This window comes from Pseudomonas sp. NY15437, from assembly GCF_048068435.1.
Classification (GTDB): domain Bacteria; phylum Pseudomonadota; class Gammaproteobacteria; order Pseudomonadales; family Pseudomonadaceae; genus Pseudomonas; species Pseudomonas nitroreducens_B.
Genome location: NZ_JBLUQC010000006.1, coordinates 111,381 through 225,900, shown reverse-complemented (window position 1 = coordinate 225,900; position 114,520 = coordinate 111,381). Strand labels below are relative to the sequence as shown.

The following is a 114,520-nucleotide window of genomic DNA, read 5'->3' as shown; positions in this document are numbered from 1 at the left end:
CCTTCCGACCGGCGGCTGGCCGGAAGCCGCGCTCAGCGAAATCCTCCTGGCCGCCGAAGGCACCGGCGAACTGCAACTGGTCTGGCCAACCCTGGCGCGACTCAGCGCGGCGGGCGAGCGCATCGTGCTGGTCGCACCGCCTCACATTCCCTACCCGGCCGCCTGGCAGGCCGCTGGCGTCGCGCTGGAGCAGCTCGCCATCGTGCGTGCCCAAGGGCGCGATGCGCTCTGGGCCGCCGAGCAGTGCCTGCGCTCGGGTAGCTGCGGCGCCGTGCTGTGCTGGCCGCAGCAGGCCGACGACCGCGCCCTGCGCCGCCTGCAGGTGGCCGCCGAAACCGGGCAGACGCTGGCCATCGCCTACCGCTCGCAGCGTGAAGCGCTCAACCCGTCACCCGCCGCGCTGCGCCTGGCGCTGGACGCCAACCCGGCGCAGCTGCGCGTGCTCAAGTGCCGCGGCGGCCTGGCGCCGGCGCGGCCCATCCCGCTGCCCTGGCACTGAGGTCGGCATGCTCTGGGCCTGCATTCTCCTGCCGCAGCTGGCGATGGACGGCGTGCTGCGCGGCCGCGCCGATCCGGACGCCGCCCTGGCGCTGCTCGCCGGGCCGCCCCAGCGCCGCGTGCTGCAGGCGGTGAGCCCGGCCGCGCGGGCGCTGGGGCTCAAGCCCGGCCAGTCGCTCACCGCCGCCCAGGCACTGAGCCGCGATTTCGCCACCGCCGAGTACGACCTGCGCGAGGTGCAGCGCTGGCAGAACCTGCTGGCCGCCTGGGCCTATGGCTTCAGCTCGCAGGTCAGCCAGCACTACCCGCGTGCGCTGCTGCTGGAGGTGCAGTCCAGCCTGCAATTGTTCGGTCCCTGGCCGCGTTTCGAGGCGCGCCTGCGTGAGGAATTGAACGGGCTGGGCTTCCGTCACCGCATCACCGCCGCGCCCAATCCGGCCGCCGCGCGCATCCTCGCCAACGGTCATGACGGCCTGGCGATCCACGACAACCAGCAGTTGCGCCAGTACCTGGGCAGGATGCCACTGGAGCGTCTGGGCCTGGAGCGCGACGCTGCCACCTCGCTGGGCCGCATGGGCCTGCGCAGCCTGCAGCAACTGCTCGCCCTCCCGCGCGAGAGCCTGGCCCGACGCTTCCCGCCGCAGGTATTGCGGCAGGTCGACACCCTGCTCGGCCAGCGCCCGCTGGCCCTGGAGTTCTACCGGCCGCCGGATCGCTTCGAGTCGCGCATCGAGCTGAACTTCGACGTGGAATCCACCCAGGCGCTGCTGTTCCCCCTGCGCCGCCTGACCGCCGACCTCGCCGCCTTTCTCGCCGGGCGCGACAGCGGCGTGCAGCGGTTCGTCCTCTATCTGGAGCACCACGAAGGCAGCGACACGCCGATGCCGGTCGGCCTGCTCAGCGCCGAACGCGAGGCGGGGATGCTTTTCGAGCTGACCCGTGGCCGCCTGGAGCAACTGCAATTGCGCGCGCCGGTGCACAGCGTGCGGCTGCTGGCCGATGACCTGCCGCCCTTCGTGCCGCAGCACCGCGAGCTGTTCGACGACCGCCCGCAGCAGTCGCAGCCCTGGGAACAACTACGCGAACGCCTGCGCGCGCGGCTGGGCGACGACGCCGTGCACAGCCTCGGTGGCCGCGCCGACCATCGCCCGGAGCGCGCCTGGCAAGGCAGTTCCGCCCCGCTGCTGCCCGTCACCGAAGCCCCGCGCCCCGGCTGGCTGCTGGCCGAACCCCAACCGCTGCGCGAATTCGCCCCGACCCTGCTGGCCGGCCCCGAGCGCATCGAGTCCGGCTGGTGGGACGGCGAGGACATCCGCCGCGACTACTACCAGGTGCGCACCCGCAGCGGCCAGCGCGCCTGGGTGTTCCGCCCGGTGGGCGAGGACGGCCCCCTGCTGCTGCACGGCTGGTTCGCATGAGCGCGCCGGCCGAAGGCATCAGCTACGCCGAGCTGCACTGCCTGTCCAACTTCAGCTTCCAGCGTGGCGCCTCCAGTGCCGCCGAGCTGTTCGAGCGGGCGAAGAAGCTCGGCTACCGCGCGCTGGCGATCACCGACGAATGCAGCCTGGCCGGTATCGTCCGCGCCTGGCAGGCCTCGAAGGAGACGGAAATCCCGCTGATCACCGGCAGCGAGCTGAGCATCGAGCACGGCCCGAAGCTGGTGCTGCTGGCGGAGAACCTGGCCGGCTACGAGAATCTCTGCCGCCTGCTCACCCACGCCCGGCGCCGCGCCGAGAAAGGCAGCTACCGCCTGGTGCGCGAGGACTTCGACGGCAACCTCGAGCACCTGCTGGCAATCTGGCTGCCTCGGGGCGACCAGGACGACGACGGCCTCTGGCTGCGCGGGCTGTTCCCCAAGCGCCTGTGGCTGGGCATCGAACTGCACAAGGGCCCGGACGACGCCTGCAAGCTGCATCGCTTGCAGGAACAGGCCGCGCGCCTGGGCATCCCCGCCGTGGCCTGCGGCGACGTGCACATGCATGTGCGGGGCCGCCGCGCCCTGCAGGACTGCATGACCGCCATCCGCCAGCACCTGCCGGTGCACGAGGCCGGGCAATACCTCTACCCCAACGGCGAGCGCCACCTGCGCCCGTGGGAGGCGCTGGCGTCGATCTACCCCGCCGAGCTGCTGGCGGAAACGCTGGAGATCGCCAGGCGCTGCACCTTCGACCTGAGCGATCTGAAGTACCAGTACCCACGCGAGCTGGTGCCCGAAGGGCATACGCCGGCCAGTTGGCTTTGCGCCCTGACGCAAAAAGGTATTCACGAGCGTTGGCCTGCTGGGGCGAGAAAAAAGGTCATCAAACGCATCCGCAAGGAACTACGGCTGATCATCGAACTGGAATACGAAAGCTATTTCCTCACGGTCCATGACATCGTCCGGTTTGCCCGCTCGCAACATATCCTCTGTCAAGGACGTGGCTCAGCCGCCAACTCCGCAGTGTGCTTCACGCTGGGGATTACCGAACTCGACCCGACACACATCAATCTGCTGTTCGGTCGCTTCATTTCCCGCGAACGCAAAGAACCGCCGGATATCGACGTCGATTTCGAGCATGATCGCCGTGAGGAAGTCATCCAGTATGTGTTCCAGCGCTACGGCCGCACGCGTGCTGCGCTTACGGCAGTCGTCAGTACCTATCGGGGCGCCGGAGCTGTGCGCGACGTGGCAAAGGCATTGGGTCTGCCGCCTGACCAGGTCGGCGCGCTGGCCGACTGTTGCGGACATTGGAGCCGCAAAGGTCCGCCACGCGACCGTCTGATCGAGTCCGGCTTCGATCCGGACAGTCCAGTGCTTCGTCGTGTCCTCGCGTTGACGGAACAATTGGTTGGCTTTCCCCGCCACCTGTCACAACACCCAGGAGGCTTCGTGATTTCCCAGCAGCCATTGGAAACCCTGGTGCCGGTGGAAAATGCGGCGATGCCCGAACGCACCTTGATCCAATGGGACAAGGATGATCTTGACGCAGTCCGCCTTCTCAAAGTCGACGTGCTCGCTTTGGGGATGCTCAGCGCCCTACGTCGCTGTTTCGACCTGATCGAACGTTATCGTGGTCAGCGTTGGACACTCGCTACCCTGCCGCAGGAGTGCCCGAAAACCTACGAAATGATCAGCCGTGCCGACACCGTCGGCGTGTTCCAGATCGAGTCCCGCGCACAAATGGCCATGCTGCCCCGTCTTAAACCCGAAACGTTTTATGACCTGGTCATCGAAGTCGCAATCGTCCGCCCGGGCCCGATTCAGGGCGATATGGTGCACCCTTACCTGCGTCGACGTAACAAGGAAGAGCCCGTTACCTATCCGTCCAAAGCCTTGGAAAAGGTCTTCAGACGTACCTTGGGTGTTCCACTGTTTCAGGAGCAGGTAATGGAAGTGGCCGTCATTGCCGCCGACTATACCCAGGGCGAAGCGGACCACTTGCGTCGGTGCATGGCCGCGTGGAAGCGTCATGGCGGTCTGGAGCCGCACCGGCAGCGTCTTTTCCAAGGCATGTTGAAGAACGGCTACACCCAAGATTTCGCCGAGCGCATCTTCAAACAGATAGAAGGCTTCGGCAGCTACGGCTTCCCCGAATCCCATGCCGCCAGTTTCGCCCTGCTCACCTACGCCAGCTGCTGGCTGAAGTGCCACGAGCCAGCCGCCTTCACCTGCGCGCTGATCAACAGCTGGCCCATGGGTTTCTACAGCCCCGACCAGTTGCTGCAGGACGCCCGCCGCCATGGCCTGGAAATCCGCCCGGTGGACGTGCGCCACAGCCACTGGGACTGCACCCTGGAGCCCATGGCCGAGCGCCAGCCGGCGATCCGCCTGGGCCTGCGCATGGTGCGCGGGCTGCGCGAAGAGGCCGCCCATGCCGTGGCCCAGGCGCGTGAGCAACGCGCCTTCGCCGACGTCGCCGACCTCTGCCTGCGCGCCCGCCTCGATGCACGCGCCCGCGAACAGCTGGCCGACGCCGGCGCCCTGCGCGGCCTCGCCGGCCACCGGCACAAGGCGCGCTGGGCGATTGCCGGGGTCGAGCCGCAGCTGCCGCTGTTCGCCAGGCAAGTCACCGAGGAAGCGCCGGTCAGCCTGCCGCTGCCCAGCCGCGGCGAAGACCTGTTCACCGACTACGCGACCCTCGGCACCACCCTCGGCCCGCACCCCCTGACCCTGCTGCGCGGCGCCCTGAAGGCCCGCCGCTGCCGCAGCTCGCGCGACCTGCTGAAGCTGGAAGCCGACCGCCCGGTGCGCGTCGCCGGCCTGGTGGTCGGCCGCCAGCGCCCCGGCACGGCCAGCGGCGTGACCTTCGTCACCCTGGAAGACGAGTTCGGCATGATCAACGTGATCGTCTGGCGCGACCTCGCCGAACACCAGCGCCGCCCCTTCCTCAGCGCCCGCCTGATGCAGGTGGACGGCCCCCTGGAAGCCAAGGACGGCGTGCGCCACGTCATCGCCGGCCGGCTGACGGACCTGAGCGAATTGCTGGAAGGGCTGGATGTGCGGAGCCGGGATTTCCGCTGATGTGCCCTTTGCCCCCCAGCGGTTCGCGAGCAAGCTCGCTCCTACGAAAAGCGTACGGGCAGAACCTGAACCTGTAGGAGCGAGCTTGCTCGCGAACCCGCCAGGCAGGGCGCACAACCCGGAACGGGTTATGTGGCGGTGCCGGCGGATAACGTCTTGGGCGTTATTCGCCTTTCATGCCACCCTCGTGATGCTCGAACCTAGGGCAGTCGCAGGCATGGCCAGTTCCTACAGGCCGACCGGAAACTGCACGTGTAGGAGCGGGCCATGCTCGCGAACAGCGGACAAAGTCCGCACCGACAGACCGCGCCAGACCTCGATACGCACACAATCCGTCCAGCAACGTGCGGTCAGCCCCACTGGTGCCCTCCCCCCAACAACGCCACAATGACCCGCACTCCAGCATCGGACCGAGCATGATCACCCTCCGCCACATCGAAGTCTTCCGCGCGGTCATGACCACCGGCAGCGTCACCCGTGCCGCGGCGTTCCTGCACACCAGCCAGCCCACCGTCAGCCGCGAGCTGGCCAGGCTGGAGCAGCTGGTGGGCTTCGAGTTGTTCCTGCGCGAGCGCGGGCGGCTGGCGCCCACGGCGCGGGCGCTGATGCTGTTCGAGGAGGTGGAGCGCTCCTTCACCGGGCTGGACCGCATCGTCGCCTTTGCCGGCAGCCTGGGGCAGTTCGCCGAGGGCAAGTTTTCCATCGGCTGCCTGCCGGCGCTGTCCCAGGCGCTGCTGCCGGAGGCCTGCAAGCGCTTCAGCCGGGAAAACCCGGCCATCAGCCTGGAAGTGGCGGCGCTGGAGTCGCCACATTTGGAAGAGGCGCTCAGCGCCCAGCACCACGACATCGGCCTGATCGAGAACGACGACGCCCCGCGCGGCACCGAGTTGCAGCCGCTGCTGGCGGTGGACGAGGTATGCATTCTCCCGGACGGCCACCCGCTGCTGGCCCGTGAACGTCTGGCGGCGGCGGACTTCGCCGGCCTGCCCTTCGTCAGCCTGGCCACCAGCGACCGCTACCGGCACCTGATCGACGCCGTGTTCCTCGACGCCGGCGTGCAGCGGCAGATGCAGGTGGAAACCCACAGCGCCGTCTCGGTGTGCAGCATGGTCCGCGCCGGCCTGGGCCTGGCCGTGGTCAACCCGATCACCGCGCTGATGTTCCAGGGCCAGGGCATCCAGCTGCGCCCGCTGGCCTTCTCACTGCCGTTCCAGGTCAGCGTGGCGAAGCCGCTGTACCGCCCGGCCACGCCGCTGCGCGAGCGCTTCGTCGCGGCGCTCCAGGCAGAGGCCAGCGTGCTGGTGCAGCGTCTGCGCGAGGCCGGCGTGGGCTGCACCCTATATCAAAATTGAATCGACTCGATAACAAGCGGCATTATTCAGCTCCGCAAATGGCCGGTAGACTAGCGCCATCTACCTTCGGAGCCCATTCATGTCCTTCCTCGCCCTGCCCCGCGCCGAACAGCTCGCCCTGCAATTCGGCACCCCGCTGTGGATCTACGACGCGGCCACCATCCGCGGCCAGATCGAGCGCCTGAAGAGCTTCGACATCATCCGCTTCGCCCAGAAGGCCTGCTCCAACCTGCACATCCTGCGCCTGATGCGCGAGCAGGGGGTGAAGGTCGATGCGGTGTCCCAGGGCGAACTGCTGCGCGCCCTGGCCGCCGGCTACTCGTGCCGCGAGGATGAATCCGAGATCGTCTTCACCGCCGACCTGCTGGACCGCGCCACGCTGGAAACCGTGGTCGAGCACGGCATCCCGGTGAACGCCGGCTCCATCGACATGCTCCGCCAGCTGGGCGAAGTCGCCCCCGGCCACCCGGTGTGGCTGCGCATCAACCCCGGTTTCGGCCACGGGCACAGCAACAAGACCAACACCGGCGGCGAGCACTCCAAGCACGGCATCTGGCACAGCGACCTGCGCGCCGCGCTGGAAGTGATCCGAGAGCGCGGCCTGCGCCTGGTCGGCCTGCACATGCACATCGGCTCGGGCGTGGACTACGGCCACCTGGCCCAGGTCGGCGAAGCCATGCTCGGCCTGGTGCAACAGGTGAAGGACGCCGGCCACGACCTGTCCGGCATCTCCGCCGGCGGCGGCCTGTCCATCCCCTACCGCGCCGGCGATCCGGAAGTCGACACCGCGCATTACTTCCAGCTGTGGGACAAGGCGCGCAAGGCCGCCGAAGCGGTAGTCGGTCACTCGCTGCACCTGGAAATCGAGCCGGGCCGCTACCTGGTCGCCCAGTCCGGCTGCCTGCTCAGCGAAGTACGTGCCACCAAGGACGCCGGCCGCAACCACTTCGTGCTGGTGGACGCCGGCTTCAACGAGTTGATGCGCCCGTCCATGTACGGCAGCTACCACGGCATCAGTGTGCTGGCCGGCGACGTGGCCAGCCGCGAGGTGATCGACACCGTGGTGGCCGGCCCGCTGTGCGAGTCCGGCGATGTGTTCACCCAGGGCGATGGCGGCGTGGTCATCCCTCGCGCCCTGCCGCGCGCCCAGGTCGGCGACCTGCTGCTGATCCACGACACCGGGGCGTATGGGGCATCCATGTCGTCGAACTACAACAGCCGCCCGCTGATTGCCGAAGTGCTGCTCGACGGCGCTGACGCGAAGCTGATCCGCCGCCGCCAGCGCGTGCAGGAGCTGCTGGCGCTGGAAGAGGACCTGGGCTGATTCCGCCGGTCGCCTGCTCCTGCGGGCGGCATCGGCGCTGGGCGGTTCGCGAGCAAGCTCGCTCCTACAGATTCACCCCGGCCTCGGAGTGCTCTTCGTAGGAGCGAGCTTGCTCGCGAACCCCGCAAACGCCGGCCCTGCCGGCGAATCGCGGGCGTGGCCCTCTCCTACACTGAGTCAGTGCCCTGCACGTGACAGGCGGGCAAAGCCCGCCCTCGACAGGGAACTCCCGCTCCTCACCGATCGATGCGCGTCGACAGAATGATCGACGACATCGTCCGCTCCACCCCGTCCAGCGCGCCGATGCGGTCCAGCACCGCGTCCAGGTCGCGGATCGACAGCGCCTCGACGATCACGATCATGTCGAAGTTGCCGCTCACCGAATGCAACGTCTTCACCTCGGCGATCTTCTCCAGCGCCTGGACCACCTGGTGCGACAGCTTGGGCAGCGCCGTCACCAGCACGTGGGCGCGCACCAGCGACTGCGCGTAGCTGTCCGACACCTTGATCGAATAACCGCTGATGACGCCCTGCTGCTCCAGCCGCTCGATGCGGCTCTGCACCGTGGAGCGCGATACACCGAGCTTGCGCGCCAGCTCGGAGATCGACTCGCGGGCGTTGGCGCGCAGCAGGTTCAACAGCGCCGCGTCGGCGTTTTTCGTCATATTGCTCATCGTATTGGTCAATCTGCCTGAAAGCTCTCGCCAATCTTGCAGATTGTCAGGTTCATTTCAATGACGAGCTTTGCAATAGTGGGCGCCACGGCGAGCCTTCACAGCTCGCCATTTCTTTGCCCGCGCGCCACCCATCGACTGGCGGCTGCGGGCCGCGAAAGCCTTGCCAAGCTGGTGATACAAGCCGGCACTCCGAACAAGAAGGACGCCTCCGATGCACAAGAACCGCCACCCCCATACCCCCGGCAAGAAACCGGTCACCATCTTCGGCCCGGATTTCCCCTTCGCCTTCGACGACTGGATCGAGCACCCCGCCGGCCTGGGCAGCATTCCTGCCGAGCAGCACGGCCAGGAAGTGGCCATCGTCGGCGCCGGCATCTCCGGCCTGGTGGCGGCCTACGAGCTGATGAAGCTGGGCCTCAAGCCCGTGGTCTACGAGGCGTCGAAGATGGGCGGCCGCCTGCGTTCGGAGACCTTCGAAGGCGCCGACGGGATCATCGCCGAGCTGGGCGGCATGCGCTTCCCGGTGTCCAGCACCGCCTTCTACCACTACGTCGACAAGCTCGGCCTGCAGACCAAGCCCTTCCCCAACCCGCTGACCCCGGCCTCGGGCAGCACCGTGGTGGACCTGGAAGGCACCAGCCACTACGCCGAGAAGATCGACGACCTGCCGGAAATCTTCCGCGAAGTCGCCCAGGCCTGGGCCGACGCGCTGGAGGACGGTGCGCGCTTCTCCGAGATCCAGGACGCCATCCGCGAGCGCGACACGGCCAAGCTCAAGGCCCTGTGGGACGAACTCGTGCCCAAGTGGGACGACCGCACCTTCTACGACTTCGTCGCCAGCTCCAAGGCCTTCTCGCGCCTGTCCTACCGCCACCGCGAAATCTTCGGCCAGGTCGGCTTCGGCACCGGCGGCTGGGACTCGGACTTCCCCAACTCCATGCTGGAAATCTTCCGCGTGGTGATGACCAACTGCGACGACCACCAGCACCTGGTCGTGGGCGGCGTCGAGCAGGTGCCGCGCGGCATCTGGAGCCACGTGCCGGAGAAATGCGCGCACTGGCCGGCCGGCACCTCGCTGGCCTCGCTGCACAACGGCGCGCCGCGCCCGGGCGTGAAGAAGATCGCCCGCGCCGCCGACGGCACCTTCGCCGTCACCGACTACTGGGGCGATACCCGCCACTACGCCGCCGTCCTGGCAACCTGCCAGACCTGGCTGCTGACCACGCAGATCGAGTGCGAGGAAGCGCTGTTCTCGCAAAAGATGTGGATGGCCCTGGACCGCACCCGCTACATGCAGTCCTCGAAGACCTTCGTGATGGTCGACCGGCCGTTCTGGAAGGACAAGGACCCGCAGACCGGCCGCGACGTGATGAGCATGACCCTCACCGACCGCCTGACCCGCGGCACCTACCTGTTCGACAACGGCGACGACAAGCCGGGCGTGATCTGCCTGTCCTACTCCTGGATGAGCGACGCCATGAAGATGCTCCCGCACCCGGTGGAGAAGCGCGTGCAGCTGGCCCTGGACGCACTGAAGAAGGTCTACCCGAACGTCGATATCGCCAGCCACATCATCGGCAACCCGATCACCGTGTCCTGGGAGGCCGACCCGCACTTCCTCGGCGCCTTCAAGGGCGCGCTGCCGGGCCACTACCGCTACAACCAGCGCATGTACGCGCATTTCATGCAGGACGACATGCCCGCCGAGCAGCGCGGTATCTTCATCGCCGGCGACGATGTGTCCTGGACCCCGGCCTGGGTGGAGGGCGCGGTGCAGACCTCGCTCAACGCCGTGTGGGGCATCATGAAGCACTTCGGCGGCGCCACCCATCCGGAAAACCCCGGCCCCGGCGACCGTTTCGCCGAGCTGGGCCCGATGGTCCTGCCGGACTGATGCAGTCCACTGGTTGAACAGCCGCTCGCACGGGGTCGGGATCGGGTGCACACTGCCGGGTCCCGGCCCCGCGCGTTTCGAAGGAGAACCCCCATGTACCTCGCCCTCTACCAGTGCCCACCCGGCCCCGACGACGTCGCCGGCAACCTGCGCCGCCTGGAGCAGGCCGCGCAGCAGGCGGTGCACAACGGTGCGGACCTGCTGGTGCTGCCGGAGATGTACCTGACCGGCTACAACATCGGCGCCCGGCGCGTCGCCGAACTGGCGGAAGACTGCGACGGGCCGTCCGCCCTGCGCATCGCCGAGATTGCCCGCGAGCACAAGCTCGGCATCCTCTACGGCTACCCGGAGCGTGACGGCGACGCCATCTTCAACAGCGTGCAACTGATCGACCGGCAGGGCGAACGCCGCGCCAACTACCGCAAGACCCACCTCTACGGCGACCTCGACCGCAGCCAGTTCAGCGCCTCCGACCAGGCGCCGGCGATCTTCGAGCTGGACGGCTGGAAGATCGGCCTGCTGATCTGCTTCGACGTGGAGTTCCCCGAGAACGTGCGCAGCCTGGCGCTGGCCGGCGCCGACCTGGTGCTGGTGCCCACCGCCAATATGCGCCCCTACGAATTCGTGGCCCAGGTGCTGGTGCCGACCCGCGCGTTCGAGAACCAGGTGTTCCTCGCCTACGCCAACTACGTCGGCAGCGAGGGGGAAATCGAGTACTGCGGCCTGAGCAGCATCGTCGCCCCGGATGGCCAGGTGATGACCCAGGCCCGGCATGGCGAGGAACTGCTGGTGGCCGAGCTGGACCCACAGCGCATCGCCCTGGCGCGCGAGGGGTACAGCTATGTGCACCTGCGCCGGCCGGTGCTGTATCGCAGCTGAAAAAAAGGCCCGGCACTACGCCGGGCTTTTTAGTGGTATTCGGCAAGAGGCAGCCTTGCTCTCGTGGGAGCGGACCTTGTCCGCGAAATCCCACAACCGGCACGATGCCGCAGGATCGCCACCCCTCCCCGCTGCACCCCACAGGCCAGTGACGCCCTGCTCGCTGAACGATTCGCGGACAAGGTCCGCTCCTACGGGGGAGTCCCGCCGATCACCTCTCTCGCCGCGGGGCAGCCCCGTTGTAGGAGCGAGCTTGCTCGCGAACGAGCCCCCGGCCGCAACGGCGTCAAGCGGGTTCGCGAGCAAGCTCGCTCCTACAGGTTCTGCGCCGCCGTCATGCTGCGGTTACCACCCCGTAGGGCGTTATCCGCCAGTGCGGCGGATGTGCCACCCAGGATGCGCGCCGCTTAAAGGTCCAGCACCAACCGCGCCGATTTCGCCCGCGACACGCAGGCGCAGATCTGCTTGTTGGCGGCCTTTTCCTTGTTCGACAAGCAGTTGTCGCGGTGCTCCGGTTCGCCCTCCAGCACCTCGACGATGCAGGTGCCGCAGATGCCTTCGCGGCACTCGGTGTCGATGTCGCAGCCGTGGGCCTGCAGCACGTCCACCAGGCTCGACTCCGCCGGCACGTGGAGCACCACGCCGGAGCTGGCCAGCTCCACCTCGAAGGAGCCGGCCGGCGCCGCGCTGGCGGCCGGGTCGGCCTGGAAGTGTTCGAGGTGAATGGCGTCTTCCGGGCGGCTGCGCGCGGCGATTTCCACCACCTTGTTCATGAACGGCGCCGGGCCGCAGGTGTAGACGTGGGCGTGCTGCGGCGCGCGTGCCAGGCACTCGCCCAGCACACGGTCGAGGTCGGCGGGTTCGACGCCGTAATGCAGCTCCACCTTGCCGGCGAACGCCTCGCTGCCCAGCAGTTCGACGAAGGCCGCGTGCGCGGCGGAACGGGCGAAGTAATGCAGGCGATACGGCTCGCCCCTGGCATTCAGGCGGTAGGCCATGCTCAGCAGCGGCGTGACACCGATGCCGGCGGCGAACAGCACGTGCTCGCGGGCTTCGGGCGCCAGGCGGAACAGGTTGCGCGGCGCGCCGATGTCCAGCTCCATGCCTTCGCGCACTTCGTGCAGCGCGACGGAGCCACCGCGGGAGGCGCCTTCCTTCTTGATCGCCACCAGGTAGGCCGCGCGGTCGTCCGGCGGGCTGCACAGCGAATACTGGCGCGTTACCCCGGTCGGGCCGGTGACGTCGACATGGGCGCCCGGCTCGTAGGCGTCGAACGGCTGGCCATCACAACGCACGAGGCGCAGGGAACGGATGTCCTGCGCTTCCTCGACGATTCTTTCGATTCTGACCTTCATCATGGCATTACCTGCAAGGCGTTGAGTGCGGGCTCTGTGGCCCCTTTCCGGCCTCTTTTTCATGAGCGGACGGGTTTACGGTTCGATATCGGAGCGAGGGCATTGCCTCTCCCCAGCTCTCTCCCCGAAGGGAGAGGAAGCAGTCAACTTCGGAGCGGGGGCTTTGCCCTATCCCCAGCCCTCTCCCTGAAGGGAGAGGGAGGTGTTCGTGCTGGCTGATGCTGAGGTGTCATCCTGGCCGTACGGTTCCCCTCCCTTCTGGGAGGGGAAGTAGTTCGGCGTCTCCGGGTGGCACGGTGTTTCCGGCCCGGCCGATCAGTCCCCTCTCCCGCTTGCGGGAGAGGGTTAGGGAGAGGGGCTCTTGAAAATGCCCTCTCCCGAGCCAGACCTCAGCGCATGAACAACCCACCATTGATATCCCAGCAGGCGCCCGTCACCGATCCGGCGTTCTCCGCGCAGAGCAGCAGCACGCTGTCGGCGATGAAGGTCGGGTCGCCCAGGCGGCCGGCGGGGATGGTCTTGAGGATCTGTTCCAGGCGCTCGGGCGCCACGCTCTCGTAGACCACCGGCAGGTCCAGCGGCCCCGGCGAGATGGCGTTGACGGTCACGCCCTGCGCCGACAGCTCGCGGGCGAACACCTTGGTCAGGGTCGCCACGCCGCCCTTGGCGGCCGCGTAGTGGCCGCCGGTGGCGGTGCCGCCGTTCTGCCCGGCCAGCGAGGCGATGTTGACGATGCGGCCGAAACCGCGCGCCGCGAAATGCGCACCGAACACCTGGCAGGCGACGAAGGTGCCGCGCAGGTTCACCGCCATGGAGGCGTCGAAGTCCTCGGGGCTGATGTCCATCAGCGCGGCCACCTTCGACATCCCGGCGTTGTTCACCAGGATGTCGGCGCCGCCCCACCGCTCGGCGAGGCGGTCACGGGCGCGCTCGAAGTCGGCCTTCTCCCGCGCATCCAGCTTCAACCCGACTGCCGTGCGGCCCTCGGGGTCCAGCTCGTCGGCCAGACGCTGCACCGCTTCTTCGTTCAGGTCGGCTAGCGCCACGCGCAGGCCGGCAGCGTGCAGGCGGCGCGCGATGACTTCGCCCAGCCCGCGTGCGGCGCCGGTTACCAGGGCTACTCGTTGCATGGCGCGGCCCTCACAGCAGGAAGCCGAGCGCGTTGAGCGCGTCTTCGGCGTTGATCAGGCGGATCACCTTGCGCTCCAGTCGCGGCTGGCCATCGACGAAGCGGATGCGGTGGTTCAGGTCGGCAATGAACGGCGTCGCCACGCCGCGCTTGTAGGCGTAGAGCACCTGCGCCGAGTTCACCTCGACGAGGTCGCCCGCCGCTTCCACCAGGGTAAAGCGCGAGACGGTGCGCACGGTCTTGGCCGCGTCCACCGCCGACGGCGAATGGCCGCCGGTGAGGCGTTCGATACGCAGGGCACGCATGCGCGCGTCGTCGAACACGTAGTTCAGGCGCGCGGCGAAGTCATCGTCCTCGCCGTCGATCGGCACCACGTAGACGCCGTCCTCGCTCCACAGCTGCGACCACTGCGCGTAGTCCTTGCGGTCCAGCAGTTCGGCTTCGCGCCAGACGAATTCGATGGCCTTGGCCAGCGGGCCGGAGAAGCCGTTCAGGGTGTCGTTGCTCATTGGCTCATCATCCTTTTCCACATCCGGTACGCCTCGCGCATGCCGCCTTCGTCGGTGGCGTGGGAGACCTTGTCGCCGTTCTGCGCGACCACTTCGCGGTTCAGGCCGCGGTTGACCAGGATCGGCGCGTCGACGCCGGCGTAGGAGCCACGCTGCACGCGGTCCCAGGCCTCGGCGTCATCCGGGCTGCCGAAGCCGAACGGGCCCTGGAAGTGCTCGTGAATGCGCATGCGCTCGCGGTTGGCGATGTCCGGGCCGCCGTCCATGCCCAGGGCGACGTGGCGAATCTCGGTCTCGGTGACGGAGATCGGCCGCAGCACGCGGAAGAACGACATGGACATCGCCACGTTGGGGAACAGGTTGAGGTTGAAGCCGGCGCCGTGCAGCGAGCGGACGATGCGGCGCACCTGGGCAGGCTCCATGGTTTTCGACAGTTCCGCGGTGACGTGGGCGAAGCGCTCCTGGAGCTGCTCGGTGCCGTCGTCGTGGTCCAGGTCGACATGCTCGGGGACCATCACCATCACGCTGTGGCCGTTGCCCAGGGCGTGGGTGACCGCCTGCTCGTCGCTCATGAACGAGAGCATTTCCTCGGTCTCTTCATCCACTGAGGACATGAACGACTTGTGCACGATGGGGAAGTGGTAGCCGTCGGTGGTGTTCTCCAGCTGGATCTTCCAGTTGCCCTTGAAGGTGAACTTGTGTTCGCCCTGGGTCTTGATCGGGTAGCCGGCGCCCTGCTTCATGAACAGGTCCATCCAGTGCCTGGCGCCGCCGAGGAAGTCTTCCAGCGGTTCGATCTCGTCGTTGTAGGTGGCGAACACCATGCCGGCGTAACTCTCTACCCGCAGGCTGGTCAGCGGCAGCTCGGACTTGTCGAGGATGTCCTCGTAGCCGTCCGGGTACGGCAGCGCGCGCAGCTTGCCGTCCAGCGCGTAGGACCAGCTGTGGTACGGGCAGGTGAAGCCGGTGGCGTTGCCCTTGTGCTTCTCGCACACGGTGGCGCCACGGTGGCGGCAGCGGTTTTCCAGGACGTTGATGTTGCCCTTCTTGTCGCGCACCACGATCACCGGGCGGCGACCGACGCTGGTGGTCTTGAAGTCGCCGGCGTTGCGCACCTCGCTTTCGTGGGCGACCCACACCCAGGTGCGGTAGAAGATCTTGTCCATCTCCGCGTCGAACAGTTGCGGGTCGTTGTACAGCGAAACATCGACGCGGTCGTCGCCGACCAGCTCTTCGACGCTGCGCGACCGGGCGATCAGCCGGTATTCGTGAGCGCTCATGCCCTTCTCCTCATGCCGATTTCTTGTGTTTTGGCGCAGGCCGCGTAGCGGCCAGGCTGTGTTCGAGTTGCGCGCCGAAGGCGCACACGCGTTCGTCGTCGCCCTGGCGGCCGACGATCTGCAGGCCGACTTTCAGCCCGCCGCAATCCAGGTCCACCGGCACGGTCAGCGCCGGGTGTCCGCTCAGGTTGAAAGGCCGTACCAGGGGCGTCATGCCGGCCACCGACCTGCCGTTGCGCGCGTCGCTGAGCAACGGCGGCAGGTCGGGCATGGTCGGCAGCAGCAGGACCTCGAAGTCCTCCAGCGCGGCGTCGATGGCGCGGCTGAAGCTGACGCGCACCCTCTCCGCCTCGGCGCGCTCGGCGTCGGTGGTGCGGCTGGCCAGCAACAGGCGCTGTTCGACGTCGGCGCCGATCAGGCCCTTGCCGGTCAGCGCCGCATAGGCGGCCCAGTTCTCGTGGTTGATCACCACCAGTCCGGCGTGGAAAGCCGCCTCGAACTCACCGATGAACAGGTGGCTGCGGCGCCAACCGGCGCGGTCGGCGGCGGCGCCCAGGCAGGCCTGGATGTGTGGCGCCGCCGGCACGTCGAGGAAGGCCACGCGGGCGCCCTCGCCCGGCAGCTGCACCTCGCCGAAGCCGGGGCAGATGACCTGCATGGCGGCAATCAGGTCGGCCATGCTGGATGCGAACGGGCCGACGCAATCCAGGCTGCTCTGCGCCGGGTGTACGCCGTCGCGGCTGACCCGGCCGAAGGTCGGCTTCAGCCCGGCGATGCCGCAGCAGGCCGCCGGCACGCGCACCGAACCGCCGGTGTCGGTGCCCAGGGCGATATCCGCCAGCCCGGCCGCCACGGCGGACGCGGAACCGCTGGACGAGCCGCCCGGCACGCGGTCCGGCGCCATCGGGTTGATCGGCGTGCCAGTCCAGTCGTTGATGCCGGTGACGCCAAAAGCCAGTTCGTGCAGGTTGGTCTTGCCGACGATCTGCCAGCCGGCGTCGAGTACGGCGTCGACCACGAAGGCGTTGCGCGCGGCCGGCGCGGCGTCGGCCAGCGCACGGGTGCCACAACGGGTCGGATGGCCGGCGATGTCGATGCTGTCCTTGACCGCGACGCGCTTGCCGTGGTCGCTGCGACCCAGGAGGAATTCGCTGACGAAGGTGCTCATGAACGACGCTCCTCTGCGCTGCCCAGCAGGCGCTGCGACAGGCGCTGGGTGCGGAAGTGGCTGATCTGCCAGCGCCCGTCGATCTCGCGGAAGTCGACGTCCAGGCGCGTGCCGAACAGCTCGGTGTGGCCCTCGGCGTAGGTCGAGAGCTGCTGCATGAGCCATTGCCCGCGCGCAGTGCGACCGTCGACGCGGATCGACTCGCTGGTGAGGAAGTGCAGGTTCAGCGCGAAGTGCGGCGATGGCGGCAGGTAGCCGTAGACGAACGCGGCAATCGCCTCGCGGCCCTGGTGATGGCCGAAGGTCTGCGCGGTGGACGCGCCGATGCCCTCCCACACCGCGTCCTCGCTGAACAGCTCGGCCAGCTCTGCGAGCGCCACGGGCGCATGCGGCACGTCGCAGAGGTCCATGTAGCGAGCCATCAGCCGGCGCACCTGGCTTTCCCCTTCGAGGGTCTCCAGGCGCCGGTTCAGCTCGGCCATGCTCAGGCTGCTCATGGCTCAGGTCCGCGCTGCTTCGGGGATGGTCAGCGGGCGGCCGATGCGCGCCTCGACCTTGGCGTACTTCCACAGGCTGTACTCGCCCACCGGGGTGGTGCGGAACAGGTTGCAGGCGTCGATCACGGTCTGGTGGCAGTCCACGTCGGCCATGATGTAGACGGTCCACGGCGAGGTGGTGGACGGGCCGACCATCAGGCGGTCGTCATCCAGCACGCCGAGCACGTTCATCCCCGGCAGCGCGCCGAGGTCGCTCATCATCTGGGAGAAACCCTTCCACACGGCGATGCCTTCACCGGTGGGCAGGTCGAAGAACGGCTGGGCGATGCCGATGCAGAACAGCACGCGCAAGGGTTCGGTGGTGGGGCGGGTCATGGCTCGGTCCTTAATTCTTGTGTCAGATGTATCCGGGGAACGGCGGCACATCGAGCAGCACCGCGCCGGCGCCGTCGTACATGCCGTCGCTCAGGAAGGCGTGCTGGGTGACCACCATGGCGTCGCGCAGGTAGCGCTGCAGCGGGTGGTGCAGGTAGATCGCCGTGGTGCCGGCCAGGGTGTAGGCGCGGCGCACCACGTCGGCGCCGGCGCGGGACACGTGCACGGCGGACAGGCGCAGCTGGCTGACCTGCTCCGGGCTGACCGCATCGCCGGCGAGAATGGCGTTCCAGACGGCCTCGGTGGCGTCATAGAAGAAGCCGCGCGCGGCCTGCAGCTCGGCTTCGGCCTTGCCGATCTCGATGCGCACGTAGGCCCGGTCACCCAGCTTGGGCGCGCCGGTCACGCCGCTGGAGGACGCCATGCGGGTGATCTCGTCCAGCGCCGCGCGGGCCAGGCCAAGGTTGACCACGGCGAGCACCTGGGCGGCGTAGGCGATGGTCGGGTAGCGGTACAGCGGCTCGTCGATGCTCGATTCGCCGCCGCGGATGAAGGTCCAGTCATCCGGAACGAAGGCATTGTCCAGTTTCAGGTCGTGGCTGCCGGTGCCCTTGAGCCCGACCACGTTCCAGTTCTCGACGATCTCCACGTCCCTGGCGCGCAGCAGCGCGGTGCGCGGCTTGCCGCCCGGCCCGCCGATGCCGATGCCCACGCCGAGCACGTCGGCACCCTTGCAGCCGCTGGCGAACTTCCAGGTGCCGCTGACGCGCCAGCCGCCTTCCACCTGGGTCGCCGGCTGGATCGGGAACAGGCCGCCGGCGAACACCAGGTCCGGGCCGTCGGCATAGAGCTCGGCGAGGGTGTGGCGCGGCAGCGCGGTGAGGTAGGTGCTGGCGCTGCCGAAGCTGGCGACCCAGCCGGCGGAGCCATCGGCTTCGGCGATGCGCTCCACCAGGTGCAGGAACTCGGCCGGCGGCAGCGCATCGCCACCGAAGCAGCGCGGGGTCGCGGCGCGGTAGATGCCCACGTCGCGGAAGCGTTCGATCATGTCGCGCGGCACATGGGAGCGGGTGTCGAACTCCTCGCGGCGCTGGCGGACTTCATCGAGCACGCGCTGGAATTCGAGGGCACGGCCGTCCGCATCGAGCGGTTCGGCGAGGGCGGCACGCAGCATGGCGTCATCTCCGGTTGTTCTTGTAGGGCCGGCCCGTTCGATGCGGGGCGGTCGTCGTTGGGGCCAGTGTATGAACCGCCCTGCCCGCCCAACCATTGGGGCGTGCAGCCCCGCGTCTAAAGGAATCCCCTAGTCGCCGCCGGGTTACTCCGCAGTCCCTTCGCGCTACGCTGCGCGGTATAAAGACAGCACCTGCCTGCCCGAGCGTGCCCGATGTTCCAGCCCCAGCCCGACGACTTCCTCGCCCTGCTCCAGGCCATGCCGCTGTGCGTGATCCTCCACGACGCGCAGACCAAGGAAATCCTCTGGGCGAACAACGCGGCGCTGGCCGTGCTCGGCTTCACCCTGGAGGAGCTGGTGCCGCTGAAGGCCCCAGACATGACCGCCAAGGCCCCGCAGTACCGCCGTTCGGTGGGCCTGCGCTGGCTGGAGGGCGCCGCGCGCACCGGCCAGCGCACCATCGAGTGGTGCTACCGCTCCAAGCAGGGCGTGGAGATCCTCTCCGAAGCGGTCGCCACCCGCGTGGCCCTGCACGAGCGCGACGTACTGATGGTGCAGTTCCGCGATATCTCGAAGGAGAAGCAGGTCGAGCGCGACCTGCAGCGTTTCGAAAGCCGCCTGAAGGCCTTCATGCAGGACCTCGCCGAGGGCGTGGCGGTGCTGGACGCCGACGGCAACCTGCGTTTCCTCAGCGAATCCGCCCTGCCGCTGCTCGGCGGCAGCCAGGACGACTGGATGGCGCACAACTTCCTCGGCCGCTGCGACAGCGCCACGCGCCCGCGCCTGGAACATCACCTGGCCATGCAGCCGCCCAGCCGCGAGCCCTACTCCGTCAGCTATCAATTGCAGCGCCTGGACGGCGAATGGCGCTGGCACCACGCGACCTGCCGCTACATCGAGATCGAGGACGACCTGGTCGGCCACCTGCTGCTGTTCCGCGACGTCACCGAGCAGGTCCGCGCGGCCCAGGCGCAACGCCAGAGCGACCAGAAGCTGGAGTACCTGGCGCGCTACAACGCCATGGGCGAAATGGCCCTGGCGATCGCCCACGAACTCAGCCAGCCGCTGGCCGCCACGCGCAATTTCATCGAGGGCGCGCTGATCCGCCTGGACCGCGAGCAGAAGGCCGAAGCCTCCGCCGCCTGGGGCCTGGACAGCGCCGTGCGGCAGATCGAGCATGCCTCGCTGATCATCAAGAGCGTGCGCGAATACGTGGTGAAGCTGGAGCAGGCCGAACAGCGCATCGACCTCAACGAACTGCTCGGCGAGACCCTCTACTTCATCAGCCTCAAGGCCCAGCCGAGCAACGTGCGGGTCGAGCTGGAGCGCTGTGACGAACCGTTGTGGGTGAGCTGCGAGAAGGTGCTGGTCGGCCAGGTGATCCTCAACCTCGCCTTCAACGCCGTCGAGGAAATGCTCAACCTTCCCGAGGAACGCCGCTTGCTGCGCATCCGCACCTCCCGCGAGGGCGACAGCGCACGCCTGGCGGTCCTCGACCAGGGCCGCGGTATCGAGGCCGGGGCCAAGGAACGGCTGTTCGACGGCTTCTTCACCTCCAAGGTGAGCGGCAACGGCATCGGTCTTGCGCTGTGCCAGAGCATCGTCTCGCGGCACCGCGGGGACATCTGGGCAGAAAACGTCGAGCCGTGCGGCGCGATGTTCTGCTTCGAGCTGCCGTTGGCGGAGTGACGTTTCGCCGGGGCCTGCACCTCCTGTAAGCGCGAACCTTGTCCGCGCGCACCCTCGCGGCGACATCCACCTCTAATGGGACATACCGACACAAAGCGCCCACCTGTAGGAGCGAGCTTGCTCGCGAACCTACCCGCGGCCGGCCTTGCCGGCTCTTCGCGGAGAGGCTCCGCTCCTACGAGAGCCGAAGCGCTGGAGACAACCTGCGGAGCGCACCCGGCGCGATCGCGGGCGTTGAGCCGTACACATCGGCGCCAAGCGGTTCGCGAGCAAGCTCGCTCCTACAGAATCAGCACCGCTCTGGTTCCTGAAGACATCTAGAGAAATAGCCGTGCACGCCCAACGGCCCCGTTCAGGAGGCCGAGTGGAAGCGGAGTTTCAGGGGGTGAGCGGCATGGATGCCGCGAGAGCCGCGATGGGCCAGGGATGGCCCACCGCAGCGTACCCCTGGGACTTCGCTGGAGCGAGGGCATTTTTCGCCTGAGCGAAAAACCGGATGTCCGGGGCAAGACCTTTGCCTATTTTGCGTCGTTTGGCAAAGTAGGTCGCCCTAGGGGGCGAAACCACAATACATCCGCACACGCCGAAGCGGCGCGGGAACGCCCAGGTCGACGCTGCCAAACAGGATCGACATTCGAGCACGAACACGGCGCCGGCGCTGCCGGCGGGTCGCGGGCATGGCCCGCTCCTACAGGGTGCATCGGCGACAGGCGGTTCGCGAGCAAGGTCGATGAAAAACGGCGCCCGCAGGCGCCGTCGTCAGCCCAGGATCACCTCACCCGTTGGCCTTCTTGATGATCGCCTCGGCAATGTTCGCCGGCGCCTCGGCGTACTTGGTGAACTCCATCGAGTAGCTCGCCCGCCCCTGGGACATCGAGCGCACGTCGGTGGCATAGCCGAACATCTCGCCCAGCGGCACCTCGGCGCGGATGACCTTGCCCGCGGGCGTGTCTTCCATGCCCTGGATCAGCCCGCGCCGGCGGTTCAGGTCGCCCATCACGTCGCCCATGTAGTCCTCGGGCGTCACCACCTCGACCTTCATCACCGGCTCCAGCAGCACCGCGCCGCCCTTTTGCGAGAGTTGCTTGGTGGCCATCGACGCGGCGATCTTGAACGCCATCTCGCTGGAATCGACGTCGTGGTAGGAGCCGTCGAACACCGAGGCCTTCAGGCCGATCAGCGGGTAGCCGGCGAGCACGCCGTTCTGCATCTGCTCCTCGATGCCCTTCTGGATCGCCGGGATGAACTCGCGCGGGATCACGCCGCCGACCACCTCGTTGACGAACTCCAGGCCGTCCTTGCCCTCGTCGCCCGGCTCGAAGCGGATCCAGCAATGGCCGAACTGACCGCGGCCGCCGGACTGACGGACGAACTTGCCTTCGATCTCGCACTTCTTGCGGATCGCCTCGCGGTAGGCCACCTGGGGCTTGCCAATGTTGGCCTCGACGTTGAACTCGCGGCGCATGCGGTCGACGATGATGTCCAGGTGCAGCTCGCCCATGCCGGAGATGATTGTCTGCCCGGTTTCCTCGTCGGTCTTCACGCGGAACGAGGGGTCTTCCTGGGCCAGCTTGGACAGGGCGATGCCCATCTTTTCCTGGTCGGCCTTGGTCTTGGGCTCCACGGCGACGGAGATCACCGGGTCGGGGAAGTCCATGCGTTCGAGGATGATCGGCTTGTCGATGGAGCACAGGGTGTCGCCGGTGGTGACGTCCTTCATGCCGATCAGCGCGGCGATGTCGCCGGCGCGCACTTCCTTGATTTCCTCGCGCTGGTTCGCGTGCATCTGCACCATCCGCCCCACGCGCTCCTTCTTGGTCTTCACCGAGTTGAGCACGGCGTCGCCGCTGGTCAGTACGCCGGAATAGACGCGGGCGAAGGTCAGGGTGCCGACGAAGGGGTCGGTGGCGATCTTGAACGCCAGCGCGGAGAACGGCTCGCTGTCGTCGGCATGGCGCTCCAGGTGCTTCTCTTCGTCGTCCGGATCGGTGCCGTTGATCGCGGGGATTTCCGTGGGCGCCGGCAGGTAGTCGATCACCGCGTCGAGCACCAGCGGCACGCCCTTGTTCTTGAACGAGGAGCCCAGCACCGCCGGGACGATCTCGTTGGCCAGGGTGCGCTGGCGCAGGCCAGCCTTGATTTCCTCGACGGTCAGCTCCTCCCCTTCGAGGTACTTGTTCATCAGTTCTTCGTTGGCTTCGGCGGCGGCCTCGACCATGTGCGAGCGCCACTCCTCCGCCAGCGCCTGCAGCTCGGCGGGGATCGGTTCCTCGGTGTAGCTAGTGCCCTGGTCGGCGTCGTTCCAGACGATGGCCTTCATCTTCACCAGGTCGATCTGCCCGGCGAAGGTTTCCTCCGAGCCGATGGCCAGCTGGATCGGCACCGGGGTATGGCCCAGGCGCTGCTTGATCTGCGCGACCACGCGGAGGAAGTCGGCGCCCTGGCGGTCCATCTTGTTGACGTAGGCCAGGCGCGGCACGTGGTACTTGTTGGCCTGGCGCCAGACCGTCTCGGACTGCGGTTCGACGCCATCGGCGCCGCTGAACACCACCACCGCGCCGTCGAGCACGCGCAGAGAGCGCTCCACCTCGATGGTGAAGTCGACGTGGCCGGGCGTGTCGATGATGTTGAAGCGGTACTTGTGGTCGTACTGCTTGGTCGAGCCCTGCCAGAACGCCGTGGTGGCCGCCGAGGTGATGGTGATGCCGCGTTCCTGTTCCTGCACCATCCAGTCCATGGTCGCCGCGCCGTCGTGCACCTCGCCCATCTTGTGGTTCACCCCGGTGTAAAACAGGATGCGCTCGGTGGTCGTGGTCTTGCCGGCGTCGACGTGGGCGACGATGCCGATGTTGCGGTAAAGCTCGATGGGCGTGGTGCGAGCCATGGTGTGCTCCGTATCTGCTGGGTGACTGCCGGGCCTGCTGCTGCGGGTCCGTTGCCTGCGCGGGACGGCGAGAGGGCGTGCGGCAGCAGAAATTTCTGCGCGCAACAGGCTCAAGGTAGCGCGTCTTCGTGGCAATTCCAGTCTCGGTGCGCCGAGGTTGCCGTCGTCCGACCGACTGCGTCGCCATTGCACTATGCCAAGGGGAAACCATAAAATGATAGGCATTCTCAAATGAAAATCTGACGCACTCATTGTGGCCCTCGTCGAAACCCCGTCCCCGCAGCACTTGCACACCCTCTACAACGAGCACAACAGCTGGCTCCAGCAGTGGCTGCGCGGCCGATTGGGCAACGCCTGGGATGCCGCCGACCTCGCCCATGACACCTTCCTGCGCCTGTTGCGGCGGCCGCTGGATGACGTCGGCGAACGCCCGCGCGCGCTTCTCACCCACATCGCCAAGGGCCTGCTGGTGGACCGCTGGCGGCGCCAGGAAATCGAGCGCGCCTACCTGGAAAGCGTCGCCGCGCTGCCGGAACAGTCGGTGCCCGGCCCGGAAACCCGCGAGCTGATCCTCGAAGCGCTGGAGCGCATCGATACCGCCCTGGGCGAGTTGCCGGCACTCACCCGCGAAGCCTTCCTGCTGTCGCAACTGGACGGCCTCACCTACCCGCTGATTGCCGAGCGCCTGGGGATTTCCCTCGCCAGCGTGAAGCGCTACATGCGCGCCGGCTTCATTGCCTGCCTGAGCGTGGCCTGATGCGCGAGCAACCGCTGGACCCCGGCATCCTCGGCGAAGCCGCCGACTGGCTGGTGCGCCTGAACGAACGCCCCGCCAGCAGCGCCGACCTGCAGGCCATCGAACAGTGGCGGGCACGCAGCGCGCAGCACGCCGAAGCCTGGCGCCGCGCCGAAGCGCTGCTGGGCCTGCGCCAGCTGCCGCCGGGCCTCGGCCGGCAGAGCCTGCAACGCAGCGGCCTGAGCCGCCGGCAGATGCTCAACCGCCTGGGCGTGCTGATGGCGGTGGCGCCGGCCGCCTGGCTGGCGGCGCGGCACCTGCCCTGGGCGGAATGGAACGCCGACCTGCGCACCGCCGTGGGCGAGCGCAAGCACCTGCGCCTGCCCGACGGCAGCCAGCTCACGCTCAATACCGCGAGTGCCGTGAACCTGGCCTTCAAAGCCCACGAGCGGCGCCTGCGCCTGCTCGAAGGCGAGATCCTCCTCGATGCGCAGGCCGAGCCACGCCCCTTCCTGGTGGACAGCCGCCATGGCCTGCTGCGCACAGCGGCGGCGCGTTTCAGCCTGCGCGACCTGGGCGATGCGTGCAGGGTGGCAGTGCTGGACAAGGCGGTGAGCGTCGAGCTGCCGGGGTCTGCGAGCCAGAGGGTCGGCGCCGGCCAGCAACTGGTCTTCGGCCCGCAGGGATTCCAGCCCTTGCAGGCAGCGGACGCCAACGCCAGCGCCTGGGAGAACGGCATGCTGCTGGCCCAGGGCATGCGCCTGGGCGACCTGCTGGACGAACTGGGCCGCTACCGCAGCGGCGTCCTGCGCTGCGACCCGCGTCTGGCGGATCTGCGCGTGACCGGGGCCATTCCGCTGGGCGACAGCGACGCCGGCCTCGCGCTGCTGGCGGACATGCTGCCGGTGAGGCTGCGGCGGATGACGCGGTACTGGGTGACGGTGGAGCCGGCGTGAATGGCCAGCACCCGCGTGGGGCGCAAAACCTGGAACAGGTCATGCGTCGTTGCCACGACGGCGGATAACGCTGGCGCGTTATGCGCCCTACCAACGGCTACCCCTGTGCCCGCGCTTCCCCCTCACCCCAGCCCTCTCTCTCAGGGAGAGGGGCCGTTCGGTGCAGGACAAGACCCGCTGCATCAGCCGGCACGATCTGCTCCCTCTCCCTCTGGGAGAGGGCTGGGGTGAGGGCACGCCCCACTCCGAAATATCCGGTCATCTGCAGGAGCGAGCTTGCTCGCGAACAGATTCTCCGGCCACACGGGCGTTGGGCGGTTCGCGAGCAAGCTCGCCCCTGCAACATAAGCCCAACACCTGAAATTTTTTCGCCCACCCTGACACCTTTTTCGATCTCGCCCGGTGAAGAGGCAGAACCCCTCCATTCACCGACAGGAACACGCCATGCTCCTCCGCTCCCGCCTTCGCCCGCACTCCCTTGCCCTGGCCGTCGGCCTGGCCCTGACCGGCGGCGTCGCGCTGCCGGCTCTGGCCGCCGAAGCCGCCAGCCAGCAGCGCCAGTACGCCATCGCTCCCGGCCCGCTGGGCGAGGTGCTGGCGCGCTTCGCCGCCCAGGCCGGGGTGCCGCTGGCGTTCGAGGCGCAGGCGCTGAACAGCCAGCAGAGTGCGGGCCTGAACGGCAGCTTCACCCCCGAGCAGGGCCTGGAGCGATTGCTCGAAGGCAGCGGCTATCGCTTGGTGCGCAAGCGCAGCGGCTACGGCGTGGAGGCCGCCCCCGATGACAGCGGCGCGCTGGAAATGGACGCCACCACCGTCAGCGGTGCGCTGCAGCAGCCCGGCGACCTGCCACCGGCCTACGCCGGCGGCCAGGTCGCCCGTGGCGCTCAGTTGGGCATGCTGGGCAACCAGGACATTCAGGACGTGCCCTTCAGCTTCGCCAGCTACACCGCCAGGACCATCCAGGACACCCAGGCACAGACCGTCGGCGACGTGCTGCTCAACGACGCCTCGGTACGCCAGGGCAACGGCTACGGCAACTTCTCGCAGATCTTCGTCATCCGCGGCCTGCCACTGAGCACCGACGACGTCTCGCTCAACGGCCTGTACGGCGTCACCCCGCGGCAGATCATCGGCACCGAGTCGCTGGAGCGCGTCGAGCTGTTCAAGGGCCCCAACGCCTTCATCAACGGCGTGACGCCCAGCGGCAGCGGCATCGGCGGCGCGGTCAACCTGCAGACCAAACGCGCCGAGGACACCCCCACCCGCAGCGTGACCCTGGGCTACGGCAGCGATAACCAGATCGGCGAACACCTGGACCTTGGCCAGCGCTTCGGCGAGGACAACCGCTTCGGCGCACGGGTCAACCTGGCCCAGCGCGAGGGCGAAACCGGCGTCGACGACGAGAACCAGCGCTACAAGCTCGCCACCGTCAACCTCGACTACCGGGGCGAGCGCCTGCGCCTGGTGACCGACTTCGGCTACCAGAAGCAGCGCATCAACCAGGGCCGCCCGGTGGTCTACGTCGGCAGCGGCGTCACCGGCATTCCCCACGCCCCGGACGCCGACCACAACTACGCCCAGTCCTGGAGCTATTCCCAGCTGGAAGACACCTTCGGCCTGTTCCGCGCCGAGTACGACCTCAACGACAGCTGGACGGCCTACCTCTCCGGTGGCGCCAAGCACACCCGCGAGAACGGCGCCTACTCGGCGCTCACCCTCACCGACGACAGCGGCGCCGCGGGCGGCGGCATGATGGACGCCACCCACGACGAGGACAACAAGAGCGCCATGGCCGGCCTCAACGGCCACTTCGCCACCGGGCCGGTCAGCCACCAGATGAACCTCAGCGTCGCCGGCATCTGGGCCGAGCAGCGCAGCGCCTACACCATGATCAGCAAGCGCTACCCGACCGACCTCTACCATCCGGTGCAGACGCCCAAGCCCGCGCCAACCCTGACCGGCGGCGACTACAGCGACCCGGGCATCGTCGGCAAGACGCTGAACAAGAGCGTGGCCGCGGCCGACATCCTGGGCTTCCTCGATGACCGCGTGCTGCTGACCGTCGGCGTGCGCCGCCAGAGCATCGGCACCGATGGTTGGAACTATGCCGGCAAGCGCACCGCCAGCTACGACGAATCCATCACCACGCCCGTCTACGGCCTGGTGGTGAAGCCCACCGAGTACCTGTCGCTCTACGCCAACCGCATCGAAGGCCTGGCTGCCGGCCCTACCGCGCCCAGCAGCGCGGCCAACTTCGGCGAAGTCTTCGCGCCGAACCGCTCCAAGCAGGTGGAAGTCGGCGCCAAGCTGGACTTCGGCCGCTACGGCGGCAACCTGGCGTTCTATCGCATCGAGCAGCCGTTCAGCACCACCGATCCGGACTCCAAGCTCTTCAGCGTCGACGGCGAGCAGGAGAACCGCGGCATCGAGCTGAACCTCTTCGGCGAACCGCTGGACGGCCTGCGCCTGCTGGCCGGCGGCACCTGGATCGACACCGAACTGAAGAACACCGCCGGCGGCAAGACCGACGGCAACCGCGCCGTGGGCGTGCCGACCTTCCAGTACAACCTGGGCGCCGACTGGGACGTGCCCGGCCTGCAGGGCGCCGCCCTCAACGGCCGCGTGCTGCGCACCGGCGGCCAGTACCTGGACGCCGCCAACGACCTGAGCATCCCCGCCTGGACGCGCTTCGACCTCGGCGCCCGCTACGCCTTCACGGTGGACGAACGCGCCGTGACCCTGCGCGCCAACCTGGAAAACGTCGCCAACAAGGCCTACTGGGCTTCCACCATCGGCGGCTACCTGACCCAGGGCGACCCGCGCACCCTGAAACTGTCGATGACCGTCGACTTCTGATTCCCCTGCGACAGGGACGTCGCACCCCATCGTGGCCGGCCCCGGCACGAAAATACCGCGCCCGGCCGTCTCGCCACTGGAAGGGAACGGCCATTCGGGTCCATGCTGGAAGCTCGCCCATTTGCCGGAGTTCGCCCCATGAGCGACGCCATCACCATCGATTTCGTCTCCGACGTGGTCTGCCCCTGGTGCGCCATCGGCCTCAACGGCCTGCTGGAAGCCATGCGCCGGGTAGACGGCGAACTGAGGGTGGAACTGCGCATCAAGCCCTTCGAGCTCAACGCCGACATGCCCGCCGAAGGCGAAGACCTGGTGGAGCACTTGCAGCGCAAGTACGGCAGCAGTGCCGAGGACATCGCCCGCAACCAGGAACACCTGCGCTCCATGGGCGAGGAAGTCGGCGTGCGCTTTGACTTGAAGAAGCGCACGCGCATCTACAACACCTTCGACGCGCACCGCCTGCTGCACTGGGCGGGTGAATCGCACCGCGACATCGCCCTGAAGCAGGCGCTGCTGCACGCCTACTTCGGCGAGGGGCGCGACCCGAGCGACCCGGAAGTGCTGCTGGAGGTGGCCGTCAGCGTCGGCCTGGACGCCGTGCGCGCGCGGGAAATCCTCGACAGCGACGCCTACGCCGACGAGGTGGTGGCCGAGGAGGACTTCTACACCAGCCACGGCATCCGCGCCGTGCCCGCGGTGATCCTCAACGGCCGCCAACTGATCTCCGGCGCACAGAGCACCGACTACTACGAACAGGCGCTGCGCCAGGTGGCGCGCCATGCGCCGTTGCCGGAGTGAGCCTTCCGCCGTGGCGCAGGGCCGTAGGGCCGTAGGGCCGTAGGGCCGTAGGGCCGTAGGGCGCATATCCTGGAACAGGTTATCTACAGGACCGGTGCGGCGGATAACGCTGGCGCGTTATGCGCCCTACACCGACGCAAACGCGGTGCTCCCCTGTAGGAGCGCGCCATGCGCGCGATCGCGGGCATGGCCCGCTCCTACATGAGAGGGTCAGCGTTCCACGGCATGATTGTAGGAGCGAGCTTGCTCGCGAACCCGCTTGACGCCAGGCGCTGCCGGGAAGGCTTTTCGCGGGCATGGCCCGCTCCTACACGTTCGGCCCGATGCTATTGGCGACAAAAGAAAAACGGCGCCCGAAGGCGCCGTTTTTCGTGCAGCATCAGCCGATCAGAGCGCCGACCAGCCGTCCATCTGCCCGCCCAGGTCGGCGGAGTGCTCGGACAGCAGCGCGGCGTAGCCGCTGATGTGCTCGTGGGACAGCTCCATCACCGGGTAGGCCAGGACCTGCCAGGGCAGCTTGTCGTTGCCGTCGTACTCGGAGTACGCCACCTTCTGCCCGTTCTGCAGCAGCATGATGGCGAAGTCCAGGGCGGACTGCTCGTCCGGGAAGATCACCGCGAACTCCACCTCATGCTCGAGGGAGAGGTCTTCGCCGTCTTCCTGCAGGGCCCACAGGGCGTCGCCGATTTCGTCGTCCGGGAAAAGCTGCTTGTCGCGGCTCATGTCACTGCTCCAATTCGATTTACAAAGTGCCCGGTGTGGGCACGCCCGCGCAGGATACCCGTCCTGCATGACAACTGCCGGAAAATCTCGCCGGCACCATCGCCTTCGGTGATGTTCACCATCACGGCGTTTCACTTCCGAGCTTGGCCGCTCAGCGCGACGATGCCTCCATCGGGCCTGCGCCCTCCCCCTCATCGAGCCTGCGACCATGCCCACTCCCACGCACAGCACCGAGGCCTACCGCATCACCTACATCACCCTGGACGAGGTGCAATTGCACTTCGAGACCGAGATTGCCGTGCCCGATGGGGACGGCGGCCTGGCCCTGCACAGCGCAGCCACCCTGCCCGACGAGCGGCGCGCGCTGCGTGAGCTGATCTGCCAGGAACCGCAGGCCCTGGTCGCCTGATCTTCTGAAAGCGTAGACCCTGGTAAGCAAATGCCCCGCTCGTGCGGGGCATTTGTGTCAGGGGGCGGGCATCACGCCTGCAGCTGGTTACCGATCGGCAGGGTGCGAATGCGCTTGCCGGTGGCCGCGAACAGCGCGTTGGCCAGCGCCGGCGCCAGGGGCGGCACACCGGGTTCACCGACACCGGTCGGCGGCTCGGCCGACGGCACGATGTGCACCTCCACCACCGGCATCTCGTTGATGCGCAATACCTGGAAGTCATGGAAGTTGGACTGGTCGACCTTGCCGTCGGTCAGGGTGATGGCGCTGTGCAGCGCCGCCGACAACGCGAAGCCGATGCCCCCCTCCATCTGCGCCCGGATCACGTCCGGGTTGATCGCCAGGCCGCAATCCACGGCGCAGACCACGCGGTCCACCTTGAAGCTCTTGTCGGCCTTGTAGGTCACTTCCACGACCTGGGCGACGTAGCTGCCGAACGATTCGTGCACGGCGATACCACGGCCGCGCTGCTCGCCATCCTTGCCCTTCTCCAACGGCGCCAGCCAGTTGGCCCGCTGCGCCACCAGTTCCAGCGCGCCGCGATGCCGCGGGTGTTTTTCCAGCAGCTTGCGGCGGAACTCGTACGGGTCCTGCTTGGCGGCGACGGCCGCTTCGTCGATCAGCGTCTCGGTGGAGAATGCCGTGTGGGTATGACCCACCGAACGCCACCATTGTGTCGGCACCGTGATGTTGTCCGCCAGCGCCTGCTCGACGCGCAGGTTGGGCACGGCGTAAGGCAGGTCGGCCGCACCTTCGACGGCGACCTTGTCGATGCCGTCCTTGACCATGAACTTCTCGAACGGCGTGCCAATGATGAAGGACTGCCCCACCAGCCGCTGCTCCCAGCCCACCAGTTGGCCCTGGGCGTCCACCGCCAGCCGAGCGCGGTGCAGGAAGGCCGGGCGGTAGTAGCCGGCGCGGGTGTCGTCTTCGCGCGTCCAGACCATCTTGATCGGCACTTTCACGCCCTGTTCACGGGCCGCCTTGGCGATGGCCACCGCTTCGAGCACGTAGTCCGAATGCGGGTTTGCGCGGCGGCCGAAGCTGCCGCCGGCGTACAGCTGGGTGATGCTCACCTGCTCGGGCGGGATGCCCAGCAGCTGCGCCACCGACATCTGGTCGCCGGTCTGCCACTGCTCGCCGTTCCAGATCTGGCAGCCGTCCTCCTTGAGGAAGACCACGCAGTTCAGCGGCTCCATGGCCGCGTGGGCCAGATAGGGGAACTGGTACTCCGCCTCGATCAGGTGCGCCGGCTTCTCCAGCGCCTTGCCGATATCGCCCTCGTTGCGCGCCACCAGGCCCGGCTTGCTGGCCATGTCGTGGTACTGGGCGAAGATTTCCTTGCTGCCCATCTTGAAGGCCTTGCTCTCGTCCCACTCGACCTGCAGGGCGTCACGTCCCTGGCGCGCGGCCCAGGTGTTCTTCGCCAGCACCGCCACGCCGGCGAAACGCCGCTCGCTGCCGGGGAACTGCACCACCTCGACCACGCCGGGCACGGCCTTGGCCTTGCTCGCGTCGACCTTCGCCGGCACGCCGCCGAAGCGCGGCGGGTGGGCGACCACGGCCACCAGCATGTCCGGCAGGTGCACGTCCTGGGTGAACTGCGCGGTGCCGTCGGTCTTGGACGGGCTGTCCTTGCGCGGCAGCTTGACCTGGCCGATCAGCTTGAAGTCCTTCGGGTCTTTCAGCTTCACGTCCGCCGGCACCGGCTGCTTCGCCGCTGCCTCGGCCAATTCGCCGAAGCCGGCCTTGCGCCCGGACGCGGGGTGGCTGACGACGCCGTCATGCACCTCGATCTGCGCCGCCGGCACCTTCCACTGCTCCGCCGCCGCGCCCACCAGCATGGCGCGGGCGCTGGCGCCGGCCTTGCGCATCTGCTCGAAGGAGTTGGCCATGGCGTTGCTGCCGCCGGTGCCCTGCAGGTTGCCGAAGGCCAGGTTGGCGTAGCGCTTGGCATCGGCCGGGGCGCCTTCCACCTGCACGTGGTTCCAGTCGGCGTCCAGTTCCTCGGCCACCAGGGTGGCGAGGCCGGTGTAACTGCCCTGGCCCATTTCCACGTGCTTGGCGATCACGGTGACGGTCCCGTCCGGGGCGATGCGCACGAAGGCGTTGGCGTCGAAATCGCCGGCTGCCTGGGCGTCGCCCAGCTTGCCCAGCAGCGGCGCGAAATAGATGCCCAGGGCCAGGCCGCCAGCGCCCCGCAGCAAGCTGCGGCGGCTGATGTTGAGGATGCTGCCGGGCTGTGCCGGCTGTTCGTCGATACGGGGTTCGAGCATGACGTCGGTCCTCAAGCCAGGGTCTGGGCGGCGTCGTGGATCGCCGCGCGAATCCGCGCATAGGTGGCGCAGCGGCAGATGTTGCCGCTCATGGCCGCGTCGATGTCGGCGTCGCTGGGCGCCTTGTTCGAGGCCAGCAGCGCGGTGGCCGACATGATCTGCCCGGACTGGCAGTAGCCGCACTGCACCACGTCGAGCTTGCGCCAGGCCTCCTGCACCGCCTTGCCGGCAGCCTGCTCGGCGACTGCCTCGATGGTGGTGATCTTCTTGCCGGCCACCGCCGCCAGCGGGGTGACGCAGGAACGCGTCGGCTGGCCGTCGATGTGCACGGTGCAGGCGCCGCACAGCGCCATGCCGCAACCGTACTTGGTGCCGGTCAGCCCGGCCACGTCACGGATGGCCCAGAGCAGCGGCATCTCGCCGGGGGCGTCGAGTTCGTGGTCCTTGCCGTTCAGGTTCACGGTAATCATCGGGAGGTTCACCTCATTCTCTTGGATATGAAAAGCCGGGTGACAAAAGCAGGGGCTAGACATGGAGCGAAGCGCAGCGGCTCCGGCACGCAATGGATTGAGCCTAGGCGCAAGCGCAGGCACGTGCCGCGACGATACGCGAGTCAGGCGCCGAGCGGTTTGCCTGGTTCTCTTGAGGCTTGCCTGATTCTGCGCACGGTGTGGTCTGTGCTGGCGGTGAGCTATCGCGGACGGAGTCCGCTCCTACGGTTAAGGCAAAACGCCTTTCTCCGCTTTTGTAGGAGCGAGCTTGCTCGCGAACCCGTCTGACGCAGGTGTGGCCGGAAACCCTGTTCGCGAGCAAGCTCGCTCCTACAGGGATACCAGGAATCCCGCGCGCATAAAAAAGCCACTCCGAAGAGTGGCTTTTCGACGACCGATGCCAGATCACTCCGGCATCTTCATCACCACACGGCCGCCGCTCGGGCAGGTTTCCATGTAGTAGTTGGCGTCGCGGTACTGGGCGAAATCGAACACCCGGTCGATGCTCGGCTTGAGCAGCTGGTCGGCGGTCATCTGGTTGATCGCGGTCAGCGCCCGTTGCACGGCTTCGTCGTTGCGGGTCAGGCCGATCTCCGGTTGCCCGGTGAAGTCCAGCACGCAGTGACGGTAGAACTGCAGGTGCTTCTTGAACGCCGCACAGGCCGGGAAGGCCGCATCGTTGCCGCCGTTGATGCCGTAGAGGATCAGCTTGCCGCGCTGGGCGGCCACGTCACCCAGCAGCTTCATCTGCGGGCCGGCGCACTGGTCGAGGACGATCTCCACGCCTTCACCCTTGGTGAAGCGCTCGACTTCCAGCACCAGGTCCTGCTCCTCGGTGTAGATGATCTTGTCCGCCCCCAGGCCCTTGAGGAACTCGCGGGTCTCCTCGTGGCTGGTGGTGGCGATCACCTGGGCACCGAGCGCCTTGGCCAGCTGTACCGCCTGGGGAGCCAGGCAATGGCCGGCCTCGGTGATCAGCACGCGCTGGCCGGGCTTGATCTGCGCCAACTCCACCAGGGCGAAGTAGGAATACAGCAGGCCGGTGTAGTGCACGGCGGCTTCGACCGGGCTCAGCACCTCGGGGTAACGGGTCAGCGAGGTGCGCGGCACGATGACGTGGTCGCCCCAGGCCGGGTACAGGTTCGGCGAGTTCGCCGGGAAACTGGCCACCGCCACGCCGGGCTGCAGGTCTTCCACGCCCTCGCCCACGGCTTCGACGATGCCGGAAAGTTCATAACCGATGCCCGCCGGCAGCTTGGCCTGATCCGGGGCGAGGTTCTGCCGCCAGAGCACGTCGCGCCAACTGACGCCCAGTGCCTGGGTACGGACCAGCACTTCACCCGGCCCCGGTTGCGGGGTCGGCATTTCCTCGATCTTCAGGACCGAGGCGTCACCGAACTGGTGGAAACGGATCATGCGGGACATCACATACCTCGCCTTAGTAGTGCTCATAGCCACGGACTCTATCCGGGCTTTAGGGGTGACGCCACCGTTCACCGTTGATAGTTGACATAAATGGCGATGATTCGGCCTGCCGCGCAAGCCTTGTCCGGCGCGGCTGCAAGGCTCTGCGACGGGGCTGCGGGCGGAACCGGGGCGGCGCTTTCCTTACAGCGTCCGACCACACTGCCGGGGCAAGATTCTCAATAAAAAAGTGGAAATTGATCAAGGACTTATCTGACAGACTTGACTCAGGACACGCTCGGCCTCACTTTTCCCCCATCGCCAGGGAGTCCCCATGAACCGCAACGACCTCCGCAAGGTTGACCTCAACCTGTTGATCGTTTTCGAGACGCTGATGCATGAGCGCAGCGTGACCCGCGCCGCCGAGAAGCTGTTCCTCGGCCAGCCGGCGATCAGTGCGGCCCTGGCGCGCCTGCGCGGTCTGTTCGACGACCCGCTGTTCGTGCGCACCGGGCGCAGCATGGAACCCACTGCGCGGGCGCAGGAGATCTTCGGCCACCTTTCGCCGGCGCTGGACTCCATCTCCACCGCCCTGAGCCGCGCCGCCGACTTCGACCCGGCCACCAGCAAGGCGGTGTTCCGCATCGGCCTGTCGGACGACGTGGAGTTCGGCCTGCTGCCGCCGCTGTTGCGCCGACTGCGCTCCGAGGCTCCGGGCATCACCCTGGTGGTGCGCCGCGCCAACTACCTGCTGATGCCGCAGCTGCTGTCGTCCGGAGAAATCTCCGTGGGCGTCAGCTACACCGACGAGCTGCCGGCCAACGCCAAGCGCAAGACCCTGCGCCGCAGCACCTGGAAGATTCTGCGCGCCGATTCGATTCCCGGCGCGCTGACCCTCGATGACTACTGCGCGCGTCCGCACGCACTGGTGTCCTATGCCGGCGACCTGGACGGCTTCGTCGACCAGACCCTCGCCGAGATGGACCGCAAGCGCCAGGTGGTGTTGGCCGTGCCGCAATTCGTCGGCCTGGCGCAGTTGCTGGCCGGCACCGACATCATTGCGACCGTGCCGGAGTATGTGGCCCTGGCGCTGACCGCCGCCGGCGGCCTGCGCGCCGAGGATCCGCCCTTCCCCACCCGCCTGGCCGAGCTGTCCATGGTCTGGCGCGGCGCCCAGGATCAGGACCCGGCCGAACGCTGGCTGCGGTCGCGCATCACCATGTTCGTGGGTGATCCGGACAGTCTCTGACACCGCCCTACGTAACCTGACCTTGTAGGAGCGAGCTTGCTCGCGAACCCGCACGGCACGGTGCATCGGGTGGAAATGCTTCGCGAGCAATAACGATGGCGTCCCCCTCGCTCCTACGAAGAGCCGCACAGGGAGGCTCCAGGCCGTAGGGCGCATAACCGGGAACAGGTTATCCGCCGGTAATGTCGCGGCGGATGACGCCCGAGGCGTTATTTCCCCTACGTCACATGTAGGAGCGCGCCATGCGCGCGGTCGCGGGCATGGCCCGCTCCTACCTGAAGTACTTCGCCGGGGCATACCCTCTCCCCCGCCCTCTCCCTGAAGGGAGAGGGAGCTGTCCGTGCCGGCTGACGCCGAGGTTTCATCCTGCACCATACGGTCCCCTCTCCCTTCAGGGAGAGGGTTAGGGAGAGGGGAATAGCCGGTACGGGGTTTCAGAGAAAGACAATTGCTCCTACAGGGAAACGCCGCGCTGGCGGGCAATCCCTGTGCCCGTTCCTTCTATCTATTCGTACGCATAGTGCAAAAGCATTTATCACTGCGCGTGATAATCAAAATCTGCTCGTTCGATTAGTTCCCAGGCGCCCCCTTGCGCAGACTCCGCTCCATCAGAAATCCCAAAATCAATTAGATCGCCGGAGTCCTTTCCATGGAGCGAAATCTGAACACCTTGCGTATTCCGTTGGCGTTGGCCGCCGTGCTGGTTCTCAGCGCGTGCGGCAAGGGCCAGGAGGCAGCCCAGAACATGGCCGCCCCCAAGGTCAGCGTGGCGGATGTCATCGAGCAACCGATCAACGAATGGGACGAGTTCACCGGCCGCCTGGAGGCTCCGGAATCCGTCGAACTGCGCCCACGCGTCTCCGGCTACATCGACCGCGTCGCCTTCCGCGAAGGCGCCCTGGTGAAGAAAGGCGACCTGCTGTTCCAGATCGACCCGCGGCCTTTCCAGGCCGAGGTGCATCGCCTGGAAGCCCAGCTGCAACAGGCCCGCGCCAACCAGACCCGCACCGCCAACGAAGCCTCCCGTGGCGAGCGCCTGCGCGCCACCAACGCCATTTCCGCGGAACTCGCCGACGCCCGCACCGCCGCCGCCACCGAGGCCAAGGCCGTGGTCGCCGCGACCCAGGCGGAACTGGACAACGCCCGCCTGAACCTGTCGTTCACCCAGATCACCGCGCCCATCGACGGTCGCGTCTCGCGCGCCGAAGTCACCGCCGGCAACCTGGTGAACAGCGGCGAAAGCGTGCTGACCACCCTGGTCTCCACCGACAAGGTCTACGCGTACTTCGACGCCGACGAGCGCGTCTACCTCAAGTACGTGGACCTCGCCCGCAAGGGTGGCCCGGACGCCCGCGGCACCAGCCCGGTGTACCTGGGCCTGACCGGCGAGGACGGCTTCCCGCACCAGGGGCGCCTGGACTTCCTCGACAACCAGGTCAACCCCAAGACCGGCACCATCCGTGGCCGCGCCGTGTTCGACAACGCCGCCAACCAGTTCACCCCCGGCCTGTACGCCCGCATCAAGCTGGTCGGCAGCGGCACCTACCCCGCCGCGCTGATCAAGGATGAAGCGGTCGGCACTGACCTGGGCAAGAAATTCGTGCTGGTGCTCGACAAGGACAGCAAGGTGCAGTACCGCGGCATCGAGCTGGGGCCGAAACTCGAGGGCCTGCGCATCGTCCGCAGCGGCCTGGCCAAGGGTGACCGCATCGTGGTCAACGGCCTGCAACGGGTTCGCCCGGGTGCCCAGGTCGATGCCCAGGGTGTCGAGATGGCCAGCCAGGCGACCCTCGCCAAGCTCGAAGACCAGCGTCGTGCGCTGGAGAGCTTCGAGGCGCCGAAGGTCGCCGAGAAATCGGCCAAGCCGGGCGCGCCGCGCGGCTGACCCAACCCGTACGAGTTCATCGAGGATCCTGCCGAACGCAGGCCAGGCAAGGCGGAAGACGGTAAGCAAGCGCAGTTCACTGGAGTGAATGAGCAGTGCGAATCGACGGCCAACGCAGCCTGGGCAAGCGCAGGCGGATCATCGACGAACTCACCATGAATGATGTGCCAGGCCCTTCTCCCACCAGGGCCTTGGGTGACCTTTGTCCCGGGTTTGGCGAACGATGCGTTCGCGACAGGAACCAGCCATGAACTTTTCGCAATTCTTCATCCAGCGGCCGATCTTCGCCGCCGTGCTCTCGCTGATCATCCTGATCGGCGGGGCCATCTCGCTGTTCCAGCTACCGATCAGCGAATACCCCGAAGTGGTGCCGCCCACCGTGGTGGTGCGCGCCAACTTCCCCGGCGCCAACCCCAAGGTGATCGGTGAAACCGTCGCCGCACCGCTGGAGCAGGCCATCACCGGCGTCGAGAACATGCTCTACATGTCCTCGCAGTCCACCGCCGACGGCAAGATGACCCTGACCATCACCTTCGCCCTGGGCACCGACCTGGACAACGCGCAGGTGCAGGTGCAGAACCGTGTGACCCGTACGCAGCCCAAGCTGCCCGAGGAAGTCACGCGGATCGGCATCACCGTCGACAAGGCCTCGCCCGACCTGACCATGGTCGTGCACCTCACCTCGCCGGATAACCGCTACGACATGCTCTACCTGTCCAACTACGCCATCCTCAACATCAAGGATGAGCTGGCGCGCCTGGACGGTGTGGGCGACGTTCAACTGTTCGGCATGGGCGACTACTCCCTGCGCGTCTGGCTGGACCCGAACAAGGTCGCCTCGCGCAACCTGACCGCCACCGATGTGGTCGCCGCGATCCGCGAGCAGAACCGCCAGGTCGCCGCCGGCGCCCTGGGCGCCCCGCCCTCGCCGAGCGACACCAGCTTCCAGTTGTCGATCAACACCCAGGGTCGCCTGGTCACCGAGGAAGAGTTCGAGAACATCATCATCCGCAGCGGCCCGGACGGCGAGATCACCCGTCTGAAGGACATCGCCCGCGTCGAGCTCGGCTCCAGCCAGTACGCCCTGCGCTCGCTGCTGGACAACCAGCCGGCGGTCGCCATCCCGATCTTCCAGCGTCCGGGCTCCAACGCCATCGCCATCTCCAACCTGGTGCGCGAGAAGATGGCCGAGCTGAAGAAGGACTTCCCGCAGGGCGTGGACTACTCCATCGTTTATGACCCAACCATCTTCGTTCGCGGCTCCATCGAGGCCGTGGTGCACACCCTGTTCGAAGCCCTGATCCTGGTGGTGCTGGTGGTCGTGCTGTTCCTGCAGACCTGGCGCGCCTCGATCATCCCGCTGGCCGCCGTGCCGGTATCGCTGATCGGTACCTTCGCGGTGATGCACGCCTTCGGCTTCTCGCTCAACGCGCTGTCGCTGTTCGGCCTGGTACTGGCCATCGGCATCGTGGTGGACGACGCCATCGTGGTGGTAGAGAACGTCGAGCGGAACATCGGGCTGGGCCTCACGCCTGTGGAGGCGACCAAGCGCGCCATGAAGGAAGTGACCGGGCCGATCATCGCCACCGCGCTGGTGCTGTGCGCCGTGTTCATCCCGACGGCGTTCATCTCCGGCCTCACCGGGCAGTTCTACCGGCAGTTCGCGCTGACCATCGCGATCTCCACGGTGATCTCCGCGTTCAACTCGCTGACCCTGTCGCCGGCGCTGTCCGCCGTGCTGCTCAAGGGGCACCACGAGCCCAAGGACCGCTTCTCGGTGCTACTGGACAAGCTGCTGGGCGGCTGGCTGTTCCGTCCGTTCAACCGCTTCTTCGACCGCGCCAGCCATGGCTATGTCGGCACCGTCACCCGCGTGCTGCGTGGCAGCTCCATCGCGCTGCTGCTGTATGCCGGGTTGATCGGCCTGACCTACCTGGGCTTCTCCAGCACCCCCACCGGCTTCGTGCCGCAGCAGGACAAGCAGTACCTGGTGGCCTTCGCGCAACTGCCCGACGCCGCCACCCTGGACCGCACCGAAGCGGTGATCAAGCGCATGTCGGAAATCGCCGGCAAGCACCCGGGCATCGAGCACACCGTGTCCTTCCCGGGCCTGTCGATCAACGGCTTCACCAACAGCCCCAACAGCGGCATCGTCTTCACCCCGCTCAAGGACTTCAGCGAGCGCAAGGGCCCGGGCATGTCGGCCAACGAGATCGCCGCCGAGCTGAACAAGCAGTTCGCGGACATCCAGGACGCCTACATCGCGATCTTCCCGCCGCCGCCGGTACAGGGGCTGGGGACCATCGGCGGCTTCCGCCTGCAGATCGAGGACCGCGGCAACGCCGGTTACGAGGAGCTCTACGCGCAGACCCAGAACATCCTCAACAAGGCCCGCGCGCTGCCGGAGCTCAACCCCATGTCGGTGTTCACCAGCTACCAGGTGAACGTGCCGCAGGTGGATGCCGCCATCGACCGCGAGAAGGCCAAGACCCACGGGGTTGCGATCAGCGACATCTTCGACACCCTGCAGGTCTACCTGGGCTCGCTGTACGCGAACGACTTCAACCGCTTCGGCCGCACCTACCAGGTGAACGTCCAGGGCGAGCAGCAGTTCCGTCTCGAACCCGAGCAGATCGGCCAGCTGAAGGTGCGCAACAACCTGGGTGAAATGGTCCCGCTGGCCACCTTCATCAAGATCAGCGACACCGCAGGTCCCGACCGCGTGATGCACTACAACGGCTTCATCACCGCCGAGATCAACGGCGCCGCCGCACCGGGCTACAGCTCCGGCCAGGCCGAGGCTGCCATCGAGCGCCTGCTCAAGCAGGAACTGCCCAATGGCATGACCTACGAATGGACCGAGCTGACCTACCAGCAGATCCTCGCCGGCAACTCCGCGGTGTACGTGTTCCCGCTCTGCGTGCTGCTCGCCTTCCTCGTGCTGGCCGCGCTGTACGAAAGCTGGGGCCTGCCGCTGGCGGTAATTCTGATCGTGCCGATGACCCTGCTGTCGGCCATCGCGGGCGTGATCCTGTCCGGTGGCGACAACAACATCTTCACCCAGATCGGCCTGATCGTACTGGTGGGCCTGGCGTGCAAGAACGCGATCCTCATCGTCGAGTTCGCCAAGGACAAGCAGGACGAAGGCATGGACCGCCTGAGCGCGGTGCTGGAAGCCTGCCGCCTGCGTCTGCGACCGATCCTGATGACCTCCATCGCCTTCATCATGGGCGTGGTGCCCCTGGTGCTGTCGTCCGGCGCCGGCGCCGAAATGCGCCACGCCATGGGGGTCGCGGTGTTCTCCGGGATGCTCGGCGTGACCTTCTTCGGCCTGCTGCTGACCCCGGTCTTCTATGTGCTGATCCGCCGCTTCATGGAAGCGCGTGAAGCGAAGAAACAGGCGCACCAAGCGCGCATCGCCCAGAACCACGAGGCCCACCAGGCATGAGCGTCATCACCATCAATGCTATGAGCAAGAGTGCCGTGAAACTGTTCGTCCCCACCCTGCTCGCGCTGGCCCTCAGCGCGTGCATGGTCGGCCCCGACTACCAGAAGCCGGACACCGCGCCGGCGCACCTGGACAGCAATGCCCAGGCCAATGACTACGACCGCAGCCGCTTCGAGGACGCCTGGTGGAAGCAGTTCGACGACCCGGTGCTGACCCAGCTCGTCGACCAGGCGCTGAAGGAAAACCGCGAGCTGCGCGTGGCCTATGCCCGCGTGCTGGCATCGCGGGCGATCCGCGACGACGTCGCCAATGACCGCTTCCCCACGGTCACCAGCCGCGCCGAAGGCCAGGTCGGCAAGGGCCAGGTGCCCGGCCAGACCGACGACCGGGTCAACCAGGAGCGCTACGACCTGGGCCTGGACATGATCTGGGAAGTCGACCTGTTCGGCCGCGTGCGTCGCCAGCTGGAATCCAGCGACGCGCAGAGCGAGGCCATCGTCGCCGACCTGCAGCAGTTGCAGGTCAGCCTGATCGCCGAGCTGGCCGATGCCTACGGTCAGCTGCGCGGCGCGCAACTGCGCGAGAGCATCGCCAGGAGCAACCTGGAGAACCAGCGCGAATCCCGCGACCTGACCATCCAGCTGCGCGACGCCGGCGTCGGCAGCGAGCTGGACGTGCAGCGCGCCGAAGCGCGCCTGGCCTCCACCGAAGCCAGCGTGCCGCAATTGCAGGCCGAGGAAGTGCGCCAGCGCAACCGCATCGCCACCCTCCTCGGCCAGCGCCCGGACGCGCTGAGCGTGGACCTGTCGCCGAAGAAACTGCCGGCCATCGCCAAGGCCCTGCCCATTGGCGACCCCGGCGAGCTGCTACGTCGCCGGCCGGACGTCGCCTCCGCCGAACGCCGCCTGGCTGCCGCCACCGCGGACGTGGGCGTGGCCACCGCCGACCTGTTCCCGAAAGTCAGCCTCGGCGGCTTCCTCGGCTACACCGCCGGACGTGGTTCGCAGATCGGCTCGTCCGCCGCCAGCGCCTGGGGCGTGGCCCCGAGCATCACCTGGGCGGCCTTCGACCTGGGCAGCGTGCGGGCCCGCCTGCGTGCCGCCAAGGCCGACGCCGATGGCGCCCTGGCGACCTACGAGCAGCAGGTCCTGCTGGCCCTGGAAGAGTCGTCGAACGCCTTCAGCGACTATGGCAAGCGGCAGCAGCGCCTGGTGTCGCTGGTGCGCCAGTCCGAAGCCAGCCGCAATGCCGCGCAACAAGCCGGCCTGCAATACCGCGAGGGCACCGTGGACTTCCTCAACCTGCTGGACGCCGAGCGCGAACAGCTGGCCGCCGAGGACGCCCAGGCCCTGGCGGAAGTGGACGTGTATCGCGGCATCGTGGCGATCTACAAGGCCCTGGGCGGCGGCTGGCAGCCGACACCCGCGGCCTGATCGATCCTCCCCGGTCGGGATTCTCTCGACCTTGGCCCTGCGGTCTGACGCTCCGGACCGTGGGGCTTTTTTATGGCGCGCGTTTCATGGCGATTGCGCTGCCAGCCTCGATCGACGTGGGAACTCCTAAACCTCAGGAAAAGGCTGAAGAATCTGTCAGAAACCTAGATATCTATCAGTATTTTCCGATAGCAAATGGTAATAAGCTGACTCTGGTTCAGATTCAGAATTCGCTGACATAAGAAATCAGGGAAGTCCGACCGGTGTTCATCGAGAAGGTCGAGGGAAGTCCATCCCCATCCAGTGACGCGGAACTCTGTCAGCTGCTCCACGCGGTACGCCGCGGCGACGTCATCCACCCCCGGCTCAAGCAGTTGCTGGTGCACCTGGGTTTCGTCGAACTGCGCGGCCTGCAGCTCATCCTCACCGGCAAGGGCAGGCACCTGATGAGGACCTGAACTTGGGCCTGGCGCCGTGCGCCGTTATCATCCGCAGCGAATTGCCAGGGATCAAAGGAGTTCGGTCCTGGCCTGGCCTAGACTTTCTATATCGGACCTTTCAGACAAGGAATTGCCATGGACCCCAGCGCCCATTTCATCCCCCTGGACCCCACCTCGGTCTTCGTTACCCTCGCCATCATCGTCTTCGGGATGTTCATGCTGGGCATCGGCTTCACCGTCCGTCATCGCCCGGTGGGCGTGTTCCTGATGTGGGTCGGCACGCTGAGCATGCTGTCGATCATCACCTACCGCATCTACCTCGCCACCTCGGTCTGACCGCACCACGCGCCTGAAACGATTGCGGACGGCGTCCGCTCCTACGTCAAGACCTGCGCAGGAGCGGACGCCGTCCGCGATGGGCATCCGCAAACGCCCCCCGCTACCGCTGCATCGCCCGCGCATACCCCTTGGGCGAAAAGCGCAACGTCACGCCCAGCATCAACACCACCGACACCGCCAGCAGGACCCACGACGCCTGGAAGCTGCCGGTGCTGTCGCGCAGCGCGCCGGTGATCCAGGGCACGATGCCGGTGACGATGAAGCCGATGCCCTGCACGAACGCCGCCAGGCGCCCGGCGGCGCCGGCATCGGCGAGGTGGTCGAGGGTCAGCGTCAGGCTCAGGGCGAAGCAGGCGCCCAGGCCGTAACCGATCATCGCTACCCAGAGGCCCGGCAGGTGCAGCGGCGCGGCGATCAGCCCGGCGAAGCCGGCGAGCTGGATCAGCAGGCACAGGCACAGCCAGCCCCGGCGGTCCAGCGAGCGGCGGATCAGCAGCGGAATGCTCAGCGCGGCGATCACCTGGAAAATGGTCATCAGGCCGATCAACTGGCCGCTGGCCTGGGCCGTCCAGCCCAGCTGGCGGTAATACACCGGCAGCCAGGCCACCATGCTGGTGTAGCCGCCGTTGATGAGGCCGAAGTACAAGGCCAGCAGCCAAGCGCGGCGGTTGCCGAAGTAGTGCTGCGCCTTCTGCTGGGGCGCCGCGGCGACCGGTACCTCCCGCGGGCGCGCCACGGTCCACAGCAGCAGGCCGACGACCGCCAGCAGCAGCCAGGCGCCCAGGCCGTCCTGCCAGCGCTGAAAGTGTGCCGACACCACCGGCGCCAGCACCGCGGCGCTCCCGCCGCCGGCCATCAGCGACGCCGAATACAGGCCCATGGCAGAGGGCACCTTGTGCGGGAACCAGCGCTTGATCACACCCGGCACGAACGCTTGGATCACCGCCACGCCGCAGCCGGCGAGCACCGCGCTGGCGATCAGGGCGACGCCGCTGTCCAGCAGCAGGCGCCAGAAGCACGCCGCGCCGATGGCCAGCAGGCCGACCACCATGCCCCGGCTCTCCCCCAGGCGCGGGCCGAGCCACGGCAGGCCCAGCGCGAACAGACCCATGCACAGCACCGGCAGCACGGTGAGCATCGACAAGCCCTGGAAGCCCAGGCCGGTGGCGTCGTGGATATCGGCCAGCAGCGGGCCGATGGAGGTGAGGATCGGTCGCAGGTTGATGCCCAGCGCAACGATCACCAGCAGGCCGACCCAGCCGGCGGAGTGGCTCCGCTCCGCCGCCTCGCCCTGCGCCGGTATGGCTGTACCGCGACTCACGAGCGCCGCTCCTGCCAGCGCTCGTACAACCCGTCCTCGCCGCTGGGGCGCAGGGCAAGCAGCGGCAGAGCCTGCCACTGCGGCGGCTGGGTCATCTGCTGGTAGACGGCGGCCGTCGACAGCCCGAACGGCTCGCCATCGTCGTTGGAATAGGCGAAGTACGCGCCCGCCACGCCGCACAGGTGCATGGCCGCCAGGCACATGGGGCACGGATGGCCGCTGGCGTAGATCACGCAGCCCTCCAGGCGCGGGGACGCCAGGTGCGCCGAGGCTCGGCGGATCGCCAGCAGCTCGGCGTGGGCGGTGGGGTCGGCATCGAGGTGGATCGAATTGGCGGCGCGGGCGATCACCCGGCCGTCCTTGACCACGAGGGCGCCGAACGGGCGGCCGCCGGCCTCGATGTTGTCGCGGGCCAGTTGCAGGGCCTCGCGCATGAAGACTTCGTGTGACATGGCAGTTTTCCAGTGGATCAATGCGCGCCGGCGGCTTCCAGCATCCTGGCGATGGTGGTCTGGTTGCGCTGGCGGGCGTGTTGCAGCGGCGTGACGCCGTCGTGGTCGGCCAGGTTCAGGTTCGCCCCGGCTTCGATGAGTTGTTTGACGATGGCCTGGTGACGCGGGCCGCCGTCGCTGAGCAGGATGGCTTCGAGCAGCCCGGTCCAGCCCAGCTTGTTGACGTGATCGGGATCGACGCCGGCTTTCAGCAGTGCCGCCACCACGTCCACATGGCCGCGCTCGCAGGCCGGGATCAGCGCCGTGCCGCCATAGCGGTTGGTGCTGCGCAGGTCGGCGCCGTGGGCCAGGGTCAGTTGGAGGATGCCCAGTCGCCCTTCGGCGCCGGCCAGCAGGTAGGCGCTGTCGTGGATGCGGTTCTGCCGATTGACGTCGGCGCCGGCGGCGACCAGCAGCCGCGCCACCGCCAGGCGATCCTGCGCGGTGGCCAGCAGCAGCGGCGTGTTGCCCTGGGCGTCGGTGACATCCACGGGAACGCCGCGCGCCAGCAGCGCCGCGACCTCGCTGTCGCGGCCGCTGGCCGCGGCCTTCAGCAGGGCGTCGGCGGCGGCGCGGCTGCGCACGTCTTCGGTCTGGATGGTCGGTTCGGCCTGTTCGGTCGGTATGTCCATGGGCGCTCCCCCGCGATGGCTGTGGTACCTCGACTCAGGTGCAGTCAATGGCCCGCAGTATGACGAAGGGATGTTCTATGCTGAAATTAAATAGAAACATGACTTCCAGTGGGAATCGAAATGCTTGACCCCAACCTGTTGCGCAGCTTCGTGATGGTGGTGGATGCCGGCAACTTCACCCGCGCCGCCGACCTGCTGCACCTCACCCAGTCCACCGTCAGCCAGCAGATCCTGCGGCTGGAACAGAGCCTGGGCTGCCGCCTGCTGGACCGCAGCCAGCGCCAGGTGCTGCCCACCGAACAGGGCGAGCGGTTGCTCGGCTATGCGCGGCGTATCCTCGAACTCGGCTCCCAGGCGCGCGAGGCGCTGAGCAGCGAGCACAGCGAAGGCGTGCTGCGCCTGGGGATGCCGGAAGACTTCGCCGGCGAACGGATGATGCCGCTGCTGGCGGCCTTCAGCGCCGAACGTCCGCGCTTGCGCCTGGAGGTTTCCAGCGGGCTCAGCCAGGAGTTGCTGCGCCAGTACCGCAGCGGCGAGTTGGACCTGGCGCTGGTCAAGCAATGGGGCGCGGACAGCGATTGCCTCGCCCACTGGCCCGAACCCCTGGCCTGGCAGGACAGTGCCGCCACGCCGGCTGCCGCACGCGACCCGCTGCCGCTGGTGGTATTCCCCCTGGGTGCGCTGTATCGCCAGGAAATGATCCACGCCCTGGAGGCCAGCGGCCGACGCTGGCGCATCAGCTACAGCAGCGCCAGCCTGGCGAGCCTGTCGGCGGCGGTGGCGGCGGGCATGGGCGTCAGCCTGCTGCCCTTGCGCGGGCGCCACGAAGGCCATCGGGTACTCACCGCACGCGACGGCTTCGCGCCCATCGAGGGGCTGGAGCTGGCGCTCTATGCACGCCCGGAGCTGGGCAGTGCCGGGCGCAGCCTGTGCGAGCAGTTGCGTGCGCTGTGCACGCAGCTGGCGGCCGTCACACCGGCGGACTAGGAGGCGCCCGCCGGCGCGCCGAGACGTTCGATCAGTTGCTCGGCCGGCACCGGCTTGCCGAGCAGGAAGCCCTGCAGCGAATCGCACCCCAGGCGCGTGAGGAAGTGCTGCTGGCCGGAGGTTTCCACCCCCTCGGCGACGATCCGCAGGTCCAGCGCCTGGCCCAGGGCAACGATGGCCGAGACGATGGCGGCATCGTCGCTGTCCTGCTCCAGGTCGCGGACGAAGCCGCGGTCGATCTTCAGCTCGTTGGCCGGCAGGCGCTTCAAGTACAGCAGGCTGGAGTAGCCGGTGCCGAAGTCGTCGATGGACAGGTCCACCCCCATCTGCGACAACCTGCCGAGGATTTCCAGGCTGGAGTCGGCATCGCGCATGGCGGTGGTCTCAGTGATCTCCAGGGTCAGGCAGCGCGCCGGCAACTGGTGGCGCGCCAGCGCGTCGGCCACCGACTGCACCAGCGCGGCATGGCAGAACTGCAGGGCCGAGAGGTTCACCGCCACCCGCCAGCTCTCGCGGCCCTGCAGGTACCACTGGCGCATCTGCCGGCAGGCTTCGTCCAGCACCCAGTCGCCAATGGGAATGATCAACCCGGTGCGCTCGGCCAGGGCGATGAAGGTGTCGGGCATCAGCAAACCGCGTTGCGGATGCTGCCAGCGCAACAGCGCCTCGGCGCCGATCGGCTCGCCGCTGGCGGCGAACTTGGGCTGGTAATGCAGGGTGAACTCGCGGCGCTCCAGGGCCGCGCGCAGGTCGTGGAGCAGTTGCAGGTGGTTGCGCGCGTTGGTGTTCATCGACTGTTCGAAGAAGCTGTAGCCGTTCTTGCCGTTGCCCTTGGCGTGGTACATCGCCGCGTCGGCGTTGCGCAGCAGTTCCTGCTGGCTGGCACCATCGCCGGGGTAGACGACGATGCCGACGCTGGCGGCAATGCGCAGTTCCTGCCCGGCGATCTGGAACGGCTGGGCCAGCAGGCTGATCTGCTGGCCGGCGAGGGTTACCGCATCCTCGGCGTCGGCCAGCTCGGCCAGCACCACGAACTCGTCGCCGCCGATCCGCGCCACGGTGTCTTCGCTGCGCAGGCTGTCGCGCAGGCGCTGGGCCACGGCCTTGAGCAACAGGTCGCCGACATGGTGGCCGAAGGCATCGTTGACCGGCTTGAAGCCGTCCAGGTCAAGGAACATCAGCGCGAAATGCCCGCCGCTGCGCTGCACCTTGCCGATCAGTTGCTCGATGCGGTCCTCCAGCAGGATGCGGTTGGGCAGGCGCGTGAGATTGTCGTGCAGGGCGAGCTGGGTCAGCTCCTGGTTGGCCAACGCCAGCGACGAGGTGAGCTGCGCGGTGCGCGATTCCAGGCGCGCGTCGAGCACCGAGGTGAGCAGCGCGATGCCGATCACCGCCAGGGTGACGATGATGATCAGCAGCGCCAGCCAGTCGCTGTTCAGCCCGCTGGGAGAGGCACCGCAGAAGCTGCCCAGGGGGAAGCGCGCGGCGGCCATGCCGGTGTAGTGCATGCCGACGATGGCCACGCCCATCACCAGCGCGGCGCCGGCGCGGGCCAGGCGCACAAAGGGGGTGTTGTGGCGCAGGCGGAAGGCGATCCACAGCGCGGCGCCGGAGGCGGCCACGGCGATCAGCAGGGACAGGCCGAAAAGGGTCGGGTCGTAGTCGATGCCCGGCTGCATCAGCATCGCGTGCATGCCCAGGTAGTGCATGCTGCTGATCCCGGCGCCCATCGCCAGCGCGCCGCAGACCAGTTGCCAGAGCGGCAGGCGGTCCTGGCTGACCAGCGCCAGGGCGAAGCCCGAGCTGAGCACGGCGATGGCCAGCGACAGCAGCGTCAGGGTGAGGTCGTAGCCCAGCGGGATCGGCAGGCTGAAGGCGAGCATGCCGATGAAGTGCATCGACCACACGCCAATGCCCATGGCCACCCCGCCCCCGCCGATCCACAGCAGCACCGGCCAGCCGCGGGTCGTGACGATGCGTCCGGCCAGGTCCAGGGCGGTGTAGGACGCCAGCATGGCGACGCACAGCGAGATCAGGACGAGGGCGGGATCGTAGCTACCGGTAAGCATGGGGATTCTCTGCAGGACTCACGCGCTGAAGGCTACGCACGGTCCCTGCGCGCAAAAAGTCCCGGATTCTAACGAAATCCCCTGCGCCGCCACTACTGGCCAGTGGCCCTGTTCGTCGCCTATTGCGCGCCGTCCTCGGGCGTCAGGCAGCCCTGGGCCATCCACGGGCAGGTACGCGCCCAGGTAAAGCCCTTCTCCCGCGCGCCTTGCGGGTCGTAGTAAGCCAGTTGCAGGCCCTGCGCGGTGAAGGCCAGCCGGGCGAAACCGTGCTGCTCGACGGCGAACAGCGTGCCGTCGGCCGGCTCCCTGGGCTTGAGTCCGTCCAGGGTCTGGCCGCCGCCGCCGGAAACCAGCCAGGCCGGCTCGCCGGGGCGGACGATGACTTCCTGGTTGTGCTCATGGCCGGACAGGTACAGATCCACGCCACTGCGCTGCATGGCTGGCAACAGTTGCTGCAGCAAGGCGCTGTCCTCGCCGTGCTTGCCGCCACTGCTGCGCAGCGCGTGGTGCGCCACCACCATTTTCCAAAGCGGCGCCGGGCCGGGCGCGGCGAAGGCCTCCTGCAGGAAGTCCGCCTGATGCTGGCGGCCAGCGCCATCGGCATTGGTATCCAGGAACACCACGCGCAGCAACGGACGCCCATCCACTTCGCCAAAGTCGCGGGTGTAGAACGGCGCCGGCATCTGCCAGCGCCCCGACCCCATGTGCTGGCGGGCGTAATCCAGCTCGACGACGGAGGAATCGGGGTAATCGTGGTTGCCCAGCACCGCGTAGAACGGCACGCGGCTGAGCCAGCGGCCGTGGTAGACGCGTTCGAACTTGAGCTGCCAGGCCGGGTCGCCGACGCCGCTCAGGGCCTTGCCGTAGAAGTTGTCGCCCAGCAGCAGGACCATGTTCAGCCCGCCTTCGCTTTCGGCGACGCGCTCCATGCCCTCCGCCACGCGCCATTGCTGCAGGTCGCCGCTGCCCTGGTCGCCCAGCGCCATGAGGGTGACCCGGGTGGGGTCCTGGCCCTGCAAGGGCGTGTAGGGGGCCGGCGGCACCAGCACCATGAAACCGGCCAGGCAGCCGACCACCAGGATCAGGACGGCCAGTGCCAGCAACAGGTAGCGTCGGCGAATCCGAGGGCCAGGGCGGGACGCGGGCAGACGCGGGGACATGACAACCCTCGGGTGAAGAGCGGCGAGGGAATCAGTGAAGCACCGCGAAGGTTAATTCCGCGTTAACGAAATGTCGCCTATACATGCAGGCAACCCGCCCCGCCCTGGACTCGCCATGCGCCCGCAACGCCGCCATTTCCTGCTGCTCCTCCTGCTGGGCGGTCTGCTGTTTTTCGGCGCGCTGGGCAATCACCAGTTGCAGGGTTCCACCGAGCCGCGGGTGGCCGGTATCGCCATGGAGATGCACCTGGACGGCGACTGGGTGACCCCGCGCCTGAACGGTGTACCGTTCCTGGAAAAACCGCCGCTGAGCCTGTGGCTGGACGTGGCCGCCATCCGCCTGTTCGGCCCCACGACCCTGGCCGTGCGCCTGGCCTCGGCGTTCGCCGGGCTGTTCTGCGTGCTGCTGCTCTACGGCGTGCTGCGGCGCGTCGGCCGCCCCGCGACGCTCGCGCTGCTCGCCTCGCTCCTGCTGATGACCCTGGCAAGTTTCTGGGCCAATGCGCGTCAGGTCGGCGAAGACGCGCTGCTCACCCTGGGCGTAACCCTGGCGCTGCTGGCCTTCCTGCAAACCTGGCTCACGCCGCCGGGGCGGATGCGCCATTGGCTGGTCTTTGCCGTGGGGATCGCCATCGCCACCCTGAGCAAGGGGGTCCTGGGCCTGGCCCTGCCCGGCGTGGTGATCTTCGCCTGCCTGCTGTGGGACAGCCTCGCCCAGCGCCGGCTGGAGGTCCTGGCGTGGCTGCGCCCCTTGCTCTGGACGCTGGCGGCCCTGGTGCCCCTGCTGGTCTGGCTGCTGTTTCTCTACCGCGACGGCGGCAGCGCGGCCCTGCGGGAAATCCTCTGGACCAACAGTGTCGGGCGCTTCGATGGCTCGTTCAGCGAGGCCGGGCACTTCGAGCCGTTCTACTACTACCTGGCGCGCCTGCCGCAAGCCTTCCTGCCGTGGAACATCCTGCTCTACCTGGGGCTGTGGCATTTCCGCAAACGCCTGGCGCGGGACCGCTACCTGCTGTTCTTCTGCCTGTGGCTGGCGGCGCAGTTCGCCCTGCTCACCCTCGCCTCCAGCAAACGCATGGTCTACCTGATGGCGCTGGCCCCGGCGGCTGCCGTGATCGCCGCTGAGTACGGCCACGCCCTGCTGGCGCGCTGGCAGGCCCGCGCCACACCCCGGATGCGCAGCACCGCCGTGTGCCTGGCGCTGGTCGTGCCCGCCTGCTACCTGAGCTACGCGATCTGGATCGAACCCCGCGCCGACCGGCAGGAGTCCTTCCTGCCGTTGACCGAGCGGATCCGCCAGCACCAGATGGCCGGCCGCCAGGTGGCGTTGTTCCAGCCCAGCGAACGCCTGGCCGGCGCCGGCGTGTTCTACAGCCGCAGCCTGCTCCCGGCGCTGCAGAGCCGCGAAGAGCTGATGAGCTTTCTCGACCAGCCGGGCGAGCACATCGCCCTGCTGGAAAGCGAAACGGTGCCGCAGGCGCCGCTGAGCGTGCTGCAGCGCTTCCGTGTCGGCGAGCGCGACTACTACTTCGTCGGCCATCAATAAGCGCGAGATTGACTCAGGGCCGCCCGTTCCGGCCCGCAGCGGCTACCCTTGCAGCATCGCCACCGCCCGCACAGGAGCCGCTTCCCTTGGCGAAACAACCCTCGACCCTCACCCTGCCGTTCCGCCGCCTGGCCAACCCCTACACCCGCTACCGCTACGCCGCCTGGATCCACTGCGTGCGCGTAGGCCTGGCGCTGCTCGCCTCGATGCTGCTGACCAGCGCGCTGAAGCCCCCCACGGCCTCTGGGCCTCGATCACGGTGCTGGTGGTGATGGGCGGGCTGGTGCACCAGGGGACGATTCGCGGCAAGTCCTACGAACGGGTGGTCGGCACGCTGGTCGGCGCGGCGCTGGGGCTGTGCGTGATCGCGATCTACGACCAGAGCCGTTCGCTGCTCCTCACCTACCTGACCATGTCGGTGCTGGGGGCGGCCTCGGCCTTCTATGCCATCCGCCGTCCCGGCTACGTCGCGCTGCTGGCGGGGATTACCCTGTGCATCGTCGCCGGCCCCGGCGAAACCGGCTTCACCGAAGGGCTGTGGCGCTCGGCCAACGTGCTGATCGGCGTCGCCGTGGCCCTGCTGTTCTCGCAGATCTACCCGCTGCGCGCCGTCTACGTCTGGCGCTACCTGCTCTCGGACAACCTGCGGGCCTGCGCACGGATGTACGGGCAACTGTCCTCCAACCACGATTTCACCGCCGAGCATTTCGCCCGCCAGTTGGAGGAGCTGGACCATCGTCTGGTGGCGGCCCGCGCGCACCTGGGGCCGGTCTCGCGGGAGACGGGCATGCCGCTGCGCGAGCTGGAGATCATCCAGCGCATCCACCGAGCGATCATGGGCACGCTGGAATCGCTAATCGCCTCGCGGCAGTTCGCTGCCGAGGCCGGGGAGATAGAACCGGTGCCGGCCAGTCTCGACGCACACCGGCAGATCATCGGCCGCCTGCTGCTGCAATCGGCCCATGCGCTGAAGTTCAGCCGCACCAGCAAACTGGTGCAGGCCTGCCAGGGCCTGGACAACCTCCCGGCGCGGCCGCACAACCTGACCGACTCCTTCGAGAAGCAGGGCTTCTACTGGCTCACCCTGCGCCTCTACGAACAGGTGGAGATGCTCTCGGAAAAGCTCGCCAGCACCGCCGAACACTGGAACATCCAGAGCCGCGACCGGACCTGAGCCCGGCCGCGCTGCTGTTATCGGGTGCCCATCAAGCCCCGAAGCCGCCGTCGATGGTCAGGCTGGCGCCGGTAATGTAACCGGCTTCCGGGCCGGCCAGGTAGGCGACGAAGGCGGCGATTTCTTCCGCACGGCCGTAACGCCCGACCGCCATCAGGTCCATCAGCGAGGCGGCGAAGTCGCTGTCCGCCGGGTTCATGTCGGTATCCACCGGGCCGGGCTGCACGTTGTTCACGGTGATCCCGCGCGGGCCGAGGTCGCGGGCCAGGCCCTTGGTCAGGCCGACGATGGCCGACTTGCTCATCGCGTACACCGCGCCGCCGCCGAAGGGCATGCGGTCGGCATTGGTGCTGCCGATGGTGATGATGCGCCCGCCCTGCCCCATGTGCCGCGCGGCGGCCTGGGTGGCGACGAAGACGCTGCGCACGTTCACCGCCAGGGTGCGATCCAGGTCTTCCAGGCTGAAGTCTTCCACCGGGGCGATGGCCAGCACGCCGGCGTTGTTCACCAGGATATCGATGCCGCCCAGGCGCTGGGCCGCGGTGTCGATGGCGTGCTGCACGGACGCCGCGTCGCCGCTATCGGCCTTCAGTGCCAGGGCGCGGCCGCCGGCGGCTTCGATGCTGGCGGCGAGGTCGTCGGCCTTCTGCGCCGAGCTGACGTAGGTGAAGGCCACGGCGGCGCCTTCCTGGGCCAGACGCTGCACGATGGCGGCGCCGATGCCGCGGGAGCCGCCCTGGACGAAAGCGACTTTGCCGGCCAGGGGTTGGTGGGTGTGGGTGGTGGTCATGGGGTATCTCCAGAATCAGGGGGGTGGGTGAGTTCGACGGGGCCAGTTTCGCGCTTGGACTCGTTACTCGGTAGCCAGCAATCGCTATATTCAGTCGATACCAAACGTCCGGAATACCACCCATGGAAAGCCTGATCAGTATCGAATGCTTCGTCCGCAGCGCCGAGGCCGGCAGCTTCGCCGCCGCCGCACGGCGCCTGGGGCTGACCCCGGCGGCGGTGAGCAAGAACGTGGCGCGGCTGGAAAACAACCTGGGCGTGCGGCTGTTCCAGCGTAGTACCCGCAGCCTGACCCTGACGGAATCCGGCGAACGATTTCTCCAGGAGGCCGGCGGCGGCCTGGCCAGCCTGCAGAGCGCCATCGCCAACCTGGCCAGCGCCGACGGCCAGCCCAGCGGCGTGCTGAAGGTGAGCATGGGTCTGGTGTTCGGCCGCGACTACATCCTGCCGCTGCTGGGCGACTTCCTCGACCGCTACCCGGCGATCCGCCCGGACTGGCATTTCGACAACCGCCAGGTCGACCTCATCGCCGAAGGCTTCGATGCCGCCATCGGCGGCGGTTTCGAGCTGCCGCCCGGCGTGGTGGCGCGCACGCTGTGCCCCGCGCACCTGGTGCTGCTGGCCTCGCCGGCCTATCTGGAGGCGCGCCCGGCGATCCGCTACCCCTCGGACCTGCCCAGCCACGACGGCATCCGCATCCGCTCGCCGCAGACCGGCCGCGTGCGCCCCTGGCCGCTGACCAACCGCCAGCAGGCCCAGGCGCCGATCGCCCTGAAGGAGCGCATGACCTTCAGCGACCCGGAAGCCGCCTGCGTCGCGGCACTCATGGGCCTGGGCGTCACCCTGGTGAGCATGCAGCACGCCGTGCCCTACCTGGACAGCGGCCGCCTGCTGCGGGTGCTGCCGGAGTGGTACGTGGACGCCGGCAACACCGCGCTGTACTACGCCGCGCAGAAGCTGTTGCCGGCGAAGACGCGGGTCTTCGTCGACTACGTCATCGAGCACTTCCGCGGCCACGGCCTGGAGCGCAGGTTCAGCGCGATCTGACGGGCGACACGGCGGATTGGCCTTTGCCTGACACGGGTCAGAAATGAATTGAATTCGCAGGGCGAACGCTTGTCGATCATTAGCAAGCTACCGTAATTTCGAATTTCTTCGATTCGGCATTCGAGATGCAAGGAGAACCTGCATGAAAAAATATGCCCTGCTTCTGGCCATGGTGTTTTCCGTACCGGCCTTCGCCGACAGCGCGCTGTGCGACGGCAACCTGCAGCAGATCAACGACTTCCTCAAGACCGCGAGCCCGAACGCCACCGGCGTGAAAGTGAATGCGGTCCACGAGTACCTCGCCAAGGCCGAGGCGGCGAAAAAGGCCGGCGACTACAAGGAATGCGTCAACCAATCCAGCCAGGCGCTGCGCGTGATCAAGAAGCCCGCCAACCGCTGAGGCTCCACAATGAGAACAGGCCGCATCAGCGGCCTGTTTTTTATCTGCGCTGCGCAGATCAATCCTTGGGACCATGCGCCTGATAGCGCCTCCAGGCTGCCGAGCCCGTTTTCGTGTAACTCATATAGACGCAAATGGGGCACCAGTGCCCTGCCCGAACAGCTCCGAATGTCGTGTCCCACGTATGCCCGCGCGCGCACTGCCAGCGATATTTCACGGCGGCGCCGAAGTACGCGTCAGCAAGACACTGCCCGCCGTGCCTCGCGGCAGCTTCGTGCATGTCCGCCAGGGTCAGCCATTTAGAATCCTTGGCGCATTGGGCGCACCAATGCCCTTTGCGTACCGTATAGAACAACGCCTCCCAGACATGCCCCTTCGAGCATTGCCACCGATGCTTGGCCTTCGCGCCCAGGAAGGCTTCGGACAGGCATTGCCCACCGTGAAGCACAGCGGCTTGCTGCAAAGGCTCGAGATCGGCGGCCTTGTCATCCTTGCCGCACTGCAAACACCAACCGCCCCCGCGTACGCGTGCGTACCTTGCCTCCCAGACATGGCCTCTGGCGCAGCGCCAGGTATAACGATCCTTGTTCGTCATGAACTGCGCAGAGAGAAACTCCCCTCCGCGCGACCGGGCCAGGCGCCGAGCGTCGTCGATATCCAATCTCCTCGCCGTACCCTTGCGTCGGCATTTGAAACACCAGGTCTGGTTCTTCAGTACATTTGCCGCCACTGCCTCCCAGGTGTGCCCTTCCGAACAGCGGAACAGATACTTGAAATTCTGCCCACGATAGACAGTGGACAGGCATTCGCCTCCCCGTCCTTTGGCATACGCCTGCAAGCGCGGCAGCGCCTTGCTGGATACTCTTCGCAACGCCCCCGCCCGGCGCACGCAGAGGGGGCACACACTATCGCGAACGGAAGACGTATAGCTGCGCGTCCACTCATGACTCGGGTCATGCTGGCAGCGGAACCGGTAATGGCTGTTCTGGCCATTCCATTGATCGTCCAGACACGTGCTTCCGTCTTGCTTGGCCTTGTCGTGCAAGCGCTTCAACTTGTTATTCGCAGGAGTTCGTAGGACGTTTCGCTTGTAGTTGCGCAGGGTAACGTGGTCGGGGTGCTGGGAATCGTGGATGGCGTGGGCGATATACGGCTGGTCGGGGTCTCCATTACCGGCGAACGCAACTCTCACCTCGGTGCCTTGGATCAGTGGCAGGTGCAGTCCGAAGGTGTCTCCAGCGTACGGCCTGGCTAGACGTAGCCAGCAGCTCTCCTGCCCTGGCTTCCACTCGTCGCGGTCGAACAGGAAGCTGACGCGGTACCTCCCTTCCATGTCGATATGGCCGTAAAGGTCGTTGGGCTCGGGGCTGGTGATGCGGGCAGGAATGGTGCCGGCAATCACCGGCTTGGGCGGCACGTCCGGGCGGAAGCAGATGTGCTCGGCGTAGGGAATGGCCTCGAACTGCACCTCGTAGCTGCGGTCGCGGGCGGCGCTGGTGTAGAGGCGAACAATGACCGCGCCGGGCGCGAAGGCCTCGGGCGCACCGTTGATCTTCAGCACCTGGCCGGGGGCGATGGCGGGGCTGCTGGTGAAACCGGTCAGGCGGGTGCGCTGGTTGAGGTAACGCTCGTGGGCGAGGCGGGCATAAAAGTAGGCGCTTTCGCTTTCCAGGTCTTCGTCCTGGGCGTAGGGGTCACCCAGGGTTTTGAAGGTGTCTGCATAATGGTACGGCTCGCCGTAGGTGGTTTTCGGCGAGCGGATCAGGTCGGCGGCGGCGTCCAGTTGGGCAGCGGCATCGCGATGGTAGTAGGCGCGATTGGTAACCCGTTGCTCCACCACTTGGTGGCTGGCTTGCAGCCCCCAGACGGCATCCTTGCCGCTGCTCTCCAGGCTGGAGAGTGGCCGCAGCGGCAACGGCGGCGCAGGCAGATAGTGACGCTGATCGTCTGAAAATTCACACACATCAATCTTCAGGCGTGCGTCCATGCTGAAGCGGTACCAGATTCCTACTTCAGCGGTCAGACGCTGAATGAAGGCAAGGTCATCCTCGCCGAACTGCATGACCATTTCTCTTTGCGCGTATTCGCGGGTCAGTTCGATGAGGAAATCCTGGCCGCGCAGGTCATGGCGACGCAGCACCTGCTCGACGATCTCGGGCACGCTCTGATTCTGGTAGATGCGGTACTGGCGACCGCGTGACAACAGCTTCAGGCGAGGCTCGAGGGTTACTTCGTAATGGGCCTCATCGCGGGAGCCTGCGATGCGTTTGAACGCTGTGATGACGCCATGCAGGGTGCGCAACGGCGCGGCAAGCGGCGGCGTGTAGCCAGGGATGCCGAACTGCTCGGGCGGCGCGCGAAGGCTGAAACTGGCGTCCTTGCCGAGAATGTCGTCTGCAGCCAAGTCCTTGGTGGAGCTGGTGAATTCGATGCGATAGGCGAAGGTCTGGCTGAGCGCCTCCTCACCAGTGAAGGCCAAGACATCGAGCGGCGCATCGACGCTCTGTATGTTGAGCGAGTGACGGCTGTGGTCGAAGAAGGTGCGCAGTTCATTGAGCATCGATTGCTCCTTTTCTTCCCTGGTGGATTGAAGGCAAGGAGCACAACGCGGCAGCGATCTTCATGGCGATGCATCCCTGTAAGCGCGGTTCTGGAAGAAACACACCCTGCGGATGCTTTGGAGCCTTGGATAGCCATTGGAAGCGGAATAGAACCCGTCTTACGCGATCTTCAGATTTGGCGGTCAATACCTGAAGCAAAACACCTCGACGAATCGAATCTCCACGTGCGAAATATGCCGCTGCTGTACCAGAGGCATGCGTATAAGAAAACGCGACGTAATCGCGCCAGTTACTTGACGGGTCGAAACGAAAAAGCCCCGCCTAGGCGGGGCTTTTTCATGGCGGCGAATCGGCTCAGCCGCAGGAAACCTGCTTCACCACCTGGTTGTCATCGACATCGATGTTCAGGCGCTGCGAGTTGTATTCCATGGTCACCGGCTGGTGCGGGGTGAGCACGCGGGCGACGGCGGCGCCGGCGTCGCGGCGGGCCTCTTCGGTGAGCGTCGGGGTGACGATCTTGCCGACGATCGACTGCACCGCCTTGGCGTTGCAGGTGCCGGTCATCGCCGGCGGGTTGTCCGCGGCCGGCGGCGCGGCATCGGACGAGGAATCCTTGGAGCTGCAACCGGCCAGCGCGGCGGCAGCGAGAAGCGACACGAGCGTCACTCGATTGAAGGGCATGGAAGTCTCCCTGGTTCCTGGAAAAAAGAGCTCGGAAAGAGCCTGGAAAAAAGGCTCCGAGGAAAAGCTCGGAAACGCGAAGGGCGCCACCTTACCAGCCAGCAGGGCCCAGCAGCGCACCGATGTATTGCAAGCTGATGCACGCAGTCGACCTCACGAAACCGTACGGCGCCATTTACACAACCTTTACACCGGCGGCGTTACGATTCGATCGAGGCCGATGTCTCATAGATACCTGGTTCCTCGCCGGGTTCCTCAGGAGGTGCATCATGCTTCACCGTCTCCCCCAGATCGCCCTGCTCTGCGCTGGCCTCGCCGTCGCCGGTCAGGCGGCGGCCAATAGCAACACCGATGCCGCTGCGATAGGCGCCGTGGTCGGTGCTGTTATCGGGGGTGCAGTGGTCGCCGGGTCGCAACCCGCGCCGGCGCCCTATTACGCTCCGCCGCCCCCCGTGGCCTATTACCCGCCGCCGCCGGTGTACTACCAGCCGGCACCGGTCTATCAACCGGTTTACCAGCCGGTCTACCGCCCTGTCGTGGTGGTGCCGGGCCCGCGCTACTACGGCCCGCCCCGCTACTATGGCCCGCCGCGTTATTACGGCCCGGCCTACTACGGCGGCCATTACCGTCACTGGTAAGCCTGCACGACGAAAGACCCCGCCTGAGCGCGGGGTCTTTTCATTCAGCCGCGCAGCCGGATGCTGCCGGCCAGTTCCTCGAACAGCGTGACCACCGCGCGCAGCGCCCGGCAGTCGGGGCGGGTCAGCAGCCAGAGATGGGTGCTGCAGCCGGGCAGTTCCGGCTCCAGCACCTGCAGGCCGTCGCCGGGGCGCAGCAGGAACGCCGGCAGCGCCGCCAGGCCAAGGCCTGCACGGCACAGGTCGAGCACCGAGAGCATGCTGTTGCAGCGATAGGCCGGCACCACGGCCGGGAACACCTGACGGCGCCAGGCCACGCTGGAGTGGTCGGGGAGGAATTCGTCCGGGGCGATCCAGCTCAGCTCCTGCCAGGGCCGCTCGCCCTGTTCCGCGAGGTAGTCGCGGTGCGCGCAGAGCACGTAGTGCACCTCGCCCAGGTTGCGCCCGACCAGGTGTTCCGGCGGCGCGCTGGTCAGGCGCAGGGCGATGTCGGCGTCGCGGCGGCTGAGGTTGGCGAAGGCATTGGAGGTGGTCAGCTCCAGGTTCAATGCGGGATAGCGCTTCATGAAGCGCGCCAGGGCCGGCAGCAGCAAGCCTTGCAGTACGGTGTCGGAACAGGTCAGGCGCACCGTGCCGCTGAGCACGTCGTGGCCCTGCTCCAGGCCCAGGCGCGCCGCTTCCAGGGCCTGCTCGGCCAACTCCGCCTGGGTCGCCAATTGCTGCGCGGTGGCGGTGGCCAGGTAGCCGTTGCGGCCCTTTTCGAACAGCGCGGTGCCCAGCGCCTTTTCCAGCCGGCGCACGGCGCGGAACACGGTGGACACGTCCACCGCGAGCAGTTCCGCGGCCCGGGCCAGGCTGCCGCCGCGCACCAGCGCCAGCACCAGGGCGAGATCGGCGTATTCCAGACGGTATTGCATCGACGCACTCCAAGGTTGCGCGACCGCCCATTTTCGATTGCGCCTGCGCAACTATAAATTGCCTCCCAAAGGCCCGCCAGAGGGCTCCGACGCCAGGGGGAGCAAAAGATGGGAAAACGTCGTAAAGCACTGCGGATCGGGCTGATCGGCGACCGCGACAGCCGCGTCACCGCCCACTGGGCGATTCCCCTGGCGCTGCAGCAATCGCTGCTGCCGCACTCCGGCACCCTGCGCATCGACTGGCTGGACACGCCGCGCCTCGCCGAAGGGCTCGATCTGGACGTTTACGCGGGCTTCTGGTGCATTCCCGGCAGCCCCTACCGGGACACCGACGGCGCGCTCCGGGCCATCACCTTCGCTCGCGAAAACCAGGTGCCGTTCCTCGGCACCTGCGGCGGCTTCCAGCACGCCCTGCTGGAGCGAGCGCGCAACGTCCTCGGCTGGCAGGACGCCGCCCACGCGGAAACGGACCCGGAAGCAGCGCGCCCGGTGGTGCACGCCCTGCCCTGCTCCCTGGTGGAAGTCAGCGAAACCATTCGCCTCGCCGCCGGTTCGCACCTGGCGGCTATTTATGGCGTGCCGCAGATCCGCGAGGGCTATCGCTGCAGCTACGGGGTCAACCCGGCGTTTCAGGACGCCCTGTTCGGCGGCTCGCTGCGCGCCTGCGCCCACGGCGAGGACGGCAGCATCCGCGCGCTGGAAGCCACCGACCATCCGTTCTTCATTGCCACCCTGTTCCAGCCCGAGCGCAAGGCGCTGGCCGGCATCGCCGTGCCGCTGGCCGAGGCGCTGCTTTCGGCCGCCTTCCGCCATCAGTCGAGCCTGGAAACCAGCCGCGAAACCCGCCAGATCGGGAGCCCCGCATGATCGCCAGCACACCGCAGCCGCCCTACTACGCCGTGACCTTCACCTCCTACCGCACCGAGCTGGACGACGGCTACGGCGCCACCGCCGAGCGCATGCTGGAACTGGCCGCGCAGCAGGACGGCTTCCTCGGCGTGGAGTCCGCCCGCGGCGCCGATGGGCTGGGCATCACGGTGTCCTACTGGCGCGACGAAGCCGCGATCCGCCAGTGGAAGCAGCAGGCCGAGCACCGCATGGCGCAACAGGCCGGTCGGCGCGACTGGTACAGCGCCTTCCGCGTGCGCATCAGCCGGGTCGAGCGCGAATACGGCTTCGAACGCTGAGCGACCCGTTCTGGCCCAGACACGACATGCCGGGTTCGATGCCCGCCGCACATCGTCTAGGCTGGTCCCCATTGAGCAAAGGGGGACCGACGCATGCACCGACAAGCCCGTGAACTGCAGGCCGCCTACCTGGGCGAAGTCCGCGGCGAGAACTTCTTCCTCGGCCTGGCCGAGCAACTGCCGGAGGGGGCGTCCTCGATGCTCCTGCTGGCGCGACTGGAGCGCCAGACCGCCCTGCGCATGGCGCGACTGCTGCAACGCCACGGCCTGCCGCTGGGCGACACCGCCCATGCCGCCGCCCAGGGCCGCCAACGTGCCGCGGACTGGCGCGGGCTCGACTGGCCGCAGACCCTGGAGAAGCTCGAAGTGCTGGTGGAACCCTACGTCCAGCGCTACGACGACCTGGCCGTCGAGGGCGACGACGATGACCGCGACATCCTCGACGACCTCGCCGAGCACGAACATGCGCTGCTGGAGTTCACCCGCCTGGCCCGGGAAGGCCAGATGAACGCGGCCAAGGCCGCCATCACCCGCCTGCTGGCCGTTCCGGCCTGAGCCCGACAGGGAGCACGTCCATGGCACTTTCGCCCTTCCACCTGGCCATCCCCGTCTACGATCTCGCCCTGGCCCGGCGCTTCTACGGCGAGGTGTTCGGCCTCGCCGAAGGCCGCAGCAGCGCGCAATGGGTGGACTTCGACTTCTTCGGCCACCAGTTGGTGATCCACGAGCACCCGCGCACCGCCAGCCAGGAAGCGGCGCACACCAACGCCGTGGACGGCCACGACGTACCGGTGCCGCACTTTGGCGTAGTGCTGCCGTGGGAGGACTGGGAACGCCTGGCGCAGCGGCTGCGCGAGCGCGGCACGGCGTTCGTCATCGAACCACACGTGCGCTTCCAGGGGCAGGTAGGCGAGCAGGCGACGCTGTTCCTCTTCGATCCCTGCGGCAACGCCCTGGAATTCAAGGCCTTCAAGGACATCGGCCAGCTGTTCGCACGCTGACACGTCCGTCATCGCGACTGGATTTAACTTTCACCGCTCAAGGAATTCCCCTACAGAGTCTTTCCCTGATCCTTTCTAGGATGGCGCCGTCACTTGCTCCACGAGGTTATTCGACGTGCGCCCTCTCCTTCACTGGCTGCCTCTTCATCTGCTGTTCGCGCTGGGTACGACCACCGTCCTGGCCGATGATTTCGACGCCCCGGCCTGGCGCCGTCTGGAGTCCAACGCCGTGGTGCGCGCCTACAGCCACGCGGGCTTCGCGCCTGCGCAACGTCTGCAGGAGGCCGCCGCCAGCCGGGTCGGCGATTCGGCCCAGCCCGTTGACCCGCAAACGCTCACGGCCGAGCAACGGGGCGCCCTCGCCCGCCTCACGGTGCTGCGCAAGCAATTGGCGCCGTTCAGCCCGGTGGATACCTCGCTCATCGTCGCCCGCGCCCACGAACTGATCGGCACGCCCTATCGCTGGGGCGGCACCACCGAGGAAGCCGGGTTCGATTGCAGCGGGCTGCTGGTCTACCTGTACGGCAGCATCGCCAAGCGCCAGCTGCCGCGCACCACCGCCTCGATGATCGCGCAGCGCCGCAACACCGTGAGCCGCAACGAACTGCGCCCGGGCGACGCGGTGTTCTTCAACCGCAACGGCAGCGGACGGGCCAGCCACGTGGGCCTGTACATCGGCGACGGGCAATTCATCCACGCCCCCAGCAGCGGCAAGACCATCCGTATCGACTCGCTGGCCAACACCTACTGGCAACGCAGCTACACCACCGCCCGACGCTTCAGCGGGTAACGCCGCGCCTGGGCCTGCGAGTCACCGCCAGCGACTCATTCGGAATATTCCCACGCACTTTCGGTCGGCAACCAACTCTCATTGCCTGACGAGGTTCTTAACATGGTCGGCTTCGTTTCCCTGCTGCGATGTTCCAACGATGCGTCCGTTCCTTGTCCTGACCACCTCCCTGCTGCTCGCCCTGACACTGACGCCGTGTCAGGCCAAAGAGAACCGCAAAGTCTCGCACTACAAGGAGAGCCGGAAGGTCTCGGTATACAAGGACACGCGCCCCGTCTCGGCCTACAAATCCACCCGTATCGCCTCGATCTACAAGGCCGCCAGCCTGCCTGGCGCCCAGCATGCCCGCGACTTCAATCGCAACACCGTGCGCAGCGGCCTGGCCAGCGCCCAGGGCAGCCGCATGCACGCCCTGCGGGCCGCCGGCAACGCGCGGGTGGTTGCCCGCGCCCGGCAACTCATCGGCATCCCCTATCGCTGGGGCGGCACCTCCGAGGAAACCGGCTTCGACTGCAGCGGCCTGCTGGTCTACCTGTTCCGCACGGAACTGGGCGTGACCCTGCCGCGCACCACCGGCGAAATGATCCAGGACGACGACAGCAAGCATGTCAGCCTTGCCCAGCTCAAGCCCGGCGATGCGGTGTTCTTCAACCGCAACGGCAGTGGCAACGTCAGCCACGTCGGTCTCTATATCGGCAACAACCAGTTCATCCATGCCCCCAGCACTGGCTCGAGCATCCGCATGGACTCGCTGGACAACAGCTACTGGCAACGCAGCTTCACCACAGCCCGCCGCTTCCTTGGCTGAACACCCCCTACAACCTGCCGACGGAGAGCCAGCCATGCCACGCCTGATGGTCGAGATCGTGCGTTATACCGAAGAGTGCTTCCCTGGCTGGGCCGAGTGCCGCCTGATCGATGCCTGTGGCCGCGACTGGCGCTTCCTCAAGCCGCGCTCACGCCTGCGCACGGCCAGTGCCGATGACCGCCTGCCGGCGATCGGGCAGATCGACTGTGAAGTGCTGGAGCGCCTGGATGGCGTGGCGCTGGTCAGCACCGCGTCGCCGCGCGGGGTGAAATCCCTCGATGGGCAAAGCCACTTCCGGATTCCGCTGACCGCGCTGATCGACGACTGACGGTTGCGTCAGTCGCGTTTGGCCTGCCCTTCCTCGGCGATCTTCGCCGCATCCCATCCCCCGCCCAGCGCGGCGATCAACTGCACGCTGGCCGTCAACCGGCTGCCGGTGAGGGTCAGCAGCGTGCGCTCGTTGGACAGCGCGCTGGTCTGAGTGGTGACCACATTGCTGTAGTCGATGGTGCCAGCCTTGTACTGGTTGGTGGTCAGGCGCAGCGCCTCGCGGGAAGCGTCCAGCGCTTCCTGCTGCACGCCGCTCTCCTCTTCGAGCACCTTGAGCTGGACCATGTAGTCCTCGACCTCGCGGAAGCTGTCCAGCACGGTCTGCCGGTAGGTCGCCACGGTCTGGTCGTAGCTCGCCTCGGCCTGCTCGACCTGGGAGGTGATCAGCCCGCCGTCGAACAGCGTCATGGCGAACTGCGGGCCGATGGACCAGTAGCGGTTGGGTGTCTCGATCCAGTTCTGGAAGCTGCCGCTGCGATAGCCGCCGGCGGCGGTGAGGGACAGGTCGGGGAACCAGGCGGCCTTGGCCACGCCGATCTTGGCGTTGGCGGCAATCACCTGGCGCTCGGCCGAAGCCACGTCCGGCCGGCGTTGCAGCAATTCGGACGGCAGCAGCGCCGGCACTGCCGGCAGCTTCGGCACGCCGTCCACGGCCGCCAGCGAGAACTGCGCCGGCGGCACGCCGACCAGCACGGCGATGGCGTGCTCGAGCTGGGCGCGCTGGTATTTCAGGTCGATGGCCTGGGCCTCGGTGCTCTTGAGCTGGGTGCGCGCCTGGGCGACGTCGGCCTTGGTGACGATACCGGCGTTGTACTGGTTCTCGGTGAGCTTGAGCGAGCGCTGGTAGGCGGTGACCGTGTCGTTGAGCAGCTTGATCTGCTGGTCCATCACGCGCAGTTGCAGGTAGTTCTGCGTCAACTGCGACTGCAGGGACAGACGTGAATTGGCCAGGTCCGCGGCGCTGGCGTCCATGCTGGCGGTGTCGGCCTCCAGTTGGCGGCGCAGCTTGCCCCAGAGGTCCAGCTCCCAGCTCACACCCAGGCTCGCCGAGTAGCTGTTGCTGATCGAACTGCTGCCGCCGCCACTGCTGACGGTGGAACCGTCCGGCAGGCGCACGCTGCCGCCGCTGCCGGTGCCCTGTCCGGAACGGGTCTTGCCGACGTCGGCGCTGATCGTCGGGAAGAAGGAAGAACGCGCGCCCTTGGCCAGCGCCTGGGCCTGGCGGTAGGACGCCAGCGATTGCGCCAGAGTCTGGTTGGCGGCCACCAGGCGGGTCTGCAGGTCGTTCAGCGTGGCGTCGCCGTACAGCTCCCACCAGGCGCCGTGGTTGAAACCGTCCTGCGGCTTGGCCAGCTGCCAGCCCTCGCCCTCCTTGAAGCTGGCGGGCACCGTCAGCTCGGGGCGCTGGTAGTCCGGGCCGATGGCGCAACCGGCCAGCGCCAGGGCCAGGGCCAGCGGAGTGAGCAGGGAACGGGAACGGATCATACGGGTGTCTCCAGGGCGCCGTCGGTGCGCACGCCGCGCTTCTGGTTGACCCAATGGCGCAGGCGGTCGAGATAGAGGTAGACGACGGGGGTGGTGTACAGGGTCAGCAACTGGCTGCCGATCAGGCCGCCGACGATGGTCATGCCCAGCGGGCGCCGCAGCGCGGCGTCGCCGCCGATGCCGAAGATCAGCGGCAGCGCGCCGAGGATGGCGGCCAGGGTGGTCATCATGATCGGCCGGAAGCGCTTCATCGCCGCCTCCAGGATCGCGTCCCGCGGCGACAGGCCCTGGGTGCGTTCGGCATCCAGGGCGAAGTCGATCATCATGATGGCGTTCTTCTTCACGATACCGATCAGCAGGATCACCCCGATCAACGCGATCAGCGACAGCTCGGTGCGGAACAGCATCAGCGTGAGCAGCGCGCCGACGCCCGCCGAGGGCAGCGTGGAGAGAATGGTCAGCGGGTGCACGTAGCTTTCGTAGAGGATGCCCAGCACGATGTAGACCGACACCAGCGCCAGCAGGATCAGCCACGGCATGTCGTTCTGCGTGTCCTGCACCGCGCCGGCGTTGCCCTCGAAGGTGGCCTGGATTTCCATCGGCAGGTGGATCGGCTCCACCGCCGCCAGGATCGCGTCGCGGGCCGGGCCGATCTGCGCGCCCTGGGCCAGGTTGAAGGAGAAGGTGGTGGCGGCGAACTGCCCCTGGTGGTTGACCTCCAGCGGCGCGCGGCTCGGCTCGATGTGGGTGAAGGCCGAGAGCGGGATGCGCTGGCCTTCGCTATTGATCACGTAGACCTGGCGCAGCTCCTCGGGTGTCTCCTGGTACGGCTGGGCGACCTCCATCACCACGTGGTACTGGTTCAGCGGGTTGAAGATGGTCGAGACCTGACGCTGGCCGTAGGAGTTGTTCAGCACCGCGTCCACCTCGGCGACGTTCACCCCCAGGCTCGCCGCGCGGTCGCGGTCGATCACCAGGCGGCTCTGCACGCCCTTGTCCTGGGCGTCGCTGCTGACGTCGACGATCTGCGGCACCTTGTTCATCGCCGCTTCCACCTTCGGCGCCCATTCGCGCAGCAGGGTCAGGTCATCGCTGCGCAGGGTGAAGTCGTACTGCGCATTGCCCTGGCGGCCGCCGATGCGCACGTCCTGGCCGGCCACCAGGAACAGGTTGGCGCCGGGCACCTGCGCCAGTCGCTTGCGCAGGCGGTTGACGATGGTTTCGGCGGAGTCGCGCTCGGAGATGTCCTTCAGGGTGACGAAGAAGGAGCCGGTATTGCTCGACTGCCACTTGCCGCCGCCGACGAAGCCCACCACGTTCTCCACGCCCGGGTCTTCGGAGAGGATCCGGCGGAACTCGGCCATCTTCTTGTCCAGCGCCTGGAACGAGATGCTCTGGTCGGCCACCGCGAAGCCGCGCAGGCGTCCGGAGTCCTGCTGCGGCAGGAAGCCCTTGGGCACCACCACGAAGAGGTACAGGTTCAGCGCGATGCAGCCGAGCATGATCACCACCATCAGCCGCGAGTGCTCCAGCGCCCAGCTCAGGCTGGCGCGGTAGCGCTGCATGAAGGCGACGAAATAGCGGTTGCTCTGGCGCTCCAACGACGCCTTCTTCGGCCCGCGCTCGACCGGTTTGAGCAGGCGCGCGCAGAGCATCGGCGTCAGCGTCAGGGACACCACCAGCGACACCAGGATGGCCGCCGCCAGGGTCACCGAGAACTCGCGGAACAGACGCCCGGTGATGCCGCCCATGAGCAGCAGCGGGATGAATACCGCCACCAGCGACAGGGTCATCGACAGCACGGTGAAACTCACTTCCCGCGCGCCACGGATGGCCGCCTGGATCGGCGGATCGCCCTCCTCGATGCGCCGGGCGATGTTCTCCACCACGACGATGGCGTCGTCCACCACGAAGCCGGTGGCGATGATCAGTGCCATCAGCGACAGGTTGTTCAACGAGAAGCCGCACAGGTACATGACCGCGAAGGTGCCCACCAGCGACACCGGCACCGCGAGGCTGGGAATCAACGTGGCGCGGCCGTTGCGCAGGAACAGGTAGACCACCAGGATCACCAGCACCACGGAGATGATCAGGGTCAGCTCGGCCTCTTCCAGCGAGGAGCGGATCGACGGGCTGCGGTCGTCCATCACCGACAGTTTCACCTGCGGGCCGAGCACGTCCTGGATGATCGGCAACTGCTCGTGGATGGCGTCGGTGGCCTCGATGATGTTGGCGCCCGGCTGCCGGGTGATGATCAGCAGCACCGCCGGCAGGTCGTCGGAGAAGCCAGCGTTGCGCACGTCCTCCACCGAGTCGGTGACCGTGGCGACGTCCTTCAGGCGCACCGCCGCGCCGGTCTCGGCGTTGTAGTGGACGATCAGCGGCGCGTACTCGCTGGCCTTGCGCAGCTGGTCGTTGGAGTCCACCTGCCAGTGCCGGTCGCCGAACTCCAGCGAACCCTTCGGGCCGTCGGCATTGGTGTTGTTGATGGCGTTGCGCACGGTGTCCAGGGAGATGCCGTACTGGCTGAGCTGGTCCGGGTTGACGTCGACCCGCACTGCCGGCAGCGACGAGCCGCCAATGCTCACCTGCCCCACGCCCTTCACCTGCGCCAGCTTGGGCGAGACGATGGTCGAGGCCAGGTCGTACATCTGCCCGCGGGTATAGGTGTCCGAGGTCAGCGTGAGGATCATGATCGGCATGTCCGACGGGTTCGCCTTGCGGTACGTCGGGTTGTTCGGCATGCCCGAGGGCAGCAGGCTCATGGCCGCGTTGATCGCCGACTGCACCTCGCGAGCGGCGCCGTCGATGTCCTTGGACAGGTCGAACTGCACGATGATGGTGGTGTTGCCCAGGGAACTGCTGGAGGTCATGTCGGTGACCCCGGCGATGCGCCCCAGCGAGCGCTCCAGCGGCGTCGCCACCGTGGAGGCCATGGTTTCAGGGCTGGCGCCGGGCAGGGACGCCTGCACCAGGATGGTAGGGAAGTCGACGTTGGGCAGCGGCGCCACCGGCAGCAGGCTGAACGACAGCACGCCGGCCAGCATCAGCGCCACCGTCAGCAGCAGGGTGGCGACCGGGCGCAGGATGAACAGGCGCGATAACCCGCCCATCAGCCGCGCTCCGCCGGGTCGATGCTGTTCACGTCCAGGCCGTGGCGCTGCCGCCAGTTGGCCCAGCGCGCGGCCAGGCGGTCGAAGTACAGGTAGATCACCGGCGTGGTGAACAGCGTCAGCAGCTGGCTGACCAGCAGGCCGCCGACCATGGTGATGCCCAGCGGCTGGCGCAACTCGGCGCCGGCGCCGCCGGCGAGCATCAGCGGCAGCGCGCCCAGCAGCGCGGCCATGGTGGTCATCAGGATCGGCCGGAAGCGCAGCAGGCAGGCCTGGTAGATCGCCTCATGGGGCGGCTTGCCCTCGTTGCGTTCGGCGTCCAGGGCGAAGTCGATCATCATGATCGCGTTCTTCTTGACGATGCCGATCAGCAGGATGATGCCGATGATCGCCACGATGCCGATGTCCTGCCCGGAGAGCATCAGCGCCAGCAGCGCACCCACGCCCGCCGAGGGCAGCGTGGAGAGGATGGTCACCGGGTGGATGAAGCTTTCGTAGAGGATGCCCAGCACGATGTACATGGTGACGATGGACGCCAGCACCAGCAGCAGGGTGTTGGACAGCGAGGCCTCGAACGCCTGCGCCGCACCGCGGAAGCTGCCCTGCAGGCTGACGGGCATGTCCATCTGCGCCTCGACATCGCGGATCGCCTGCACCGCCTCGCCGAGGGCGACGCCCTTGGCCAGGTTGAAGGAGATGGTCGCGGCCGGGAACTGGGCGATGTGGTTGACCGCCAGCAGGGTGTGGCGCTCTTCCACCTTGGCCAGGCTCGACAGGCGCACCTGGGTGCCGTCGCTGGACGGCACGTAGAGATTCTCCAGCGACTGCGGGCCGATCTGGAATTGTGGCGCCACTTCCAGCACCACGCGGTACTGCGTGGCCTGGGTGAAGATGGTGGAGATCAGCCGCTGGCCGAAGGCGTTGTACAGCACGCTGTCGATGTTCGACAGGCTCACGCCCAGGCGCGAGGCGGTGTCGCGATCGATGTTGATGTAGGCCTGCAGGCCCTTGTCCTGCCAGTCGGTGGCGACGTCGGCCAGCTCCGGCAGTTGCTGCAGGCGCTCGACCAGGCGCGGCACCCAGTCGGCGAGAACGTCCGGGTCGGCGTCCTGCAGGGTGAACTGGTACTGGGTGCGGGCGATGCGGTCTTCGATGGTGAGGTCCTGCACCGGCTGCATGTACAGCTTGATGCCGGCGATCTTGTCCAGCTCCGGCTGCAGGCGCTGGATCACCTCGCTGGCGGTCACGTCGCGCTCGGCGTGGGGCTTGAGGTTGATCAGCAGGCGCCCGGTGTTGAGCGTGGCGTTGGTGCCGTCCACGCCGATGAAGGAGGACAGGCTTTCCACCGCCGGGTCCTTCAGCACGATCTCGGCCAGGTCCTGCTGGCGGCTCGCCATGGCCTGGAAGGAAATCGACTGCGGCGCCTCGGCGATGCCCTGGATCACCCCGGTGTCCTGCACCGGGAAGAAGCCCTTGGGCATGAAGATGTACAGCAGCGCGGTGAGCACCACGGTGGCGATGGCCACCAGCAGGGTCAGCGGCTGGTGCCGCAGCACCACGCGCAGAGCGCTTGCGTAGCGCTCGATCATGGTGTCGATGAAGCGCCCGGCGGCGCGGGCGAAGCGCCCTTCCTTCTCCGGCTCGACATGGCGCAGCAGCTTGGCGCTGAGCATCGGCGTCAGGGTCAGGGAGACGAAGCCGGAGATGAGGATCGCCACCGCCAGGGTGATGGCGAATTCGCGGAACAGCCGCCCCGCCACGTCGCCCATGAACAGCAGCGGGATCAGCACGGCGATCAGCGAGAAGGTCAGCGAGATGATGGTGAAGCCGATCTGTTTGGAGCCCTTGAGCGCGGCCTCCAGCGGCTCGTCGCCCTGCTCCAGGTAGCGGGCGATGTTCTCCACCATGACGATGGCGTCGTCCACCACGAAGCCGGTGGCGATGGTCAGCGCCATCAGCGTCAGGTTGTTGATCGAGAATCCGGCGAGGTACATCACGCCGAAGGTGCCGATCAGCGACAGCGGCACGGCGAAGCTGGGAATCAGCGTCGCGGAGATGTTGCGCAGGAACAGGAAGGTGACCATCACCACCAGGCAGACGGCGAGGAACAGCTCGAACTGCACGTCCGCCACGGAGGCGCGGATGGTCGTGGTGCGGTCGGTGAGCACCGTCACTTCCAGGCTGCCCGGCAGGGTCGCCTGCAATTGCGGCAGCATCTTCTTGATGCTGTCCACCACCTCGATGACGTTGGCGCCCGGCTGCCGCTGGATGTTCAGCACCACCGCCGGCGAGGTGTTGGCCCAGGCGGCCAGGCGCACGTTCTCCGCGTCGTCCTCCACGCTGGCCACGTCGCGCACGCGCAGCGGCGAGCCGTTCTTGTAGGCGATGATCAGGTCGCGGTAGGCGTCGGCGGACTTGAGCTGGTCGTTGGCGTCCAGGGTCGAGGAACGGGTCGGGCCGTCGAAGCTGCCCTTGGGACCGTTGAGGTTGTTGTTGGTGACGGTGGTCTGCAGGTCCTGCAGGCTCAGGCCGGCGGCGGCCAGGGCCGACGGGTTGGCGCGGATGCGCACGGCCGGGCGCTGTCCGCCGCTGATGCTGACCAGCCCGACGCCGGAAATCTGCGAGATCTTCTGCGCCAGACGGGTGTCCACCAGGTCCTGGATCTGCGGCAGCGGCATGTCCGGGGACATCACCGCCAGCGTCAGGATCGGCGCGTCCGCCGGGTTCACCTTGCTGTACACCGGCTGGTTGGGCAGGTCCTTGGGCAGCAGGCTCTGCGCGGTGTTGATCGCCGCCTGGACTTCCTGCTCGGCCACGTCGAGGTTGATCTGCAGGCTGAATTGCAGGGTGATCACCGAGGCGCCGCCGGAGCTGGTGGAGGACATCTCGTTGAGGCCGGGAATCTGCCCCAGCTGGTTTTCCAGCGGCGCGGTCACCGAGGAGGTCATGATGTCCGGGCTGGCGCCGGGGTACAGGGTCACCACCTGGATGGTCGGGTAGTCCACTTCCGGCAAGGCCGAGATCGGCAGGAAGCGGTAGGCGATGATTCCCGACAGCAGGATCGCCACCATCAACAGCGTGGTGGCGACCGGCCGCAGGATGAACAGGCGGGACGGGTTCATTCGCTCTTACCGCTGTCCTGGACCGGGGTGTCCGAACCGAACGGCTTGGCGGTGGACTTGTCGCCCTCCTCAGCCGCCGCGCGGGCCTTGGCGTCGGAGGCGGCGATGGTCATGCGGGTGCCGTCGCGCAGGCGGTCGGTGCCTTCGACGACGACGCGATCGCCCTCCTTCAGGCCCTCGGTGACCACCACACGCTCGCCTTCGCTGGTGCCCAGGGTGACCAGCTGGCGCTTGGCCTTGTCGTCCGCGCCGACCAGGTAGACGTAGGTGCCGTCGTTGCCGCGCTGCACGGCGTTGGCCGGGATGGTCAGCACGCCCGGCAGGGTCTCGGCGAGCAGGCGCACGTTGACGAACTGGTTGGGGAACAGCTTGTGGTCGTCGTTATCGAAGCCGGCCTTGAGCTTGACGGTACCGGTGGTGGTGTCGATCTGGTTGTCCAGGGTCTTCAGCACACCGGTAGCCAGGGTCTGGTTCTGGTTGCGGTCCAGTGCCTCCACCGGCACCGGCTTGCCGCTGTACAGCTCGCGGGCGATGGTGCCCAGCTGCTGCTGCGGCAGGCTGAACACCACGGAGATCGGCTTGACCTGGGTGATGACCACCAGCGGCGTGGTGTCGCCCGAGGTGACGAGGTTGCCCACGTCCACCTGGCGCAGGCCCACGCGGCCGGAGATGGGCGCGCGCACCTGGGTGAACTCGAGGTTGAGCTTGGCGTCGGCGACCTGGCCCTGGTTGGTCTTCAGGGTGCCCTCGTACTGGCGCACCTGAGCCTCCTGGGTGTCCAGGGTCTGCTTGGCGATGGAGTCTTCGGCATACAGCCCCTTGTAGCGGGCGAGGTCGATCTGCGCGTTCTTCAGTTGCGCCTGGTTCTGCAGCAGCGTGCCCTGGGCCTGGTCCAGGGCGGCCTGGAACGGGCGCGGGTCGATCACCGCGAGCACGTCGCCGGCCTTCACTTCCTGGCCTTCCTGGAACGGCACCTTGACCAACTGGCCGCTGACCCGCGCGCGGACGTTGACGGTGTTGTAGGCCGTGACCGTGCCCAGCGCGTGGTAGTGCACCGGCAGGTCGCCCTTGAGCACCGGCGCGACGCTGACGGTCACCGCCGCACCGCCCTGCCCCGCGGCCATCTGCCCCGGGCCCGGTCGCCCGCCGCGCCCGCCCTGGGCCGCCGGCGCACCGGTCGACGTCGAGTGCAGCCACATGATCAGCCCCACCACCGCGGCGAACAGCAGCGCGGTGATGAGCCAGGGGCGCAGTTTGCGGAGGGTGGAGGGCGATCCGTTGCTTGCAGTCATGAGCGCTGTCTTCGAGGTCTTGGCGAAAAGAAGTGAGAATACCGAGGCTGAACGATAAGCACAGCAAAGCCGCAGGCAAAGTCTCTTTACCCGCTATTTACCTTGGATTTACCGGGAGTTACGAATTACCGGGACATTGCGACCGGCAATGATCGGAAGGGTTCCGATCAGTCGGACCGACCCCACGGGGTCGGTCCGCATTTCCTACAGGAGTAGGAAAATCAGGCCAGGGCGGCGATGGCAGCGGCGTAGTTCGGCTCGTCGGCGATCTCGCCCACCAGCTCGCTGTGCAGCACCTTGTTCTGCTCGTCCAGCACCACCACCGCGCGGGCGGCCAGGCCGGCCAGCGGGCCGTCGGCGATGGCCACGCCGTAGTTGGCGAGGAACTCGCGGCCACGCAGGGTGGACAGGTTCACTACGTTTTCCAGGCCTTCGGCGCCGCAGAAGCGCGCCTGGGCGAACGGCAGGTCAGCGGAGATGCACAGCACCACGGTGTTGGCCAGCTTGCTCGCCTCGGCGTTGAACTTGCGCACGGAGGTGGCGCAGGTCGGGGTGTCGACGCTGGGGAAGATGTTCAGCACCTTGCGCTTGCCGGCGTAGGTGTCCAGGGTGACGTCGGACAGGTTGCCGGCGACCAGCGACAGAGCCGGAGCCTGCTCGCCTTTCTGCGGCAGCTTGCCGTCGACGGAAACCGGGTTGCCCTTGAGGGTGACTTGAGCCATTGCGTGGGTCCTTCTGTGAGGGAGGGCGACGCTGGCGGGTTGCCAGCGCCGCAGGAGGATTCGGGGCCGGGGCAGATGCTAGCACGACTTTCCCGAGCGTAACGCTCGGGCATGCATCCGGGATTGTGAGATCAAGGGCCCTCCCCCCTCCAGAGGGAGTCGGAATTGGTGCCGACCGGCATCGCAGCATCAGCCATCCCTCACCCCAGCCCTCTCCCGCCGGGAGAGGGCTGGGGTGAGGGATGGCACGGGCACAGATCCCCCCACCGCTAACGGTCCCGCACCCCGCTCAAACGAACGGCTGGTCCTGGAACCCGCGCGGCAGGCGCTGGCTGCCCGGCAAAGCGGCGAGGCGCTTCTCCCAGAAGCTGCGCCAGCCGTTGTGCACGGCTTCGGCGCGGGCCTTGCGCTGGGCGCGACGTGCAGCGTTGCGCGCATCACGGCGGGCTTCCTTGTAGACCTCGGTGTTACGGCAGCTGCGGCACTTCACCCGGTTCAGCTCGCTGGTGGCCTCCAGGTGCTTGCCGGCATGTCCGCAGGCCAGGTGACCCTTGACCTTGTAGTGCGTGACCATCGCAGTTCCTCCCGGTCCGGCGAGCGCACCCTCGCCGCTTGGTGGGGCCGCAGCCAGGCAGGCGGTGCGTGCCGGGTGGCTGCGACGCTCAGGGAGTTGGACGAGCCGCTGCGCTTGCGGGTTCGATTTTTCTGGCGCGGCGCCTCACTCCGGCAGATGGCAGACGCAGCACAGCTTGTTGCCGTCGAGGTCGCGCACATAGGCCCCGTAGTAGGTCGGCGAGTAGTTCAGGCGCAGCCCCGGCGGCCCTTCGTCGACGCCGCCCAGTTGCACGGCGCGGGCGTGGAAGCGATCGACCTGGTGCCGCGTGCGCGCCTCGAAGGCCACCAGGCTGCCATTGCCGACGCTGGCCGGCTGGCCGTCGATGGGTAAATAGACGCAGAACGCCACGTCGCTGTCCGGATGCACGAAGATCGCCCGCTCGGGTGCATGGCGATGCGCCTTGAGGACGATCCCCAGCGTGCCGAGGACCTTGCCGTAGAAGTCGATGGCGCGGGGCAAATCGTTGGTGCCGACGGTGATGTGGCTGAACATGCCCGGTGCCCTCCGTGCTCGATCCGCGCGCTCAGTTGCCGGCGTGGGCGCGCTCGATGGCCGCCATGTCCAGTTTCTTCATGCCCATCACCGCCTGCAGCGTGCGGCTGGCCTTGGCCGGGTTCGGGTCGGCGACCATGTCGCCGACGTGGCGCGGGCAGATCTGCCAGGACACGCCGTAGCGGTCCTTCAGCCAGCCGCACATCTGCGCTTCCACCGGGCCGCCGGCGCCGAGCTTGTCCCAGAAGTGGTCGATCTCCTTCTGGCTGTCGCACATCACCTGCAGCGACAGCGCCTCGGTGAAGTTGAACGCCGGCCCGCCGTTGAGGGCGATGAAGGTCTGACCGTCGAGCACGAACTCCACCGTCAGCACCGAACCGGGCACGCCGCCGTGGCGGTCCTTCTCGGCCTCGGGGTAGTAGGCAATCTGGACGATGCGCGAGTTGGGGAAGATGCCGACGTAGAACTCGGCCGCTTCCTCGGCCTTGCCGTCGAACCACAGGCAGGGGGTGACGCGTTGCAGGCTGGACATGGTGACTCTCCTGATCCTCGCGCGGTCGGCATGACCGGCATGCAGCTTGGTCGCCTGGGCGACGACGGAATCGACAAGTCTAGGCGGACTTTCGCGCTGCGCCGGACGACCGGTCGAGCGGCATGCCGGGCGGGCGAATCTGGATCGCGGAAATGAGAAAGGGCACCCGAAGGTGCCCTTTCCGTACAGTTCCGTAGGGCGCATAACCCGGAACGGGTTATCCGCCGTTTGCTCCGCGGCGGATAACGCTGCGCGTTATTCGCCCTACGGCCTGGCGCGGCTTCCTGGGATGGCGCCGCTTCGTAGGATGGCGTGGAGCGCAGCGATACCCATCGAATCCCGCGCACGGACAGCATGGGTATCGCTGCGCTCCACCCATCCTACAAAGATCACTCGACCCTCACGCCGGCAATGGGGGCGTTGAGCACGCGGATCAGCGCCCCACCGCCCGGGCCCGTGCCTGGTGCAGTTTCTTGTAGCTCTCGATCAGGCGCAGGTGCTTGTCCAGGCCTTCCAGCTTGGTGCTGGTGGGCGTCAGGCCATGGAAGCGCACGCTGCCGTCCAGCGACCCGAGCACCGCGTCCATGCGCTCGTTGCCGAACATGCGGCGGAAGTTGGCCTCGAAGTCGGCCATCTCCAGCTCCTCGTCCAGGTGCACTTCCAGTGCGGCGTTGAGCGCCTGGTAGAACAGCCCGCGCTCGACGGTGTTGTCGTTGTACTGGAGGAACATCTCCACCTGTTCCTTGGCGGTGTCGAAGCGCTTCACCGCGAGATTGATCAGCAGCTTGAGCTCGAGGATGGTCAGTTGGCCCCAGACCGTGTTGTCGTCGAACTCGATGCCGATCAGCGTGGTGATGTCGGTGTACTCGTCCACCTCGCAGGCTTCCAGGCGCTTGAGCAGCGACTTGAGGCGAACGATGTTGAGGCTGTGCAGGTTGAGGATGTCGGCGCGGAACGCCAGGGCCTTGTTGGTGTTGTCCCAGATGAGGTCTTCCACCGGGTAGATTTCCGAGTAGCCCGGCACCAGGATGCGGCACGCGGTGGCGCCCAGGTGCTCGTACACGGCCATGTAGACTTCATTGCCCTGCTCTTCGAGGATGCCGAACAGCGTCTGGGCTTCCTGACTGTTCGAGTCCTCGCCGTGGCCGGAGAAGTCCCACTCGACGAACTCGTAATCGGCCCTGGCGCTGAAGAAACGCCACGACACCACGCCGCTGGAGTCGATGAAGTGCTCGACGAAGTTGTTCGGCTCGGACAGCGCCTGGCTTTCGAAGGTCGGTCGCGGCAGGTCGTTCAGGCCCTCGAAGCTGCGGCCCTGGAGCAGCTCGGTGAGGCTGCGCTCCAGCGCCACTTCGAAGCTCGGGTGGGCGCCGAAGGAGGCGAACACGCCGCCGGTGCGCGGGTTCATCAGGGTCACGCACATCACCGGGTATTGGCCCCCCAGCGATGCATCCTTGACCAGCACCGGGAAGCCCTGCTCCTCCAGCCCCTTGATGCCGGCGACGATGCCGGGGTACTTGGCCAGCACCTCCTGCGGCACATCCGGCAGGGCCAGTTCACCCTCGAGGATTTCGCGCTTGACCGCGCGTTCGAAGATTTCCGACAGGCACTGCACCTGCGCCTCGGCCAGGGTGTTGCCGGCGCTCATGCCGTTGGAGAGGTAGAGGTTCTCGATCAGATTGGACGGGAAGTACACCGTCTCGCCGTCGGACTGGCGCACGAAGGGCAGCGAGCAGATGCCGCGCTCGGTGTTGCCCGAGTTGGTGTCGTACAGGTGCGAGCCGCGCAGCTCGCCGTCCGGGTTGTAGATCGCCAGGCAGTACTCGTCGAGGATCTCCTCCGGCAGCGCGTCCTTGGCGCCCGGCTTGAACCAGCGCTCATCGGGGTAATGCACGAACGGCGCGTTGGCGATCTCCTCGCCCCAGTACTGGTCGTTGTAGAAGAAGTTGCAGTTCAGCCGCTCGATGAACTCGCCCAGCGCCGAGGCCAGCGCACTCTCCTTGGTGGCGCCCTTGCCGTTGGTGAAGCACAGCGGCGACTGCGCGTCGCGAATATGCAGCGACCAGACGTTGGGCACGATGTTGCGCCAGGAGGCGATCTCGATCTTCATGCCCAGGCCGGCGAGGATTTCCGACATGTTGGCGATGGTCTGCTCCAGCGGCAGGTCCTTGCCTGGGATGTAGGTGCTGGCGCCGGCGACGGTACTGGGCATCAGCAGCGCCTGGGCGTCGGCGTCGAGGTTCTCGACTTCCTCGATGACGAAGTCCGGGCCGGTCTGCACCACCTTCTTCACGGTGCAGCGGTCGATGGAGCGCAGGATGCCCTGGCGGTCCTTCTCGGAGATGTCCGCCGGCAGTTCCACCTGGATCTTGAAGATCTGCTTGTAGCGGTTCTCCGGGTCGACGATGTTGTTCTGCGACAGGCGGATGTTGTCCGTGGGAATGTCGCGGGTCTGGCAGTAGAGCTTGACGAAGTAGGCCGCGCACAGCGCCGAGGACGCCAGGAAATAGTCGAACGGTCCCGGTGCCGAACCGTCGCCCTTGTAGCGGATCGGCTGGTCGGCGATGACCGTGAAGTCGTCGAACTTGGCCTCCAGGCGAAGGTTGTCGAGAAAGTTGACCTTGATTTCCATGCGCACGCACCACGAAAAGAAAAACGCGAAAAGAGAAAAACGACTGGGCGCGCATTATCCGGGCAAATGCCCCCGCGGGATACCTCAACCGCCAGCCCCGCGCCGCGGGTCGACGCACGGCCTCCCCTCGCCCGGCGCTTGGGGTAAGATGCGCGGCTTTGCGCCGCCCAGGCGTTCGTCCACGAGGAATCCGCCGTGCTCACATCCCAGGTCATCATCATCGGCGCCGGCGCCGCGGGACTGATGTGCGCCATGAGCGCCGCCGCGCGCGGCCGCCAGGTCCTGCTGATCGACCACGCCAACAAGGCCGGCAAGAAGATCCTCATGTCCGGTGGCGGTCGTTGCAACTTCACCAATATGTATTGCGAGCCGGGCAACTTCCTGTCGCAGAACCCGCACTTCTGCAAGTCCGCCCTGGCGCGCTTCACCCAGTGGGATTTCATCGCCCTGGTGGCCAAGCACGGCGTGCCCTACCACGAGAAGAAGCTCGGCCAGCTGTTCTGCGATAACAAGTCCAGCGACATCCTCGGCCTGCTGCTGGACGAATGCGAACAGGCCGGCGTCGACCTGCGACTGGACACCTCGGTCAGCGAGATCGCCCGCCTCGACGAGGGCGGTTACCAGTTGCAGACCAGCCTCGGCCTGGTCCGTTGCGAATCCCTGGTGATCGCCACCGGCGGCCTGTCCATCCCGACCCTGGGCGCCACCGGTTTCGGCTACCAGGTCGCCCGCCAGTTCGGCCACAGCGTGCTGCCGACCCGCGCGGGACTGGTGCCCTTCACCATTACAGACCCGCAGCTCAAGGCGCTGTGCACCGAGCTGTCCGGCACCTCGGTGGAAGATTGCCGGGTCAGCTGCAACGGCCAGAGCTTCGTCGAGAACATCCTGTTCACCCACCGCGGTTTGAGCGGCCCGGCGATCCTGCAGATCTCCTCCTTCTGGCAGCCGGGCGACACCGTCAGCATCGACCTGCTGCCGCGCATCGACCTGCCCGTCTGGCTGGTGGAGCAGCAGCGCGAGCGCCCCAACAGCGAGCTGAAGACGCTGCTGGCCGAGCTGTTCACCAAGAAGATGGCCGGCCTGCTGGCCGAGCAATGGTTCGTCTCCAAGCCGATGAAGCAGTACACGCCCGGCGAGCTGAAGGCGATTGCCGAGCAACTGGGCAACTGGCAACTGGTGCCGGCCGGCACCGAGGGCTACCGCACCGCGGAAGTCACCCTGGGCGGCGTCGACACCCGCGAGGTGTCGTCCAAGACCCTGGAATCGCTGAAGTCGCCGGGCCTGTATTTCGTCGGCGAGGTGCTGGACGTGACCGGCCACCTGGGCGGCTTCAATTTCCAGTGGGCCTGGGCCTCGGGCTATGCGGCGGCGCAGTTCGTCTAGGACGACGCCCCTGCCGCAGCACTGCGCAAACGTCGAGTTCCAAGCTCACTCACCTAAATCGCGAAAGAAGTCCGCTCCAACAGACACTTCTGAGCTTGGGCTTGCCCTCTCCCCAGCCCTCTCCCTGAAGGGAGAGGGAGCGTTCGGTGCGCCTGAATAGCGCAGAGCTAGCCGGCGAGCACAGCGCTATCCGTGCGCGCCGGACAGTCCCCTCTCCCTTCAGGGAGAGGGTTAGGGAGAGGGAAATCGCTGGTACAAAATTTCAGATAAAGCCAGTTGTTCCTAAAGATCCTGGCCAGAGTTTCGGCTTGGGTGGACCGTAGGGCATACAACTCAAACGGGTTATCCGCCGATGGCCCCACGGTGGATAACGCTGGCGCGTTATGCGCCCTACGATTTAAGGCCCCGGCTCCCCCTGTAGGAGCGGGCCATGCCCGCGATCGCGCGCATGGCGCGCTCCTACACGTCGGCTCCGCGGCCCCCGTCAGGTCCGCGATGGCTCCGCGTAGCCACTGGCAGCAAAACATGCATGCCTGTCCGGATTCGCTCCCTCGCCCTCGTTGTCGCCACGGCGCCCAGGAATTCCAATGGACTCCTGCGCGCCGCACCACGCGGCGCCTTGATCCTGGAGCCCGCCATGAGCCTCGACCTGAACGGCGTCAAAGTCCCCGACAGCACCCTCGCCAGGGCCATCACCGAGATGGTCCGCGACAACGCCACCCCGCTGCTTTTCCACCACTCCTCCCGCGTCTACTACTGGGGTGCCCTGGCCGGTGCGCGCCAGAACCTGAAGTACGACGCCGAGTTGCTCTACGCCGGCGCGATGTTCCACGACATGGGCCTGATGCCGCGCTACTGCAGCCAATGCGAGCGCTTCGAGGTGGACGGCGCCGACTGCGCCGCCGACTTCCTGCGCAGCCATGGCATCGCCGACAGCGATATCGACACCGTGTGGACCGCCATCGCCCTGCACACCACGCCCGGCATCCCGCAGCACATGAAGCCGGAGATCGCCCTGGTCACCGCCGGAGTGGAAATGGACGTGCTGGGCATCGCCTACCCGCAATTCCCCGATGCCCAGCGCGAGGCCGTGGTCGCCGCCCACCCGCGCGGCGGGCAGTTCAAGCAGGACATCCTCCAGGCCTTCTACGACGGCATCAAAGCCAAGCCGCAGACCACCTTCGGCAACGTCAAGGCCGACGTCCTGGCGATGAAGGACGCCAGCTTCGTGCGCGGCAACTTCTGCGAGGTGATCCTGAATTCGGACTGGGCCAGCTAGGGCTCGGCGCTCACGACCGGGCAGGCACGGGCGTACCCAGCACGCCGGGCTCGCCCAGCAACTGCGCCAGCCACTGCATGAACACCCGCACCCGTTGCGGCAGCCGGCGGTGGGCATAGAGCAGGGAAATCTCCATGGGCGGCAACGGGACATGCTCCAGCACCTGCACCAGCCGCCCCGCCTCCAGGTCATCCAGCACGCCATGCACCGGCACCTGGATGAGGCCCAGCCCGCCCATCGCCGCGCTTTCGTAGGCTTCGGCGTTGTTCACCGACAGCGCCCCGCCCATCGGCATGTAGCGCACCTCGCCCTGGTGCAGGTATTCGAAACCCGGGGTCCGCGCCCCCAGCACGCTCACGTAGTGGATCAACTGGTGCCCGGCCAGATCCTCCAGCGACTGCGGCACGCCATGCTCGGCAAGGTAGGACGGGCTGGCGCAGGTCACCTGCGGGAACTGTCCGAGGCTACGCGCCACCACCGAAGGGTCGTTCACCGAACCGACCCGCACCACGCAGTCGAAGCCCTCGCGCACCAGGTCGACGCGGCGGTCGGTGCAGCTCACCTCCAGCTCCAGCGCCGGGTGCCGCGCGAGGAATTCCCCCAGGCGCGGCATCACCAGCTTGCGCGCCATCACCGTTGGCATGTCCACCCGCAGGCGCCCGCCGAGGGCTTCGTCATCCTGTCGGAACAGGCCCTGCAGTTCGTCCAGCTGGGCCAGCATGTCCTTGCTGCGCTCGTACAGCACCAGGCCGTCCTGGGTGGCGGTGACGCGGCGGGTAGTGCGCTGCAGCAGGCGCGTGCCGAGCAGTTCCTCCAGCGCCTGAATGTGTTCGGAGACGGTGGAGCGCGGCAATCCGAGCTGCTCCCCCGCCTGGGTGAAGCTGGCCAGCTCGGTGACGCGGACGAAGGTGCGCAGCAATTCGGGGCGGATCATCGGAGGGCTCACTCATTGTTCGGTACTGTCGACCAGTATTTCCGATTTCTGCTGGTTTATCACCGCATGTTCGAACAATAAGCTTTCCCTCAACCCCACCGCTCTCCCAGCCACCAGAGGAGTTCCGCCATGTCCCGCAAGATCGCTCTCATCACCGGCGCCAGCCGCGGCCTGGGCCGCAACGCCGCCCTGCACCTGGCCGCCACCGGCGTCGACATCATCGGCACCTACCGCAGCCAGGCCGACGAGGCCCATGCCGTCGCCGCCGAGATCCAGCAGCACGGCGGCCGCGCCGCCATGCTGCACCTGGACGTGGCCGACAGCGCCAGCTTCGCCGCCTTCGCCGAGCAGGTCCGCGCCATCCTGGGCGAAACCTTCGGCCGCCAGGACTTCGACTTCCTGGTGAACAATGCCGGCATCGGCCTGCATGCCAGCTTCGCCGAAACCACCGAGGAACAGTTCGACCAATTGCTGAACATCCAGCTCAAGGGCCCGTTCTTCCTGACCCAGAAGCTGCTGCCACTGATTGCTGACGGCGGCCGTATCCTCAACGTGTCCAGCGGCCTGACGCGCTTCGCCCTGCCCGGCTATGCCGCCTACGCGACCATGAAGGGCGCCATGGAAACCCTGACCAAGTACCAGGCGAAGGAACTGGGCGCGCGCGGCATCGCGGTGAACATCCTCGCCCCGGGCGCCATCGAGACCGATTTTGGCGGCGGCCTGGTGCGCGACAACGCGGAGGTTAACAAGCAGATCGCCAGCAATACCGCCCTGGGTCGCGTGGGCCTGCCGGACGACATCGGCGCGGTGATCGCCGTGCTGCTGTCCGACGGCGGCCGCTGGATCAACGGCCAGCGCGTGGAGGCGTCGGGCGGGATGTTCCTGTGATCTGCGCCCGGGCGTAACCCTGGCGCAGGAGCGGACTCCGTCCGCAATGGGTTTGCGGCGCGACGTGGAACCTATCGCGGACGGAGTCCGCTCCTACGCACCCGGCAATCCGCGGCACGTCTGGCTCGCGGATTTTCTCGAAATCCGCAACAACCCTTTACTGCAAAAAAACCTGCAACATTTTGTAACGGCCCCTAGTCTAAAAACGCGTGTGGAAAAGACGAACCGCGGATTTCGCCCAGGCACAGGACCATTCCCCGCCCGCCAATCCGCCAAGCGCCCCGCTAGAGGGCGACTTCGCACCCCGCTCCGCTCACCGGCACCGGCCGGGAGTGCAGACCACCGTGAACCGACCTGGCGATACGTGTCCCTGCCTCCTCGAATATCGAGTGGACCGCTATTGCCTCAGGAGCCGACATGACCGACCACCCCAAGGGCTTCACCCGGCGCCAGCTGCTGAAGTCGTCCGCCGCTTCCCTGGCCGTCGGCGCTGCCGCCAGCAGCCAGGCCGCCACCGTGATCGGCACGCCGAAATGGCTGCCGTTCGATCACAACGGCCCGCTGCACTATGACAGCCCCGGCTGGCAGTTCTTCACCGCCGAGGAGGCCGTGGAGCTGGAAGCCATCGTCGAACAGCTCATTCCCGCCGACGAGCTGAGCGTCAGCGGCAAGGACGCCGGCTGCGCAGTCTTCATCGACCGCCAGCTGGTCAGCGACTACGGCGACTCCGGCCGCCTGTACATGCAGGGCCCCTTCACCCCGGGCACGCCGGCCCAGGCCGACCAGTCGCCGCTGGTGCCGCGCGAGCGCTACCGCCTCGGCCTCGCCGCGCTGGGCAAGTACTGCCAGGGCCAGTTCCAGAAGAACTTCAGCGCCTTGCCTCCCGAGCAGCGCGACCAGGTCCTGAGCGACCTGGAGAAAGGCGCCATCACCCTCGAGGGCATCGACGCCAGGATGTTCTTCCAGCAGGTGCTGGACAACACCATGGAGGGCTTCTTCGCCGACCCGATCTACGGCGGCAACCGCGACATGGTGTCGTGGAAGATGCTCGGCTTCCCCGGCGCGCGCTACGACTACCGCGACTACATCGCGCTGCACAACCAGAAGCTGGACCTCGTGCCGCTCTCCATCATCGGCAGCTCCGCCTGGACCAAGAAGGGTTAATCACGCATGGCCAAGAAACTACCTTCCACCGACGTCGTGGTCGTCGGGCTCGGCTGGGCGGGCTCGATCATCGCCCATGAACTGGCCGACGCCGGCCTCCAGGTCATCGGCTTCGAACGCGGCCCCTGGCGCGATACGGCCAGCGACTTCAACCTCGCCTCGGCGGCTGACGAGCTGCGCTACAACCGCCGCCAGGAGCTGATGCTGCGCACCCGGCAGAACACCTGCACCATGCGCAACAAGGAATCGGAGACCGCCCTGCCGATGCGCATCTGGGGCTCGTTCCACCCCGGCAACGGCACCGGCGGCGCCGGCAACCACTGGGCCGGCATCACCTTCCGCTTCCAGCCCGAGGAATTCCGCCTGGCCAGCCACCTGAAGGAGCGCTACGGCAAGGAAGTGCCTGCCGAGCTGACCCTGCAGGACTGGGGCACCACCTGGGAAGAAATGGAGCCGCACTACGACGCCTTCGAGCGCCTGGCCGGCGTGTCCGGCAAGGCCGGCAACCTGGGCGGCACCCTCGTCGACGGCGGCAACCCCTTCGAGGGCCCGCGCTCGCGCGAATACCCCAACCCGCCCACCGCGCAGACCTACGCCCCGACCCTGTTCGCCGAGGCCGCGCGCAACCTCGGCTACAAACCCTTCCCGGTGCCCTCGGCGCTGGCCTCCCGCGGCTACACCAACCAGCTGGGCGTGACCATGGGGCCCTGCACCTTCTGCGGCTTCTGCACCAACCACGGCTGCGCCAACTATTCCAAGGCCAGCGCCATCGTCAACGTGATGCCGGCGCTGATCCGCAAACCCAACTTCAGCGCCCGCACCAACTCCGAAGTGCTCCGGGTGACCCTGGACAGCACCGGCAAGCGCGCCACCGGCATCGTCTACGTCGACTCCAGCGGCGAAGAATGGGAGCAGCCGGCGGACATCGTGGTGGTCGCCGCCTTCATCTTCGAGAACGTGCGGCTGATGCTGCTCTCCGGCGTCGGCGAGCCGTACAACCCGATCGCCAACACCGGCACCACCGGGCGCAACTTCGCCTACCAGACGGCCAACAACGTGCGGCTGTTCTTCAAGGACAAGAACTTCAACCCCTTCATCGGTGGCGGCGCCATCGGCATGGGCATCGACGAGTTCAACAACGACAACTTCGACCACTCCGGCCTGGGCTTCGTCGGCGGCGGCAGCACCCGCGTGACGCCGATCGGCGCCGCGCCCATCGACTCGCGCCCCACCCCGCCCGGCACCCCCACCTGGGGCGCGGCCTGGAAGAAGGCCACGGTGAACAGCTACCTGAGCAACATGGCCATCGGCTGCGAGGCCAGCAGCTATTCCACGCGCAGCAACTACCTGTCGCTGGACCCGAACTACAACGACCCCCACGGTCGGCCGCTGCTGCGCATCACCTTCGACTTCCCGGAGAACGACCTGCGGATGGCGCAGTACTGCACCGACAAGGTGGTGGAAATCGCCCGCAGCATGAACCCCCAGCAGATCGTCCCGGCGCCGCGCAAAGGCCCCTGGGCCAACACCTCGTACCAGTCCTCGCACATCGTCGGCGGCTTCATCATGGGCGCCGATCCGAAGAACAGCTCGGTGAACAAGCACCTGCAGGTCTGGGGCGTGCCCAACCTCTTCGTGGTCGGCTCCTCGGCCTTCCCGCAGAACCCCGGCTACAACCCCACCGGCACGGTCGGCGCGCTGGCGTTCAAGGCGGCCGACGCGATCCGCCGCCTGTACCTCAAGCGCCCCGGGGAGATGATCAGCGTATGAAGACTCTCCTCTCCCTCGGCGCCGCCGCCCTGCTCGGCGCCCACCTGCAACCCGCCTTCGCCGGCACCGGCGCGGACTCCTACAACCTGGTGGAAAAGGGCCGCTACCTCGCCGTGCTGGGCGACTGCACGGCCTGCCATACCGTACCCGGCCAGGCGCCCTTCGCGGGTGGCGTGGCCATCGACACGCCGTTCGGCAAGCTGGTGGGCGCCAACATCACGCCGGATGCCGATACCGGCCTGGGCCGCTGGAGCTTCGACGACTTCCAGGCGGTGATGTCCAGCGGCCACGGGCGCAATGGCAAACGCCTGTACGGCGCCATGCCCTACACCGCCTACACCAAGGTGCGCCGCGAGGACAACCTGGCGCTCTGGGCCTACCTGCAGACCCTGGAGCCAGTGCGCAACGCGGTGGAAACCAACCAGTTGCCCTTCCCCTTCAGCGTGCGCACCAGCCTGATCGGCTGGAACTGGCTGAACTTCACCCAGGGCGAATTCGTGCCCTCGCCGAACAAGTCGGCGCAATGGAACCGTGGCGCCTACCTGGTGGAAGGCCTGGGTCATTGCGGCACCTGCCACACCCCGAAGAACCTGCTGGGGGGTGACGACAACGACCGCTTCCTCGCCGGCGCCAACCTGCAGGGCTGGGTCGCCCCGGACATCACCGCCAACCCGCACAGCGGCATCGGCCAGTGGAGCACCGAGGACCTGGTGCAGTACCTGAAGACCGGCGCCAACCGCTTCGACATCGCCTCCGGCCCCATGGCCGAAGCGGTGGAGAACTCCACCCAGCACTGGCGCGACGATGACCTGCTGGCGGTGGCGGTGTACCTCAAGGATGGCGCCGCCACCCAGGCCACCCCCTCACCGGTGAAGGCGGACGACGCCGCGATGGTCGCCGGCAAGGCGATCTACGCCGACCGCTGCTCGGCCTGCCACGTCAGCAACGGCGAAGGCGTCCGGCACCTGTTCCCGACCCTGGCCGCCGCGCCCCTGGTCAACAACGACGATCCCAGCTCGCTGATCCGCGTGGTCCTGGCCGGCAGCCGCGCCGGCAGCACCGACGCCGCACCGACAGGGCCCGCCATGCCGTCGTTCGCCTGGAACCTCGACGACGAAAAAGTCGCCGACGTGCTGACCTACGTGCGCAACAGTTGGGGCAACGCGGCGGCGCCGGTCACCGCCAGCCAGGTGGCGGACCTGCGCAAGGAGCTGTCGCAGTAGCGCTCGGCGCACGCAGGAGCAACTGTCTTTTTCTGGGGAGTCCGTGCCGATCCATCCCCCTCACCCCAGCCCTCTCCCTCAGGGAGAGGGGGCAGTCCGAGCCGATTGATGCCAAGGTTTCAGCCTGCTCCGAACGGTCCCCTCTCCCCTGAGCGGGGCGCGCAGTGGGTCAGGTGAGCGCCAAGCCGAGCACAGCCATATCCCGTAGGAGCGGACTGTGTCCGCGAGGGTGTCCGGCGCGTTGCGGAGCTATCGCGGACGCAGTCCGCTCCTGCGCATCCTGAAGACGCAGCGCTCACTTCAACCGCCGTTCGGCGGCGATTTCCGGCAGGTCGGTGCGGCGCAGGTAGGTGAGCAGCGCCTCGTTGAGGTTGAGGCGGTCGTGGATGTTCTGCTCGGCGAGAATCTGCAGGCATTCGCGGCACAGCGTCATCACCGCCCCGCTCTTGTGCACCCAGACGAATTCGCAGGCAGGGCGAATGCTGTCCTCGGCCACGTCCATGCCGAAGGAGTCCTCGCTGAATCGCACGATGTACTTGCCGCTCTTGCGGTTGAAACCGACGAAGCCGGACAGCCCGTCGGCGGCGTTGCAGATGTCGCTGGAAGTGATGGCCATGCTGCCCCCTGGATGTTGTTCTGTGTGGATGTGCACGCAGGAGGTCCACGCTTCTGTGAGCGGGTGAACGGCGGATTCTGACAGCCTTGCCCGCCCCTGCTCAGGGGCCGGTTGTCGCACCCGCCGCTGTTGCCTGGGCAACAGTTGCCCAGCAGCGTTGCGCGGGGCGGGACAGCGGCCGCTGCACCAGGCATTCGCCAAGCTTTTGATCCACCTGGGATTTCCCTCCATGGCACGGCTTTCGCTCTGCTCTGCCTGCGGCACCTTCGCCGCTGTGCAGCCCCGAGGAGCCCGAGCCATGAGCCAACACCCGATCCGCTTCGCCTACTGGGTCCCCAACGTCAGTGGTGGCCTGGTGGTCAGCAAGGTCGAACAGCGCACCCACTGGGACATCGACTACAACCGGCAACTGGCGCGCATCGCCGAGGACGCCGGCTTCGACTACGCGCTGACGCAGATCCGCTTCACTGCCGGCTACGGCGCCGAATACCAGCACGAGTCGGTGGCCTTCAGCCACGCCCTGCTGGGCGCCACCGAAAAGCTCAAGGTGATTGCCGCCATCCTCCCCGGCCCCTGGACGCCCGCGCTGGCGGCCAAGCAACTGGCGACCATCGACCAGCTCACCGGCGGGCGCATCGCGGTGAACATCGTCAGCGGCTGGTTCAAGGGCGAGTTCCAGGCCATCGGTGAACCCTGGCTGGAGCACGACGAGCGCTACCGCCGCTCGGAGGAATTCATCCGCGCCCTGAAGGGCATCTGGACCCAGGACAACTTCAGCTTCCACGGCGACTTCTACCGCTTCCACGACTACAACCTCAAACCCAAGCCGCTACAGCGCCCGCACCCGGAAATCTTCCAGGGTGGCAGCTCGCGGGCCGCGCGCGACATGGCCTCGCGGGTATCGGACTGGTACTTCACCAACGGCAACAGCGTGGAAGGCATCAAGGCCCAGGTCGACGACATCCGCGAGAAGGCCGCGGCCAACGAGCACTCGGTGAAGATCGGAGTGAACGCCTTCGTCATCGCCCGCGACACCGAGGAGGAAGCCCGTGCGGTGCTCGCCGAGATCATCGACAAGGCCGACCCGGAAGCGGTGAACGCCTTCGGCCACGCGGCGAAACAGGCCGGCGCCGCCTCGCCGGAAGGCGAAGGCAACTGGGCGAAATCCACCTTCGAGGACCTGGTGCAGTACAACGACGGCTTCAAGACCAACCTGATCGGCACACCGCAGCAGATCGCCGAACGCATCGTCGCGCTCAAGGCGGTGGGCGTGGACCTGGTGCTGGCGGGGTTCCTGCACTTCCAGGAAGAGGTGCGCTACTTCGGCGAGAAGGTGCTGCCGCTGGTGCGCGAGCTGGAGCAGCAGAAGGCGCGGCGGACCGAGGCGGCCTGAGCCTGCGGTTCGGCGTGCGCGGATAGCGATCGCGGACGGAGTCCGCTCCTACGCCCATTCCTTGCGCCGTCCTGGCCGGTCACGTAGGAGCGGACTCCGTCCGCGATGGATCATGCTCCGCGCCGAGCCTCACGGGCGCCGTTCGCGAGCAAGCTCGCTCCTACAGTTGCCGGGGTATTCGGTGTGCTTTTCGTAGGAGCGAGCTTGCTCGCGAACGCTTCTTCGCTCCGGGTCAACCCCGTAGGGCGCATCAACGCCTATGGCGTTATCCGCCATTGCGGCGGAGCCGAGCAAGGGATCAGGCGCGCTGGGTCAGGTGCCGGGCAATCGCCGTACGCAGCGGCGGCAGGCCCTGTGCCAGGCGCAGGCCGGCGTTGCGCAGCAGGCGCACCGGCGGGCGCGGGTCGGTGTACAGGCCGACGATCAGCCGGGTTGCCTGGTACAGCGGCCAGGTCGCCAGGCGATGGGCCATGGCGTAGCGGCGTAGCGGCCAGGCACCGCCGATATCGCCACCGCGGCGATGGGTCGCGAGAATCTCGTCGGCCAGCCGGCGTTGGCTCTGCAGGCCGAAGTTGAAGCCATGGGCGGTGACCGGGTGCATGCCGACGGCGGCATCGCCGATCAGCGCGCTGCGCGGGCCGACGAAGCGCTCGGCGTACACCCCCACCAGCGGGTAGCTATGGCGCGGGCCGAGCAGTTGCATGCCGCCCAGGCGACGGTCGAAACGGCGCTCCATCTCCCGGGCAAAGGCCGTCTCGTCCAGCTCCATCAGCGGCGCCATCTCCCGCTGCGGCAAGGTCAGCACCACCGAGGAGCGATTACCGTTGATTGGCAGCAGCGCCAGGGTCTGGCCATAGCCGAACCATTCCCAGGCGATGTGCTGGTGCGGTTTTTCGTGGGCCATGCGGCAGACCATCATGGTCTTGCCGAAATCCTCCATGTGCGCGCCGATGCCGAGCATGCGGCGCGTCTCGGAGAAGCGGCTGTCGGCCGCCACCAGCAGGCGCGCGTGAACCCGGCTGTCGTCGTCCAGGGTCAGCGACACGCCGTCCTGGCGCACCTGCACGGAGCGCAGCGCACGGCCGCAGACCAGCGACACGTCCGGGCAGTCGTGCACCGCATCGAAGGCGGCGCGGCGAATCATCTGGTTGGAGACGAAGTACCCCAGTTGCTCGGCGCCGGCCTGCTCGGCCTCGATGCGCAGGGTGAACAACGAAGGGCCATTGAGCACCTGGGCATCGCGCAGCGGCGAAACCTCCTGCGGGTCGATCCGCGACCACAGCCCCAAGCGCTGCAACTCGGCGCGGGAGGCATGGGTCAGGGCGATCTCGCGGCCATCTTCGGCGGGCTCGGCCACGGCGGCCAACGGCTGGCGGTCGATCAGCAGGATCGACAGGCCGTTGCCCGACAGCGAGCGGGCCAGGCAGAGGCCGGCGGGGCCGGCGCCGACGATGGCGATGTCCACGTGCATGGGAGACTCCTTTCGCGGGGGATGGGCGGTCCCGGAGTCTAGGCTGGCCACTGGCCCGTTTCGTTGCCGTGGATCAGTGGCCGGCGGCGAATACCTCCAAATACAGAGGCCCGGCCACCAGGGCTAGATGGACAAGCGCACGCCCCGCTGCGGGTCGATCTCAGTGGCGCCGCGGCGCTTGTTCACCACCAGTTCGCCGATCTCGATCAGCCGCGTGCGCGTGACGTTGCGGCTCAGGCCAAGCAGGTTCGCCGTGTGCACCTGGTTGCAATGGCAGAAGCGATAGGCCGCGCGCAGCAGCGCGTCCTCCACCCGCGCGTGCAGGTTGCCGCCCTGCTCCTCGAACAGACGCTGGAAGGCCTGCTGGAGAATCTGCTCGGCACCCAGGGACTCCAGCCGCGGTTCCTCGCTGCGCTCGATGCGCAGGTTGGACAGGTGCAGGTCCTCGGCGCGCACCACACCGTCGCGGCAGATCAGCAGCGTGTGGTGGATGACGTTTTCCAGCTCGCGGATGTTCCCCGGCCACGAATAGCTGCGCAGCTTCTGCGCGGCTTCCGCGCTCAGCTGGCTCTGCCCGTAGCCCAGGCGCCGGCTGTACTCGGCGATGAAGTGGCGGGTCAGCGGGAGGATGTCGCCGGGCCGCTCGCGCAGCGGCGACAACTCCAGGCTGACGACATTGAGCCGGTAGTAGAGATCCTCGCGGAAATGCCCGGCGTTGATCGCCTTCTCCAGTTGCACGTTGGTGGCGGCGAGCACCCGAACGTTGATCGGGATGCTCTTGCGCGAGCCCAGGCGCACCACTTCGCGCTCCTGCAGCACGCGCAGCAGCTTGACCTGGATCGGCATCGGCAGGTCGCCGATTTCGTCGAGGAACAGCGTGCCGCCATCGGCCTCCTCGAACCAGCCGGCCTTGGCCGCCAGCGCACCGGTGAAGGCGCCCTTCTCGTGGCCGAACAGCTCGGCTTCCACCAGGGATTCGGAGAAGGCCCCGCAGTTCACCGCCACGAACGGCCCACCGCGCCGCGCGCTGAGGTTGTGGATGTGCCGTGCCACCAGCTCCTTGCCGGTGCCGGTCTCGCCGATGATCAGCACGCTGGCCTCGCTGGGCGCGACCTGCTGCAGGTGATCGAGCAGCGCCTGGGATTTGGGGTCCTCGAAGACCTGCGCGGTGGCGCGGATGGAGGTGGCCAGCGCGGGGGACTTGGGCAGGGTCAGCAGACCCTCGGGTGTGGTCGCGTTCATGAGTAGAAGGTCGGTTGCGGCAGTTGCTGGTTCAGCGCCCAGTCGCCCAGCTCGCGGACCTTGTAGTCCACCGGGTCGTGCAGGGTCTGGGTGCGCAGGTTGCGCCAGTAGCGGTCGATGCGCAGCGCGGCATGGGTGGAGCGCGCCCCGGTGACCTCGAACAGGCGGTTGCAGATCTCCAGGCCGTTGCGGGTCGCCGCGACCTTGGCGGTGGCGATGGCCACGGCCAGGCGGCCACGCTCCTCGGCCTCTAGCGCGGCGCCCTTGCTCCAGGCGTCGTCGAGCAGCTGCGCGGCACGGCGCACCAGCAGGCGGGTGCTTTCCAGGCCAACCCAGAACTCGCCGTAATGCCCGAGCACGTAGGGGTCTTCACCCACGGTCGCAGCGCTGGAACGGAACCACGGGCGGGCTTCCTTGAGCGTGTACTGCCGCGCTTCCTCGAATGCGCCTTCGGCGATGCCGAGGAAGACGTGGGTGAAGATCAGCTGGGCGATCAGCGGGCGCAGGCAGGCGAATGGCGTGCTCAGTGGGCCCGGGTCGAGCAGCAGTTCGCTCTCCTCCACCCGCACGCGCTCGAAGGTGGCGCTGCCGCTGTCGGTCTGGCGCTGGCCCATGTTGTCCCAGTCGTGGGCCAGGCTGATGCCGCTGCGCGCGGTGGGGATGGCGGCGATCAGCAGTTTGCCGCCCTCGCCGTCCAGCGCCGAGGCGATCAGCATCTGCGAATCCAGCGCGCCGGAGCAGAAGCTCTTGCGCCCGGAGAATTCGCGCCAGCCGGCAAAGGTGCGCGAGACGGTGCGCGTGTCCAGCGGGTTCAGCGCGTTGCCCCAGAACCACTGGTTGCGCGCGGTCAGCTCGAACCACGGCTGCCATTGCTCGGGGCGGGAGAACAGGCGCACGGTGGCCAGCATCAGGTGCTGGAAGCCGAACACGTGGGCGATGGAGCTGTCGACCACGGCGAACTGGCGGACGATGTCCAGCGTGGTGCTCCAGTCGGCGCCCAGGCCGCCGTACTCGCTGGGGATGATCAGCGACAGCAGGCCGCTCTGGCGCAGCGCGTCGCGCTCGGCCTTCGGCGTGCCGCCGCGGATGTCGCGCTCGGCGGCGGTTTCGGCGAAACCGGCGGCCAGGCGCTGGGCAATCTGCGCGGGTGTCTGTGCGTCGAGACGCGTCTTGGCGTTCACGCTCGCTTCCTCTTCTGATTCGATTCGGGTCAGTTCGATGCGGGATGCGCCGGGCCGCTGCCCGGCGCATCGGGAATGACGGCTCAGCCCGCCTTGCGTCCGGGCAGCACGTCGTTGGCGATCATTTCGCCGAATGGCCCGGTCAGGTTGGTCACGCCGCGCCCGGCCAGGCTCGCATAGGGCTCGGGCAACAGCGGGAAGACCAGCTCGGCGAAGCGATAAGCCTCTTCCAGGTGCGGGTAGCCGGAGAAGATGAAGCTGTCGATCCCCAGGTCCGCGTACTCCTTGATGCGCTCGGCGACCTGCTGCGGATCGCCCACCAGCGCCGTGCCGGCACCGCCGCGTACCAGGCCGACGCCAGCCCAGAGGTTGGGGTAGATTTCCAGCTGGTCACGGCGCCCGCCGTGCAGCGCGGCCATGCGCCGCTGGCCTTCGGAGTCGAAGCGGGCGAAGGACTTCTGCGCGTTGGCGATGGTCTCGTCGGAGATGTTGGCGATCAGCTTGTCGGCCGCCTTCCAGGCTTCCTCGGCGGTCTCGCGGACGATCACGTGCAGGCGGATGCCGAACTTCACGCTGCTGCCCTGCTTCGCGGCACGCTCGCGCACGTCGGCGATCTTCTGCGCGACGGCTTGCGGTGGCTCGCCCCAGGTCAGGTAGACGTCCACCTGCTCGGCCGCCAGGTCGTGGGCCTCGGCGGACGAGCCACCGAAGTACAGCGGCGGGTACGGCTTCTGGATCGGCGGATAGAGCGCCTTGGCGTTCTCCACCTGCAGGTGCTTGCCGGCGAAGTCCACGGACTCGCCCTGCAGCACGCGGCGCCAGATGCGCAGGAATTCGTCGGTGACTTCGTAGCGCTCGGCGTGGCTGAGGTGGATGCCGTCGCCACGGTTCTCATCCGGGTCGCCGCCGGTGACCACGTTGATCAGCAGGCGGCCGCCGGAAAGGCGGTCCAGCGTCGCGGCCATGCGCGCGGACACCGTCGGCGAGATGATCCCCGGACGGATCGCCACCAGGTAGCGCAGGCGCTCGGTGAGCGGCGCCAGGGCCGAGGCGACCACCCAGGAATCCTCACAGGAACGGCCGGTGGGGATCAGCACGCCGTAGTAGCCGAGGGAGTCGGCGGCCTGGGCGATCTGCTTCAGATACGGCAGCGAGACCGGGCGCGCGCCCTCGCTGGTGCCGAGGAAGTGGCCGTCGCCGTGGGTGGGCAGGAACCAGAACACGTTCATCGCGGGCTCCTCAGGCGGTCTTGCGCAGTTGCGGGCGGGCGAACAGCGGCGCGGCGCGTTCGGCGGCCAGCTGGATGCGGGCGCGCAGGGTGTCGCTGGTGATCTGGTAGTTGGCGAAGTCGGCCTCGCTGGCGTACACGCCGATGGGCAGCGTGATCGACTGGAAGAAGCTGAACAGCGGCCGCAGCTGGTGGTCGAGGACCAGCGCGTGGCGCTCGCTGCCGCCGGTGGCGGCGAGCAGCACCGGGGTGTCGATCAGGGCGTTCATGTCGACCAGGTCGAACAGGTGCTTGAGCAGACCCGGGTAGGAGCCGCGGTAGACCGGCGAGGCCACCACCAGCAGGTCGGCGGTCTCGATCTCGCGCAGGGTGGCTTCCAGCTCCGCGGAGAGTTCCTGGCGCGACAGCGCGGCGCCCAGCGGGCGGGCGATGTCGGCCAGTTCGATCACTTGGGTTTGCACCGGAAGCTGCTCGCCGAGGGCGTCGAGCACGGCCTGGGTGAGCACCAGGGTGCGCGAGGGGCGATAGGTGCCGCCGGAGACGGCGACCACTTTGATGGGGCTGGTCATGGGTTTTCCCTGTTGACTGTTGCGCTAGGTACAGAAGCCTTGAGCAAGGGCCGTACCAACAGGGAAATGTGCGATTTCAGGGCACTTCAGCCGGTTTTCCCGGCGTCTCGTGTCAGCCAGGCAACAGCGCTGCTGATCGACTGTTGCCTGAGCAACACCCGAGACTCATTGCGCGGCCAGCTCGCGCAGGCCATGGGAAATGTCCAGGCCATCCAGTTCGGCGAGGTATTCAGCGGTGGTGAGCAGGCCGACGCAGGCGGTGGCGCCGCGCTGGCCCAGTTGCCCGGCGGCCAGCTTGCGTGCCAGCGCCACCGCCGCCATGCACGGGATGTTCGGGCCGTGGTCCTGCTGTGCGAGGATTTCCCAGCACAGCGCCAACGGCTTGCCATCGACATCCACGCCCTGCAGCTGGACGAACATGCCGCTGCGTCCGTCGCCCAGAGGCTCCATCGCCACGGCCAGGCGATGCAGACCGGCGCCCAGCCGCGCGGCATTCTTCACCAGCCCGGCACGCACCAGCCAGGACAGCCCCCAGGTGCCGAACTGAGTGAGGCTCAGGCCCAGGCCCGCGGAAAAACGCACGTCCTGCACACCGGGGTAGCGCTGCGGGAAGAGGTCGAGGTCGGGCACGTCGCAGTGCGCCAGCCAGCGAGGGCCCAGCGGCGCGGGAAAACGGTGGCGCGTCAGTCCCTGCCAACCGTACACGCCCTGCCAGCGGCCCTGGCGCCACTGCCGCAGGGGTTTGCCGCAGTAGCCGAGCACGGCCGCTACCGTGGCCTGGCCGGGGATCTTCGCCGAGGAGCTGATGCCATGGTGAATGCTGTCCAGCCGCTGGAAGCGCGGCAGCAATTCGTCGATCACCGAGGCCGCCAGCGCCGGCACCGAGCTGGCGCCGCTGCAGACCAGCACGCCGGCGCTGCGGGCAGCACGATCGAGCTCACGGATACCACAGACGAACTGCCGCGCATCGGCCAGGTCGACGTAGTGCGCGCGGGCGCCGATGGCGGCGCGGGCAACGCGGTAGTCCTGGCCCTGGAACGGACCGGCGGTGGAGATGACCAGGTCGACCTTGAGTTCGCTGAGGCGGCCGGCCAGCGTCGGCTGGTTCATGTCCAGGCACACTGCCTCGCCGCCCACCTGCGCGGCCAGTTCGGTGGCGCGGCGCAGGTCGCGCCCGGCCACCAGCACGCGGATGCCGTCGATGCCGCTCAGGCGGCGGACGATCAGGGTGCCGAAGTTGCCGTACCCGCCGAGCACCAGCACGCGAAATTTCCGTTCCATTCCCACTGACCCTGTTACTCCCTGACTGCTGCTGGCATGGCCAGCTCCTTCATCCCGGCTTGGCACCGCCGTAGCGGGGCAGATTGTCCTCCAGCGGCCACCAACGGGCGCGGGAGTCGACGTAGTAATGCGCTTCGAGCTTTGTCCGCAAGGGTTCGTCCAAGGTTCCCGCACGCACCCGCAACGTTTCCGGCAGCGCATCACGGGCGCTGTAGATCGGCGAGCCGCAGGTGCGGCAGAACACGCGCTTCTTTTCCGGCGAGGCGCGGTACTCGGCCAGCGCCGATTCACCGCTGAGCAGACGGAACGCCGAGCGCGGCACCGGAATATTGGTGGCGAACGGCCCACCCTGCGCCTTGCGGCACTGGCTGCAATGGCAGACCTGGATCGGCGCCAGTTCGCCGCTGATCTCGTAGCGCACCGCGCCGCACAGACAACCGCCCGAATGCATGCCCGCTCTCCCGCTCACGTTCACGAAGCGAGGGAGTCTAGATCAGGCTCGGTTACCTGCACCACCTTGCGTGGGAGCACTGTCTTCTCCTGGGGGTGGCCGTGGCTGCACTTCCCCTCACCCCAGCCCTCTCCCAGGGGGAGAGGGAGCCGTCCGAGCCAGCTGAAACCGAAGTCTCTCCCTGCACAGAACAGTCCCCTCTCCCTCTGAGCGGGGCGCGCAGCCAAGGTCAGGGTGAGGGCGAACCCGAGCGCAGGTGCCTCGCTAACGGCTCAGCGCCTCAGGGCGGATACCCCGGAACGGGTTATCCGCCAGCTCGTCAGGCTTCACTGCCCCACCCCAGCGGATACAGCAGCTCCTCCTTGTAACCGGCCCACACCCGCACCGCCGCCGGAAAGCTGGCGTCCAGCTCGGTGTCGCCGCTGTCCACCAGCAGCGGCCGGCCTTCGAGGGTGCCCAGCTTGCGTTTGGTGGCGATCACCCGCAGGCGCTCGATGCCGACGGCGCGCAGCACGCGCGGGCTGATCTGCTGGTTGCCGCGCCCCAGGATGTGCCCCTGCCCGCCGATGGCCGTCACCAGCACAAAGGCCGGGTGGCCGTCCACCAGTTCGAACAGCTGCGCCTCGGTCACGTCGCGGGCGATCACCTGGCCGTTCTCGATCACATCGACGCCCAGCAGCGTGGTGTCCAGGTGCAGGTCGGCGGCCAGCCCGTGCAAGGTCGATCCCGGGCCGAAGACGTAGCGCACGCCCTCTTCCCAGCTGTCTTCCAGCCAGGCGGCGAGATCGGCCAGCACCAATTCCTCGGTCTCCATGCCGGCCTGCTTCACGTGCTGCATGAAGTGCCCTTCCTCGGGCACCGTCAGTTCGGCGTACCAGCGCGCCGCGACACGGCCCTCGCGCAGCGCGGCTTCGTCGAGGTCGCGCACTTCGCCCTGGGTCAGGCGCACCAGGCCGCCATCCACCAGGCGCTGCGCCAGTTCGCCGGCAGCGCGCGGGCTGATGGCGTAGACCCCGGAGTGGATCTTCACCCCGGCGGGAATGCCCAGCACCGGCTGGCCCTCGCGGGCTACCTCGGCCACGTCGCGGGCGGTGCCGTCGCCGCCGGCGAAGAGGATCAGCGCCACGCCGGCCTCCTGCAGCGCCTGCACGGCGTGACGGGTATCCGCCGCGCTGCTCTGCTCCCGCTCCAGGGCGCCCGCCAGGCGGTGGCTGAAGCCCATGTCCGCCAGCAGGTCGGCGCCCATGGGGCCGGGAAAGGTGAGGAACTCCAGGCGCTCGCGCACCGCCAGCAGGTGCTCCAGGGCGATGCGCGTGCGCTCCGCCGCCCGCGGTTCGGCACCGCGCGCCAGCGCCAGTTCGGCGACGCCGTCGCTGCCCTTGAGCGCGGTCGCCCCGCCGATACCGGCCAGCGGATTGATGATCAGCCCTATGCGAATCCTGTCCATACTCATCCTCGACGGAAACTTTCTTCGAACCACCGGCGCAACGCCGGGTCGGACCAGGGAAGCGGCAACCGCACTCACAATAACGACAAGCAAACGACCAGGGACCTCGGGATTGGCACGCAATCTGCGAGCGATCCGGTCGTCTGTCTTCGGTGACAATTTCACGGCGCAGCCTCTGTCACCGGGGTTTCATCTGATCTGCCTAGACTGCAACGAACCTGATGTAGAGGAGATTGGCCATGAGCCTGCAACCCCACCGTGAACCCGCACCTCGCCCCGCTCCGCGCAACCCGCAACAGCCGGTCGGCGGCTCGATCATCGACGCCCAGGGCCGTGAAGTCCCGATCACCGAAGACATGATCCAGCGCGCCTGCCAGGAACTGGACAAGACCTGCGAGCCACCGCGCCGCTGAGCACCCGTCCAGCGCGGCGGCACCGCGCCCTACTCCCCGACCCGGTTGGCGCCCAGCGCGGTCAGCAGGCTTTCCAGGCGCGGTGAATCGCCCTGTATATCGACCCACAGCCCGGTGATTTCCCGGCGCGGCGGGTAGTGCTTGCGCAACGCGTCGAAGGCCGCCCGCCGGGTCTGGGTGTCTCCCACGAGGCTGCGGCGGAAATTGGCGTCGTCGCTGCGCGGGTCGTAGACCGCCCGGCAGAGCATGGCCAGGGCCCAGTCCGGGTCGCATTCTTCCGTCAGGCTCAATTCGGCCAGCCATTGCGCGGGCAGCAGGTCGTCGAGCGCGACGCTCGGCGCACACCCCTGCCAGGCACAGAACGCCTCGTAGATCTGCGCCGTGCCGCGCAGCTTGCCGTCCAGGCTGTAGCCGGCGATGTGCGGAGTGGCGATGCGACAGCGCCGGGCCAGTTGCACGTTCACTTCCGGCTCGCTCTCCCAAACGTCCAGCGCCACGTCGATATCCGCGCCGGACTCCAGGTGGATGCGCAGCGCCGTGTTGTCCACCACGCCGCCACGGCTGGCGTTGATGAGCCAGGTGCCGGGGCGCAGCGCCTTGAGACGTTGCGCGTCGATGAGGTGGCGCGTCGGGTGTTCGCCGTCACGGGTCAGCGGCGTGTGCAGGCTGATCACATCGCACTCGCGCAGCACGTCGTCCAGGCTGCAGAAGTCGCCACCTTCGGCCGCGGCGCGCGGCGGGTCGCAGACGCGCACGTCCCAGCCCAGGCCGCGCAGCACGTCCACCAGGCGGCCGCCCACCTGGCCCGCGCCGATCACCCCATAGCGCCGCTCGGCAAGCCGGGCACCGTGCACCTCGGCCAGCGCCAGCAGGCTGCCCAGCACCCAGTCGACCACGCCGCGGGCATTGCAACCCGGCGCGCTGGACCAGGCGATGCCGGCCTCGGCGAAGTAGTCGAGGTCCAGGTGATCGGTGCCGATGGTGCAGGTGCCGACAAACTTCACCTGGCTGCCCTGAAGCAGTTCGCGGCTGACGTCCGTCACGGAACGCACCAGCAGCACCTCGGCATCGCCCAGGGCGGCGCGGTCGATGCCACGGCCGGGCAGACGGCGAATCTCGCCATGGGCGCCGAAGAAGGCTTCGACCAGGGGAATGTTTTCATCGGCAAGGATACGCATGGGCTGACTCCAGAAATCGGCACCGGGTACTTTACCAGTGAGACGGGCGACGGAGGCACTCGCGCCCATCTATAGGTGCGGCCTGTGGGTGCGATCGCGAGCGCGGCCTGCACCTGCAATCGAGCTGCTGCGCTTCGGCAACCCTCACCCTAGCCCTCTCCCGAAGGGAGAGGGGACGAACGGCGCAGGATGAAGCCATGGCGTCAGTCGGCACGATCTTCCCCCTCTCCCTCGGGAGAGGGTTGGGGTGAGGGCGTGCACCGGCACGGCCCCGCAGAAGCACTTTCGGCTGTACCGACAACGGTAAGCGCGAAGCACGAAGGGTCAATGCCACGCTTTGCTGACCACCCGGACAACCCGTAAACTGGCCGGCTTCCTGTCCATTTCTCTGCCAAGGAAAGCCGTGACCAGCCTCACCCAGCCCGTCTCCCGCGGACGGCGCACCGCCACCGAACTCAAGGAACTGCTGACCCTCGCAGCACCGATCATGATCGCCCAGCTGGCGACCACCGCCATGGGCTTCGTCGATGCGGTGATGGCCGGCAGCGTGGGCCCGCGCGACCTCGCGGCGGTGGCGCTGGGCAACTCGATCTGGATTCCGATCTTCCTGCTGATGACCGGCACCCTGCTCGCCACCACCGCCAAGGTGGCCCAGCGCTATGGCGCGGGCGACCAGGCCGGCACCGGCCCGCTGGTGCGCCAGGCGCTGTGGTTGGCCTTGCTGGTCGGCCCGCTGGCAGGCGCGACGCTGTGGCTGCTCTCCGAACCGGTGCTGCGGGCGATGAAGGTCGAGCAAGCGCTGATCGAGCCGAGCTGCTTCTACCTGCGCGGCATCGCCTGCGGCCTGCCAGCGGTGGCGCTGTACCACGTGCTGCGCTGCTTCAGCGACGGCCTGGGGCGCACCCGGCCGAGCATGGTGCTGGGCATCTGCGGGCTGATGCTGAACATCCCGATCAACTACGTGCTGATCTACGGCCACCTCGGCTTCCCGGCCCTGGGCGGCCCCGGCTGCGGCTGGGCCACCGGCTCGGTGATGTGGTTCATGCTGCTGGGCATGCTGTTCTGGGTGAACTGGGCGAAGGTCTACAAACCGAGCCAGCTGTTCAGTCACTGGGAGCTGCCGCAGCCGAAGGTGATCGGCAGCCTGGTGGCGGTCGGCCTGCCGATCGGCATCGCGGTGTTCGCCGAATCGAGCATCTTCTCGGTGATCGCCCTGCTGATCGGCGAACTGGGCGAGAAGGTGGTCGCGGGCCACCAGGTGGCGCTGAACTTCAGCGCGCTGGTGTTCATGATCCCCTACTCGCTGGCCATGGCCGTGACCGTGCGCGTCGGCCAGTCCCTCGGCGCCGGCGCCCCGCGGGATGCGCGCTTCGCGGCGGGCGTGGGCATGGGCGCGGCGCTGGCCTACGCGTGCATTTCCGCCAGCGGCATGCTGCTGATGCGCGAGCACATCGCCGGGCTCTACACGCAGGACCCGGAGGTGCTCGCGCTGGCAGCCACGCTGCTGGTGTTCTCCGCGCTGTTCCAGTTCTCCGACGCCGTGCAGGTCACCGCCGCCGGCGCCCTGCGCGGCTACCAGGATACCCGCGCCACCATGATCATGACCCTCTTCGCCTACTGGGGTATCGGCCTGCCGGTGGGCTACAGCCTCGGCCTCGCCCACTGGCTGCAGGAACCCACCGGCCCGCGCGGCCTGTGGGAAGGCCTGATCGTCGGCCTGACCTGCGCCGCGGTGATGCTGTGCATTCGCCTGTCGCGCAGCGCCAGGCGGCAGATCGTGCTCAACGAACGGCGAACTGCCGGTTGAACACCCATCACGCAAAAAGCCGCCCTCGGGCGGCTTTTGTTTTGGAGTTCCCAGAAAAAACGCTGCGCTGGCTGGGAACCTGTAGGAGCGAGCTTGCTCGCGAACCGCTTCACGCCAGCGCTTGCAGGAAATCCGTTCGCGAGCAAGCTCGCTCCTACAAAACGCAAAAAAACCGCCTGAAGGCGGCTTTTTCATCTGCTATCGCGCCACTCAGTCGGCCACCAGCGCCGGCTTCGGCCGGCTGCTCAGCGTCGTGCCCACCGAGGCGACGATGATCGCGCCGATGGCAATCCACTGGTGCGAAGTCAGTTGCTCACCGAGGAAGAACAGGCCGGACAGCGCACCGAACGCCGGCTCGATGCTCATCAGCGTGCCGAAGGTGCGCGCCGGCAGGCGGGTCAGTGCGACCATTTCCAGGGTGTAGGGCAAGGCGCTGGAGAGCACCGCCACGCCCAGCAGCGCCGGGAACAGGTTGATGTCGAACAGCGCCATCCCGCTGTGCGCGAGGCCGATCGGCGCCACGCAGATCGCCGCGATGCTGATGCCCAGCGCCGCGCCCTGGGCGCCCAGGTCATTGCCGGCACGCTGGCCGAAGATGATGTAGAGCCCCCAGCAGACGCCCGCCCCCAGCGCCAGCGCGGCGCCCTTGGGGTCGACGCCGTTGCCGAAATCAGCCACCGGCAGCAGCAGGCCAAGCCCGACCACCGCGATGGCGATCCACAGGAAGTCGATCGGCTTGCGCGAGTAGAACAGCGCCACCGCCAGCGGCCCGGTGAACTCCAGGGCCACCGCGATGCCGAGCGGGATGGTCTGCAGCGCCATGTAGAACGTCAGGTTCATCAGGCCCAGGGTCACGCCATAGATGAACAGCGGCTTGAGCGGCTTGCCGCGCAGCGACGTGCGCCACGGGCGGAGGATCGCCAGCAGAAGAATCGCGGCGAAGACCAGCCGCATGGACGTGACACCCTCGGCGCCGAGCACCGGGAACAGGCTCTTGGCGAGCGACGCGCCAGTCTGGATCGAGGCCATGGACACGATCAGGATGAGGATGGGAAAGGCAGTGGAAAGCAGGCGAGAGCGAGGCATGATGCGGACCTGAACAGGCGTTGCAACGGTTGGGATTTCTTGATTGACTGTTATGCGCAACATAATGCGCAAAAAGGCCAGAATGAGCAATATACTGCCCAATAATTCCGAACGCCCCAGCGTGCTGGTGCACGTCGCCGATAACGTGAAGACCCACCGCCGCAACGCCGGCTTCAGCCAGGACGCGCTGGCCAAGGCCTCGGGCGTGAGCCGGCGGATGCTGGTGGGCATCGAGGGCGGCGACACCAACGTCAGCCTCGCCACCCTCGACCGCATCGCCGCGGCCCTGCAGGTCACCTTCGCCGACCTGGTGCGCCCACCGTCCACCGGCGGCCTGACCCGGGTCGACGCCGTCGCCTGGGGCGGCAAGCAACCCGACAGCCGCGGCACCCTCCTCGCCAGCACCCCCGCCTCGCGCCAGGCCGAACTCTGGCACTGGACCCTGGCCCCGGGCGACACCTACAACGCCGAACCGGATGCCGAGGGTTGGTACGACATGGCCTATGTCATCGAAGGGCGGCTGACCATCGTGTTGGCCGAAGAGACGGTGCAAGTCGAGGCCGGGGGATTCCATGTGTTCAAGAGCAACCAGCCGTTCTCCTACCAGAACCATGGGGATGTGTTGTTGCGGTTTGTGCGGAACGTGGTGAATTGATTACCGCTAACAGACCGATCTGGCAGAACGGCGAGCCAATCGCGGACGAAGTCCGCTCCTACGTTAGAGGAAGCAACAGACCTGACCTGTAGGAGCGCGCCATGCGCGCGATCGCGGGCATGGCCCGCTCCTACAGGCGAACGTCGCCTTAGACGGTTGACTCGGCGTCCCCCTCGGCCCTACGAAGAGCACCATGTCACCGGCTCCGGTACCGGCTGTTTAGGTTTCCAGAGAAACGTCCACGCACTCCGGACGGCCCCGTTCAGGAGGTCGAGTGGAAGCGCAGTTTCAGGGGTTGAGCGACATGGATGTCGCGAGAGCCGCGATGGGCCAGGGATGGTCCGTCGCGGCGGGCCCCTGAAACTTCGCTGGAGCGAGGGAATTTTTCGCCTAAGCGAAAAACCGGATGTCCGGGGCAAGACCTTTGGTTACTTTCTGTGGGGCGGCCATCCGTCGTTTGAGAAAGTAACTCGCCCGAGGGGGCGAAACAGGAAGCCTGCGCGTACGCCGAAGCGGCGCGGACACACCCAATCCCAAGCAAGAGCTCGCGGAGAAGCTCCGCTCCTACCGGAAAGCTCTGCGCTCAGATCGCCCCTCACCCTAACCCTCTCCCAGGGGGAGAGGGGACCGTTCGGTGCCGGATGAAACCCCAGCATTAGCCGGAACGAACTGCTCCCTCTCCCTCCGGGAGAGGGCTGGGGAGAGGGGAACGCGCAAACACAGCCCTATCCGGGAAAAGACAGTTGCTCCTGCAGAGAGCCTCACCTGTGCAACCAACACCACAAGAATGGCCCGCACTCAGCGGGCCCTTCTCATTAAGACCAAGCGTCAGCTACCCTGCGGCATCTCCCCCCGCGCCAGGCGCGCATTGATATCGGCGATCACCTCCGGCAGTTCGGCGATGGTGTCGATCAGGTAATGCGGGCGCGAGCCTTCGAACATTTGTCCGATGCGGCGGCGCTCCTGCTCCAGCTTCTGGGCCGGCAGCGCCTTGTATTGCTCATAGGTCAGGCCCAAGGCATTGCCCGAGCAGGTCAGCGCCACGGTCCACATGCCGGCGCTGCGCCCTTCGAGGATGCCCGGCCAGGTGTCGTCGACCTTCACGCAGGCCGCCACGTCGCTGATGCCCAGGGCGATCACGTTGGCCAGCGCCTGGGCCGGGTGCGGGCGGCCGTTGGGGACTTCATCGGTCGCCACCACATGGTCGGCGACGTAGCCATTGGTCTTGGCCAGGGCGACCACTTTTTCCATGACGACGGCCGGGTAGCCAGAGCAGGAACCGACCTTCAGCCCCTGCCTACGCACGGCGGCGATGGCGTCCAGCGCGCCGGGTATCAGTGCGGAATGTTCGGCGATCTTCTCGATCTGCAGCGGCATGAAGCGCTCGTAGATGGCAGTCACGTCATCGTCGCTCGGCACCCGGCCGAACTTGGCCCGGTAGCGTTCGGCAATGGCCGGGACGTCGCACAGGGTGCGGATGTGGTCCCACTTGCCCATGCCCATGGGGCCGCGGGCTTCTTCCAGGCTGACCTGTACGCCGAACTCGGCGAAGGCTTCGACGAAGATCTGGGTCGGCGCGAAGGAGCCGAAGTCGACCACGGTACCGGCCCAGTCGAGGATGACGGCCTGCAGTTGCTTGGGTTGTTCGTAGTTCATGGCGTTCAATCCTGTATGAATTCGGGCGGGCGTCAGATCTCGAAGACTTCCATTTCCTTCAGCGTTTCGGCGATGGCTGCCACGGCGGCGCGCATGCCGCTGGCGTCGACCTGGCCGATGCAGCCGACGCGGAAGGTTTCCACCTGGGTCAGCTTGCCGGGGTAGAGGATGAAGCCCTTCTCGCGTACCCGGTTGTAGAACTCGGTGAAGCTGTAGCGGGCGTCCCGCGGGGCGTGGAAGGTGACGATGATCGGCGCCTGGATCGCCGCGGGCAGGAAACTGCGGAAGCCGAGTCCGGACATCTCCGCCAGCAGAGTCTGGCAGTTGTTTGCGTAACGCTGATGACGGGCCGCGAGGCCGCCCTCCTCTTCATACTGGCTGAGCGCTTCGTGCAGCGCGGCCACCACGTGGGTCGGCGGAGTGAAACGCCATTGGCCGGTCTTGGCCATGTAGGCGTGCTGGTCCTGCAGGTCCATCGACAGCGAATGGCAATTGCCGGCGCTGGCGTTCAGGGCGGAGGTGCGGGCGAAGACGAAGCCCATGCCGGGCACGCCTTCCAGGCATTTGCCGGACGCGGCGATCAGCGCATCGAAGGGCACCTGGCGGGCGTCGATGTCCAGCGCGCCAAAGGAGCTCATGGCATCGATGATCAGGCGCTTGCCGTGGGCCTCGATGACCTTGGCGATCTCCGCCAGCGGGTTGAGGATGCCGGTGCTGGTTTCGCAGTGGATCAGCGCGACGTGGGTGATGCTCGGGTCCGCGCCGAGCAGGCGGTCGACGTCGGCGGCGGTGGTCGGCACGTCTTCTTCGGTTTCGAAGGTGCTGAATGGGCGGCCGATCACCTGGCAGATCTTCGCCAGGCGCTTGCCGTAGGCGCCGTTGATCAGCACCAGCACCTTGCCGTCGCGCGGCACCAGGGTGCCCACGGCCGCCTCGACGGAGAAGGTGCCGCTGCCCTGCAGCGGTACGCAGGTGTGGGTCGCTTCGCCGTGGATGATCGCCAGCAGGCGCTTGCAGACGTCGGCGGTCAGGTCGTTGAAGTCGCGGTCCCACGAGCCCCAGTCGACCATCATGGCGCGACGGGTGCGGGGGGACGTGGTCAGCGGACCGGGAGTCAGCAGGATGGGGGCTCGCTCGGCAGTGCTCATGCTCGATTCCTCTTTCGTGGGAACGTCGTCAGGGCTGAATTCGGTTGGGCCGGGCGGGGTCGCGGCGGCCTGGGCATAACTTGCCGGCGGGGGTGATATCGTTCAAATTGTTTATCACGATGCACTGCATAAGCCGGACATATACATCATGAACCTCTTCCAGCTCCGCGCCTTCGACGCCGTCGCCCGCGAACGCAGCTTCACCCGCGCCGCGGAACGCCTGTTCATCAGCCAGCCGGCAGTGACCGGGCACGTCAAGGCGCTGGAGGAGCACTACCAGGTGAACCTCTTCCGCCGCACCGCGCGGGGTGTTGAGCTGACAGAAGATGGCGTACGGCTGTCGGCGATCAGTCGCACGCTGTTCGCCCTCGAAGAGGAAGCCGAGGCCCTGCTCGACGCCAGCCGCGAGCTGGTGAGCGGGCGTATCGAAGTGGCTGCCGACGGCCCACACCTGGTCATGCCGATGCTCGCCCGGCTGCGCGCGCGCTACCCCGGCATCACTGTCAACCTGCGCCTGGGCAACGCCCAGGAAACCCTCGCCGCGCTGATGGACGAGCACGTCGATATCGCCGTGCTGACCGAGGTGGAGCCGCGCGCCGGGCTGTTTCTGCGCGAGCTGGTGGAGTCACGCATCTGCGCCCTGGTGCCAGCCAGCCATGGGTGGAGTTCGCACCGGGGCGAGTTGCCGCTGGGCGAGCTGGACCAGCAGATCATGGTGCTGCGCGAGCCGGATTCCATCACCCGCCGCACCTTCGACGCAGCCTGCGCGGCGGCGGCCGTCGAGCCGCGCGTGCTGCTGGAACTGGACAGCCGCGAGGCGGTGACCGAAGCGGTGGCGGCGGAGTTGGGGGTCGGCATCGTGTCGTCGCTGGAAGTCAGCCCGGACCCGCGGGTGAAGGCGATCCCGCTGGGCGGCGATGGGCTGGTCAACCGCCATGCCATCGGCTGCCTGGAGCGGCGCCGGGGGTTGCGGGTGGTGAGTGCGTTTCTGGAGTTGGCGCAGGGCTGAGGGAGCGCAACCCAGCTGGAGGAGCGCACCATGCGCGCGAGGGGGGGCATGGTGCGCTCCTACAACAGCGCCGCACGGGATATTCGCCCTACGGGTGCTGACGGAACGTTGGGAAGGATGCGGTTCGCGAGCAAGCTCGCTCCTACCCAGAGCGCTTCGATGTAAGACCGGGTTGTAGGAGCGAGCTTGCTCGCGAACCGCCGCCCTACTCCGCCGGCAAATCTTCCTTCACCAGATCGAGAAAGGTCGCCACGATCCGTCGCGTGCTCTGCTCGCGCAGGCACGCCAGCGTCTCGCTCATGCGCCAATGGCAATCGCGGATCGGCAATGCATGTACCCGCGCATCCGCGCCCAGTTCGGCGGCAGACACCACGCCCACGCCAATGCCCACCGCCACCGCTTCCAGCGATGCCTCACGGCCTTCCACCTCGATGGCCGGGCGGATGCGCAGGCCCGCGCGGGCCATCTCCGCTTCGAGCATCTGCCGCGTCACCGAGCCCTGCTCGCGCAGTACCAGCGGGGCGTCGTCGAGGTCGGCCAGTTCGATGGATTCGCGCCCGGCCCAGGGATGGCTGCGGCCGACGAAGGCGACGATGGGATCGCTGCGCAGGGTGAAGGTCAGCAGGCGCTCGTCCTGCACCTCGCGGCCCAGCAGCGCCAGATCTGCCTGGTAGTCGAACAGGCGCTGCAGGGATTCGTCGGTGTTGCCCGTCTCCAGCTTCACGCGGATCCCCGGATGGCGCTGGCAGAAGCGCGCGATCTGCGGCAAAACGTGCACCGGCGCGTCCACCGCCAGGGTCAGGCTGCCAGTCTGCAGCGCGCTGGACTCCTGCAGCAACTCCTGCGCCTCGGCTTCGATCACGAACAGGCGCTGGGTGACCGCCAGCAGGCGCTCGCCCAGTTCGGTCAGGCGCACCGAACGCTTGTTGCGGTGGAACAGCAGCACGCCGTAGCGCTCCTCCAGCTTGCGCACCTGGTCGGACACCGCCGGCTGGGTGAGGAACAGCCGTTCGGCGGCGCGGGTGAAGCTGCCGTGCACGGCAACGGCATGGAAGGCCTTGAGCTGAGCGTGGGAAACGGACATGGGGCGCGCCTCGGCGGGAAGGGTCTGACCGTCTTTCCGCCCCTGGAGGGAAAGCGACTACAGGGTCGTTCGCACAGAACATTAGCGTCATGCCCTGCCGACATACAAGCCCAGCTTATTTTTGAAATCTGATAAATCGATTTCAGTTATTTATTCGGAATTGTTTCCATCCTTCCACCGCCGCTGTACCCCACCGGACGCAGCGACGGCACAGAACAGCTGCAGCGTTTCTGACCCGCACCGCAACGACGGTGCGACGTGCTCCCAGAACAAGAACAACAAACAGGCGTTACCCACTGACTGCCGGCACAGCACAACAACAACGAGGTCAGACCATGCTCAACCCTCACGGCACCGCTTCGCCGCGCGCATCCCTGGCACGCTGGAGATGGCAGATCTTCGCCATCACCTGGCTGGCCTACGCGGCCTTCTACTTCACCCGCAAGGCCTTCTCGGTGGCCAAGCTCGGCATCGCCGAGGACCCCACCTTCCCTCTCGACAAGATCGCGATGGCCAACCTCGACGCCATCTACCTGACCGCCTACGCGGTGGGCCAGTTCACCTGGGGCGTCTTCGCCGACCGCTACGGCCCGCGCGTAGTGGTGTTCGGGGGTCTGCTGATCTCCGCCGCCGCGGCGCTGGTGATGGGCAGCTTCGCCACCCTGCCGATCTTCGCCACCTGCATGGTGGTGCAGGGCCTGGCACAGTCCACCGGCTGGTCGGGGTTGTGCAAGAACATCGGCAGCTTCTTCGCCACCCACGAACGCGGCCGCGTGCTCGGGCTGTGGAGCACCTGCTACGCCTTCGGCGGGCTGGTCGCCTCGCCGTTCGCCGGCTGGTGGGCCTATGAGGTATTCGGCACCTGGCACGCGGCGTTCTACTCCACCGCCGCCGTGGTCGGTGCGGTCGCCATCCTCTTCCTGCTGCTGCAGCGCAACCGTCCGCAGGACGTCGGCCTGCCGCCGGTGGAAGCCGATGTGCAGCAACCCGACGCAGTGAACTACGCCGGTTTCAAGCACGAGGGCGAGAACGGCAAATCCCTGCGCATCCTCGGCAAGGTGCTGCGCAACCGCACCGTGCTGACCCTGGGCCTGGCGTACTTCCTGCTCAAGCCGGCGCGCTATGCGATCCTGCTGTGGGGCCCGGTGATCGTCTACGAACGCATGCCGGGGCTGGGCAAGGTGGGCGCGGCGATCCTGCCGTCAGCCTTCGAAGTGGCCGGGCTGCTGGGGCCGATCCTGATCGGCTATGCCTCGGACCGCCTCTTCGGCGCGCGGCGCATGCCGGCCTGCGTGATCAGCCTGCTCGGCCTGACAGTGTGCCTGGCGCTGTTCGTGCCGGCCATGCAGACCGGCAGCAGCCTGCTGGTGCTGGGCCTGCTGTTCATGATGGGCCTGACCCTGTATGGGCCGGACTCGATGATCAGCGGCGCGGCCGCCGTGGACTTCGGCACCGGCGAAGCGGCGGGCACCGCGGCGGGCTTCGTCAACGGCTGCGGCTCCATCGGGGCGATCCTCGGCGGCCTGCTGCCGGGCTACTTCGATACCTACACGGTGTTCATCGGCTTCACCGTCACCGCGCTGATCGCCGCCGGCATTCTCATTCCGCACTGGAACAGCCGCCCGGAGGCCGCCAGCCAGGCCGCGTCGCACAGCAACGAACCACGCCTGGATGCACGCCCCGTGCGCTCCTGAGTCCCGCTTGCCCCTCACCGGCCGGCTGAGGGAATGGGCGAGGCGCCCCGCGCGCCTCGCCCTTTTTTCGTGGACGGGCAATCCCTTGGGCCACTGATGGGCTTGTGCCATGAGTCACGTCTTAATAATATTAATTATCATTTGATAATTATTCCTGCTGGACGCCCTTGTGAGCACTTCCAACCTCGACGCGGTCTTCCTGGCCCAGCGCCTGCCGTTGCTGCGCACGCTCGTGCGGATGGTGAAGAACCCGAGCATCGCCGAAGAGCTGGTGCAGGAAACCTACCTGCGCGTCGCCCGCACTCTGCTCGAACGCCGCATCGACCACCTGGAGCCCTTCCTCTTCCAGACCGGGCGCAACCTCGCCCTGGACCACCTGCGCCACCTGCGCATGCAGTCGCGAACCCTGCTCGATGACGTGCCCTTCGACGTACTGCAGGCCGTGCCCGCGCCGGGCTCCAGCGCCGAGGACCAGTTGCACGCGGAGAAGCTGCTGGAGCGCCTGGGCGCCACCCTCGGGCAACTCAGCGAGCGCCAGCAGCGCATCTTCATCCTCAGTCGCCTGCACGGCTGCGGCTATGCGGAGATCGCCGAGCAGTTGGGCGTCTCGCCCAGTACGGTGCAGAAGGAGCTGAAACTGATCATGGCGATCTGCGTCGGCCTGGTCAGCCGCCTGGAAGAGCCGGTATGACGGACTACCGTTCGCCGGCCGATTCGACAACAATGCGCGGCTCAACGACCCAGCACCGAACCGAGGACCGCCCCTTGCCCCACGCCACGCCGCCCGATGACCAGCAGATGGCCGAAGCCCTCGACTGGCTGGTCCTGGGGGACGACATGGACGCCACTAGCCGCGCGCGCTTCGAGGCCTGGCTCGCCGCCAGCGACGGCAATGCGCGGGCTTACCAGCGCGTGCGCGAGGCGTGGCAGTCGCCGCTGCTGCCGGTCGCCGCCGCGCGCCTGGAGCGCCGGCGGGTGCAGGAGAAGGTCCGTCCGTTGCGGCTGCGGCGGCGCGTCTGGACACCCGTCGCCACGGCGGCCGCGCTGGTCCTGGCAATAGGAGTCGTAGTGCAGGGCGACCTGCTGACACGCCTGCGCGCCGACCACTTCACCGCGGTGGGCGAGCGGCAGAAAGTCCAGCTGGCCGATGGATCCAAGGTGCTGCTCAACACCGATACCGCGCTCTCCAGCCAGGTGGATGACCAGCAGCGCATCGCCCGCCTCTACCGCGGCGAAGCCTTCTTCGACGTCGCCCACGACCGCAGCCGCCCCTTCGAGGTGGAAGCCGGGCCGGTGCAGGTGACGGTGCGCGGCACGGCCTTCGCGGTGCGCTACCTGGGCAACGAGGCGGAAGTCAGCGTGCAACGCGGAGAAGTGGACCTGCGCACGCGCCAGGACGACGCCCGCGTGAGCCTCGGCGCCGGCGACAGCATCCGCGTCGGCCCCCAGGGCTTCGGCGAACGCCAGCACGGTGCGGACGCCGAATCCCAGCTGGCCTGGGTCAAGGGCCGCCTGGTGTTCGAGAACTGCCCGCTCAGCCAGGTGCTGACGGAATTGCGCCGGTACTACCCCGGCTGGATCGTCAACACCAACGAGCGCCTGGACAACGTCAGCGTCACCGGCAACTGGCGCCTGGACGACCCGCTGGGTGTGGCCCGTTCGCTCGCGCAGATCGCCTCCGCCGAGCTGCACGAATACCCGAAACTGCTGATTCTCAACTAAGCAGAAAGTTTTTTACGCGATCCGAAAGGCTCGTTCGTTTAGTCAGAAGCCAATGCAATAGATTCGCATTTACGAATGCGAACAACGACTGACTAAGAGAGCCCCTCGATGACCCCTTCTCCTTCGCGCGCCCCTCTGCGCCGGCTGTCCGCGCCGGCCGGCATCTCGCTGCTCGCCCTGTCCATCGGACTCGCCAGCCTGCCGACCCCCTCTGCCATCGCCGCCGAGGCGAGCCAGACCCAGTCCGGCTACCGCTTCGACATCGCCCGCCAGCCGCTGCCCCAGGCACTCAACGCCTTCAGCGCAGTGACCGGCTGGCAGGTGGGCGTGGCCGGTGACCTGGCCAACGGCGTGGAGTCCCCCGGCGTCAGCGGCCAGCTGCCGGCGGAACGCGCGCTGAAGACCCTGCTCGGCGGCACCGGCCTCACCGTGCGCCAGCTCGGCCCGCGCAACGTCGTACTGGAGCGCAACCTCACCTCCGTCGCCGAGATGCAGCCACTCACCGTTACCGCCACCCGCCAGGCGCAAAGCGTCACCTCGGTGCCGACCACGGTGAACGTCGTCGGCCGCGAGGAGCTGGACCGCCAGAACGTCAACACCATCAAGGAGCTGGTGCGCGACATGCCCGGCGTCTCCGTTGGTGGCACCGGCAACCGCGCCGGCATCACCGGCTACAACATCCGTGGCATCGACGGTGACCGCGTGCTGACGCAGATCGACGGCGTCGAGATCCCCAACAGCTTCTTCAACGGCCCCTACGCACAGACCGAGCGCAACTACGTCGACCCGGAGATCATCAAGCGCGTGGAAGTGCTGCGCGGCCCGGCTTCGGCCCTGTACGGCAGCAACGCCATCGGCGGTGCGGTGAGCTACTTCACCCTCGACCCGGACGACATCATCAAGGACGGCCGGGACGTCGGCGCACGCCTGAAGACCGGCTACAGCTCGGCCGACGACAGCTGGCTGACCTCCGCCACCGTCGCCGGCCGCCACGACGCCTTCGACGGCCTGCTGCACCTGAGCCAGCGCAACGGGCACGAGACCGAGTCCTACGGCAGCACCGGCGGCACCGGCCTGTCGCGCACCGAGGCCAACCCCGAGGACGTGCGCACCACCAACGTGCTGGCCAAGCTTGGCTGGAACTACGCCGAGGGCAGCCGCTTCGGCCTGGTCTACGAGAAGTACAAGGACGACGTCGATACCGACCAGAAGAGCGCCTACGGCGGCCCCTACAGCAACGGCCAACCGGCGCTGCCGCCCAGCGTGCTGCCCGGCGGCATGTACCAGTGGCGCACCGGCAACGACACCATCACCCGCGAACGCTACGGCCTGGAACATTCGCTGTTGCTGGACAGCAGCCTTGCCGACCACGCCAGGTGGACCTTCAACTACCAGGTCGCCAAGACCGACCAGAGCACCGACGAGTTCTACTACCCCATCACCCGCCAGGTCCTGCGCACCCGCGAAACGCTCTACAAGGAGCGCCAATGGGTATTCGACCTGCAACTGGACAAGGCCTTCGCCCTCGGTGACACCGACCACCTGCTGACCTATGGCACTACTCTCAAGCGCCAGAAGGTCACCGGCTACCGCGAAGGCACCGGCACCTGCCTGGCCGTCGGCCGCGGCTGCACCGCCGTCGGCGCTACCAGCGCCAGCGATACCCTGGCCCGCAGCAGCGACTTCCCGGACCCCACCATCGACACCTACGCCCTGTTCGCCCAGGACGAGATCCGCTGGAACGCCTGGACCTTCCTGCCCGGCCTGCGTTACGACCACACCCGCCTCAAGCCGCACCTCACCGACGAGTTCCTGAAGACCGTCGACCAGAGCGGCGAAGGCGACGTGAGCAGCGACAGCAAGAGCTGGCATCAGCTCTCGCCCAAGCTCGGCGTGACCTACGCATTCAACGACAACTACCTGTGGTACGGGCAGTACGCCCAGGGCTTCCGCACCCCGACCGCCAAGGCGCTCTACGGCCGCTTCGACAACCCCGGCGCCGGCTACCGCGTGGAGCCCAACCCGGACCTCGACCCGGAACGCAGCCAGAGCTACGAGACCGGCCTGCGCGGCAACTTCGAGGAAGGCTCGTTCGACGTGGCGGTCTTCTATAACAAGTACCGCGACTTCATCAACGAAGACGCCATCACCCCCGGCTACGACGAGCCGACCTTCACCAGCAACAACATCAAGAACGCGATCATCAAGGGCGTGGAGCTCAAGGGCCGCCTGGAACTGGGCGCCTTCGGCGCGCCGCAGGGTCTCTACACCAAGGGCTCGGTGGCCTACGCCTATGGGCGCAACAAGGACACCGGCGAGCCGATCAACAGCGTCAACCCGCTCACCGGCGTGTTCGGCCTGGGCTACGACGAACAGGCCGGCCGCTACGGCGCCCTGCTCGACTGGACCCTGGTCAAGCGCAAGACCCGCGTGGACAACAGCCAGTTCAACGCCCCCGACGGCACCAGCAGCCAGTTCAAGACCCCGGGCTTCGGCATCCTCGACCTGACCGGCTACTACAAGCTGACCGACGACCTGACCCTCAACGCCGGCCTGTACAACCTCACCGACAAGAAATACTGGCTGTGGGATGACGTACGCGGCTACGACGGCGTCGGCGAAGCCTCGGTCCTGGCCCCGGCCAACCTCGACCGCCTGACCCAGCCGGGCCGCAACTTCGCGGTGAACCTGGTGTGGGATATCTGACGGGCAAGCGCCGGGGCGCCTGGTGAATCCCGTGCCGGCTCTGTTCGCGAGCAAGCTCGCTCCTACATAGAGAACGGTCTCCTTGCAGGAGCGAGCTTGCTCGCGAACCGCCTTCGCACCGGCATCTCCCGCGGAACGCCCGACAATCTTTACGCTTTCCCCGAACTCGTTCGTCTCGTCTGTAAAGACCTGCAATTTCAAGGAATTGGACATGACCACCCAGGAACTCCCGCCCCTGCGCTCGCAGCGCCTGAATGCGCTGACCCACGCCCCCCATGAGCGTCTCGATCATGCGGTAAAGGCCCGCGAGCCCTTCTCCAGCCGCGCGCGTTTCGCCCGCTTCGTCGTCGCCCAGTACCTGTTCCAGTCCGAACTCCAGGCCCTGTACCAGGACGCCGCGCTGGGCCGGATCTTCCCCGACCTGCCGCAGCGCTGCCGCGCCGAACAGGCGCGCCTGGACCTGGCCGACCTCGACACCGAGGTGCCCGCCCCGGTCGCTGGCGCCCTCGCCAATCCGAGCCTGGCCCATGCCCTGGGCTGGCTGTTCGTCTCCGAAGGTTCCAAGCTCGGTGCGGCCTTCCTGATCAAGCGCGTCGCCGCGCTGGGCCTGGACGAGAACACCGGCGCCCGCCACCTGGGCGAACCCGAAGGCGGCCGCGCCGAAGGCTGGAAGCGCTTCACCCGCACACTCGATGGCCTGGAACTGAGCGAAGCCGAGGAACGCGAAGCCGACGCCGGCGCCGTGGCGGCTTTCGAACGCTTCGCCCACCTGCTGCAACACAGCTATGACAGTGCTCCGGCCACCGTCTGAAACCCTCGAGCGCGCGCCAGCCAGTGCTGCGTGCGCCAATCCCCTCGGCCCTGCCCGCTCGCGGCTGGCACGCCTGGCGTTCGCGCTGCTGGCGTACACCAGCCTCGGCGTGGGCATGGTGGGGTTGGTGGTGCCGGGGTTGCCGACCACCGAGTTCGTCCTGCTCGCCGCCTGGGCCGCCTCGAAGAGTTCGCCGCGCCTGGCCGCCTGGCTGGAGAACCATCGCCTGTTCGGCCCGATCCTGCACAACTGGCGCAACGGCCGCGCCGTCGCCCGCCGCGCCAAGATCAGCGCCAGCCTGGCGATGCTCGCGGCGCTGGCGATCATGCTGATCACCCTGCCCCACGGCCTATGGCTCTACGCGGTGATCCTCGGCATGGCCGTTGGCAATCTGTGGATCTGGTCGCGCCCGGACACGCCCAGGCCGTAGTCAGCACGCGGAGGCGGATTTATGCTGGAGGTCCGATCCCGCACCTCTGCCACGAGCCATGAACCAGCCCACCAGCAAAGTCGACGCCGTCCTCGCCGAAGCCCAGCGCCGCCGCGAAAGCAGCTACCGTGAAAAAGCCCTGAAGATGTACCCCTGGATCTGCGGCCGCTGCGGCCGCGAATTCAGTGGGGTGCGCCTGCGTGAACTGACGGTTCACCACCGCGACCACAACCACGACAACAACCCCGAGGATGGCTCCAACTGGGAGCTGCTGTGCCTCTACTGCCACGACAACGAGCACCAGCGCCAGGTGGACCTGCATTACCAGAACAGCAACGACGCCGGCAGCAAAGGGCCGAAGGTCACCCACAAGGGCCTGGCCGGGCTGGCGGACCTGCT

The 114,520-nt window shown here is 67.3% G+C and carries 98 protein-coding genes (2 of these 98 only partly in view); 51 read left to right on the top strand and 47 right to left on the bottom strand.

Going from position 1 to position 114,520, the window contains the following annotated elements; all coding sequences use genetic code 11:
- From imuA to lysA, 5 genes are all read left to right on the top strand, one after another.
- Positions 1-499 carry the 3' portion of a translesion DNA synthesis-associated protein ImuA gene (gene imuA, locus ACNFIA_RS16000; RefSeq protein WP_416786484.1) on the top strand. It extends 116 nt beyond the left edge of the window, so the window shows 499 of its 615 coding nt (coding positions 117-615); its start codon lies beyond the left edge, outside the window; the stop codon is at positions 497-499.
- Positions 500-506: 7 nt separating this feature from the next.
- Positions 507-1,916 (top strand): Y-family DNA polymerase, encoded by a 1,410-nt coding sequence (locus tag ACNFIA_RS15995; RefSeq protein WP_416786481.1) that lies wholly within the window; start codon positions 507-509, stop codon positions 1,914-1,916.
- Positions 1,913-4,999 carry an error-prone DNA polymerase gene (locus tag ACNFIA_RS15990; protein WP_416786478.1) on the top strand — a complete coding sequence of 1,029 codons (3,087 nt, stop codon included), beginning with the start codon at positions 1,913-1,915 and terminating at the stop codon, positions 4,997-4,999. Before ACNFIA_RS15995 ends, ACNFIA_RS15990 begins: the two co-directional genes overlap by 4 nt.
- A gap of 416 nt (positions 5,000-5,415) precedes the next feature.
- A complete protein-coding gene (locus ACNFIA_RS15985) occupies positions 5,416-6,351 on the top strand; it encodes a LysR family transcriptional regulator (RefSeq protein ID WP_416786476.1) in 936 nt (311 codons plus the stop codon).
- Positions 6,352-6,430: 79 nt separating this feature from the next.
- Positions 6,431-7,675, top strand: a complete 1,245-nt coding sequence (lysA, locus tag ACNFIA_RS15980; RefSeq protein ID WP_416786473.1) for a diaminopimelate decarboxylase — start codon at positions 6,431-6,433, stop codon at positions 7,673-7,675.
- 236 nt (positions 7,676-7,911) lie between these two features.
- On the opposite strand, the gene ACNFIA_RS15975 is transcribed toward lysA, so the two are convergent.
- Positions 7,912-8,340, bottom strand: coding sequence for an Lrp/AsnC family transcriptional regulator (locus ACNFIA_RS15975; protein WP_037018689.1), 429 nt, complete (start codon positions 8,338-8,340; stop codon positions 7,912-7,914).
- Between the two features lie 223 nt (positions 8,341-8,563).
- Here ACNFIA_RS15975 and ACNFIA_RS15970 point away from each other — a divergent pair, with 223 nt between their 5' ends.
- Positions 8,564-10,246, top strand: a complete 1,683-nt coding sequence (locus ACNFIA_RS15970; protein ID WP_416786469.1) for a flavin monoamine oxidase family protein — start codon at positions 8,564-8,566, stop codon at positions 10,244-10,246.
- A 93-nt stretch (positions 10,247-10,339) separates the two neighbouring features.
- Entirely contained in the window at positions 10,340-11,125 is a 786-nt protein-coding gene (locus ACNFIA_RS15965; RefSeq protein ID WP_416786466.1) for a carbon-nitrogen hydrolase family protein, read from the top strand.
- A 407-nt stretch (positions 11,126-11,532) separates the two neighbouring features.
- Here the strand turns inward: ACNFIA_RS15965 and ACNFIA_RS15960 are convergent, their stop codons facing one another.
- The 8 genes from ACNFIA_RS15960 to ACNFIA_RS15925 all read right to left on the bottom strand — a co-directional run bounded on the left by ACNFIA_RS15960 (position 11,533) and on the right by ACNFIA_RS15925 (position 18,612).
- Positions 11,533-12,483, bottom strand: a complete 951-nt coding sequence (locus ACNFIA_RS15960; protein ID WP_416786463.1) for a PDR/VanB family oxidoreductase — start codon at positions 12,481-12,483, stop codon at positions 11,533-11,535.
- Between the two features lie 386 nt (positions 12,484-12,869).
- A complete protein-coding gene (locus tag ACNFIA_RS15955; protein ID WP_416786460.1) occupies positions 12,870-13,610 on the bottom strand; it encodes an SDR family NAD(P)-dependent oxidoreductase in 741 nt (246 codons plus the stop codon).
- 10 nt (positions 13,611-13,620) lie between these two features.
- Positions 13,621-14,118 (bottom strand): aromatic-ring-hydroxylating dioxygenase subunit beta, encoded by a 498-nt coding sequence (locus tag ACNFIA_RS15950; protein ID WP_416786457.1) that lies wholly within the window; start codon positions 14,116-14,118, stop codon positions 13,621-13,623.
- Complete coding sequence (locus ACNFIA_RS15945; protein WP_416786454.1) at positions 14,115-15,398, bottom strand: aromatic ring-hydroxylating oxygenase subunit alpha; 1,284 nt, start codon at positions 15,396-15,398, stop codon at positions 14,115-14,117. The genes ACNFIA_RS15950 and ACNFIA_RS15945 overlap by 4 nt, the downstream gene beginning before the upstream one ends.
- A gap of 10 nt (positions 15,399-15,408) precedes the next feature.
- Positions 15,409-16,566: an amidase gene (locus ACNFIA_RS15940; RefSeq protein WP_416786451.1), complete on the bottom strand. Its 1,158-nt coding sequence runs from the start codon at positions 16,564-16,566 to the stop codon at positions 15,409-15,411.
- The gene (locus tag ACNFIA_RS15935) at positions 16,563-17,063 is read right to left on the bottom strand and encodes a nuclear transport factor 2 family protein (protein WP_416786448.1); all 501 of its coding nucleotides are present in this window, start codon (positions 17,061-17,063) and stop codon (positions 16,563-16,565) included. Before ACNFIA_RS15935 ends, ACNFIA_RS15940 begins: the two co-directional genes overlap by 4 nt.
- A 3-nt stretch (positions 17,064-17,066) precedes the next feature.
- Positions 17,067-17,438 carry a hypothetical protein gene (locus tag ACNFIA_RS15930; protein ID WP_259754549.1) on the bottom strand — a complete coding sequence of 124 codons (372 nt, stop codon included), beginning with the start codon at positions 17,436-17,438 and terminating at the stop codon, positions 17,067-17,069.
- A 22-nt stretch (positions 17,439-17,460) separates the two neighbouring features.
- Positions 17,461-18,612, bottom strand: a complete 1,152-nt coding sequence (locus ACNFIA_RS15925) for an acyl-CoA dehydrogenase family protein (RefSeq protein ID WP_259754548.1) — start codon at positions 18,610-18,612, stop codon at positions 17,461-17,463.
- Between the two features lie 213 nt (positions 18,613-18,825).
- Here ACNFIA_RS15925 and ACNFIA_RS15920 point away from each other — a divergent pair, with 213 nt between their 5' ends.
- The gene (locus ACNFIA_RS15920) at positions 18,826-20,301 is read left to right on the top strand and encodes an ATP-binding protein (RefSeq protein WP_416786443.1); all 1,476 of its coding nucleotides are present in this window, start codon (positions 18,826-18,828) and stop codon (positions 20,299-20,301) included.
- 775 nt (positions 20,302-21,076) lie between these two features.
- Here ACNFIA_RS15920 and fusA read toward each other — a convergent pair.
- Positions 21,077-23,185 (bottom strand): elongation factor G, encoded by a 2,109-nt coding sequence (gene fusA / locus ACNFIA_RS15915; RefSeq protein ID WP_259754546.1) that lies wholly within the window; start codon positions 23,183-23,185, stop codon positions 21,077-21,079.
- 253 nt (positions 23,186-23,438) lie between these two features.
- Here fusA and ACNFIA_RS15910 point away from each other — a divergent pair, with 253 nt between their 5' ends.
- From ACNFIA_RS15910 to ACNFIA_RS15895, 4 genes are all read left to right on the top strand, one after another.
- The gene (locus ACNFIA_RS15910; protein WP_416786440.1) at positions 23,439-23,942 is read left to right on the top strand and encodes a sigma-70 family RNA polymerase sigma factor; all 504 of its coding nucleotides are present in this window, start codon (positions 23,439-23,441) and stop codon (positions 23,940-23,942) included.
- On the top strand, positions 23,942-24,877 hold the full coding sequence (locus tag ACNFIA_RS15905; protein ID WP_416786438.1) for a FecR domain-containing protein: 936 nt from the start codon (positions 23,942-23,944) through the stop codon (positions 24,875-24,877). The genes ACNFIA_RS15910 and ACNFIA_RS15905 overlap by 1 nt, the downstream gene beginning before the upstream one ends.
- Positions 24,878-25,321: 444 nt before the next feature.
- Positions 25,322-27,733, top strand: coding sequence for a TonB-dependent siderophore receptor (locus ACNFIA_RS15900; RefSeq protein ID WP_416786435.1), 2,412 nt, complete (start codon positions 25,322-25,324; stop codon positions 27,731-27,733).
- A gap of 138 nt (positions 27,734-27,871) precedes the next feature.
- Positions 27,872-28,531 carry a DsbA family oxidoreductase gene (locus ACNFIA_RS15895; RefSeq protein ID WP_416786433.1) on the top strand — a complete coding sequence of 220 codons (660 nt, stop codon included), beginning with the start codon at positions 27,872-27,874 and terminating at the stop codon, positions 28,529-28,531.
- Positions 28,532-28,918: 387 nt separating this feature from the next.
- On the opposite strand, the gene ACNFIA_RS15890 is transcribed toward ACNFIA_RS15895, so the two are convergent.
- Entirely contained in the window at positions 28,919-29,254 is a 336-nt protein-coding gene (locus ACNFIA_RS15890) for a ribonuclease E inhibitor RraB (RefSeq protein ID WP_184595409.1), read from the bottom strand.
- Between the two features lie 208 nt (positions 29,255-29,462).
- On the opposite strand from ACNFIA_RS15890, the gene ptrC reads away from it, so the two are divergent.
- A complete protein-coding gene (ptrC, locus tag ACNFIA_RS15885; protein ID WP_259754540.1) occupies positions 29,463-29,663 on the top strand; it encodes a type III secretion system co-regulatory protein PtrC in 201 nt (66 codons plus the stop codon).
- Positions 29,664-29,734: 71 nt separating this feature from the next.
- On the opposite strand, the gene ACNFIA_RS15880 is transcribed toward ptrC, so the two are convergent.
- From ACNFIA_RS15880 to ACNFIA_RS15870, 3 genes are all read right to left on the bottom strand, one after another.
- The gene (locus ACNFIA_RS15880; RefSeq protein WP_416786429.1) at positions 29,735-31,978 is read right to left on the bottom strand and encodes a molybdopterin cofactor-binding domain-containing protein; all 2,244 of its coding nucleotides are present in this window, start codon (positions 31,976-31,978) and stop codon (positions 29,735-29,737) included.
- A gap of 11 nt (positions 31,979-31,989) precedes the next feature.
- Positions 31,990-32,448 carry a (2Fe-2S)-binding protein gene (locus ACNFIA_RS15875; protein WP_026078846.1) on the bottom strand — a complete coding sequence of 153 codons (459 nt, stop codon included), beginning with the start codon at positions 32,446-32,448 and terminating at the stop codon, positions 31,990-31,992.
- 426 nt (positions 32,449-32,874) lie between these two features.
- Positions 32,875-33,894, bottom strand: a complete 1,020-nt coding sequence (locus tag ACNFIA_RS15870) for a zinc-dependent alcohol dehydrogenase family protein (RefSeq protein WP_259754538.1) — start codon at positions 33,892-33,894, stop codon at positions 32,875-32,877.
- A 313-nt stretch (positions 33,895-34,207) separates the two neighbouring features.
- On the opposite strand from ACNFIA_RS15870, the gene ACNFIA_RS15865 reads away from it, so the two are divergent.
- The 6 genes from ACNFIA_RS15865 (at position 34,208) to ACNFIA_RS15840 (ending at position 42,664) form a co-directional block, all read left to right on the top strand.
- Positions 34,208-35,122: a LysR family transcriptional regulator gene (locus ACNFIA_RS15865; RefSeq protein WP_233298698.1), complete on the top strand. Its 915-nt coding sequence runs from the start codon at positions 34,208-34,210 to the stop codon at positions 35,120-35,122.
- Between the two features lie 649 nt (positions 35,123-35,771).
- Positions 35,772-37,007, top strand: coding sequence for a multidrug efflux RND transporter periplasmic adaptor subunit MexE (mexE, locus tag ACNFIA_RS15860; protein ID WP_416786425.1), 1,236 nt, complete (start codon positions 35,772-35,774; stop codon positions 37,005-37,007).
- Between the two features lie 247 nt (positions 37,008-37,254).
- Positions 37,255-40,455 carry an efflux RND transporter permease subunit gene (locus tag ACNFIA_RS15855; protein ID WP_259754535.1) on the top strand — a complete coding sequence of 1,067 codons (3,201 nt, stop codon included), beginning with the start codon at positions 37,255-37,257 and terminating at the stop codon, positions 40,453-40,455.
- 20 nt (positions 40,456-40,475) lie between these two features.
- Positions 40,476-41,888, top strand: a complete 1,413-nt coding sequence (locus ACNFIA_RS15850; RefSeq protein ID WP_259759635.1) for an efflux transporter outer membrane subunit — start codon at positions 40,476-40,478, stop codon at positions 41,886-41,888.
- 263 nt (positions 41,889-42,151) lie between these two features.
- The gene (locus ACNFIA_RS15845) at positions 42,152-42,346 is read left to right on the top strand and encodes a hypothetical protein (protein ID WP_416786422.1); all 195 of its coding nucleotides are present in this window, start codon (positions 42,152-42,154) and stop codon (positions 42,344-42,346) included.
- A gap of 117 nt (positions 42,347-42,463) precedes the next feature.
- Complete coding sequence (locus ACNFIA_RS15840; RefSeq protein WP_259754533.1) at positions 42,464-42,664, top strand: hypothetical protein; 201 nt, start codon at positions 42,464-42,466, stop codon at positions 42,662-42,664.
- A gap of 103 nt (positions 42,665-42,767) precedes the next feature.
- Here ACNFIA_RS15840 and ACNFIA_RS15835 read toward each other — a convergent pair whose 3' ends face one another.
- The 3 genes from ACNFIA_RS15835 to ACNFIA_RS15825 are packed head-to-tail and all read right to left on the bottom strand — an operon-like array spanning position 42,768 to position 45,111.
- Positions 42,768-43,988: a CynX/NimT family MFS transporter gene (locus ACNFIA_RS15835; RefSeq protein WP_416786419.1), complete on the bottom strand. Its 1,221-nt coding sequence runs from the start codon at positions 43,986-43,988 to the stop codon at positions 42,768-42,770.
- On the bottom strand, positions 43,985-44,440 hold the full coding sequence (locus ACNFIA_RS15830) for a nucleoside deaminase (RefSeq protein WP_259754530.1): 456 nt from the start codon (positions 44,438-44,440) through the stop codon (positions 43,985-43,987). Before ACNFIA_RS15830 ends, ACNFIA_RS15835 begins: the two co-directional genes overlap by 4 nt.
- Positions 44,441-44,457: 17 nt before the next feature.
- Entirely contained in the window at positions 44,458-45,111 is a 654-nt protein-coding gene (locus ACNFIA_RS15825; RefSeq protein WP_416786416.1) for an ankyrin repeat domain-containing protein, read from the bottom strand.
- A 120-nt stretch (positions 45,112-45,231) separates the two neighbouring features.
- Between ACNFIA_RS15825 and ACNFIA_RS15820 the strand changes: the two genes are divergently transcribed.
- Complete coding sequence (locus ACNFIA_RS15820) at positions 45,232-46,098, top strand: LysR family transcriptional regulator (RefSeq protein ID WP_416786414.1); 867 nt, start codon at positions 45,232-45,234, stop codon at positions 46,096-46,098.
- Here ACNFIA_RS15820 and ACNFIA_RS15815 read toward each other — a convergent pair.
- Entirely contained in the window at positions 46,095-48,167 is a 2,073-nt protein-coding gene (locus ACNFIA_RS15815; RefSeq protein WP_259754526.1) for a putative bifunctional diguanylate cyclase/phosphodiesterase, read from the bottom strand. The genes ACNFIA_RS15820 and ACNFIA_RS15815 overlap by 4 nt on opposite strands.
- A gap of 119 nt (positions 48,168-48,286) precedes the next feature.
- A complete protein-coding gene (locus tag ACNFIA_RS15810) occupies positions 48,287-49,327 on the bottom strand; it encodes a metallophosphoesterase (protein ID WP_416786411.1) in 1,041 nt (346 codons plus the stop codon).
- A gap of 115 nt (positions 49,328-49,442) precedes the next feature.
- Between ACNFIA_RS15810 and ACNFIA_RS15805 the strand changes: the two genes are divergently transcribed.
- From ACNFIA_RS15805 to ACNFIA_RS15795, 3 genes are all read left to right on the top strand, one after another.
- Positions 49,443-50,873, top strand: coding sequence for an ArnT family glycosyltransferase (locus ACNFIA_RS15805; protein WP_416786409.1), 1,431 nt, complete (start codon positions 49,443-49,445; stop codon positions 50,871-50,873).
- An 86-nt stretch (positions 50,874-50,959) separates the two neighbouring features.
- Complete coding sequence (locus ACNFIA_RS15800) at positions 50,960-51,145, top strand: hypothetical protein (protein ID WP_416786406.1); 186 nt, start codon at positions 50,960-50,962, stop codon at positions 51,143-51,145.
- Entirely contained in the window at positions 51,133-52,047 is a 915-nt protein-coding gene (locus tag ACNFIA_RS15795) for an FUSC family protein (RefSeq protein WP_416786403.1), read from the top strand. The genes ACNFIA_RS15800 and ACNFIA_RS15795 overlap by 13 nt, the downstream gene beginning before the upstream one ends.
- A gap of 31 nt (positions 52,048-52,078) precedes the next feature.
- Here the strand turns inward: ACNFIA_RS15795 and ACNFIA_RS15790 are convergent, their stop codons facing one another.
- Positions 52,079-52,837: a 3-oxoacyl-ACP reductase family protein gene (locus tag ACNFIA_RS15790; RefSeq protein ID WP_259754521.1), complete on the bottom strand. Its 759-nt coding sequence runs from the start codon at positions 52,835-52,837 to the stop codon at positions 52,079-52,081.
- A gap of 122 nt (positions 52,838-52,959) precedes the next feature.
- Between ACNFIA_RS15790 and ACNFIA_RS15785 the strand changes: the two genes are divergently transcribed.
- Entirely contained in the window at positions 52,960-53,883 is a 924-nt protein-coding gene (locus tag ACNFIA_RS15785; protein ID WP_416786399.1) for a LysR family transcriptional regulator, read from the top strand.
- 142 nt (positions 53,884-54,025) lie between these two features.
- Entirely contained in the window at positions 54,026-54,283 is a 258-nt protein-coding gene (locus ACNFIA_RS15780) for a hypothetical protein (protein WP_259754519.1), read from the top strand.
- Positions 54,284-54,341: 58 nt separating this feature from the next.
- Here ACNFIA_RS15780 and ACNFIA_RS15775 read toward each other — a convergent pair whose 3' ends face one another.
- Complete coding sequence (locus ACNFIA_RS15775; RefSeq protein WP_416786396.1) at positions 54,342-56,843, bottom strand: type VI secretion system Vgr family protein; 2,502 nt, start codon at positions 56,841-56,843, stop codon at positions 54,342-54,344.
- A gap of 355 nt (positions 56,844-57,198) precedes the next feature.
- A complete protein-coding gene (locus ACNFIA_RS15770) occupies positions 57,199-57,525 on the bottom strand; it encodes an I78 family peptidase inhibitor (RefSeq protein ID WP_259754517.1) in 327 nt (108 codons plus the stop codon).
- A gap of 269 nt (positions 57,526-57,794) precedes the next feature.
- Here ACNFIA_RS15770 and ACNFIA_RS15765 point away from each other — a divergent pair, with 269 nt between their 5' ends.
- On the top strand, positions 57,795-58,163 hold the full coding sequence (locus ACNFIA_RS15765; protein WP_259754516.1) for a hypothetical protein: 369 nt from the start codon (positions 57,795-57,797) through the stop codon (positions 58,161-58,163).
- 44 nt (positions 58,164-58,207) lie between these two features.
- Here the strand turns inward: ACNFIA_RS15765 and ACNFIA_RS15760 are convergent, their stop codons facing one another.
- Positions 58,208-59,080: a LysR family transcriptional regulator gene (locus ACNFIA_RS15760; RefSeq protein WP_259754514.1), complete on the bottom strand. Its 873-nt coding sequence runs from the start codon at positions 59,078-59,080 to the stop codon at positions 58,208-58,210.
- Positions 59,081-59,188: 108 nt separating this feature from the next.
- On the opposite strand from ACNFIA_RS15760, the gene ACNFIA_RS15755 reads away from it, so the two are divergent.
- The 7 genes from ACNFIA_RS15755 to ACNFIA_RS15725 all read left to right on the top strand — a co-directional run bounded on the left by ACNFIA_RS15755 (position 59,189) and on the right by ACNFIA_RS15725 (position 63,194).
- Entirely contained in the window at positions 59,189-59,947 is a 759-nt protein-coding gene (locus tag ACNFIA_RS15755; protein ID WP_259754513.1) for a CTP synthase, read from the top strand.
- The gene (locus ACNFIA_RS15750) at positions 59,944-60,267 is read left to right on the top strand and encodes an antibiotic biosynthesis monooxygenase family protein (protein ID WP_259754511.1); all 324 of its coding nucleotides are present in this window, start codon (positions 59,944-59,946) and stop codon (positions 60,265-60,267) included. Before ACNFIA_RS15755 ends, ACNFIA_RS15750 begins: the two co-directional genes overlap by 4 nt.
- 93 nt (positions 60,268-60,360) lie before the next feature.
- A complete protein-coding gene (locus ACNFIA_RS15745) occupies positions 60,361-60,822 on the top strand; it encodes a hypothetical protein (RefSeq protein WP_416786391.1) in 462 nt (153 codons plus the stop codon).
- A 20-nt stretch (positions 60,823-60,842) separates the two neighbouring features.
- Complete coding sequence (locus ACNFIA_RS15740; protein ID WP_259754508.1) at positions 60,843-61,268, top strand: VOC family protein; 426 nt, start codon at positions 60,843-60,845, stop codon at positions 61,266-61,268.
- Positions 61,269-61,383: 115 nt separating this feature from the next.
- Positions 61,384-62,058, top strand: coding sequence for a C40 family peptidase (locus ACNFIA_RS15735; protein ID WP_311197166.1), 675 nt, complete (start codon positions 61,384-61,386; stop codon positions 62,056-62,058).
- A 139-nt stretch (positions 62,059-62,197) separates the two neighbouring features.
- Complete coding sequence (locus ACNFIA_RS15730) at positions 62,198-62,866, top strand: C40 family peptidase (protein WP_416786387.1); 669 nt, start codon at positions 62,198-62,200, stop codon at positions 62,864-62,866.
- Positions 62,867-62,900: 34 nt separating this feature from the next.
- Positions 62,901-63,194 carry a hypothetical protein gene (locus tag ACNFIA_RS15725; protein ID WP_259754507.1) on the top strand — a complete coding sequence of 98 codons (294 nt, stop codon included), beginning with the start codon at positions 62,901-62,903 and terminating at the stop codon, positions 63,192-63,194.
- 8 nt (positions 63,195-63,202) lie between these two features.
- Here the strand turns inward: ACNFIA_RS15725 and ACNFIA_RS15720 are convergent, their stop codons facing one another.
- From ACNFIA_RS15720 to ACNFIA_RS15680, 9 genes are all read right to left on the bottom strand, one after another.
- A complete protein-coding gene (locus ACNFIA_RS15720) occupies positions 63,203-64,681 on the bottom strand; it encodes an efflux transporter outer membrane subunit (protein ID WP_416786385.1) in 1,479 nt (492 codons plus the stop codon).
- The gene (locus tag ACNFIA_RS15715; protein ID WP_259754505.1) at positions 64,678-67,794 is read right to left on the bottom strand and encodes a multidrug efflux RND transporter permease subunit; all 3,117 of its coding nucleotides are present in this window, start codon (positions 67,792-67,794) and stop codon (positions 64,678-64,680) included. The genes ACNFIA_RS15720 and ACNFIA_RS15715 overlap by 4 nt, the downstream gene beginning before the upstream one ends.
- On the bottom strand, positions 67,794-70,916 hold the full coding sequence (locus tag ACNFIA_RS15710) for an MdtB/MuxB family multidrug efflux RND transporter permease subunit (RefSeq protein ID WP_416786382.1): 3,123 nt from the start codon (positions 70,914-70,916) through the stop codon (positions 67,794-67,796). Before ACNFIA_RS15710 ends, ACNFIA_RS15715 begins: the two co-directional genes overlap by 1 nt.
- Positions 70,913-72,208, bottom strand: coding sequence for an MdtA/MuxA family multidrug efflux RND transporter periplasmic adaptor subunit (locus ACNFIA_RS15705; protein WP_416786379.1), 1,296 nt, complete (start codon positions 72,206-72,208; stop codon positions 70,913-70,915). Before ACNFIA_RS15705 ends, ACNFIA_RS15710 begins: the two co-directional genes overlap by 4 nt.
- 221 nt (positions 72,209-72,429) lie before the next feature.
- Complete coding sequence (gene tpx, locus ACNFIA_RS15700) at positions 72,430-72,930, bottom strand: thiol peroxidase (protein WP_259754502.1); 501 nt, start codon at positions 72,928-72,930, stop codon at positions 72,430-72,432.
- A 289-nt stretch (positions 72,931-73,219) separates the two neighbouring features.
- Positions 73,220-73,504 carry a hypothetical protein gene (locus ACNFIA_RS15695; RefSeq protein WP_416786377.1) on the bottom strand — a complete coding sequence of 95 codons (285 nt, stop codon included), beginning with the start codon at positions 73,502-73,504 and terminating at the stop codon, positions 73,220-73,222.
- Between the two features lie 144 nt (positions 73,505-73,648).
- Entirely contained in the window at positions 73,649-74,038 is a 390-nt protein-coding gene (locus ACNFIA_RS15690; protein WP_259754499.1) for a VOC family protein, read from the bottom strand.
- A 31-nt stretch (positions 74,039-74,069) separates the two neighbouring features.
- The gene (locus ACNFIA_RS15685; protein ID WP_259754498.1) at positions 74,070-74,570 is read right to left on the bottom strand and encodes a VOC family protein; all 501 of its coding nucleotides are present in this window, start codon (positions 74,568-74,570) and stop codon (positions 74,070-74,072) included.
- A 433-nt stretch (positions 74,571-75,003) separates the two neighbouring features.
- A complete protein-coding gene (locus ACNFIA_RS15680) occupies positions 75,004-77,202 on the bottom strand; it encodes an OsmC domain/YcaO domain-containing protein (protein ID WP_416786373.1) in 2,199 nt (732 codons plus the stop codon).
- Between the two features lie 195 nt (positions 77,203-77,397).
- On the opposite strand from ACNFIA_RS15680, the gene ACNFIA_RS15675 reads away from it, so the two are divergent.
- Entirely contained in the window at positions 77,398-78,585 is a 1,188-nt protein-coding gene (locus ACNFIA_RS15675; RefSeq protein WP_416786370.1) for an NAD(P)/FAD-dependent oxidoreductase, read from the top strand.
- 637 nt (positions 78,586-79,222) lie between these two features.
- A complete protein-coding gene (locus ACNFIA_RS15670) occupies positions 79,223-79,864 on the top strand; it encodes an HD domain-containing protein (protein ID WP_416786369.1) in 642 nt (213 codons plus the stop codon).
- A 10-nt stretch (positions 79,865-79,874) separates the two neighbouring features.
- On the opposite strand, the gene ACNFIA_RS15665 is transcribed toward ACNFIA_RS15670, so the two are convergent.
- Positions 79,875-80,798 (bottom strand): LysR substrate-binding domain-containing protein, encoded by a 924-nt coding sequence (locus ACNFIA_RS15665; protein WP_416786366.1) that lies wholly within the window; start codon positions 80,796-80,798, stop codon positions 79,875-79,877.
- 129 nt (positions 80,799-80,927) lie between these two features.
- Here ACNFIA_RS15665 and ACNFIA_RS15660 point away from each other — a divergent pair, with 129 nt between their 5' ends.
- The 4 genes from ACNFIA_RS15660 (at position 80,928) to ACNFIA_RS15645 (ending at position 85,843) form a co-directional block, all read left to right on the top strand.
- Positions 80,928-81,686: an SDR family NAD(P)-dependent oxidoreductase gene (locus ACNFIA_RS15660; protein ID WP_416786362.1), complete on the top strand. Its 759-nt coding sequence runs from the start codon at positions 80,928-80,930 to the stop codon at positions 81,684-81,686.
- Between the two features lie 417 nt (positions 81,687-82,103).
- On the top strand, positions 82,104-82,850 hold the full coding sequence (locus ACNFIA_RS15655; protein ID WP_259754492.1) for a gluconate 2-dehydrogenase subunit 3 family protein: 747 nt from the start codon (positions 82,104-82,106) through the stop codon (positions 82,848-82,850).
- A 6-nt stretch (positions 82,851-82,856) separates the two neighbouring features.
- On the top strand, positions 82,857-84,620 hold the full coding sequence (locus tag ACNFIA_RS15650) for a GMC family oxidoreductase (RefSeq protein ID WP_416786360.1): 1,764 nt from the start codon (positions 82,857-82,859) through the stop codon (positions 84,618-84,620).
- Entirely contained in the window at positions 84,617-85,843 is a 1,227-nt protein-coding gene (locus ACNFIA_RS15645; protein ID WP_416786358.1) for a c-type cytochrome, read from the top strand. Before ACNFIA_RS15650 ends, ACNFIA_RS15645 begins: the two co-directional genes overlap by 4 nt.
- A gap of 295 nt (positions 85,844-86,138) precedes the next feature.
- Here ACNFIA_RS15645 and ACNFIA_RS15640 read toward each other — a convergent pair whose 3' ends face one another.
- Complete coding sequence (locus ACNFIA_RS15640; RefSeq protein ID WP_259754488.1) at positions 86,139-86,459, bottom strand: DUF2025 family protein; 321 nt, start codon at positions 86,457-86,459, stop codon at positions 86,139-86,141.
- A gap of 298 nt (positions 86,460-86,757) precedes the next feature.
- On the opposite strand from ACNFIA_RS15640, the gene sfnG reads away from it, so the two are divergent.
- The gene (gene sfnG, locus ACNFIA_RS15635; RefSeq protein ID WP_416786354.1) at positions 86,758-87,852 is read left to right on the top strand and encodes a dimethylsulfone monooxygenase SfnG; all 1,095 of its coding nucleotides are present in this window, start codon (positions 86,758-86,760) and stop codon (positions 87,850-87,852) included.
- Positions 87,853-88,150: 298 nt separating this feature from the next.
- Here sfnG and ubiM read toward each other — a convergent pair whose 3' ends face one another.
- The 8 genes from ubiM to ACNFIA_RS15595 form a co-directional block, all read right to left on the bottom strand.
- Entirely contained in the window at positions 88,151-89,323 is a 1,173-nt protein-coding gene (ubiM, locus tag ACNFIA_RS15630) for a 5-demethoxyubiquinol-8 5-hydroxylase UbiM (RefSeq protein ID WP_416786351.1), read from the bottom strand.
- Between the two features lie 123 nt (positions 89,324-89,446).
- A complete protein-coding gene (locus ACNFIA_RS15625; RefSeq protein ID WP_259754484.1) occupies positions 89,447-90,565 on the bottom strand; it encodes a sigma-54 interaction domain-containing protein in 1,119 nt (372 codons plus the stop codon).
- Entirely contained in the window at positions 90,562-91,746 is a 1,185-nt protein-coding gene (locus ACNFIA_RS15620) for an acyl-CoA dehydrogenase family protein (protein WP_416786349.1), read from the bottom strand. The genes ACNFIA_RS15625 and ACNFIA_RS15620 overlap by 4 nt, the downstream gene beginning before the upstream one ends.
- Before the next feature lie 83 nt (positions 91,747-91,829).
- A complete protein-coding gene (gene ssuD, locus ACNFIA_RS15615; RefSeq protein WP_416786346.1) occupies positions 91,830-92,975 on the bottom strand; it encodes an FMNH2-dependent alkanesulfonate monooxygenase in 1,146 nt (381 codons plus the stop codon).
- Between the two features lie 10 nt (positions 92,976-92,985).
- The gene (msuE, locus tag ACNFIA_RS15610) at positions 92,986-93,543 is read right to left on the bottom strand and encodes an FMN reductase (RefSeq protein ID WP_259754481.1); all 558 of its coding nucleotides are present in this window, start codon (positions 93,541-93,543) and stop codon (positions 92,986-92,988) included.
- A gap of 165 nt (positions 93,544-93,708) precedes the next feature.
- The gene (locus ACNFIA_RS15605) at positions 93,709-94,824 is read right to left on the bottom strand and encodes a saccharopine dehydrogenase family protein (protein WP_416786344.1); all 1,116 of its coding nucleotides are present in this window, start codon (positions 94,822-94,824) and stop codon (positions 93,709-93,711) included.
- 49 nt (positions 94,825-94,873) lie between these two features.
- On the bottom strand, positions 94,874-95,275 hold the full coding sequence (locus ACNFIA_RS15600) for a GFA family protein (protein WP_259754479.1): 402 nt from the start codon (positions 95,273-95,275) through the stop codon (positions 94,874-94,876).
- A 319-nt stretch (positions 95,276-95,594) separates the two neighbouring features.
- Positions 95,595-96,722 carry an ATP-NAD kinase family protein gene (locus ACNFIA_RS15595; RefSeq protein ID WP_416786342.1) on the bottom strand — a complete coding sequence of 376 codons (1,128 nt, stop codon included), beginning with the start codon at positions 96,720-96,722 and terminating at the stop codon, positions 95,595-95,597.
- 239 nt (positions 96,723-96,961) lie between these two features.
- On the opposite strand from ACNFIA_RS15595, the gene ACNFIA_RS15590 reads away from it, so the two are divergent.
- Positions 96,962-97,135: a PA1571 family protein gene (locus ACNFIA_RS15590; protein ID WP_259754477.1), complete on the top strand. Its 174-nt coding sequence runs from the start codon at positions 96,962-96,964 to the stop codon at positions 97,133-97,135.
- A gap of 29 nt (positions 97,136-97,164) precedes the next feature.
- Here the strand turns inward: ACNFIA_RS15590 and pdxB are convergent, their stop codons facing one another.
- On the bottom strand, positions 97,165-98,313 hold the full coding sequence (pdxB, locus tag ACNFIA_RS15585) for a 4-phosphoerythronate dehydrogenase PdxB (protein ID WP_416786339.1): 1,149 nt from the start codon (positions 98,311-98,313) through the stop codon (positions 97,165-97,167).
- A 403-nt stretch (positions 98,314-98,716) separates the two neighbouring features.
- On the opposite strand from pdxB, the gene ACNFIA_RS15580 reads away from it, so the two are divergent.
- Positions 98,717-100,120 (top strand): MATE family efflux transporter, encoded by a 1,404-nt coding sequence (locus tag ACNFIA_RS15580; RefSeq protein WP_259754474.1) that lies wholly within the window; start codon positions 98,717-98,719, stop codon positions 100,118-100,120.
- Positions 100,121-100,330: 210 nt separating this feature from the next.
- Here the strand turns inward: ACNFIA_RS15580 and rhtA are convergent, their stop codons facing one another.
- Positions 100,331-101,206: a threonine/homoserine exporter RhtA gene (gene rhtA / locus ACNFIA_RS15575; RefSeq protein ID WP_259754472.1), complete on the bottom strand. Its 876-nt coding sequence runs from the start codon at positions 101,204-101,206 to the stop codon at positions 100,331-100,333.
- A gap of 52 nt (positions 101,207-101,258) precedes the next feature.
- Between rhtA and ACNFIA_RS15570 the strand changes: the two genes are divergently transcribed.
- The gene (locus ACNFIA_RS15570) at positions 101,259-101,861 is read left to right on the top strand and encodes a helix-turn-helix domain-containing protein (protein ID WP_259754470.1); all 603 of its coding nucleotides are present in this window, start codon (positions 101,259-101,261) and stop codon (positions 101,859-101,861) included.
- Between the two features lie 828 nt (positions 101,862-102,689).
- On the opposite strand, the gene phnX is transcribed toward ACNFIA_RS15570, so the two are convergent.
- Both phnX and ACNFIA_RS15560 read right to left on the bottom strand, forming a co-directional pair.
- Positions 102,690-103,517, bottom strand: coding sequence for a phosphonoacetaldehyde hydrolase (phnX, locus tag ACNFIA_RS15565; RefSeq protein ID WP_416786335.1), 828 nt, complete (start codon positions 103,515-103,517; stop codon positions 102,690-102,692).
- Positions 103,518-103,549: 32 nt separating this feature from the next.
- Entirely contained in the window at positions 103,550-104,665 is a 1,116-nt protein-coding gene (locus ACNFIA_RS15560; RefSeq protein ID WP_416786333.1) for a 2-aminoethylphosphonate--pyruvate transaminase, read from the bottom strand.
- A 148-nt stretch (positions 104,666-104,813) separates the two neighbouring features.
- On the opposite strand from ACNFIA_RS15560, the gene ACNFIA_RS15555 reads away from it, so the two are divergent.
- The gene (locus ACNFIA_RS15555) at positions 104,814-105,674 is read left to right on the top strand and encodes a LysR substrate-binding domain-containing protein (RefSeq protein WP_416786331.1); all 861 of its coding nucleotides are present in this window, start codon (positions 104,814-104,816) and stop codon (positions 105,672-105,674) included.
- A 205-nt stretch (positions 105,675-105,879) separates the two neighbouring features.
- Here the strand turns inward: ACNFIA_RS15555 and ACNFIA_RS15550 are convergent, their stop codons facing one another.
- On the bottom strand, positions 105,880-106,758 hold the full coding sequence (locus ACNFIA_RS15550; protein WP_416786328.1) for a LysR substrate-binding domain-containing protein: 879 nt from the start codon (positions 106,756-106,758) through the stop codon (positions 105,880-105,882).
- 335 nt (positions 106,759-107,093) lie between these two features.
- Between ACNFIA_RS15550 and ACNFIA_RS15545 the strand changes: the two genes are divergently transcribed.
- From ACNFIA_RS15545 to ACNFIA_RS15515, 7 genes are all read left to right on the top strand, one after another.
- On the top strand, positions 107,094-108,452 hold the full coding sequence (locus tag ACNFIA_RS15545) for an MFS transporter (RefSeq protein WP_416786326.1): 1,359 nt from the start codon (positions 107,094-107,096) through the stop codon (positions 108,450-108,452).
- Positions 108,453-108,621: 169 nt separating this feature from the next.
- Positions 108,622-109,143: an RNA polymerase sigma factor gene (locus tag ACNFIA_RS15540; RefSeq protein WP_259754463.1), complete on the top strand. Its 522-nt coding sequence runs from the start codon at positions 108,622-108,624 to the stop codon at positions 109,141-109,143.
- A 107-nt stretch (positions 109,144-109,250) separates the two neighbouring features.
- Positions 109,251-110,174 (top strand): FecR family protein, encoded by a 924-nt coding sequence (locus ACNFIA_RS15535; RefSeq protein WP_416786711.1) that lies wholly within the window; start codon positions 109,251-109,253, stop codon positions 110,172-110,174.
- Between the two features lie 108 nt (positions 110,175-110,282).
- Positions 110,283-112,880 (top strand): TonB-dependent receptor, encoded by a 2,598-nt coding sequence (locus tag ACNFIA_RS15530; RefSeq protein ID WP_416786322.1) that lies wholly within the window; start codon positions 110,283-110,285, stop codon positions 112,878-112,880.
- A gap of 211 nt (positions 112,881-113,091) precedes the next feature.
- Complete coding sequence (locus tag ACNFIA_RS15525) at positions 113,092-113,691, top strand: biliverdin-producing heme oxygenase (RefSeq protein WP_416786321.1); 600 nt, start codon at positions 113,092-113,094, stop codon at positions 113,689-113,691.
- The gene (locus ACNFIA_RS15520; RefSeq protein ID WP_416786319.1) at positions 113,666-114,121 is read left to right on the top strand and encodes a YbaN family protein; all 456 of its coding nucleotides are present in this window, start codon (positions 113,666-113,668) and stop codon (positions 114,119-114,121) included. The genes ACNFIA_RS15525 and ACNFIA_RS15520 overlap by 26 nt, the downstream gene beginning before the upstream one ends.
- Positions 114,122-114,179: 58 nt before the next feature.
- Positions 114,180-114,520, top strand: the 5' portion of a protein-coding gene (locus ACNFIA_RS15515; RefSeq protein ID WP_416786317.1) for a YajD family HNH nuclease. It continues 28 nt past the right edge of the window; the window shows 341 of its 369 coding nt (coding positions 1-341); its start codon is at positions 114,180-114,182; its stop codon lies beyond the right edge, outside the window.

Coding starts and splice junctions, on each gene's coding strand:
- ACNFIA_RS15855 (WP_259754535.1), top strand. CDS start 37,255: ATGAACTTTTCGCAATTCTTCATCCAGCGGCCGATCTTCGCCGCCGTG.
- ACNFIA_RS15810 (WP_416786411.1), bottom strand. CDS start 49,327: ATGTCCCCGCGTCTGCCCGCGTCCCGCCCTGGCCCTCGGATTCGCCGA.
- ACNFIA_RS15895 (WP_416786433.1), top strand. CDS start 27,872: ATGAGCGACGCCATCACCATCGATTTCGTCTCCGACGTGGTCTGCCCC.
- ACNFIA_RS15820 (WP_416786414.1), top strand. CDS start 45,232: ATGCTTGACCCCAACCTGTTGCGCAGCTTCGTGATGGTGGTGGATGCC.
- ACNFIA_RS15830 (WP_259754530.1), bottom strand. CDS start 44,440: ATGTCACACGAAGTCTTCATGCGCGAGGCCCTGCAACTGGCCCGCGAC.
- ACNFIA_RS15595 (WP_416786342.1), bottom strand. CDS start 96,722: ATGGACAGGATTCGCATAGGGCTGATCATCAATCCGCTGGCCGGTATC.
- ACNFIA_RS15660 (WP_416786362.1), top strand. CDS start 80,928: ATGTCCCGCAAGATCGCTCTCATCACCGGCGCCAGCCGCGGCCTGGGC.
- ACNFIA_RS15960 (WP_416786463.1), bottom strand. CDS start 12,483: ATGATGAAGGTCAGAATCGAAAGAATCGTCGAGGAAGCGCAGGACATC.
- ACNFIA_RS15970 (WP_416786469.1), top strand. CDS start 8,564: ATGCACAAGAACCGCCACCCCCATACCCCCGGCAAGAAACCGGTCACC.
- ACNFIA_RS15725 (WP_259754507.1), top strand. CDS start 62,901: ATGCCACGCCTGATGGTCGAGATCGTGCGTTATACCGAAGAGTGCTTC.
- ACNFIA_RS15985 (WP_416786476.1), top strand. CDS start 5,416: ATGATCACCCTCCGCCACATCGAAGTCTTCCGCGCGGTCATGACCACC.
- sfnG (WP_416786354.1), top strand. CDS start 86,758: ATGAGCCAACACCCGATCCGCTTCGCCTACTGGGTCCCCAACGTCAGT.
- ACNFIA_RS15935 (WP_416786448.1), bottom strand. CDS start 17,063: ATGAGCAGCCTGAGCATGGCCGAGCTGAACCGGCGCCTGGAGACCCTC.
- ACNFIA_RS15740 (WP_259754508.1), top strand. CDS start 60,843: ATGGCACTTTCGCCCTTCCACCTGGCCATCCCCGTCTACGATCTCGCC.
- ACNFIA_RS15865 (WP_233298698.1), top strand. CDS start 34,208: ATGAACCGCAACGACCTCCGCAAGGTTGACCTCAACCTGTTGATCGTT.
- ACNFIA_RS15780 (WP_259754519.1), top strand. CDS start 54,026: ATGAAAAAATATGCCCTGCTTCTGGCCATGGTGTTTTCCGTACCGGCC.
- ACNFIA_RS15990 (WP_416786478.1), top strand. CDS start 1,913: ATGAGCGCGCCGGCCGAAGGCATCAGCTACGCCGAGCTGCACTGCCTG.
- ACNFIA_RS15840 (WP_259754533.1), top strand. CDS start 42,464: ATGGACCCCAGCGCCCATTTCATCCCCCTGGACCCCACCTCGGTCTTC.
- rhtA (WP_259754472.1), bottom strand. CDS start 101,206: ATGCCTCGCTCTCGCCTGCTTTCCACTGCCTTTCCCATCCTCATCCTG.
- ACNFIA_RS15715 (WP_259754505.1), bottom strand. CDS start 67,794: ATGGGCGGGTTATCGCGCCTGTTCATCCTGCGCCCGGTCGCCACCCTG.
- ACNFIA_RS15730 (WP_416786387.1), top strand. CDS start 62,198: ATGCGTCCGTTCCTTGTCCTGACCACCTCCCTGCTGCTCGCCCTGACA.
- ACNFIA_RS15955 (WP_416786460.1), bottom strand. CDS start 13,610: ATGCAACGAGTAGCCCTGGTAACCGGCGCCGCACGCGGGCTGGGCGAA.
- ACNFIA_RS15710 (WP_416786382.1), bottom strand. CDS start 70,916: ATGAACCCGTCCCGCCTGTTCATCCTGCGGCCGGTCGCCACCACGCTG.
- ACNFIA_RS15625 (WP_259754484.1), bottom strand. CDS start 90,565: ATGAACGCGACCACACCCGAGGGTCTGCTGACCCTGCCCAAGTCCCCC.
- ACNFIA_RS15720 (WP_416786385.1), bottom strand. CDS start 64,681: ATGATCCGTTCCCGTTCCCTGCTCACTCCGCTGGCCCTGGCCCTGGCG.
- ubiM (WP_416786351.1), bottom strand. CDS start 89,323: ATGCACGTGGACATCGCCATCGTCGGCGCCGGCCCCGCCGGCCTCTGC.
- msuE (WP_259754481.1), bottom strand. CDS start 93,543: ATGACCAGCCCCATCAAAGTGGTCGCCGTCTCCGGCGGCACCTATCGC.
- ACNFIA_RS15805 (WP_416786409.1), top strand. CDS start 49,443: ATGCGCCCGCAACGCCGCCATTTCCTGCTGCTCCTCCTGCTGGGCGGT.
- ACNFIA_RS15670 (WP_416786369.1), top strand. CDS start 79,223: ATGAGCCTCGACCTGAACGGCGTCAAAGTCCCCGACAGCACCCTCGCC.
- ACNFIA_RS15945 (WP_416786454.1), bottom strand. CDS start 15,398: ATGAGCGCTCACGAATACCGGCTGATCGCCCGGTCGCGCAGCGTCGAA.
- ACNFIA_RS15765 (WP_259754516.1), top strand. CDS start 57,795: ATGCTTCACCGTCTCCCCCAGATCGCCCTGCTCTGCGCTGGCCTCGCC.
- ACNFIA_RS15655 (WP_259754492.1), top strand. CDS start 82,104: ATGACCGACCACCCCAAGGGCTTCACCCGGCGCCAGCTGCTGAAGTCG.
- ACNFIA_RS15750 (WP_259754511.1), top strand. CDS start 59,944: ATGATCGCCAGCACACCGCAGCCGCCCTACTACGCCGTGACCTTCACC.
- ACNFIA_RS15975 (WP_037018689.1), bottom strand. CDS start 8,340: ATGACGAAAAACGCCGACGCGGCGCTGTTGAACCTGCTGCGCGCCAAC.
- ACNFIA_RS15995 (WP_416786481.1), top strand. CDS start 507: ATGCTCTGGGCCTGCATTCTCCTGCCGCAGCTGGCGATGGACGGCGTG.
- ACNFIA_RS15870 (WP_259754538.1), bottom strand. CDS start 33,894: ATGTCCCGCATGATCCGTTTCCACCAGTTCGGTGACGCCTCGGTCCTG.
- ACNFIA_RS15875 (WP_026078846.1), bottom strand. CDS start 32,448: ATGATTACCGTGAACCTGAACGGCAAGGACCACGAACTCGACGCCCCC.
- ACNFIA_RS15665 (WP_416786366.1), bottom strand. CDS start 80,798: ATGATCCGCCCCGAATTGCTGCGCACCTTCGTCCGCGTCACCGAGCTG.
- fusA (WP_259754546.1), bottom strand. CDS start 23,185: ATGGCTCGCACCACGCCCATCGAGCTTTACCGCAACATCGGCATCGTC.
- ACNFIA_RS15775 (WP_416786396.1), bottom strand. CDS start 56,843: ATGCTCAATGAACTGCGCACCTTCTTCGACCACAGCCGTCACTCGCTC.
- ACNFIA_RS15685 (WP_259754498.1), bottom strand. CDS start 74,570: ATGTCCAGCCTGCAACGCGTCACCCCCTGCCTGTGGTTCGACGGCAAG.
- ptrC (WP_259754540.1), top strand. CDS start 29,463: ATGCCCACTCCCACGCACAGCACCGAGGCCTACCGCATCACCTACATC.
- ACNFIA_RS15825 (WP_416786416.1), bottom strand. CDS start 45,111: ATGGACATACCGACCGAACAGGCCGAACCGACCATCCAGACCGAAGAC.
- ACNFIA_RS15755 (WP_259754513.1), top strand. CDS start 59,189: ATGGGAAAACGTCGTAAAGCACTGCGGATCGGGCTGATCGGCGACCGC.
- ACNFIA_RS15590 (WP_259754477.1), top strand. CDS start 96,962: ATGAGCCTGCAACCCCACCGTGAACCCGCACCTCGCCCCGCTCCGCGC.
- ACNFIA_RS15770 (WP_259754517.1), bottom strand. CDS start 57,525: ATGCCCTTCAATCGAGTGACGCTCGTGTCGCTTCTCGCTGCCGCCGCG.
- ACNFIA_RS15525 (WP_416786321.1), top strand. CDS start 113,092: ATGACCACCCAGGAACTCCCGCCCCTGCGCTCGCAGCGCCTGAATGCG.
- ACNFIA_RS15965 (WP_416786466.1), top strand. CDS start 10,340: ATGTACCTCGCCCTCTACCAGTGCCCACCCGGCCCCGACGACGTCGCC.
- phnX (WP_416786335.1), bottom strand. CDS start 103,517: ATGAACTACGAACAACCCAAGCAACTGCAGGCCGTCATCCTCGACTGG.
- ACNFIA_RS15745 (WP_416786391.1), top strand. CDS start 60,361: ATGCACCGACAAGCCCGTGAACTGCAGGCCGCCTACCTGGGCGAAGTC.
- ACNFIA_RS15605 (WP_416786344.1), bottom strand. CDS start 94,824: ATGGAACGGAAATTTCGCGTGCTGGTGCTCGGCGGGTACGGCAACTTC.
- ACNFIA_RS15535 (WP_416786711.1), top strand. CDS start 109,251: ATGGCCGAAGCCCTCGACTGGCTGGTCCTGGGGGACGACATGGACGCC.
- ACNFIA_RS15920 (WP_416786443.1), top strand. CDS start 18,826: ATGTTCCAGCCCCAGCCCGACGACTTCCTCGCCCTGCTCCAGGCCATG.
- ACNFIA_RS15520 (WP_416786319.1), top strand. CDS start 113,666: ATGACAGTGCTCCGGCCACCGTCTGAAACCCTCGAGCGCGCGCCAGCC.
- ACNFIA_RS15815 (WP_259754526.1), bottom strand. CDS start 48,167: ATGCTTACCGGTAGCTACGATCCCGCCCTCGTCCTGATCTCGCTGTGC.
- ACNFIA_RS15790 (WP_259754521.1), bottom strand. CDS start 52,837: ATGACCACCACCCACACCCACCAACCCCTGGCCGGCAAAGTCGCTTTC.
- ACNFIA_RS15930 (WP_259754549.1), bottom strand. CDS start 17,438: ATGACCCGCCCCACCACCGAACCCTTGCGCGTGCTGTTCTGCATCGGC.
- ACNFIA_RS15785 (WP_416786399.1), top strand. CDS start 52,960: ATGGAAAGCCTGATCAGTATCGAATGCTTCGTCCGCAGCGCCGAGGCC.
- ACNFIA_RS15690 (WP_259754499.1), bottom strand. CDS start 74,038: ATGTTCAGCCACATCACCGTCGGCACCAACGATTTGCCCCGCGCCATC.
- ACNFIA_RS15560 (WP_416786333.1), bottom strand. CDS start 104,665: ATGAGCACTGCCGAGCGAGCCCCCATCCTGCTGACTCCCGGTCCGCTG.
- ACNFIA_RS15705 (WP_416786379.1), bottom strand. CDS start 72,208: ATGACTGCAAGCAACGGATCGCCCTCCACCCTCCGCAAACTGCGCCCC.
- ssuD (WP_416786346.1), bottom strand. CDS start 92,975: ATGAACGTGTTCTGGTTCCTGCCCACCCACGGCGACGGCCACTTCCTC.
- ACNFIA_RS15650 (WP_416786360.1), top strand. CDS start 82,857: ATGGCCAAGAAACTACCTTCCACCGACGTCGTGGTCGTCGGGCTCGGC.
- ACNFIA_RS15600 (WP_259754479.1), bottom strand. CDS start 95,275: ATGCATTCGGGCGGTTGTCTGTGCGGCGCGGTGCGCTACGAGATCAGC.
- ACNFIA_RS15940 (WP_416786451.1), bottom strand. CDS start 16,566: ATGAGCACCTTCGTCAGCGAATTCCTCCTGGGTCGCAGCGACCACGGC.
- ACNFIA_RS15545 (WP_416786326.1), top strand. CDS start 107,094: ATGCTCAACCCTCACGGCACCGCTTCGCCGCGCGCATCCCTGGCACGC.
- ACNFIA_RS15645 (WP_416786358.1), top strand. CDS start 84,617: ATGAAGACTCTCCTCTCCCTCGGCGCCGCCGCCCTGCTCGGCGCCCAC.
- lysA (WP_416786473.1), top strand. CDS start 6,431: ATGTCCTTCCTCGCCCTGCCCCGCGCCGAACAGCTCGCCCTGCAATTC.
- ACNFIA_RS15680 (WP_416786373.1), bottom strand. CDS start 77,202: ATGGAAATCAAGGTCAACTTTCTCGACAACCTTCGCCTGGAGGCCAAG.
- tpx (WP_259754502.1), bottom strand. CDS start 72,930: ATGGCTCAAGTCACCCTCAAGGGCAACCCGGTTTCCGTCGACGGCAAG.
- ACNFIA_RS15905 (WP_416786438.1), top strand. CDS start 23,942: ATGCGCGAGCAACCGCTGGACCCCGGCATCCTCGGCGAAGCCGCCGAC.
- ACNFIA_RS15925 (WP_259754548.1), bottom strand. CDS start 18,612: ATGCTGCGTGCCGCCCTCGCCGAACCGCTCGATGCGGACGGCCGTGCC.
- ACNFIA_RS15850 (WP_259759635.1), top strand. CDS start 40,476: ATGAGCAAGAGTGCCGTGAAACTGTTCGTCCCCACCCTGCTCGCGCTG.
- ACNFIA_RS15640 (WP_259754488.1), bottom strand. CDS start 86,459: ATGGCCATCACTTCCAGCGACATCTGCAACGCCGCCGACGGGCTGTCC.
- ACNFIA_RS15760 (WP_259754514.1), bottom strand. CDS start 59,080: ATGCAATACCGTCTGGAATACGCCGATCTCGCCCTGGTGCTGGCGCTG.
- ACNFIA_RS15900 (WP_416786435.1), top strand. CDS start 25,322: ATGCTCCTCCGCTCCCGCCTTCGCCCGCACTCCCTTGCCCTGGCCGTC.
- mexE (WP_416786425.1), top strand. CDS start 35,772: ATGGAGCGAAATCTGAACACCTTGCGTATTCCGTTGGCGTTGGCCGCC.
- ACNFIA_RS15570 (WP_259754470.1), top strand. CDS start 101,259: ATGCGCAACATAATGCGCAAAAAGGCCAGAATGAGCAATATACTGCCC.
- ACNFIA_RS15555 (WP_416786331.1), top strand. CDS start 104,814: ATGAACCTCTTCCAGCTCCGCGCCTTCGACGCCGTCGCCCGCGAACGC.
- ACNFIA_RS15950 (WP_416786457.1), bottom strand. CDS start 14,118: ATGAGCAACGACACCCTGAACGGCTTCTCCGGCCCGCTGGCCAAGGCC.
- ACNFIA_RS15880 (WP_416786429.1), bottom strand. CDS start 31,978: ATGCTCGAACCCCGTATCGACGAACAGCCGGCACAGCCCGGCAGCATC.
- ACNFIA_RS15890 (WP_184595409.1), bottom strand. CDS start 29,254: ATGAGCCGCGACAAGCAGCTTTTCCCGGACGACGAAATCGGCGACGCC.
- ACNFIA_RS15530 (WP_416786322.1), top strand. CDS start 110,283: ATGACCCCTTCTCCTTCGCGCGCCCCTCTGCGCCGGCTGTCCGCGCCG.
- ACNFIA_RS15695 (WP_416786377.1), bottom strand. CDS start 73,504: ATGGTCACGCACTACAAGGTCAAGGGTCACCTGGCCTGCGGACATGCC.
- ACNFIA_RS15550 (WP_416786328.1), bottom strand. CDS start 106,758: ATGTCCGTTTCCCACGCTCAGCTCAAGGCCTTCCATGCCGTTGCCGTG.
- pdxB (WP_416786339.1), bottom strand. CDS start 98,313: ATGCGTATCCTTGCCGATGAAAACATTCCCCTGGTCGAAGCCTTCTTC.